The organism is Actinomycetospora corticicola (assembly GCF_013409505.1).
GTDB lineage: Bacteria > Actinomycetota > Actinomycetes > Mycobacteriales > Pseudonocardiaceae > Actinomycetospora > Actinomycetospora corticicola.
Map to the genome: position 1 here is coordinate 5211155 of NZ_JACCBN010000001.1, position 112140 is coordinate 5323294.

The window sequence follows — 112140 nt, forward strand, 5'->3', positions numbered from 1 at the left end:
GCGCGCGGCGCCCAGGATGCGCCGCCGGTTCTCCTCGCGGCGTTCGTCGGTGATGCGGGGCACGCCCGGTCCACCTTCCGTGAATGCTCGTTCGCCTTGACTCCGGCCCGGTCGGGGACCACCATAGTGAAAGCTCGTTCACGGTGGCGCTCGAGGAGGCGGTCATGGAACGGACGACCTGTTGCGTGGTGGGCGGCGGCCCGGCCGGGATGGTGCTCGGTCTGCTGCTCGCGCGGGCCGGCGTGGAGGTCACGGTGCTCGAGAAGCACGGTGACTTCCTGCGCGACTTCCGCGGCGACACCGTGCACACCTCGACGCTGACCCTGCTCGACGAGCTCGGCCTGTGGCCCCGCTTCGACGCGCTGCCCTACCGGGCGCTGACCCGGGTCCGGCTCCGGCTCGACGAGGGCGAGGTGACGATCGGCGACATGTCGCGGCTGGACGCCCCACATCCGATGGTGGCGATGACGCCGCAGTGGCACCTGCTCGACATGCTCGCCACCGCGGCGCGGGAGGAACCCACGTTCACGCTGCGGATGCACACCGAGGTGGCCGGGCTCGTCCGTACCGGAGGCCGGGTCACGGGTGTGCGGCTCGGGGACGGCTCGGTGCTCGAGGCCGACCTGGTCGTCGCCTGCGACGGCCGGGACTCGCGCGTCCGCGCGGAGTCGGGGCTGCCCCTGCACCGCTACGACGTGCCCATCGACGTCGAGTGGTTCCGGGTCCCGAGGCACCCCGATGATCCCGACGGCGGGTTGGGCCGGGTCCGGCGCGGGCGGTTCCTGGTCATGCTCGACCGCGGCGACTACTTCCAGTGCGCGCTCGTGGTCTCCAAGGGCGACGACGCGCGGCTGCGTGCCGGGTCGGTCCAGGTGCTGCGCGACGTCCTGACGGGGATGAACCCGTGGATGACCGGCCGTCTCGACGCCATGACGTGGGACGACGTCAAGCTCCTCGAGGTCTCGCTGGACCGGCTGACGCGCTGGTCGGCGCCGGGCGTGCTGTGCATCGGGGACGCGGCGCACGCGATGTCGCCGATCGGCGGGGTCGGCATCAACCTCGCGGTGCAGGACGCGGTCGCGGCGGCCCGCCTGCTGGCCCACCCGCTGCTGGCGCACGACCCCGAGGCCGTGGATCGGGCGGGGCGCGCCGTGCAGCGCCGCCGCACACCGCCGACGGTGGTCACCCAGACCGCGCAGGACCTCGCCCACCGGCGGGTCGTCGCTCCCGTCCTCGACGCCGGGCCGGGCGACGGCGAGGACGCGGTCCCGCTCCCGTTCCGGCTGGCGCAGCGGTTCCCGGTGCTGCAGTGGGTGCCGGCGCGGGCCGTCGGGATCGGGGTGCTGCCCGAGCACGCGCCGGACTTCGCGCGGCGCCCGCCGTTGCCGCTGGTGGCCCCGGCGTCGTGACGCCCCTTCCCACCTGGCGGCGAAGCGTCGTTGCTGTCGTCCGGTGACAGCAACGACGCTTTCCTGTCGTGGGGGTGGCGGTCAGCCGGCGAGCATGAAGAACTCGAGCGCGTTGCCGTCGGGGTCCTTGACCGACAGCGCGAGCCCGTAGTCGGCCTCGACGATGCCGGAGTGCTCGATGCCGACGCTGTCGAGGTGCTCGCGCCAGGCGGTGACCGCATCGCTGTCGGCACAGCCGAACCCGACGTGGTCGAGCCCGACGCGGGCCGGGTCGAACCGGTCGTCGGAAGAGACCCCGTCGTGCTGGGTGAGGCCGAAGAGCTGGCCGTCGGCGAGGGCGAACACCCGACGGCGGAACGGCCCGTCGGACAGGGTCATGGCGGGCTCGGCGCCGAACAGCTTCGAGTAGAACGGTTCGCTGACCGACAGGTCGCGGACCGACATGGCGACGTGGTGCACGGCGGGGATCGGAGGCATACCCGTGGCCTGCCCGGTTGCGCGCAATCCCATGCGCGCCCGGCCATGCCGGACGGATTCCCGACGGCGGGTCGGGTCCGGTCAGGCCGCCACCGGGAAGCGCCGTGGACCGCGCAGGACCGTCGCGGTCTTCGGCACGGTCCGGCCGACCGTCCGCAGCCCCGGCAGCCGCTCCGCGAGCATCCGCAGCGCGACCTCGCCCTCGAGCCGGGCCAGCGCGGCGCCGAGGCAGTAGTGCGCCCCGCCGGAGAACGCCAGGTGCGGGCTCGTCTGCTCGCGGGCGATGTCGAACCGGTCCGGGTCGGGGTGGGCCTCCGGATCCCGTCCGGCCGCCGCGAGCAGCACGAGGAGCCCGGAGTCGCAGCGCAGCGGGACGCCGTCGAGCTCGAGGTCCTCGTGCGCGATGCGGGCCGTCAGCTGCACCGGCGGGTCGTAGCGCAGCGTCTCCTCGACCGCGCCGGCCGCCAGACCGGGCTCGGCGACCAGCGCCTCCCACTGCCCGGGGGTCGTCTGCATCGCCCGGACCGCGTTCCCGACGAGGTTGGTGGTCGTCTCGAAGCCCGCGACCAGCAGCAGCTGGGCGAGCGACACGAGCTCGTCGATCGTCATCCGGCCCTCGTCGAGCGCCCCGACCAGCTGGGAGACGACGTCCTCGCCGGGGTCGACCCGTCGTCGGGACACCAGCGACTCGAAGAGCGCCCGGGCCTCCGTCGTCGTGCGGGCCAGCTCGTGGGCGTGGGCGACCGACCGGACGCCGTCCAGCGCGCCGCCCAGGGCGCGACCCCACGCCGTGAAGCGCTCCGTGTCGACCTCGGGAATGGCGAGCAGCCGGGCGATCACGGTGATCGGGAGCGGGGCGGCGAGGTCGCGCACGAGGTCGAAGCGCCCCCGGGCGACGGCCCGGTCGAGGAGGTCGGCGGTGATCGTCTCCGCGATCTCGCGGTAGCGCTCCAGACGCCGCGGCGCGAACGTCGGCTGGGCGAGGCGGCGCAGGCGGGTGTGGTCGGGCGCGTCGAGGTTGAGCAGGGACAGGTCGATCGGCTCGAGCAGCGACGGACCCTCCTCGGGCGCGAACGGGGCACGGCCGTCGGCGAGGCGCACCCCGAAGCGACGGTCCCGCAGCACCTGTTCGCACAGCTCGTGGGTGGCGACCGCACTGATCCCGGTGCGGCTGCGGAGCACCCGACGCGGGGTCCGTACCGTCGCGTAGGTGGGATAGGGGTCCCGCCGCCACGGCTTGTGCATCAGTCGGGCGACCGGATCGCCCCGCAGGGCCAGGGCCAGCCCACCCGCGCGCATCGCCGCGATGCGGCTGCCGAGGGCAAGATCGTCACGGAGGGTCACTGCTCTCCTCGCGATGCGTCGCGTGTCACGTGGCCGGGCCGGACGGTCCGGGTGAGAGTGGGAGGAACGGATATCCACTCTGCCAGCGGAACGGCGCGAGTGCGGCGATGATCGACCGACCCCGAGCGGGAGGAGCCACCACGTGACGAGCGAGGTCACGGCCGACCTGCTGCCAGTGCCCGGGACTCCACCCACGGGGTCCGGCGACTCGGCGCAGCTGCTCGCCCGGTGGCGTCCGGGCGAGGGCACGTGGTTCTCCGGGCCGCGGGGTGCCCTGCTCGCCCGGGGGGTCGCCCACCGGCTCGACGATCCCGACGAGGCCCGGCGCCGGCTGCGCCGGATCGACGCGGCGGGTGACGCACCCGCCGTCGTGATCGGGGCCCTGCCGTTCGACCCGGCGGCGCCCGCCGCCCTCGTCGTCCCCGAGGCCGTCACGTGGGCGCCCCCGCTGCCCCGCTCGGTCGGGCGCCGCGGCGAGGGCGCCGACCCGACGCACTGGCAGTCGCGTCCCGTCCCGGAGCCCGCCGGCTACGAGGCGATGGTGGCCGACGCGCTGCGGCGCATGCGGGCGGGCGGCCTGGAGAAGGTCGTGCTGTCGCGGGTGCTCGACCTCGTCCGCGACACCCCGATCGACCAGCCCGCCATGCTCGGCGAGCTCGCCGCCCGGAACCTCGCGGGCTACGTCTTCGCGGTGGACCTGCCGTCGGGGTCGGGTCCGCGTTCGTTGATCGGCGCGAGCCCGGAGCTGCTGGTGTCGCGACGGGACGGCGAGGTCGTGGCGAACCCGCTCGCGGGCTCGGCGCCCCGGCGTTCCGACCCGGCCGACGACGAGGCGACCGGCGCCGCACTGCTCGCCTCGGTGAAGGACCGGCACGAGCACGCGCTCGTGGTCGACGAGGTCGCCGCCGCGCTCGCAGGGTGCTGCGACTCGCTCGAGGTGCCTGCGGAGCCCACGCTCATCCGCACCGACGCGCTCTGGCACCTCTCGACGACGATTCGCGGGCGCTCCGCCGTCGCGTCTCTCGATATCGCGCGGGCGCTGCACCCGACACCCGCCGTCGGGGGCGTGCCGCGCGAGGCGGCCTGCCGTGCGATCGGGGAACTGGAGCCGTTCTCCCGCGGCTTCTACACCGGCATGGTCGGCTGGATGGACGCCGACGGTGACGGCGAGTGGGTCGTCGCCCTGCGCTGCGGCGACGTGCGCGGCGCGACCGCCCGGCTCTACGCCGGCGCCGGGATCGTCCCCGCCTCGGTGCCGGCCTCGGAGCTCGCCGAGACCACCACGAAGCTGGAGACGATGCTCGCCTCGCTGTGAGCGGGGCCCGGTCGGTCAGGGCGAGCGCACGATGACGAGCTTCACGACGAAGCGGTACCGGGTCGGGAGTACCTCCGCGTAGGCGCCGCCGGTGGCCACCGCGATCCGGTCGGTCTGGCCCTCCAGCAGCTCCGGCGTGAGTCCGGCCGGCAGGAACAGGCGGACGCGGTCGGCGTGGGTCCTCGGCGAGGTCCAGAGGATCGCCGGGATTCGCCCGGAGTTGGAGTGGATGCGGGCGGCCCGGAACGCGGTGCGCAGGCGGTGCTGCAGGACGACCGCCCGGACCCGCAGCCACACCAGGTGGCGGACCTGAGGGATGCCGAGCGGGAGGACCGCCAGTGCGGTGATCCCGACGGCGAACGCCGGGGTCAGAGCGGCGATCGTCGGGGCGATGGCTACTGCTCCGACGACGAGCCCGAGCTCGTAGCGCCAGCGGTAGAGCGCGACGACGGGATTGGGCGGCCTGATCGGGCGGATCGCGTGGTCGAGGGCGCCGAGGAGGTCCTCAGGATCGCCCCTCACCGGTCATCCCCGGGTGGGAGGTCCAGGCGCTCGGCCGTGACCTTGAGCGGCTCGCGTCGCTCTTCCTCGTCGTTCCCGACGGCGGGTGCGGCTGCGCTGTCGAGGACGCCCCGGCCGGCGCAGGCGGGGCACGGGTCGATGCCGCGGTGGCCGACGGCGTCGCAGTGGGGGCAGGCGCTGAGCCGGTCCCACCGCGGGTCGCGGTAGCGGCGGCTGGTGCCGTGTCGGATCGGTTCGTTGGTCCAGCCGCGCGCGTGGGCGCGGAGGTCGTCCGAGAGGAAGAGATCGTCTGCTAGTCGTCTGCACATGCGTTGACACGCGCGGTACAAAGGCAGCATTGCTTCTGCTCCTGACCGGGAGGGGAAGTGATCCGGGCCGTGTTCGGCCCGGGCGCGCATGGCCGGACTCGTGATCCGGCGATGTGATCGCAGAGAGGGCGCTGTGCAAGACGTGTTGCCGCACGTCCGTGCAGCGCCTTTTCTCTGTCCCGTGGGCGCGCGGGTAGGTGATCCCGCGTCGCGTCGATCCTCGTCCCAGTCGATCACTCCTCCCCAGCAGGGAATTGATCGGCTGTGGGGAGGTCCGCGTCCGGGGTCTCTTCCGAGACTCCCGGCGCGTCATCGACGTCCCCCCGCCGTGTTTCCCTACTGTGACAAGCGCATACTCGAACTGGCAAGTGACAACTCTGCACCAGTTTCGGGTGCACACGATCGGCGGTGTCGTCGGAGGGGGTTCATCCGGTGGCCGATGAGCCGACCCCGACCACCCAGCGACGGCAACTCGGGGCGCGGCTTCGCGAGCTGCGCCGAGCCGCGGGGAAGACGGCCAAGCAAGTGGCGGACGACCTAGGCTTCTCGCTCAGCAAGGTGTCACGGATCGAGTCCGGGGACCGCGCTGTGCAGTCTGATGACATCTCGTCGTTGATCCACTACTTCGGAGTGGGCGGCTCGGCCGCGGACGACATGCGAGCGCTGGCCCGACTCGCAAGACGGCGTCGGACGCCGACTCCTCAGGCTTTCGCTCCCACCCTCGATGACGTCACCGTCCGTCAGGACGGATTCTTCGATCTCGAACGCGACGCCTCCTGGATTCGCGAATTCAACGGAGGGGTGATTCCGGGGCTGTTGCAGACGCGCGAATACATGAGTGCCGCTATTGTTGACGGAACGCCCGGCATTTCCGCGGACCTGGTCGCGGAGGCGATTGATACGAGGTTTCGCCGGCAAGCCGTACTGGATGGCGATTGTCAGTACGAGATTATCGTGGACGAATCCGTACTCTTGCGGTGTGTGGGAGGTCCGCCGGTGATGCGTGAACAGATTTCTTTCATCACTGATGCGGTCGCGAGCGGGCGGGTCTCCTTCGGCGTCGTGCCTCTCGCGGTCGGGGCTCATCCTGCAGTGAACAGCATGTTCGTCTCCCTCCGTGTGCGGGAGGGCTTGGCTCCGGACGTCGTTTTCGTCGAAGGTCTGGCAGGACCCATGAGATTTGATCGCCCGGAGGACGTCGAGAGGTTCGACAGAGCTTGGTCCCACCTGTCGTCCTTGGCGGAGTGGGCAGAGGACGCCGGCGCGCGGCTCGTGGCAACGGCGCGACGGTACGAGGGGATGGAACCCTGAGCGCCGCGCCTTCGATGAATCACCGCACGTCAGAGCCGCCCTGAGGGGGTCGGAAGTGAGCCCCTTCCGGGTGGTTATAGGCTCGCCAGCACTCCGTGGCTGGCGTCACTGGATCGTTCGGGCTAGAAAGAGTGCCCGCCCGAGGTCCTTGGACGTCCAGCGATCCGGGGCGCGAATTGCCAGGCGGACCCACGGGGGCTGAGGGTGCTCGTTCGTATGCAGGCGCAGCAGCAGGTCGCCTGGATGAAGTCCGCACTCAGTGAGAGTCGCGGTATGTGCGTCGAGGTCGCCTCTCTCCCGGGCGGGGTGGGGCTGCGGCATTCGGTGACTCCCGAGGATGGAGCGCTGCTCTTCACACGCGACGAGTTCGCGGCTTTTCTCGACGGCGCGAAGCGCGGAGAGTTCGACCACCTCATCTGACGGTGCTGCGTGCCGTCACACTGGTGGCGTGAGCACCTGGGCCGACATGCGCGCGGCGCGCACGCTGTACGAGGACGACGGCGCGCTGGTGCTGGACAAGCCCATCGGCTGGTCGGTGATGGGGGAGCGGCACGACACGGACATCGTGCGGATCGCCGCCCACGACGGCGAGAAGCTCTGGCCTGCGCACCGGATCGACAAGGTGACCTCGGGGATCGTGCTGTTCGCCAAGCAGCTCGAGGCGCACGGCGACCTGACCCGCCAGTTCAACCGCCGCACCGTCGAGAAGAGCTACCTCGCGGTCACTGGGACGACCGGGCTGCCGGCCGAGGGGCGGATCGAGCTGCCGCTCTCCGTCGGGCGCAAGAACCGGGTGCGGATCGCGGCTCCACGTGAGGCGATCACAGTGGTCGACGGGGTGTGGAGCGTGCCCGAGGACGCGGTCGACTCCTCGAAGGACGTCTACCCGAGCACGACGACGTTCACGACGCTCGAGTCCGGCGAGGGGACGACCCTGCTCGCCGTCCACCCACTGACCGGCCGGCGGCACCAGATCCGGGTTCACCTGGCATGGATCGGGCACGCGCTGGTCGGGGACCCGCTGTTCGAGAAGAACCCGACGACCCGCACCGGGCTGCACGCGCACCGGCTGACCTTCGACGCCCCGGACGGCCAGCGCCGCACCGTGACGGCGGAGCCGGACGAGGAGTTCCGGGCGCTGCTCGGCACTGCGAGGGTCACGTAGGGCAGGTCCACGGGCCGGACGAGCTGCCCGGTGTGAACCTGGCGGACGGGGCAGCGTCCGGCGCGTTCGCGAGAGTCACGGGGCGCAGGTCGATCGGCTCCGCGAGCTGCCTGGTGTGCACCTCGGGAAGCCCGGGCCGGCCGGCCCGGCGCGAGAGTCACATGGCGCAGGCCTGGCGGCCCTGGGAGGTGCCTGGTGTGCACCTCGCCGCGGCCGACCCGGGCGTGGCGCGCTGCTGACGTCGAGTGTCAGTCGTGTGCCACCGCTGACACCTGGGACCGACTACTACGCCAGCGCCTCCGCCAGCAGGCCCAGCGAGGCGTCCAGGGTGTCGGCGTCGACGACCGGGAAGAACTCGAGCAGCTGCGGGTCGGTCACGGCGGACCAGTCGTAGGTCAGGGTCACGCGCGTGGCGTCGCCGTCGGGCTCGAAGGTGTAGGTCCACGTGTAGCCCGCCGGGCGCTGACCGGGGCCGGCGGGCGCCCACCCGAGCGCGGAGTCGGGCTCGTAGACGACCACGTGGTTCTCCACGGTGTAGTCGCCCATCTGCTCGTTGTGCATGTCCATCGTGAAGACGTCACCGAGCTCGGTCAGGGCGAGGTGGGTCTGCGAGGCGCGCACCATGCCCGAGGCGTCGAGGTCGGGGTGGCGGTCCGGGTCGGCGACGAGGGCGAAGGCGCGCTCCGGCGGCGCGTCGACCAGGCGGGACACCTCGATGCTGCGGTCGGACGTCATACGCATGATCGTGGCACGCCCGGGGGTACTGCCGTGGCGTGGGAGCGCGCATCACCCTCGTGCAGGGCGACATCACGACCCAGGAGGTCGACGCGGTCGTCAACGCCGCCAACTCGGGCCTGCTCGGCGGCGGTGGGGTCGACGGCGCCATCCATCGCCGGGGCGGCCCGGAGATCCTGGCGGAGTGCCGGCAGCTGCGGGCCACGTCCCTGCCCGACGGTCTCCCGACCGGCCAGGCCGTCGCCACCACGGCCGGCAAGCTCCCGGCGCAGCACGTGATCCACACCGTCGGGCCCGTCTACGCGAAGTCGAAGGACCGGTCCGAGCTGCTCGCGAGCGCCTACCGCGAGTCGCTGCGCGTCGCCGATGAGCTCGGCGCCCGCACCGTGGCCTTCCCGGCGATCTCGGCGGGCGTCTACGGGTGGCCGATGGACGACGCCGCCCGCGTCGCCGTGGAGACGGTCGGATTCACCCGGACGGCCGTCGAGGAGGTGCGCTTCGTCCTCTTCGGCGACGACGCGTACGAGGCGTTCACCCGCGCGGCTCAGCCTGCGCACTGATCATCCCGCGACTTTCCCGACGACGGGTGGTCGCGGCTCGGGTTGCCTGCTTGCGACCGATGTCGCGTCATCCATCCGGTTCGTGACCGTCCTGTTGCCGCGTCGTTGTCCCGTTCGTGCGCGCTCGGGGGGAGCCGTGCGTGCATGCCGGCACGGCGCGTGGCCGGCGCGTGGACGATCGAGCGAGGTTCATTGAGCAAGGGCAGGCACCGTCAGCAGCAGCGCCCGGGCACGGGGCGCTTCGTCCTCTCAGCAGCCGCCATCGGGATGGGGCTGGTCCAGGCGTCCGGCATCGCCGCGGCCGCCGCGCCGGCCGGGACCGCACCCGGCGTGGGCGGCACGCCGTGCACGACGAAGGCGATCAAGGCCTGCGTCGACCTCTCCGAGAACAAGGCGTGGCTGCTGGACGGCCAGGGCAAGGTCGTCTACGGCCCGGTCGACAACTCGCACGGCGGCAAGGGGCACGAGACCCCGGTGGGCGACTTCATCGTCCAGCGCAAGGACCAGTACCACGTCAGCCAAGAGTTCGAGGGCGCGAAGATGCCGTACGCGGTCTTCTTCGACGGCAATGGCCGCGCGTTCCACCAGGGCACCCTCGACCGGCAGTCGGCCGGCTGTGTGCGCCTGAACGAGACCGACGCGAAGCGCTTCTTCGAGCACCTGAACCCGAACGACCGGGTGCAGATCGTCCCGTAGCGCCCACCCCGTCCCGAGCGAAGGGCCCCCTCGGTCGACTAGTCGACCGAGGCGGCCCTTCGCTCGATCCGGGGGCGGGGGATCAGGCCCGGCGACGCAGGACCAGGGCGACGGCCCCGATCACGACGACGACCGCCAACAGCACGAACGGCCACGCCGGGACGCCGCCCTCGTCGTCGGCCGGTGCGGCCGCGGCCGCGTTGCTCGGCGTGACGGCCGGGGCGCTGGTGCCCGGGGCACCCGCCGCCGGCGAGGCGGACGGGACCGCGGCAGCCGGGCCCGGCGTCGTCAGGGTGAACGACAGAGCGCCGGACACCGGGTGTCCGTCGTCGGAGACGACCCGCCAGCCGATCTCGTAGCGACCGGCCGCTCCGAGCGGGGCGACGGCGACCGAGATCTTCTCGCCGTCCGAGACCGGCGCGCCGGACTCGTAGTGGGTGGTGCCGTCGGGGCCGACCACGGTGATGGTGGCGGTGTTCGGCGTGGGGGCCTCGCCGAAGGTCAGGGTGACCCTCGACGGGGCGGTGGCGACCGACGAGCCGTCGGCCGGGTCGCTGCCCTCGAGCACGTCGTGCGCGGCGGCCGGGCCGGCGCCGACGAGCGCCAGGAGGCCGATCAGCAGGGCCACCAGGGCAGGGCGGAGGAACGCGCCACGGGGCGCGGAGGAGGAGGTCATGGTCCCTTCAAGCGGGGTCGGGGGTGGTCACGCGGCGGCGGGACGCACCGGCGGACCCCGCAGGGGACGCACGCGCAGCAGGGCGGCGGTGACCGGGACGGCCACCGACGGCGGGAGCGCACGCAACGCGGGCGCCGCGACCACGATCGTCGGACCCCCGCGCAGCACCGCCAGGACCGCGCCGACCCGCCCGGCGACCAGCGCGCCGACGGCCCGGTCGGCGCCTGCGGCGCCGAGCGCCACCAGCACGGTGGCGAGCCCGTGGGCAGCGACCATGCCCGACGACGGAGCGGTCGCCGGCATGGCGTGCATCGCGTGGTCGGTCCCGGCACCCATCGCGAGGTGCCAGCCGACCTGACCGGCCGCGAGGACGACGGCGAGCCGCAGGACCCCGACCCGGCGCCGGACCACCGAAGCGGCCAGACCCGCCGTCAGGACGCCGACGAGCAGGACCGGGAGGGTGAGCTCGGGCAGCCCGCCCCCCGCCTCGACGTGCGCGGCCGCGCCCAGCGCGGGTGCCAGCGCACCCACGCCGAGCACGCGGGCGCCGGTCGAGGTCATGAGGCCACGGTAGGCGAGCCCTCCGGCGTCCTCGACGACCGATCTGCGGGGTCCAGGCACGTGCTCACCCAGGACGCGACCTCCCACGCCGCCTGGTGCGCCGTCGTCGGCAACAGGCGCGGCATCGAGACGTAGCCGTGGCAGGCGCCCTGGTAGTCGGTGTAGCGGACGGTCACCCCGGCCGCGGCGAGCGCGTCGGCGTAGCGGATGCCGTGGTCGCGCAGCGGGTCGTGCTCGGCGGTCTGCACCAGCGCGGGCGGCAGGTCGGAGAGGTCGGCGCGCAGCGGGGAGGCGTACGGGTCGGTCCCGTCGGCGCCCGCGAGGTAGAGCCGGGAGAAGCCGCGGATGTCGCTCGCGTGCAGGATCGGGGCGGTCGGGATCGCGCGCTCGGACGGCAGCACGTCGACCATCTCGGTGCCCGGGTAGATGAGGCACTGCGCCCCGATCGTCGGGGCCGCCTCGCCTCGGCGGCGGGCGTCGCGGGCCATGAGGCAGACGACGGTGGAGAGGTTGCCGCCGGCGCTGTCGCCCATCACCGCGACCCGCTGCGGGTCGATGCCGAAGCGTCCCGGCTCGGCGACGAGGGCCTCGACGGCGGCGTAGCAGTCCTGCGCCGGGACGGGGAAGGGGTGCTCGGGCGCGAGGCGATAGTCCAGCGAGACCACGACGACGCCCGCGACCAGCGCGACCTGGCCGCAGAACCAGTCCGACTGGTCGAGGTCGCCCTGCACGAACCCGCCGCCGTGGATGTTCACGACGACGGGTGCGGGCACGGCCGCGAGGTGCGGCGGCCGGTAGATCCGCACGGGCAACTCGGCCCCGGGAACGGTCAGCGACGCGTCCTCGGTGACGACCCGCCGGTCGTGACGGCCGACCACCACCCGCCCGGCCGGCCCGGCCTGGATGCGCCCCGAGCGCTCCCGCGCGGCCGGGACCTCGGGCGGCGGGAGGTCGGCGACCGAGCCGCCGAGGGCGGTGCGCAGGGCACCGAGGACACGGGTCCGGAGGGGGAGACGCACGGCTGCGAGCTTCGCTCATGGGAGCAGAAAAGGTCGCTATGACGACCCTTACTGCTCACGGGAGCGAAGCTCACACAGTCGCGCTCACGTCCACCTTGATGTTGCCGCGGGTGGCCTTCGAGTACGGGCACAGCTCGTGGGCGCGGGCGACCAGCCGGTCCGCGGTGTCCTGCTCGGCGCCGGGCAGGTGCGCGACGATCGCGACCTCGATCCCGAAGCTCTCGGCGTCCGGCCCCAGCCCGACCTCCGCCTCGACGCTCGACGAGTTCACGTCGACGTCCTCGTTGCCGGCCGCGAGCTTGAGCGCCTGGTGGAAGCACGCGGCGAAGCCGGCCGCGAACAGCTGCTCGGGGTTGGTGGCCCCGCCGGGACCGCCCAGCTCCTTCGGCATCGCCATGTCCTGGTCGATGATCCCGTCGTCGGACTTCACGTGCCCGTTCCGGGCGTCCCCCGACGAGGTGGCCGAGGCGACGTACTTGATGTCCATACCGGGCGGTTACCCGGAGCGGCCCGCGCGACTCACCAGGACGGGCGGCGCTTGGCCACGAACGACGCGACGCCCTCCCGGCCCTCCGCCGACAGACCGCGGTCGCCGATCGACTTGGCCTCGGCCTCGAAGTGGGTGTCGGTGAGGACGCCCCCGGCGGCGCGCACCAGCTTCTTCGTCGCCGCCAGGGCCTGCGGCGGCCCGGCCGCGATCGCCGCGGTGATCCCGGCGACCTCCTCGTGCAGCGCGTCGTCGGGCACCACGCGCGACGCCAGGCCCGCGGTGAGCGCCTCGGCGGCGTCCATCGGCCGGTTGGTGAGGAACATGTCGAGCGCGCGGGCGCGGCCGACGGCGGCGGGCAGGGTCGCGGTCATCCCGCCGTCGGGAGTGAGCCCGATCGCGGTGTAGGCGGGGCGCAGGCGCGCCCCCTCGGCGAGGACGATGACGTCGCCGGTCAGCACGAGCGAGAGCCCGATCCCGGCCGCCCAGCCCTGCACCCCGATGACGACGGGGACGGCGAGGTCGAGCAGGAGCCGCTGGCAGGCGTGGAAGTCGTCGGCGAGGGAGGACAGCGAGGAGTCCGGGTTCGCCGCGAAGCCGCGCACGTCACCGCCCACGCAGAAGTTCGGCCCCTCGGCCACGATCTCGACGACCCGCGCGGCCTGTGCCGGCCCGGCGAGCGCGGCGCGGAACTGGGCACCGAACTCGAAGTCGACCGCGTTGTGCCCGGCCCCGTTGGCAAGGACCAGCCGCACGACCCCGTCGGACTCCTCGACCCGTACCCGCACGTCCGACACGTTTCCTCCTCGATCACGCGATGTCCGCGCGAGCCTGCCACGCTGGGCGGGCCCGTACTGCGAGAGGAGACCGAGACCGTGCCCGACCTGCACATCCCCGCCGCCGGGGGCTCGCACCAGGAGGCCTACCTCGCGACGCCGTCCGGCACCGGGCCGTGGCCCGGCGTCGTGGTCCTGCAGGACGCGTTCGGCGTGGGTCAGAACATCCGCGCCCACGCCGACCGGCTGGCCGCCGCCGGCTACCTCGCCGTGACCCCGAAGCTCTACACGCCACGCGGCGGCGGCATCCGGTGCGTCGCGGCGGTGTTCCGCTCGATGACCAGCGGCCAGGGTCCGGTGTTCGACGACATCGAGGCCGCGCGCGTCTGGCTCGCCGGGCGCGACGACTGCACCGGGCGCATCGGGGTCATCGGGTTCTGCCAGGGCGGCGGGTTCGCCCTGCTCGCGGCGGCGCGGTACGACTTCGCCGCCTCCGCACCGAACTACGGCCACGTCCCCACCGACGCCGAGCGGGAGCTCGAGGGCATCTGCCCCGTCGTCGGGAGCTTCGGGGCGAAGGACGCGAGCCTCAAGGGCCACCCGGAGCGGCTCGAGGCCGCGTTGACCACGCTCGGCGTCGAGAAGGACATCAGGACGTACGAGGGTGCGGGGCACTCGTTCCACGAGCGTTTCTACGCCGAGAGCCTGATCCGGCCGCTCGGGATGGGCTACGACGCCGCGGCCTCGGAGGACTCGTGGCGGCGCGTCCTGGCCTTCTTCGGGGAGCACCTGGCATGAGCGAGCTGCCGGACCTCGAGAGCTACCTGATCGACATGGACGGCGTCCTCGTCCACGAGGAGAACGCGCTCCCGGGCGCGGACGAGTTCATCCGCCGGCTCGGCGAGGCGGGCAAGCACTTCCTCGTCCTCACCAACAACTCGATCTACACCCCGCGGGACCTGCGGGCGCGGCTGCACGCCAGCGGGATCGACATCCCGGTCGAGAACCTGTGGACCTCGGCGCTGGCCACCGCCCAGTTCCTCGACGACCAGCGGCCGAACGGCTCCGCCTACGTCGTCGGCGAGGCCGGCCTGACGACGGCGCTGCACGAGGTCGGCTACGTCCTCACCGAACGCGAGCCGGACTACGTCGTGATCGGCGAGACCCGCACGTACTCGTTCGAGGCGATCACCCGCGCGATCCGGCTGATCGAGAACGGTGCGCGCTACATCTGCACCAACCCCGACGCCACCGGGCCCAGCGCCGAGGGCACGCTTCCCGCCACCGGGTCGGTCGCCGCCCTCATCACGCACGCGACCCGCAAGAAGCCGTACTTCGTCGGGAAGCCGAACCCGCTGATGATCCGGGCCGGGCTGAACACGATCGGGGCGCACTCCGAGACCACGGCGATGATCGGCGACCGCATGGACACCGACATGGTCGCGGGCATGGAGGCGGGCCTGCACACGATCCTCGTGCTCACCGGGGTCACCGACTCCGCCGAGCTGGACCGCTACCCGTACCGGCCGAACCAGATCGTGGAGAGCGTGGCCTCGCTGGAGGTCGGCTCCCGGGGCTGATCGGGTACTCCCCCGCCATGCCCGATGACTTCGAGGACCTGCCGTCCACGCTGCAGCGCTCGGACAAGAAGGCCCGCGACACGTACGCGCAGGCCAAGGAGTCCGCGGAGGAGACCTACGGGAAGGGCGAGCGGGCGGCCCGCACGGCGTACGCCGCGCTCAAGCACACCCACGAGAAGGTCGGCGACCACTGGGAGCCGAAGGAGGAGTACGGCCCCTCCGACTCCCGGGCGGAGAGCGGCGGCGCGAACCCCGACGGCGAGTCCGCGGGCGGCGTCGACGCCAACGCGAGCAAGGCCCACCTCTACGAGCGCGCCCAGGAGCTCGACGTCGAGGGGCGCTCGACGATGGACAAGGACGAGCTCGTGGACGCGCTGCGGAAGGCGAACGACCGCGAGACGCGCAAGGCCCGCGAGTGAGTGAGACGGAGCGCGAGGACGTCCCGACGTCGGGTCCTGCCGGACCCGCGGAGCCCGCCCCACCCGTCGTCGGGAACGGCGCCGTGACCGGACCCGCGACCGGGCCCGGCCCGGCGGGCCTCGGGGGCGCCCCCTTGCCCCCGCCGCCCGACGGGGTCGGGTGGGGTCGGGGTCGCCGGCTCGGGCTGCCCGAACTCCTGGTCGGTGCGGTCGTCTACGTTGCGATCCAGGTCCTCGCGGGCTTCGTGCTGATCAGTGCCACCGGCGCCCTGCCGTCGGCCCCGGTGCTGCTCGCGATCTCGGCGGTGTCGGCGTACGGGGCGGTCGCGGCCGCGCTCGGCCTGCGGGTCCGGTCGTTCGCCGCGATCGGCTTCCGCCGTGTGTCGTGGCGGACGGTCGGCCTCGCGCTGCTGCTCGGGCTCGCGGTGTGGGTCGTTTCCCGGGTCCTCATCTACGCCTACGTCTCGGTCACCGGGGACACCACCGACCCGCAGGCCGCGCTCACCCAGTTCTCGGGCGGCGGCGCCGCGGTGTGGGCCGTGGTCCTGGGCGGGCTCGCGGTGCCGCTGGGGGAGGAGCTCCTCTTCCGCGGGATCGGCTACGGGTCGCTGCGCCGGTACGGGCGGATCGTCGCGACGGTGGTGTCGGCGCTCGTCTTCGCGTTGGCGCACGGCCTGAACGTGGTGTTCCTCGCGGTCGGAGTCCTGGCCGTGCTCAACGCCGTCCTCTACGAGCGCACCCGGTCGATCTGGCCGTGCTTCGTCGCGCACGCCACGTTCAACCTGACGTCCTTCGCGCTGCTGCTCCTCGCGCTGTAGCCGCTCAGCGGGTCTGCTCGATCGGGCGGATCAGGATCTCGTTGACGGCCACCCGACGGGGGCGGGTGACCATGTAGACGACGGCGTCGGCGATGTCGGCCGCCTCCATGACGCCCAGCTCGCCGACCTCGCCGAGCGCCCCGTTGCCCTCGGTCAGCTCGCTGCGCACCAGGCCGGGCTCCACCAGGCCGATCCGCACGTGCCGTGGGGCGAACTCCTGGCGCAGCGCCTCGGAGAAGGCCCCGACGGCGTGCTTGGTCGCCGCGTAGACGTTCACCGCCGGGCCGGACACCTTGCGCCCGGCCACCGACGAGATGGTGACGACGTCGGCCACGCCACGCCCGCCCGTGGCCGCGTCGGTCAAGGGCCCGAGGGCCGCGTGCGTGGTGGCGAGCACGCCGCCCACGTTGACGTCGACCATCGTGCGCCACTCGGCCAGGTCCGCCTCGGCCGCCGGGGTCATGCTGCCGTAGCCGGCGTTGTTCACGAGCACGTCGAGGCGGCCGTGCCGGGCCACGACGTCCGCGACCGCCGCCGCGACGGCCGCTCCGTCGGTCACGTCCACCTCGTGCACCGTGGTGGCCTCGCCCAGCTCCCGCGCGAGATCCTCGAGGCGGTCCCGACGACGGGCCAGCAGCGCCACGGCCGCGCCCTCGGCCGCGAGGGCCCGCGCGGTCGCCTCGCCGATCCCGCTCGACGCGCCGGTGACCGCCGCGACCACACCGTCCAGTGCTCCACTCATGATCACCGGCTACCCGCGACCGGCCGGACTGCACCACGGGTGGGGCACGGGCTCGCTGGGCACCCCGCCGCGACGCACCCTTCCAGCACCGAGGAGACGCATGACGACCGCGACGGCCGAGATCGAGATCCGCGACCCGGCGACCGACGAGGTGGTGGGCCGTGTGCGCCCGGCCGGGCCGGAGCAGGTCGACGACGCCGTGGGCCGGGCGGTCGCGGCCGGCCGCGACTGGGCGCGGACCGCGCCGGGGGACCGGGCAGGCCTGGTCAAGGCCGCCGCGGTCGCCGTGCGCGCCGTCGCGGAGGAGCTCGCCCGGCTCAACGAGACCGAGACCGGCCGCCCGTTCGACGACGGGCTGGGCGGCGTCCTCGCGGCCGCGGGCACGCTCGAGCAGTACGCCGAGCTGGGCCCGCTGCACCGCGGCCGGTCGCTGCAGGGCAACTGGTCGGCGACCGACCTCATGGTCCCCGGCCCGCGGGGCGTGGTGGCCGTGCTCACGCCGTGGAACGACCCGGTGGCGGTCGCCGCCGGGCTGATCGGCGCCGCGCTGGTCACCGGCAACACCGTCGTGCACAAGCCCTCCGAGCGCTGCCCGCACCTGGGCCGCCGGTTCGCCGACCTCCTCGCCTCGTACCTGCCCGACGGCGTGCTGACCGTGGTCGACGGGGCCGGACCGACCGGGGCGCTGCTCGCCGGGCACGCCGGCGTCGACGTCGTCGCGCACGTCGGGTCGATCGCCGCGGGCCGCGCCATCGCCGAGGCGGCCGCGGGGACCGGGGCGAAGGTGCTGCTCGAGAACGGCGGCAACGACCCGCTCATCGTCGACGACGGCGTCGACCCGGTGTGGGCCGCGGGTCAGGTGGCGCTGGGGTCCTACGCCAACGGGGGGCAGGTGTGCGTCTCGGTGGAACGCGTCTACTGCCACGCCGCGGTCGCCGAGGAGTTCCTCGCCGCGCTGGCCGAGGAGGCGACCCGCTGGGTCTACCGGCCGTCCGGGGAGGGCGAGAAGGCCCTCGGGCCGCTGGTCGACCGCCGGCAGCGTGAGCACGTGCACTCCCACGTCACGGAGGCGCTGCGCGACGGTGCGGTCGCGCACGTCGGCGGTGCGGTGCCCGACGGGGCGGGCGCGTTCTACCCGGCCACCGTGCTGTCGGGGTGCACCCCGCAGATGCGGATCCTGCGTGAGGAGACGTTCGGCCCGGTGGCCGCCGTCCGGGTCGTCGAGTCGTTCGAGCAGGCCCTGACCGAGGCGATCGACGACCCGCACGGCCTCGCCGCGACCGTGCTGACCCCCGACATGGCGCACGCGCAGGAGGCGTGGCGGGCCCTGCCGGTCGGCACCGTGAAGGTCAACGCCGCGTTCGGTGGCGCGCCGGGCGGGGCGGCCCAGCCGCGCGGGCTCTCCGGCGCCGGCTTCGGGTACGGCCCGGAGCTGCTGGACGAGATGACGGCGACGAAGGTGGTCCACGTCGAGCCCTGCCCGACACGCGACGCACGGTGACACCTGATCACTGAAGGTGGTGGCCAACGGCGAGAGCGTCACCCCTGAACGGGTGACGTCGTTACGCCGACGTGATGCCCCAGCCGCCCGCCGGACCTCCGCCGGCGCCCGAGTCGGAGACCGCGCTCATCGAGCCGACCCCGCGTCGGCGTCCCGGTGCGGGCGGCGGGCGCGCGCCGGGGGTCCAGCCGGCCCACTCGCTGCTCGCGTTCGTGGTGTCGGCGGTGGCCGCGCTCGGCGTCGTCGTGGCGACCGGGGTGGCCCCGGTGACGAGTCTCGCGGCGATGGCGGGGGTGGCGACGGTGCCGGTCGGGTCGTCGACGGCCGTGGTGCCGGACGCCCCGGTGCTGCCGGTGCTCGGGCCGGCGCCGGAGACCGACGCGACCACCGCCGACGTGCCCGACCCGTCGCCGGTCGTGCGCACGTCGGTGGTGCCGACGACGGTGCCGCCGGTGCGCCCCGTCGTACCCGCGCCCCGACCCGTCGTCGTACCGCCCGTGGCGCCGCCGGTGGCGCAGCCCCCGCAGGACCCGCCGGCGCAGGACCCGCCGGAGCAGGACCCGCCGACGAAGCCCACGAAGTCGTCGCCCCCGACGGAGCCGGAGCCGACCGACCCGCCCTCGCCGGCGCCGGCGCCGACGAGGACCACGGCACCCGGCGGCCGCTGAGCGGCCGACCGGGCGGGCCGGGGTCTAGCGCATGAGCTCCACGAGGTCGCCGGGGAGCTGCTCGAGGGTGCGGTCGACGTCGGACTCCGGCAGCCACTCGCGCAGCAGCCGCAGCACCTGCTCGACCTGACGCTCGACCTCCTCGGCGTCCACGGAGTGCACGGCGCCGCTGACGGCGTCGACGAACTCGGCGCGCCCGATCGAGCGGGCCTGGTCGTCGGAGGGGCGCTGCGCCCGCAGCTCGGCCGAGAGCTCCGGCGGCAGGCTGACGGTGAGGTCCTGCGCGAGCCCCGCGCTGACGGCCTTGCCGAACTCGTTCAGCGTGGCCCGGGTGAGCACCTCGGCCTCGCTCTCGGTGTCGAGGCCCAGCCGACGCTGCACCTGACCCGCGAAGGCGTGCAGCGTCGCGCTCGAGCGCGCCGGGTTCGGGTCGTTCGGGTTCGGGTCGTCCTGCAGGGGCGGGGTCGTCATGGTGAGACTCCAGGTTCGTGTGGGAGCGGTCAATAGCCCTCGTCGGCGGCCCGGTCGATCCCGGCCGACCAGCGGGCGCGGCGCTCGTCCGCCGACTGCTCCCACCACTCGGGACCACGCTCGCCGAGCGCGGTCTTCGCGGCGTGGACGCGGTCGCGGGCAGCCCGCTCGGCGTCGGGATCGTCGGCCTTCAACGCCGCCCCGACGTCCCGCCGGGCGGCCATCAGCCACCGGCGCAACCGGGCGGCGTCGATTTCGGGGATGTCCGGGTCGGTGGCCCGCCAACGGCGTCCGTCGATCACCACGTGGTGGCCGTCGGCCGTCCGCTCCGGGGGCATGGGGCCGGGTGCCCGCGAGGTGGCTGCGCCATGTGAGCACTTTCGGTCGCTATGACGACAGTTTCTGCTCACGGGGCGCAGCCACCCTCATTACCGCGTCCACCACGCGCTCCGGCGCGATGTCGAGGCACTCCTGGTCGAACGGGCAGACGAGCTGACGGCAGGGCGAGCAGGTCACCGGGCAGGTGAGCACCTCGGCGCGCACGGAGCGCGGGGCGTACTGCCCCACCTCCTCGGTGCCGGCGAACAGCTCCACCACCGGCGTGCCGACCGCGTCGGCGAGGTGTGCGCCCCCGGAGTTGTTGACGACGACGGCGTCCGCGCCGGCCACGAGGGCGGCGAGCCCGCCGAGGTCCAGCTCGCCGATCATCGTCACCGCGTCGGGGACCCCGGCGGCCGCGCGGGTCACGAGGTCGGCCTCCTTCGCGGTGCCGGTGACCACCACGGTCCAGCCGCGGTCGGCGAGGCCGCGACCCGTCGTCGCGAACCGCTCGGGGGACCAGCGCCGGGAGGAGCAGCTCGCGCCGGGCGCGACGACGACGTAGCGCCCGGCCGGGGCCTCGTGGGTGGGCGCGGGGACGGTGACGGCGAGATCGGTGCCGCGGGCCGGGACCCCCACCGCGGCGAGGACGTCGAGCGCCCGGTCGACCTGGTGGCCACCGTCGGGCGGGGCCGGGACCCAGTGGGTGAGCGCGTCCCCGCCGAACTCCTTGCTGGTGCCGACGCGCACGCCGATGCCCGCCCGACGGCAGAGTGCCGCGGCCGGCCAGGGCGACTGCGAGAAGGAGGTGAGGACGACCGCGGCGTCGTAGTCCCGGGCGGCCAGGGTCACGACGAGGTCGGCGTCCGGGTCGGGGTCCTCGGCGGCGCTAGCGGCCGGCAACCGCTGCCAGGACACGGAGGCGACCACGACGTCGTCCAGCTCGGCCACCAGCGGCGCGGCCGCGGCGCCCGCGGGCGAGGCCAGCAGCTCGAGGCGGGCCTGCGGCGCCGCCGCCCGCAGCGCGCGCAGGGCGGGCACGGTCATGATCACGTCGCCCACGTTGTCCGGCCGCACCACGAGGATCCGGTCCATCGCCGTCCAGTCCGGGTCGTCGACCCCGGGACGGTGGCCCGCCGGGTGGGCGGGCAGCGGCAGGGACGACGGAGACGACACGGGGTGCAGGTACCCGCCGGTCCCCGCCTCACGCGAGCGGCCACCGCACGGACGGTCCGCTCGGCGGAATCGCCCGATCGAGCGGCAACGGTTCGGTCACGGCCGTAGCGCACTAGTCCGAAAGGACTACATAGTCCCTCTCGCTACGTCACCGACCGGCTGCGGGGAGTCATCGGGTCGGTGACGTGGGGCGTGTCCACGCGGGGACACGCCGCGGCCCCTGCTGTATCCGGAATCGAGAACCCTGGAGCCCGCCATGTCGTCGTCCGCCCGCCTCTCCGCCCTCGCCGCCCTCGTCGGGGTGGCCCTGTTCCTCCTGCCCGGTAGCGCCCTCGCCGGGACCCCGGCCGGTCCCGTGGCCGACCAGATCCGGCTAGGCCAGACCGTCTCGGTGCGGGGTGACGTCACCGACGGCGCCGCCGGTCGGGCGTCGATCGCCGTCTCCGGCTCGCTGCTCGCCGGCACGGGCACCTGCTCGACCAGCGACGGCTCCGTGACGTTGACCTGCCGTTCCGTCCTCTCGGTGGTGCGCACCGGGGTCGGCACGGCCACCGTCGTCGGGACGGCCGCGGTCACCGGGGTCGCCGGGATCGTGCGCGGCGCCGTCGTGCCGGTCGTCGCCGTCGTGCGCGACGGGGCGGTGAGCGGTGGGGCGACCGTCGACTCGCTGTCGGTGTCGCTGTCCGGACGCCAGGTCTCCGTCGGCCTCGTCGGCGGCGGCAACCTGACTGTGGGCTGACGAGGACGGACCGCGTCGTCGCGGGGCCACCGGGTCCCGCGGCGACGCCCTCCACATCCTGCGACACGTTTCCGGACATCGCCCGAACGAGGCGACGGATCGCGTAGCGCACTGCTCCGTCCGGACGACACACCTGATGCCGCTGCGTGATCGGTCGAGCACAGCACGTACTCGATCCCCACGGGGCGTGTCGCCCGTGCGACAGGCCCGGCCCGCTCGTCCCGAGGTCCGACCGAGAACCCCCTGGAGTCCCGCATGTCGTCGACGACCCGCCTCTCCGCCGTCACGGCCACCGCCGCGATGGCCCTGTTCTTCCTGCCCGGCAGCGCCAGCGCCGCGCCGACGCAGGCCCTCCCGAGCCAGTGCGCCCAGTCCGGCTCCGCGGTCACCTGCACCTACCTCGCCTCCGGCGGCCAGCAGACGCTCGCCATCCCTGCGAACGCGACGAACGTGCGGGTCACCGTGCGCGGCGCCGTCGGCGGTGCGGGCGGCGACGGCGGGGGTGGCGCCGCCGGACGGGCGGGCGGCAACGGCGCGGTCGTGACCGGTGCGCTCCCGAGCGCGGCCGGGACCACCCTGACCGTCCGGCCCGGCGTCCGCGGTGCCGACGGCACCGACGGGACGGCCGTGGCCGGGACCGGGGGCGCGGGCGCGGGTACCGGAGGTGGCGGCGGGGCCGGCGGCACCGGCGGCGGTGCCGTCGGCGGCGGCGGTGGGGGTGGCGCCGGTGGTGCGGCCTCCGTCGTCCAGCAGGACGGCTCGGCCGTCGCGATCGCGGCCGGCGGCGGTGGCGGTGGTGGCGGCGCGGGCGGCAACAACACCACCCGGACCGGTGGCCTCGGCGGTGCCGCCGCCGCGGCCGGCGGTGCCGGCGCGGGCCAGAACACCGCGCCCGGCGGGGCCGCCGGGGCGAGCGCCACGACCACCGGGGCCACGGCGGCCGCGGCCGCCGGCGAGCGCGCCGGCGGCGCGGGCGGTGGCGGCGGCGGGCTGCGGGGCGGTGACGCCGGCGCGACGGCCGCGAACACCGGCGGCGGCGGTGGCGGTGGCGGGACGAACCGCGTGCCCACCGGTGGCAGCGCCACGGCGTCCAACGCCGCGGCCGGCTCGGTCGTCGTCACCTACCAGGGCCCGGTCGTCCGCCCGGCCTCCGTGCGCGGCGACGTCCGTTACGGCGAGGACGGCCGCGCGTCGATCGCGGTGTCCGGCTCCGCGGCCTCCGGATCCGGCACCTGCTCCTTCCGCGACGGCGACGTGCGGATCGTGTGCCGCACGATCACCTCGGTGACCAGTGACGGCACCGGCACCGCGACGATCACCGGCACGGCCCTCACCCAGACCGGGGCGGTCGTCGGGTTCACGGCGGTGGTGAAGGACGGGGCGAGCACCGGTGCGCTCGACTCCCTGTCGCTGACCCTCGGGACCTCGCCCGCCCCGGTCACCAGCGGCGTCGTCACCCGCGGGGACCTCGCCGTCAGCTGACGCCGACCCGCTCGACCCCACGAACGGGCCGTTCATCCCCTTCCGAGGTGACGGACGGCCCGTTCGTGCTGTCCGCGACCCTGGTTCCGGGTACCGGACCCCGTGCCCCAGCCCACGGTCGCGATGCTCCACGGCCGCGCCGATCCCGCCCACGACGGCGTCGCCGACTACACCGACCGCCTCGTCGCGGCCCTGCGCGCCGACGGCACGCCGGTGCGCGACGTCCCCGTCGACCCCGGTCCCCGCGGTCTGCTCGCGGCGGCGCGGGCCGCCCGCGGCGCCGACGTCGTCCACCTGCAGTTCGCCCCGTCGGCCTACCGCTTCTCCAGCTGGCCCGGCCTGCTCGGCGACCTCGTCTCCGCCCCGCTGGTCACCACCGTCCACGAGTACGGCTGGTGGTCGCCCCGCCCCTGGCGCCTCCCGGCCCGCCTCGGCCTCGCCGACCCGGAGAGCGGCCGGCTCGTCCCGCGCAGCGCGCGCGTCGTCACCACGAACGGCGCCCACGAGGCGGTGCTGCGCTCCCGCTTCCCGACGACGGGCGTGGTCCGGCTACCCATCCCGCCGAACGTCGTCGTGGCCCCGCCCGTGGACCGGGCGGCCACCCGTCGCGCGCTCGGGATCGCGGCGGACGCGACCGTCGTGGTCTTCTTCGGCTTCGTGCACCCGGTGAAGGGTCTGCGCTACCTGATCGACGCGGTCGCCCGGCTCGCCCCCGAGCACCCGTCGCTGCACCTGCTGATCGTCGGCGGCTTCACCTCGCTGGCCCTGCCCGACGACGAGGCGGCGGCCTTCCGGGCGGAGCTGACGAAGCACGTCGCGGACGCGGGGGCGACCGACCGCGTCACGATCACCGGCCACGTCCCCGCCGACGAGGTCTCCGCCGCCCTGCAGGCCGCCGACGTCGCGGCCTTCCCGTTCACCGCGGGCGCCACGACCAAGAGCGGCGCCCTGCTCGCCGCCTTCGACCACGGGCTGCCGACGATCGTCACGCAGCTCGCCGACGACACCGAGCTGGTCGACTCCGGGACCGTGGTCGTCGCCCCCGCCGTCCGCGACGTCGACGTGCTGGTCACGGCCCTGCGTCGGCTCCTCGACGACCCGGCCCTGCGCGAGCGGATCGCCGCCGGCGGCCGGGAGCTGCTCGCCGGGCGCGACTGGGAGACGCTCGCCGCGCGCCACCGCGCCCTCTACGCGGAGCTGGTGTGAGGACCCTCGTCGTCGACCTCCTCGGGGGCCTCGGCGACCTGATCATGGTGCTGCCGGCGATCCACGCGCTGCGCGACGCCGATCCCGACGGCGAGCTCGTCGTGCTGACCCACGCCCCGGGCGCGGTGCTGCTCGACCGGGACCCCGCGGTGACCGCCGTGCGGACCGCGGAGAAGCACGCGGAGCGACCCGCCGTCGGGACGGGCCTGGCGGAGCTCGCCCCCGACCTCGTCGTGACCACCACCCGCTTCGACGGCATCGGCGACCTGATCGACGCCGACGCCGCCGCGCGGGGGACGCGGGCCGTGACGAACCTGTGGCGCTCGCCGCCGGCCGACGAGCTGGTGGGGGAGCGCTACCAGCGGATCCTCGCCGCGGAGGGCGTCATCAGCGGCCCGCCGCGCCCGCCGCGGATCGTGCTCGGCGACGACGAGCAGGTGGCGGAGCCGGAGCCCGGCACCGTCGTGCTGGTGCCCGATGCCGGGATGGCGGTCAAGCGCTGGCCGTGGTGGCGCGACCTCGTGGCGTCCCTCGGGGACCGACCCGTCGTCGCCGTCACCCCGGTCGCGGGCGTCCCGACCTGGGAGCCGACCGACCTGCGGGGCCTCGCCGCGCGGTTCGCGGCGGTCGGCCGCGCCGGGGGCGTCGTGGTGGGCGGGGACACCGGGCCGGTGCGGATGGCCGCGGCCGTCGGTGCACCCACGGTGGCCCTGTTCGGCCCCACCCTCGCGAGCCGCTACGGACTCGAGGAGGGCCGCAACCTGCAGGGACACCCGGACTGCCCGGTCCGGCGACCGACCGCGATCACCGAGCAGGAGTGCTGGTGGGAGGCCGCCTGCCCGTTCTCGACGACGGGCCCGGCCTGCCTCGAGGCGCTGCCCGCGGCGGACGTCGCGGCGATCGTCGGGTAGTGGTGGAGGCATGCGCTATCTGGAGCTGCCGACCGCCAAGCGCTGGTCGGCCATCGGGCTCGGTACCTGGCAGTTCGGGTCGAGCGAGTGGGGCTACGGCGGCGACTACACGTCGGGCCCCGACTCGGAGGCCGCACGGATCGTCAGGCGGGCCCTGGAGCTGGGCATCACCGTCTTCGACACCGCCGAGGTGTACGGCTTCGGGCGCAGCGAGCGCATCCTGGGCGACGCCCTCGACCGCGCGGACGCCGACCCGGCGACCACCGTCGTCGCGTCCAAGGTCTTCCCGGTCCTGCCGATCGGGCCGGTCGTCGAGCAGCGCGGGGTGGCGAGCTCCGGGCGGGTCCGCCGCCCGCTCGACCTCTACCAGGTCCACCAGCCCAACCCGGTGATCGGCGACCGCCGCACCATGCCCGGCATGCGCACGCTGCAGGCCGCGGGCGTGGTCGACGAGGTCGGGGTGTCGAACTACTCGCTGGACCGCTGGCAGGACGCCGAGGCCGCGCTCGGGTCGCGGGTGATCTCCAACCAGGTCCAGTACAGCCTCGTGTCGCGCGACCCGGAGCGGGAGCTGCTGCCCTACGCCGCCGAGGCCGGGCGGGCGGTCATCGCCTACAGCCCGCTCGCGCAGGGACTGCTCTCCGGCAAGTTCGACGCCGACCACCGTCCGGCCAACCGCGTGCGGCAGATCAACACGCTGTTCCTGCCCGAGTCGCTGCGTCGCGCCCAGCCGCTGATCGACGTGCTCCGCGAGGTCGCCGCCGCCCACGACGCGACGCCCTCGCAGATCGCGCTCGCCTGGACGATCCACCGCCCGGAGGTCGTCGCGATCCCGGGTGCGTCCAGCGTCGAGCAGCTGGAGAGCAACTGCGCGGCGGCCGAGATCGTCCTCGCGGGGGACGAGTGGACCGCACTGAACGAGGCGTCCGACCGCTTCGAGCCGGTCCGCGGGGTGTCGGCCGCGCTCGGCGTGGCGCGGGGGCTCGCCGGGGTCTGACGGGCTACGGCCCGACGGCCACCAGCATCGTCCGGTTCCGGGCCCCGGTCTTGCGCAGCAGCGAGCCCACGTGCTTCTCGACGGTCTTCGCCGAGATGCGCAGGGCCGTCGCGATCTGGCGGTCGGTCATCCCGCGGGCGACGAGGTCGCAGACCTCCCGCTCCCGGGCGGTGATGCCCCGGCTCCGCGGCGCGGCGGCGAGCCGACCGAGCTGGTCGGGGCGGAACGTCGACTCGCCCCGGCCCGCGGCCGTGACCACCTCGACGAGCCGCTCGCCGTCGTCCGGGTCGACGCAGCCGCGGGCGCCCGCGGTCACCGCGGTGCGCAGCGCGTGGTCGGCGCAGGCCTCGGCGAGGAGCACGACGGCGGGGGCCCTCGGCAGGGCGGCGAGCGCGTCGAGCGCGGCGGTGAGGTCGGCGGGCAGCAGGTCGGGCTCGACGACGAGGACGTCCGGGCCGAGCAGGCGGCAGGCCGCGGTGAGGTCGTGGGCGGCCCCGAGGTCGACCTCGGACACCATCCCGAGGTCGGGCGCCCCCAGCTGGAGCTGACGCACCACCCCGGCCCGGACCACCGGTCGGCGCGCCGCGACCAGCACCGACGGCCGCGCCCGCCCGGACGCGACGGGCTCCGGGCCGCAGGGGACGGTCAGGCGGAGCAGTGTGCCCCCGCCCGTCCCGGTGCCGATCTCCAGCTCGCCGTCGAGCCGCCGGGCCCGCGCGCTCATCGCGACCAGCCCGCGCTGGGCACCGGACGCGGCCTCGTGCAGGCCTCCGTGGCCGGTCGCGTCGAAGCCCGAACCGTCGTCCTCGACCAGCACCGTCACCGTGCCCGGACCGTGCAGGACGCCCACCTGCACCCGTCCCGCACCGGCGTGGGCCACGACGTTGACCAGGGCCTCCTGCACGACCCGGAGGATCTCCTCGGCCCGCGCGTCGTCGAGCGTCCCGTTCCCGACCGTGACCAGGTCGGTCCGCAGACCCCCTGCCCGCTCCACCCAGGCCAGCTCCTGGCGGACGGCCTCGAGCAGGGTCCGGCCCCCGAGCGGTCCGTGGTCGACCAGGGCGAGCGCGGCGTAGTCGGCGAACAGCTCGGCGAGCCCGCGGTCGGTGGGGGAGAGCGCCACGTCGGCGTCGCCGGCCACGGCGCACACCCCGATCACCCGGGGACCGCGCCGGACCGGCACCGCGAGCACCGTCGCGTCCGGCACCGTCACGACGACGGGGGCCTGCTCGCGCACCACGGCGGCGACGAGGTCCTCCGGCGGGGCGCCGGCCCCCTCGCCCACGTCGACGGCCCAGGTCCCCGCGGCCTCGTCGACCCGCACCACCCAGGCCGAGCGGGCGCCGGTCAGGGTGCGCAGCTGCGTGACCACCCGGCCGAGCAGCGAGCCCGACCCGCCGTCGGGAACGGGGGCGCCGCCGGGCGATCCCGACGTCGGGCCGGGTGCCTCGAGCCGTCGTGCCGGCGCCGTCACCGTCATGCGTCCTCCTCGACCCCGCCCCCGCGAGAAGATGCATACAAGATGCATCAATGCGGGCGAGAGTAGGGTCACACGGGCTCGCGGGCAAGGTGCCCGGCGGAGCGGGGCGAACGGGAGCCGGAGACGGTGGACGGGACGCGTGTGGTGGTCTCCGCCAAGGAGCGCGCCTATCGGCACACGAAGGCGGCGATCCTCGACGGCCGCCTCCCCGGGGGCGACCTGATCAGCGAGGGTCAGGTGGCCGAGGTGCTCGCGATGAGCCGCACGCCCGTGCGCGAGGCGTTCCTGCGCCTCGAGGCGGAGGGCCTGCTGCGTCTGTTCCCCAAGCGCGGGGCGCTCGTCGTCCCGGTCTCCCCGGCCGAGGTCGAGGCCGTGCTCGAGGCCCGCGAGCTGGTCGAGGGGCACGCGGTGACGAAGCTGTGCGCGACGACCGAGCCCGAGCGAGCGGCCGTCGTGGCGCGGTTGCGCGAGGTGCTCGCCGAGCAGCGGGCGGCGTTCGCGGCGGGGGACGAGCAGGCGTTCGCCGAGGGCGACCGCCGCTTCCACACCGTGCTCGTGGAGAGCGCCGGCAACCCGATCCTCTCCGAGCTCTACACCTCGCTGCGCGACCGTCAGCTGCGGATGAACCTCGGCTCCCTGCTCGGCCACGGACCCGCCCGCGCCGAGGAGATCCTCGGCCAGCACGAGGCGATCCTCGCCGCGCTCGGCCCCGACCGGTCCGTCGAGGCCCACGGCCGCCTCTCCGAGCACCTCGAGGCCACCCGCACGGCCGTGCTCGGTCGCTGACCCGACCCGCCGGCGGGAACCGGTCCGACCGGACCACCGCGGGACCGGCGTCCGGGCTACGGGAGATCCCCCAGGGACCGGGGGTGGGGACTCTCCCCGTGGCTCGGTGACCCTGCGCACTCCTAGCGTCGTGCCGTCGGGCACACCCGCCCACCCCGCCACGTGATCGGCCGAGCCTCCGTGGCGCTCCGTGCACCCCCGTGGAGGTACCCCATGCCGGGCCTGACCCTGGCCGACGCCCGTGCCGCGCTCGACGCCGGTCTCGCCGAGGCCGACGCGATCGGCCAGCCGATGAACGTGGCCGTGGTCGACGACGGCGGGCACCTGCTCGCGTTCGCCCGTCAGGACGGGGCGATCCGCGCCAGCATCGACATCGCGCAGCGCAAGGCGCGCACCTCGATCCTCATGGAGGCGCCCACCGCCGCGCTCATGCCGCTCGTCCAGCCCGGCGCCGAGCTCTACGGGCTCGAGCAGACCGCCGGCGGGATGGTCATCTTCGGCGGCGGGGTCCCGGTGTACCGCGACGGCGTGCTCGTCGGCGCCGTCGGGGTGAGCGCCGGGTCGGTCGACCAGGACGTGCAGGTCGCCGAGGCGGCGGTCAAGGCGGTGCCGGCATGACCCCCGCAGCCTCCCCGGGTCGAGCTCCGCTGCGCTCCGTCTCCCCCCTGCGCCGCGAGCTCGTCGGCGAGTTCGCCGGCACCTTCATCCTGATCATCTTCGGCACCGCGTCGGTGGCGCAGATGGTGGTCTCGTCGGGCGGCGCCGGGGACTGGGCGACGCTGACGTGGGGCTGGGTCGCCGGCCTGATCATGGGCATCTACGTCGCCGGCCGGCTCGGGGCGGGCCACCTGAACCCGGCCGTCTCGGTCGCGATGGCGGTCTACCGGAAGTTCCCCTGGCGCCACGTCCTGCCCTACACCGCCGCGCAGACCCTCGGCGCGTTCCTCGCCGCCCTCGTCACCCGCGGCGTGTACGGCTCGGGCATCGCGAAGGTCGACCCGGGCCACACCTCGGCGTCGCAGACGATCTTCTCGACGCTGCCGAACCACGGCGTGACGACGGCCTTCTTCGACCAGGTCGTCGGCACCGCGCTGCTGGTGTTCGTGCTGTTCGCCCTGCTCGCGACCCTGCAGGGCGCCGCCGGGCAGCTGCTGCCGTTCATGGTCGGCCTGCTGCTGCTCGGGATCGGGTTCGCCTGGGGCACCAACGCGGGCTACGCCATCAACCCGGCCCGCGACTTCGGTCCGCGCCTGGCGTCGTGGGTCACCGGCTACGACACGGCCTGGGTGACGCCGGACGGCACGCCGTACTGGTGGCTCCCGATCGTCGCGCCGGTGATCGGCGCCGTGCTTGGGGGCGGGCTCTACGTCCTGCTCATCGAGCGCCTCGAGGTCCCCGCGACGGCGGACACCCCGGCCCCCGCACCCACCCCGGAGTCGGCCGAGGCCGGCGCCAACGCCGATCCGCGCCACCCCGCCGACGTCGTCGTCCCCGACCGGGACGCCACCCGCAAGGAGGCCACCCGATGACCACCGACACGACCGAACTGACCCCGGCCGACTATCCGCTCTCGATCAACCGGCCCGAGCTGCTGCGCACCCCCACCGGCAAGGCGCTCGCCGACATCACGATGGACGCCGTCGTCTCCGGCGAGGTCACCGCCGAGGACCTGCGGGTCACGCCCGAGACGTTGGTGCTGCAGGGCCGCATCGCCGAGTCGGCGGGGCGCCGTCAGCTGGGCGAGAACTGCCGTCGCGCGGCGGAGATGACCGCCATCCCCGACGCCGAGGTGCTCGCGATGTACAACGCGCTGCGCCCCAACGCCTCCAGCGCCGCGCAGCTGGAGGAGATCGCCGCGCGCCTGGAGGGCACCTACTCCGCGACCACCTGTGCCGCGCTCGTCCGCGAGGCCGCCGAGGTCTACGCGGCCCGCAACCTGCTCGCCGAGGAGTCCTGATGACCGCCGTGGAACCGCGCCCGCAGACCTCCGAGGTCCGCGCCTCCAAGCGCACCGAGATCCTCGAGAACCGTCCCGTGAACCTCGACGGCTTCGTCGAGGAGTGGCCCGAGAAGGGCCTCGTCGCGATGGAGTCGGACTTCGACCCGCAGCCGTCGATCCGGGTCGAGGACGGCCGGATCGTCGAGCTCGACGGGCGGACCCGCGATCAGTTCGACTTCATGGACACCTTCATCGCCGACCACGCGATCGACGTCGACACCTGCGAGCAGGCGATGGCGACCGAGTCGGTCGAGATCGCACGGATGCTCGTCGACCCCCGCACCAGCCGGGCCGACGTCGTCGCCCTGGGCCGGGGGCTCACCCCGGCGAAGATCCTCGACGTCGTCAAGCTGATGAACGTCGTCGAGATCATGATGGGGATGCAGAAGGTCCGGTCGCGGCGCACGCCGGCGAACCAGGCGCACTCGACGAGCGCGAAGGACAACCCGATCCAGGTCGCGGCCGACGCGGCGGAGGCCGCCGTCCGCGGGTTCGCCGAGCTGGAGACCACCCTCGGCGTCCTGCGCTACGCCCCGCTCGTGGCGATCGGCCTGCAGGTCGGGGGCCAGGTCGGGCGCGGCGGCGTGCTCACCCAGTGCGCCCTGGAGGAGGCCACCGAGCTCGACCTCGGCATGCGCGGCATCACCGCCTACGCCGAGACGATCTCGATCTACGGCACCGAGTCGGTGTTCGTCGACGGCGACGACACGCCCTGGTCGAAGGCCTTCCTGGCGTCGGCCTACGCCTCGCGCGGCATCAAGATGCGCTTCACCTCCGGCACCGGCTCGGAGGTGCAGATGGGCAACGCCGAGGGCCGCTCGATGCTGTTCCTCGAGATCCGCTGCATCCTCATGGCCAAGGGCGCGGGCGTGCAGGGCCTGCAGAACGGGTCGATCTCCTGCATCGGCGTCCCGGGGGCCGTCCCCGGCGGCATCCGGGCGGTCGCGGCGGAGAACCTCGTCGCGAGCTGGATGGACCTGGAGTGCGCCTCGGGCAACGACCAGTCGTTCTCGCACTCGGCGATGCGCCGCACGAGCCGGCTCGTCCCGCAGCTGTTCTCCGGCACCGACTTCGTGTGCTCCGGCTACTCCGGGGTGCCGAACAAGGACAACATGTTCGCGGGCTCCAACCTCGACACCGAGGACTACGACGACTGGAACACCATCCAGCGCGACATGCAGGTCGACGGCGGGCTGCGCCACGTCCGGGAGGACGTGATCCTCCAGATGCGCAACAAGGCCGCCCGCGCGCTGCAGGCGGTGTTCGCCGAGCTCGACCTCCCGGCGATCACCGACGAGGAGGTGGAGGCGGCCACCTACGCCGACTCCAGTGACGACTACCCCGACCGCGACGTGCTCGCCGACCTCGAGGGCGCCCGCAGCGTCATGGAGCGGGGCGTCACCGGGCTCGACCTGGTCAAGGTGCTCGAGCGCAGCGGCTTCGGCGACGTCGCCGAGAACTACCTGCAGGTGCTGCGCCAGCGCGTGTCCGGCGACCTGCTGCAGACCGCGGCCATCTTCACCGGCGACTTCGTCCCGCTGGCCGCGATCAACGACGCCAACGACTACGCCGGTCCCGGCACCGGTTACCGCCTGAGCGGCGAACGGTGGGAGGAGCTCAAGAAGCTCCGCCACGTCACCTCCGCCGAGAACCCCGAGGAGGAGGTCGTATGACGACCGCGACCGGCATCCGCACGCTGACCCTGCGCGAGATCGGGCCCGCCGAGCGCGGCACCCGGCCCGAGGAGGTCGTCATCGCGCTGTCCCCCGCGTTCGGGGACCCGTTCACCAAGACGATCGTCGACGTCCCGCACGCCGAGGTGATCCGCCAGCTCCTCGCGGGCATCGAGGAGCAGGGCGGGGTCGCCCGGACGATCAAGGTCTACCGGACCGCCGACCTGGCCGCGATCGCGCACTTCGGGGCGAAGCTCTCCGGCTCCGGGATCGCCGTCGGCATCCTCGCCCGGGGCACCACGGTGGTGCACCAGCGCGACCTCGCCCGGCTGTCGAACCTGGAGCTCTTCCCGCAGGCCCCGCTGCTCGACGCCGAGGTCTTCCGCATGATCGGGGCCAACGCCGCGCAGTACGCCCAGAGCCGCTCGCCGCGTCCGGTGCCGACCCGCAACGACCAGATGGCCCGCCCCCGGTGGCAGGCCAAGGCCGCGCTGCTGCACCTCAAGGAGTTCGAGTGCATCGACCACGCGCGGGCGGCGGTGGAGGTCGAGCCCGTCATCACGCGGGTCGACTAGTGGCCGGACCGGCGCTGGTGGTCGGGGTCGACGTCGGCAACTCCACCACCGAGGCCTGTGCCGCGGAGGTGGGTGACGGTGGCGGGCCCGACCGGCTCGCCTCCTCGCTCACCCCGACGACGGGGGTCAAGGGCACCCCGGCCAACGCGGCCGGGGTCGTGACGGCCGTCCGGCGTGCCCTCGAGGCCGCCGGGCGGTCGGCGACGACCGCGGTGGACACGGTGCTGCTCAACGAGGCCACCCCCGTGATCAGCGGGCTGGCCATGGAGACCATCTCCGAGACGATCATCACCGAGTCCACGATGATCGGGCACAACCCCGAGACCCCCGGCGGCGAGGGGCTCGGGGTCGGGACGACGGTGGCGCTGGCCGAGCTCGGCGACGTCACCGACCGGGACGGACCCGTCGTCGTGGTGGTCGGCGCCGGCGCGGACTTCGACGACGTGGCACATGCGCTGAACCGGGCCGTCGAGCAGGGCGTCGACGTCGTCGCGGCGGTGCTGCACGGCGACGACGCGGTGCTCGTGGCGAACCGGCTGGCCCGTCCGGTGCCGGTCGTCGACGAGGTCGCGGCGGTCGACCGGGTGCCGCTCGGGATGCTCGCCGCGGTCGAGGTCGCACCGCCCGGCCGGACGATCCGCACGCTCTCGGACTCCTACGGCCTGGCGTCGACGTTCTCCCTCGACGCCGAGCAGACCCGCCAGGTCTCCCCGGTGGCGCGGGCGCTCGCGGGCACGCGCTCCGCCGTCGTCGTCCGGACCCCGGAGGGCGACGTGACCGACCGGCGCATCCCCGTCGGCACCCTCACCGTCTCCGGGTCGACCCGCTCGATCGACGTCGGCGTCGACGAGGGCGCCGAGGCGATCATGGCGGCGATCGGCCGGGTGGCCCCGCTGCAGGACGTGGCGGGGGAGCCGGGCACGCACGTCGGCGGGATGCTCGCCGCCGTCCGCGACACGATGGTCGACGTGACCGGGCAGCCCGCCGCCGAGATCCGGATCCGGGACGTGCTCGCGGTGGACACGATGGTCCCGGTGACGGTGCAGGGCGGGCTCGCCGGGGAGGTCTCGCGGGAGAACGCGGTGGCCCTCGCGGCGATGGTGCGCACCTCGCGCAGCCGGATGCAGGCGGTGGCCGACGAGGTGGCCGAGGCGTTGGGCTGCGACGTGCGGATCGGCGGGGTGGAGGGCGAGGTCGCGGTCCGCGGCGCGTTGACCACCCCGGGTTCCGCGGTACCCATCGCGATCGTCGACATGGGGGGCGGGTCCACCGACGCGGCCCTGCTCGACCGGGACGGGCAGACGTGGGCGGTCCACGTCGCCGGCGCGGGGGAGCTGGTGACGAAGCTGATCGACTCCGAGCTGGGCCTCGACGACCGCGAGGCGGCGGAGTCGGTCAAGCGGCACCCGCTGGCGAAGGTGGAGAGCTTCTTCCACGTGCGCCACGAGGACGGCTCGGTGCAGTTCTTCGACGAGGCGCTGCCGCCCTACGTGTTCGGCCGCGTGGTGACGGTGACGCCCGAGGGCCTGGTCCCGGTGCCGGTGCGGCGCCCGGTGGAGGCGGTGCGCACGGTGCGCCGGGAGGCCAAGCGGCGGGTCTTCGTGGTCAACGCGCTGCGGGCGCTCACCCAGGTCGCCCCGCAGGGCTCGCTGCGGCTGCTCGGCTCGGTGGTGCTGCTCGGCGGGTCGGCGCTGGACTTCGAGATCCCGGCGATGGTCGCCGACGCGCTCGCCCCGCACGGGGTGGTGTGCGGCATCGGCAACGTGCACGGCACCGAGGGGCCGCGCAACGCGGTGGCCGCGGGGCTCGTCGACGCCCACGTCGCGGCGCTGGTGGCGCCGTGACCGACGCGGCGGAGGGGCCGCCGACGGTGGTGGTCGCGGCACACCCCGACGCACCGCCCGGGGTGCTGCGCGAGGTCCGCGCCGGCGCGGAGGAGCAGGGCGTGCCCACGGGCCTCTTTCCGGACGACGGGGCGTCCCCCGACGCTGCAGCCCGGCGCGGCGCGGTGGAGTCCCGCCTGCAGGTCGGGGTGGGCATCGCGGCGGACGGGACGGTCGTGGTCCGGCACGCGCTGGTGCCGGCCGCGGTCGTCGTGCTGCCCGCCGACGCGTCGGCCGGGGACCGGCGGCAGGCCGGTGCGGACGCGGCGCGGATCGTCGGGGGAGGTGCGCTGCACGCTGGTGAGCAGAAAGGGTCGCTATGACGACACTTTCTGCTCCCGGGCGCGAAGCGCACCCTCGAGCGCCGGCTCCACCAGCGCCCGGAGCGCGTCGCAGCCGGTCTCCACACCGCGGCGCAGCCGGTCGGGGTCGGTCTCCAGCGGGTTGATCGTGTCGGCGCCCTCGGGCGGGCGGACCTCGAGCAGGTGGGGCGGCTCGCTCCCGGCGTCGAGGCTGGCTGCCGCCAGTCGCTCGTCGTCGGCGCGGCGGGTCTCCAGCCGATTGCCGAGCACGTGCACCAGGCCCGGGACCTTCGTCTGCCCGAGCCGGGTCACGAGCGCCTTCTCCAGGCGCGTCGCGTCGATCGCCTCCTGGTCGGCGCGCCGCGTGCGCAGCATGAGCACGTGCGTGGCGCCCTGGTCCAGTGCGGTGTGGAAGGGCAGCGGCTCCGCGACGGCGGCGTCGACCAGGCGGCGGCCGTGGATCTCGATCGGGAACCCGGCGAGCAGCGGGACGTTCGCGGACGCCCGCAGCGCGAGCTTGAGCGAGGCCGGGTCGGAGATCGTGCCGTGCAGGTCGAGCGCCTCGCCGGTGTCGACGTCGGTCGCCACCGGGTGCAGCGGGACCTCGGCGTCGACGATCGCCTGCCAGTCGACCGGGACGATCTCCTCGCCGACGGTCTCGACGAGGTACTCCACGTCGACCACGGGCCGCCCGCGCAGGCCGCGCACCGGCCTGGTCACCCGCTCCATCAGCCCGGGCTCCCACCAGCCCGCGCAGCACTTCTCGGTCTGGCCGCCGACGAGCCAGCTCCCGGCGAGGGCACCGGCGGAAGCGCCGTACACCGCGTCGAAGCAGCGGGCCAGGCCCAGCCGTTCCAGCCCCAGCACCATGCCCGAGGAGTAGGTCGCCCGGCTCCCACCGCCCTCGATCGCGAGCGCGACGCGGTGACCGTCGGTCCGGTCGCCCGGTCCCGTGCCCTCCGCGAGACGGCTGGCGAGGACCTCGAGGACAGCATGACGCCGGGGCACACGCTCATCCTCACGGCTGCACGTCCGTTCGGCGAGACGGACGTTCGACTCCTACGCACGGCGCAGCGACGATCACCGTGCGTCACACCGTCCGCACCGGCGGGCGACGTCCCCCGACCCGACGGGGCGTGCCGACCGACCCTGCGTCGACGAATCGTGCGACACGTTTACCAACGGGGTGGAACCTGCTCCGGCGAGGTGTTCGCGAACGCATTCCCGAGCACTCCCGCGGTGACCGACCACGACGATTCATCAGGGAGTCGAGCACCGATGACGATCACGCCGGACATGGTGAAGGACCTGCGGGGCACCGAGGTCTACGACCGCGAGGACGAGAAGATCGGGAAGGTCGGCGAGGTCTTCGTCGACAATTCCACGGGCGAGCCGAAGTGGGTCACGGTCAACACGGGCCTGTTCGGCACCAAGGAGACCTTCGTTCCGCTCGACGGCGCGAAGCAGGGCCGTGACGGTCTGCACGTGGCACCGGCGAAGCAGACGATCAAGAACGCGCCGCGCTCGGACGACGGCTCCGGCGAGCTCTCCGAGACCGGCGAGCAGGAGCTCTACTCGCACTACGGCCTCACCGCGCCCACCGCCGGCCGCGCCGGCACCGATCGTCGCGACGCCCGCCGTGGCGACGGCGACCGTGCAGGTCACGACCGGTCCGGCGAGAGCATGACGCTCTCCGAGGAGCGGCTGAACGTCGGCAAGGAGACGGTCGAGACCGGTCAGGTCCGCCTGCGCAAGTACGTCGTCACCGAGAACCAGACCGTCGAGGTCCCGGTCAGCCACGAGGAGGTCCGCCTCGAGCGCGAGCCCGTCCGGGACGGTCGCCCCGGGGGGTCGATCGGTGAGGACGAGCAGTCGGTGACGCTGCACGCCGAGCGTGCGGTCGTGGGCAAGGAGGCCCACGCGGTGGAGAACGTGCGTCTCGCCAAGGAGACCGTGACGGAGAACGAGTCGTTCTCCGACGAGGTCCGCAAGGAGCGCCTCGACGTGCAGGACGAGAACGGCGTCATGGCCGACGAGAAGCGTCGTCACTGAGAATGCGGAGGTCGACGATTCCGGTGACGTGACGGGTCTCCGTCACCGGCAGTTCCGCGGGAATGCGTCGGAGGATTCCCGGGGACGTCACCGTCGCGCACGGCGGGAGGCCCGGGCCGCATCGGTCCGGGCCTCTCCGTGTGTTCAGCGGGCGCGGCGCTCCAGCGTCACCCGGTCGATCTCGACGCCGGTGTCGGTGATCGTGCGCAGCGTCATCGTCGTGACCTGCCCGGGGCCCGGCGGCGGGACCACGTCCACCGTCACGTACGCGTAGTCGAGGTAGCGCGCCTGCGACCAGTCCACGGCGTCCGGGACCTTCGCCGACGCGCCGACCGCCTGATAGCTCACCACGTTCACGTCGCCCTGCGGCGCCGGGTTGCCGCGGTAGCGGTCCACCTCGCCGGGCTGCCAGGAGTAGCGGGGCCGGCCTCCGGACCCGACGCAGACGTAGGTGGTGCCGTCGGTCTCGGGCCGCGCCGTCCCGCCGTCGGGGACCTGCGTGGTGGAGCGACCGGCGCGGATCGGGTTCGACCGCTCGTACTGGTGGTTGTGCCCCTGCAGCGCGAGGTCGACCGAGAACTCGTCGAACAGCGGCGCGACCGCCGCCCGCACCCCGGCGTCGGAGGCGTGCGTGGAGGACGTGGCGTACGCGCAGTGGTGGAAGAACGCGACGACGAAGTCGATCCCCGAGCCCGCCGCGCGCCATTGGAGCAGCGTCTGCCGCAGCCAGGCGACCTGGCTACCCCCGGAGTAGCCCGCGTTCGTCGGGATCTCCATCGACAGGTCGTTGGCGTCGACGCTGATCACCCCGACGTTGCCGTAGCGCATCGAGTAGACGCTCGGGCACGCGCTCGGCCCCGTCCTCGGCAGGTCCAGCCGGGCGGCGTGGCCGCCGTAGCCGTGCAGCGCCCCGCGCGCGGTGTTGTCGTCGTAGAGCGCCTCCATGTCGTGGTTGCCGGTGGCGAACATCCACGGCGTGGAGGCGGCGCTGCGCTCGATCAGTCCGAAGTAGGTGGTCCACACCGTCGGGTCGAACGAGTCGAACCCGCTCGGCGACTTCGACGTCCCGGTGCTCTTCACCGGCTCGCCCTCGCCCGACGGGTCGGCGTAGCAGATGTCGCCCGCGAGCAGGTGGAACGCGGGCCGGGTCGCCGCGATGCGGTCGACCATCGAGGTCGACGGCGTCATCGTGCGCCGCGTGTCGTCGGGCTTGTAGTAGGCGTTGGTGAAGCCCGACAGGCCGCTCGGCGGGACCATGTCGACGCCCTGATCGGCGAAGGCGGTGAAGCTCCACGGCGAGGTCGGTTGCCGGGGCGCGGTGTGGAAGGTGGCCGTGTCGGTGGTGGTGCCGTCGGCCAGCCGGAACCGGTAGTCGTAGCCCTGGCCGGGCTGCAGACCGGTCGCGAGCGCGTGGACGAAGTACTGGTCACTGGCGCGGATCGACCCGTCGGCCTGCGGCACCTGCGACACGAGCCGGCGCACCTCGACCGGCAGGGTCGCGCCGAAGGAACCGTTCTGCCCGAGGTCGACCACCACCCGGCCCTGCGGCGGCGCCGTCAGCTCCCCGGCCATCGCCATCGACCGCAGCGGGTCGTCGCCGAAGGACAGGTGCCGGCCCACCACCGACACCGGGGCGGACGCGGCCGAGGCGCACGCGGCGAGCGTCCACGGCGCGGACGCCAGGCCCATCGCGGCGACCACGCCGGAGCCGCGCCTCAGGGCGCTGCGGCGGGAGACGGGGTGGCGGCGCAGGAAGCCCGCGATCCAGTCGTGCTGCTCGGCGACGGTCATGTGCTCGGCGAGGTGCGCGGGGACGCCGACGTCGGGGGCCTCGCCACGGGGGGTACGCGTCACGACGGGCAGCGTCACCCGGTGGTCGATCGTGCGCATCCGAAACCGGTTGAACACGAGGTGAACACGGCCGGTGAAGGGGACGAAACGGTCGGTGTGCCGGCGTGGACGCGAATGCGCCCGCGCGCGTCATGATGGTGCGATGAGCCCCGTCACCCGACTGCTGCGCCGTGGGATCGGTCTGCCCGCCCCTCGCACCCCGCGGGTGCGGGTCTCCCGGGACGTCGCGGTCCCGATGCCCGACGGGGTCGTCCTGCGCCACGACCACCACCGGCCGGCCGGGGTGTCGCGCGGGCCGGTGGTGCTCGTCCGCAGCCCGTACGGCCGGGCGGGCTGGGTGGGGCTCGTGTTCGGCCGGATCGTCGCCGAGCGCGGCTACCAGGTGGTGGTGCAGTCGGTGCGGGGGACGGCCGGCTCCCAGGGGCAGCTGTCCCCGTTCGACGAGGCCGACGACGGGGCGGCGACGGTGCGCTGGCTGGTCGCCCAGCCGTTCTGCGACGGCCGGATCGCCACCCTCGGCCCGAGCTACCTCGGCATCACGCAGTGGGCACTGGCCCCCGAGGCCGGCGACGCCCTCGCGGCGATGGGCACGCTCGTCACGGCCTCGCAGTTCCGCGACCAGACCTACCCCGCCGGCGCGTTCTCGCTGGACAACGCCCTCTCGTGGGCGGCGATGATGACGCACCCGTCGCTGGGCGGCCGGCTCGTCGAGGCCGTGCGCCACCGGGTGCAGGCGGGCTTCGGCACCGTCCCGCTCTCGCAGGCCGACCTCGTCGCCGCCGGCGTCCCGATCGACTTCTTCCAGGACTGGCTCCGGGAGGACGACCCCGACTCGGCCTACTGGGCCAAGCGCTCGTACGCGTCCGGGGTGCGTGAGGTCGGTGCCCGCGGCGTCGCGATCAGCATGACCGGCGGCTGGCAGGACATCTTCCTGCCCTGGCAGCTCGCCGACCACGCCGCCCTGCGCGCCGCGGGCGCGCGCCCGCTGCTGCGGATCGGCCCGTGGGTGCACACGACGCCCGCCGGGACGGCGGCCGGCATCCGCGACGCGCTGCGGACCTTCGACGAGACCTTCGGGCACGCCCTTCCGGACGACGGGCCGCGGGTGCACCTCGAGCTCTCCGGCGGCGGGGGCGAGCGGGTGCTGCCGGACTGGCCGCCGGAGCACACCGTGGAGCAGGCGTTCTACCTGCACACCGACCACGGGCTCGGGACCGAACCGCCGACCTTCCCCACCCCCGACCGCGCGGGCCGGGCACCGCTCCGTGCCGTGACCGACGACGAGCCGGGTCGAGCTCCGCTGCGCTCCGCGTCCCCGTACTGGGCCGGCACCCGGATCACCTACGACCCGAACGACCCCACCCCCGCCGTCGGGGGCCCGATCCTCTCCGGCGCCTCCGGGCCGCGGGACCAGACGGCGCTGGAGGCCCGCGACGACGTCGTCGTGTTCACCGGCCCCGTGCTCGGCTCCGACCTCGTGGCGCTCGGGCCGGTCCGGGCCACCGTGCACGTGCGGGCGGAGGTCGAGCACCTCGACGTGTTCGTCCGGGTCTGCGACGTCGACCCGACGGGTCGCTCGGTCAACGTGACCGACGGGATCCGGCGGCTCCGGCCCGGGACGCCGGCGCCCGACGACGACGGCACGGTCGCCGTGGAGATCGAGCTGTGGCCGGTCGGGCACCGCTTCGCGGCCGGCCACCGGATCCGGGTGCAGGTCTCCGGCGGGGCCCACCCGCGCTTCGCCCGGCACCCGGGGACCGGGGCCCCGCTCGGCGACGGCCGGGTGCTCGTGGCCCGCGAGCGCGAGGTGCTCCACGACGCCGCGCACCCCTCGCACGTGGTGCTGCCCGTCGAACCCTGAGCACGGCGCGCCCGAGCGGCCGGGGCCGACCCGTCCGCCTACCCTGGACGGTGCCGCCGGGCTCGTCCCGGCGGGGCACGGTGGACACCCTCCCCCCGGGTGCCCACGGTGTCGAGCGGGTCGGCCGTCCCCCCGGTCGGCCCGCTCCCACCACCCGATCGGCGGCCGCCGACCTCCGGCGCGCGTGATCGGGTCCTTGCGTTGCGTGGTGCCGGACTGGAACGCTGTCCGCGCTCGACGTCCTCCGGTTCAGCCCGCAGCCGCGATGACCAGGCTCGGACTCCCGCGCCGGAGCGCGGCGTGCCGTGCCTCGGACGCGGTGGCGGGGGTACGTACATGGCGTCCACGACCACGAACCACTCGCGACCGGAGCAGGACTACCGCGCGCTCGCGCCGTTGCTGGCCGAGCACGCCGGGTACGCGGCGGACGATCCGCGACGGGCCGATCTGCGCGCCCGGTTGGTGGTGGCCTACCTGCCCGTCGCCCACAACATCGCGCGGCGGTTCGCGCGCCGCGGGGAGCCGACCGAGGACCTCGAGCAGGTCGCCACGGTGGGGCTGATGCACGCGGTCGACCGGTTCGATCCCGGCCGCGAGCGGGACTTCCTGTCCTACGCGGTGCCGACGATCATGGGTGAGGTGCGCCGGTACTTCCGCGACTCCGCGTGGTCGGTCCGCACCCCGCGCAGCGTGAAGGACCGCTACCTCGCGGTGGGCGGCGCGACGGCGGCCCTGTCGCAGCGCCTCGGCCGCGCGCCCACGGCGGCCGAGATCGCCGAGCACCTGGGGATCTCCCGCGACGAGGTGAGCGAGGCGATCTCCGCCCACGGCTCCTACCACCCGGCGTCGCTCGACGAGACCCTCGGCGAGGGCGACGACTCCTCGCTGGTCAACGTCCTCGGTACCGTCGACCCCGAGTTCGACCGGGTCGAGGTCCGGTCGCTGGTGCACGGGCTGGTGGCGTCCCTGCCCCGGCGCGAGCGCACGATGCTCGCGCTGCGGTTCGTCCACGAGCAGACGCAGGCCGAGATCGCGTCGGTGCTGTGCATCTCCCAGATGCACGTCTCCCGGCTGCTCGCCCGGACCCTCACGCAGCTGCGCGCGCAGGTGGAGGCCCAGCTCCTCGCCGACGACGACGCCGGGCCCCCGCTCGCGAGCTGACACCCGCCTCCGTGGCAGGAGAGCGTCGTTGCCGTCGCCGAGTGGCAGCAACGACGCTGTCCTGCCACTCGGGTGGGTGTCCCGGACGGCGGACGGACGGGAACTTGCATGACGTTCTGGTGACGGCGTGTCCGAATGTTCCGGCGATGTTCACCGCACGGTCCGGTTGCGCCCGGTCCGACGCCGGATGACCGGCTCGCGCGCACGGCCACGGATGAGCACGATCCCGTCCGCCTGACCGCGCGAGATCCGGGAGCCGCCTTGTCCACCACCGCCGCCGCGCCCGCCACCAGCGGCCCCGGCCTGCGTCGCACCGTGGGGTTCAGCGCCCTGCTGTTCATCTCGCTCGGCTCGATCATCGGCTCGGGCTGGCTGCTCGGTGCCCTCACGGCCGCGAAGTCGGCGGGCGGCGCCTCGATCCTGTCGTGGGTGCTGGCCGGCGTGATCCTGGTGCTGCTGGCGCTGGTGCACGCGGAGCTCGGCTCCACGTACCCGGTCGCCGGCGGCACGGCGCGCTACCCGCGGCTGGCGTTCGGGGCGATCGCCGGCTTCACGGCGGGCTGGGTGGGCTGGCTGCAGGCGGTCGCCATCGCGCCGATCGAGGTCGAGGCCGCGCTGTCCTACCTCGACCACATCTTCCACGGGCTCGTCGACGCCGACGGCAACCTCACCGGCCTCGGCCTGGTGCTCGCCGCCGCGCTCATGGTCGTGTTCACCGGGATCAACCTGCTCGGCGTCGCCCTGCTCGCCGAGACCAACCGCATCACCGTGCTCTGGAAGATCGCGATCCCGGTGCTCACCGTGATCGTGCTGATCTCCGTCGCCTTCCACGGCAGCAACTTCACCGCCGGCGGTGGCTTCGCGCCCTACGGCGCCCACGGCGTGTTCGCGGCGCTCCCGCTCGGCGTGGTCTTCGCGCTGCAGGGGTTCGAACAGGCGGTCCAGATGGGCGGGGAGGCCCGCGACCCGCAGCGGGACCTGCCGCGGGCCCTCATCGGGGCGGTCGCGCTCGGCGTCGTGATCTACCTGGCGCTCGAGGTGGCCTTCGTCGGGGCCCTCGACCCGGCCGCGCTCGCGGCGGGCTGGGAGAACCCGATCGGCAAGGGCGACTTCGGCCCGTACGTGACGATCGCGGGGGCGCTCGGCCTGACCTGGCTGTCGATCCTGCTCTACGTCGACGCCTTCGTCTCGCCCGCAGGCACCGGGCTCGTCTACGTCGCGACCTCGGCGCGCCTGTCCTACGCCATGGGGCAGAGCGGGTTCGCGCCGAAGGGACTGGCGAAGATCTCGAAGCGGGGCATCCCGTGGGTCTCCACCGTCGTCGCCTTCGTCGTCGGGCTGATCTCCTTCGCGCCCTTCCCGAGCTGGCAGTCGCTGGTCTCGATCGTCACCTCGGCGACGGTGATCATGTACGGCTTCGCCCCGCTCACCCTCGCCGCGCTCCGGAAGGTCGACCCCGACCGGCCGCGTCCCTACCGCCTGCCCGCCGCCACCGTGATCGGCCCGCTCTCCTTCATCGCCGCCAACGAGATCATCTACTGGTCGGGCTGGACGACGGACTGGAAGCTCGGCGTCATGATCGCCGTGGGCTTCGTGCTCTTCGCGGCGTACCGCGCGTACCGGGCCTCGCAGGAGGGGCTGCGGTTCTTCGCGCCCGACCTCCAGATCCGCTCGCTCGCCTGGATCCTGCCGTGGCTGGGCGGGATGCTCGTCATCTCCGCGCTCGGGCAGTACGACGGCGCGGAGATCATCCCGGAGTGGATCGACCTGCTCGTCGTCGCGGTCTGGTCGCTGGTGATCTTCTACATCGCCGTCGCGATGGCGATGCCGGCCGACCAGGTGGCGCGCGAGGTGGAGGCCGAGGCGGCCGAGGCGGCGGCCGAACCGGCGGAGTTGCACGGGTAGCCCCGGGCGCAGCGGGTACGTCCGACCGGTGGTGAACGGACTGGTCGGTCGGGCCGTCGAGCGGGTGCGGCAGGCGTGGGTGCGGATCGCGTTGGCCGGGGTGACGGCGGTCGTCGCCTACGTCCTGGCGCAGCTGCTCCTGCGCCAGCCCGCGCCGATCTTCGCCCCGATCGCGGCCGTCGTCTGCCTCACCGACGCCCCGGCCGCCCGCGGGCCGCGGGCGCTGCGGCTGCTGCTCGGCGTCGTCAGCGGGGTGGTCGTCGGGGAGCTCGCGAAGGTGGTGATCGGCAGCGGGTGGCTGCAGGTCGGGGCCGCCGTCGTCGTCGGGATGCTGGTGGTCTCGCTCGGCAGCATCAACCCGCTGACGCTGCTGCAGTCGGGGATCGCGGCGCTGCTCGTCGTCGGGATCGGGTCCTCGCAGGCGGGGTGGACGCGCCTCGCGAGCGCCCTGGTCGGCGGGGCGCTCGCGCTGCTCGTCAGCCAGGTGCTCGTCACCCCGAGCCCCACCCGCCAGCTCGGCGACGCGGCCGGCACCGCCCTGCGACGCCTCGCCGACGGCCTGCACGAGGTCGGGTCCGGGCTGCGGTCGGGTTCCTCGGAGGCGTTGCGGGCGGCCGCGGAGGACCTGCGCGGCGGGCACGGCGACGTCGCCGGGTTCCTCGACGCCCGGACGACGTCGGACCGGCTGGCGCGGACCACGCTGCGCGGCCGCCGCGAGCGGGCCGCCCTCGCCGCGATGCAGCGGCGGTACGACGGGTTGGAGTACGTGCACGCCGGGGCGGTGCTGCTCGCGCGGACCGCGGCCGAGGTCGTCGGGCGGGGCGACGACGTCCCGTCGCGGCTGGTGGACGGGGTCGAGGAGCTCGCCGGGGTCGTCGACGCCCTCGCCGACCACCCGCGCGACACCGACCCGGCCGCCGGGTCCCGCTCCGCCCACGAGGTCGCGGAGGGGCTCGCGGGGACGGACCCGGAGTCGTGGGCCGCCGGCGCGGCGCGGCTCGCCACCCAGCTCCACCTGCTCGCCGAGGACGTCGACGCCCTCACCGATCCGCGACGGGCGCACGTGGCCGTGTGACGGGCGGGCACCGTCGATCCTGACGGGGGCGGGACCGACCGGGCAGGATGCGGACCCGTGAGCGAGGAGGCGGCGGCGCCGGAGTTCGAGGACGCGGCGGACGAGCTGTACGGCCTGCACCCCGACCGCTTCGTCCCGCGCCGCGGCGAGCTGGTCAAGGCGGCGAAGGCGGTCAAGGACAAGGAGACCGCGACGGCGATCGGCGCGTTGCGCAAGCCGTCGCTCGGGGCCTGGCTCGCCAACGTCCTGGCCCGCGAGTCCCCCGACGAGGTCGGCGCGCTCGAGGAGCTGGGCGGACAGCTGCGCCACGCCCAGGAGTCGTTGTCGGGGGACGCGCTGCGCACCCTGACCACCCAGCGCCGGGAGCTCGTGGGGGCGCTGGTCGCCCGGGCGCGCAAGCTCGCGCGGGAGGACGGGGAGAAGGTCGGCGACTCCGTGGCCCGCGACCTCGAGCAGACCATCGCCGCGGCGCTGGCCGACCCGGAGGCGGCGCGCGCGTTCGCCGCCGGCCGCCTCACCACCCCGCTCGAGCCGGGCGTCGGGTTCACGGGCGGCTCGAGCGCGCGCGGCTCCGGCGGCACGACCCGCCGGCCCCCGCCGCGCGGGACCGCGCCGAGCCGACCCGCGCCCCGTCGTCGGGACGAGGAGGCCGCTCCGGAGCCCGACGACGGGCCGGACCCGGCGGAGGAGGAACGCGAGCGCGCCCGCGAGGCCGCGGAGCGGGCGGTCGAGCGGGCCCGCGAGGAGCGCGACGACACCGCCCGTGCCGCGGAGCGGGCCCGGCACCGCACCGAGCAGGCCGCGTCCGACCATGACGAGGCGGCCGCCGCGGCCCGGTCGCTGCGGGAGCGCCTGGAGCGCGCCGAGGCCGAGGAGTCCGCCGCCCGGGAGGCCCTCGACGCCGCCCGCGAGGCGTCCGAGGAGGCCGAGGCCGCCGCCGACGAGGCCCGCCGTGCCCTCGACCAGGCCGAGGCGGAGCGGGCGGACCTGGAGTAGCCCCCCACCCCGTGACAGGAAAGCGTCGTTGCCGTCACGGGGTGACGGCAACGACGCTCCGCTGCCAGGAGGGGGAGGGGCGGCTCAGCCCGCCGTCGCGTACGCCTTCAGCGGCGGCTCGGCGAACACCCGCGGGTAGGTGGCGATCTGGAACCCCGCGCCGGCGACGTAGGCCGCGAACCGGGCGGGCCCGGCCACGGGGTCGACGCCGGGCTGGAAGGCCTGCAGGCACACGGCGCGGTCGATCCGGGCGGCCGAGGCGAGCCCGCCGTGGTCGAGCGCGTCGGTGACGAGGGCGTAGGCGACCGGGTCGATCGAGCCCATCGACAGGTGGTCGGCGACGTGGCCCGGGCAGACGTCGAAGGTCGAGATGTTGGCCCGGCCCCCGGCGCCGGTGTTCAGCCGCGAGCTCTCGGCCGGCGGGAGGTTGGGGAACACGACCTCGTCGGTCGGGGTCCACATCGAGGTGTAGTTGATGCCCGCGAAGGTCTCGCCGCCGGCGTTCAGCGCGCCGAGGAACCGGGAGAACGAGGCCTGCTGCCAGATCGACGGGGCGCAGCCGACGGTGCACACCGGGTAGGAGTCCAGGGTGCCGTGGTTGGACGGGTCGATCGCGACGTACTGCCCGACCTTCGTGCGGGTGTCCGGCCAGTACTTCAGGGCCCAGCGCCCGATCATGCCGCCCTGGGAGAAGCCGACGAGCGCGACCTTCTGCCCGCTGCGCGCCTGCACCGCGCGGATGGCGTTGACGACGTACTCGGCCGAGACCTGGATGTCGCTCATCGCGTGGTTCGGCAGCTCGACCGAGCAGTACGGCCGCCCGGCCGCGCGGAACGCCCGGAAGTAGTTCCAGGAGAAGTTCTCCTCGGGCGTGAGCGTCGTGCCCGGGATGAACAGGGCGACCGGCCGCGACGTGTTCGTCGTGCCCGGCCCGCACGCGACGGCGGCGTCCAGGGTCGCCTGCGGCACCGAGAACGCCGGGCCGGAGGCGGCGGAGCCGGTCCAGGTCGGGGCGGCCACGGCCGGGGTGGCGAGTCCGGCCGCGAGGGCGAGCCCGATCGCGCCGGCGGCGAGCGCTCGGGCCCAACGGCCCGTCGTCGGGAACGGACGCATGTGTGTCTCCTGCCACCCGTGGTGTCGAGTCGCGGGAAGTAGACCTCACAGGCCCGTCACGTCGACGGGCGGGGGGCCTCCGGACGGACGGGTCGCTGCGTCCGACTGGGGGTCGGCGCGCCGAGCGCGCGGGAGATGCCGCGGGCGGCGGCGCGCACCGCCGGGACCAGCGTCCGGGGCTCGATGCCGCCCGGGGTCGACGGGGACGGCACGACCACCGAGATCGCGGCGACCACGGTGTCGGACTCGCCGCGCACCGGGGCGGCGACCGAGAGCGAGGCGAGGTCGATCATCCCGTCGCACACGGCGACGCCGTCGCGGCGGACGCCGGCGAGCGTGCGGCGCAGCACGGCGGGGTCGGTGATCGTGCGCGGGGTGAACGAGGTGAGCGGGGAGGCGAGGACCGACTCCTGGACCACCGGCGGGGCGAAGGCGAGCAGCACCTGGCCGACGCCCGTCCCGTGCAGCGGCCACCGGCCGCCGATCCGGGAGAACAGCCGCACCGCGTCGGGGTGGGCGAGCCGCTCCACGTAGACGCCCTCGTGGCCGTCGCGCACCGCGAGCTGCACGTTCTGGCGGGTGGCCTCGTAGAGGTCCTCGAGGAACGGCATGGCGCGCTCCCGCAGGCCGACGCTGCGCGGCGCGAGCGAGCCGACCTCCCAGAGGCGCAGCCCGATCCGGTAGGCACCGTCGGCGCCGCGCTCGAGCGCGCCCCAGCCCGCCAGCTCACCCACCAGCCGGTGCGCGGTGGACACCGGCAGGGCCGCGGCGCGGGCGATCTCGGTGAGGGTCAGCGCGGGGTGGTCGTGGTCGAACACCTCGAGGATGGAGAACACGCGGCCGGTCACCGTCTCGCCGCCGACGCGTCCGGTGCTGCGCGCGGCCGAGGAGGTCAGGCCGCTCCCGGAGGGCAGCCCGGGGCGGCGCGGGCGACCGACCGGCCGGGCCGGAACGGGCTTCTGGGCGTCCGAGGTCACCGGCGGCTCCTTTGCTTCCGGTGGACGGAAGCCAGCCTCTCGCAGCCCGGGGATCCCCGCCACCCTGAGCGGCGTGAGCCCAGGAGCACCCGAGCGACGACGCACGGAACAGGACGAGGTCACGGACGCGATCCGGGAGGCCGCCACGGTCGCCCCGCAGCGCGGCGGCCACCCGGACCGCGCGTACGCGCCCTACCGCTCGACGTGCCTGCGCGCCCCGTCGCAGCCGCTCGTCGTCGCCACCCCGAGCCTGCTCGAGCGGACGGCGCCGGTGTTCGGGGCGAAGGACGTGCGGCCGACCGACGCCGACCTGACCGTGCACTCCACCGGCGAGCCGCTGGGGGAGCGGATCGTGGTGACCGGGCGGGTGCTCGACCGCGACGGCCGTCCCGTGCGCAACCAGCTCGTGGAGGTCTGGCAGGCGAACGCCTCCGGCCGCTACGCCCACGACGGCGACCGGCACCCCGCCCCGCTCGACCCGCACTTCACCGGCGGCGGGCGCTGCCTGACCGACGACGACGGGCGCTACCGCTTCGTCACGATCAAGCCCGGCGCCTACCCGTGGCGCAACCACCACAACGCGTGGCGCCCGGCGCACATCCACTTCTCGCTGTTCGGCACGGCGTTCACCCAGCGCCTCGTGACGCAGATGTACTTCCCGGGCGACCAGCTCTTCCACCTCGACCCGATCTTCTCCTCGGTCACCGACGAGAAGGCCCAGCAGCGGCTGATCGCCCGCTACGACCACGACACGACCGTCGCCGAGTGGGCGCTGGGCTACCAGTGGGACATCGTCCTCGACGGTCCCGGCGCCACCCCGCCCGACCCGGACGAGGTGTGAGATGACCCTGGACCCCTCTCCCTCCCAGACCGTCGGCCCGTTCTTCGCCTTCGGGCTCCCGTTCGAGGGCGGCGGTGACGTCGTGCCGCCCGGGACCGCCGGCGCGATCTCGCTGCACGGCACCGTCCGCGACGGCGCGGGTGCCCCGGTGCCCGACGCCCTGCTCGAGTTCTGGCAGGCCGGGCCCGACGGCCGGGTCCCGGTGCGCGCCGGGTCGCTCGCCCGCGACGGGCGGTCCTTCACCGGCTTCGCCCGGGTGCCCACCGACCGGGCCGGGGACTACGCCGTGCGGACCCTGCGTCCCGCGTCGATCGCCGGCTCCACGGACGCACCGCACCTCGCCGTCACGGTGTTCGCCCGTGGCCTGCTGCACCACCTGTTCACGCGCGTCTACTTCCCGAACAACACCGACGCCAATGCCGCCGACCCGCTGCTCTCGGGCCTGCCCGAGGAGCGCGCGGCGACGCTCCTGGCGATTCCCGACGGCTGGTTCGGCGGCCCGGGCTACCGGTTCGACGTGCGCCTGCAGGGGCCGGGGGAGACCGTGTTCCTGGACCTCGTCGGGAGTGACTCGTGAGCGCTCCGGACCGGACGACCGTCGCGATCGTCGGCGGTGGTCCCGCGGGTCTGATGCTCGCCCACCTGCTGCGCCGCCACGGCGTGGACTCGGTGGTGCTGGAGTCCCGCCCGCGCGAGCGGGTCGAGGCGCGCCAGCGGGCCGGCATCCTCGAGCACGGCACGATCGACGCGCTGCGCGAGGTCGGGGCGGACGCGCGGATGGACGAGTCGGGGATGCCGCACGACGGGTTCGCCCTCCACGTGCACGGCGAGCGCATCCACGTCGACATGCAGGCCCTCACCGGGCGCAACGTCATGATCTGGGCGCAGACCGAGGTCGTGAAGGACCTCATCGCCCTGCGCCTCGAGCAGGGCGACCCGCTGCTGTTCGACGCGGAGGTCCTGGCGGTCGACAAGATCGACGGGCCGCTCTCGCGCGACGGCGAGGCGCTCGTGCGCTACCGGCACGAGGGCGTCGAGCACGAGCTGCGCGCGGACGTCGTGGTCGGCACCGACGGCTTCCACGGGGTGGCCCGCCAGGCCATCCCGACGGAGGCCGTGCGCACCTTCGAGCGCGTCTACGGCTTCTCCTGGCTGGGGATCCTGGCCGACGCGGAGCCGTCGTCGGACGAGCTGATCTACGCCCGGCACGAGCGCGGCTTCGCGCTGCTGTCGATGCGCTCGCCGACGGTCACCCGGGCCTACGTCCAGGTGCCGAACGGCACCGACCCGGCGTCGTGGTCGGACGAGGCGATCTGGGACGAGCTCGAGGCCCGGACCGCCCTGGGCGACGGCACCTTCGCGCTGAACCGCGGGCCGATCACGGACAAGAGCGTGACCCCGATGCGCTCCTACGTCGCCGAGCCGATGCGGTACGGCCGCCTGTTCCTCGCGGGCGACGCCGCGCACATCGTGCCGCCGACCGGCGCCAAGGGTCTCAACCTCGCCGTCGCGGACGTGCGCGTGCTCTCCGCGGCGATCGCGGCGTGGTGCACCGAGGGGTCGGAGGACCTCGTCGACGCCTACTCCGACACGGCGCTCGCGCGGGTGTGGCGGGGCGAGCACTTCAGCTGGACGATGACGACGACGCTGCACGTGGACCCGGACGCGGACCCGTTCGACGACCGGCTCGCGCTCGCCCACCTCCGGCTGATCGCGCAGTCCGAGGCCTACCGGACCTCGATCGCCGAGAACTACCGGGGTGTGCCGCTGGCAGGTGAGCAGTAGAGGTCGCTGCCACGACCTTTTCTGCTCACGGGACCGGAGGTCACATACTCGTGAACCGGTCGACCAGCCCCGACGTCGCGACCATCGTGGTGAACCGCGCGACGCCGGGGATCTGGGCGAGCGTGCGGCGCAGCAGCACGTCGAGGGCGTGCACGTCGGCCACGTCGATGCGCAGCAGGTAGTCGACGTCGCCGGTCACGTGGTGGCAGCTCACGAGGCCGTCGAGGTCGACGATCCAGCGCTCGAACCGCCCCACCGTGTCGGCGGTGTGGTCGACCAGCACCACCGACAGGTGCACCACCAGCGCCCGCCCGATCGCCTCCGGGTCGAGCACCGCCCGGTAGCCCCGGATCACGCCCTCGGTCTCGAGGCGGCGCAGCCGGCGCTGGGCGGACGACGCGGAGACGCTCACGGCCTCGGCGAGCTCGGCCAGGCTGGAGCGTCCGTGATCGACGAGGTGGGCGAGGATCAACCGGTCGACGCGGTCGAGGTGGGTGCTTCGTCCGGTGGAGGGCGCGGTCATGACGGAATCATGCACGCTCGGGGCTCGGAGCTGAGGAAGTCGCCCGGCATCGCCCACCATGATCGACGCACGATGGATCTCATGACGAGGAACGTGGCCCTGCTGGCGATGGTGGTCGCCGGCGCGGCGTGGGGAGCGGTGTTCGTGGCGCCCGGGTTGGCCCCGCTCGCCCCGGCCCTGCTGCTGGCGACCGGACGGTTCGTGGCGTTCGGGGCGGTCTCGCTGCCTCAGATCCGCCGGGTGCTGCGGGCCGACGTGCCCTGGGGTCGCGTGATCGCCCACGCCCTCACCGGCTCGGTGCTCTACTACGCCCTCGTCGCGGTGTCCGTCCGGCTCGCCGGCCCGACCATCGCCGTCGCCACCATCGGCCTCGTCCCCGTCGTCATGGCCCTGGTGTCCGCCCGCGGGACCGGCCGGGTGGCCGGGCTCGTGCCCGCCCTGGTCCTCGTCGCGCTCGGGCAGGTGCTGCTGCACGTCGGGCCGGGGCAGGACTGGTCGCTCGACGCCCTCGTCGGGCTCGCCCTCGCCGTCCTCGCCCTGATCTCGTGGTCCTGGTACGGCCTCGACTCGCACAAGCTGCTGCACGAGCGCCCCGACGTCGCCCCCGTTCTCGCCGCCGCCCAGGGTCTCGCCGCCGGGGCGCTCGCCCTGCCCGCCGCGGTCGCCCTGCTGCTGATCGACGGCACGCCCGCGCAACCTCTGCGCGCGCTCGCCGTGGTGCTCTTCCTCGGGCTCGTGTCGTCCTGGCTCGCGGTCCGGCTCTGGCACGCCGCCGCCGGCCACCTGTCGCCGATCCTGGTCAGCCAGCTCATGGCCCTCGAGACGGCGTGGGGCTTCGTCTTCGCCGCGGTCGTCGAGGGCGGTGTCCCCGGTCCGCTGCAGCTCGCGGGCGAGATCGCGCTGGTCGGCGGCGTCGTCCTCGCGGTGGTCGTCGACGCCCGGCGGTCACGGCGTGCGGCGTCGATTCCCGACGACGAGGCCGTGCCGGTCCCGGCCGGCCGCGCCTGACCACGTGTCCCGGTGCGATGGATGGCTCATCCGTCGCACCGGACGCGTCGGAGGAGCCACTCGCGCACGGCGGTTGGCGCCGACCCGCCGTCGGGAACGGCCCTCGACGGCACCGGGTGCGCCGGTGGCGCCATCGACGCGACCCGCCCGCACCCGGCGTCGGGACGACTCTTCTGAATCATCAGGTTTCCTGTTAATCTCGTCCCATGAGCACGCCGCCGACCTTCGAGACCGTCGCGATCGAGCTCGGGGAGGGACCCGAGGAGGCCGGCATCGGCTGGCTCTTCTTCGACCGGCCCGACAAGCGCAACGCGATGAACCCGACGCTGAACCGCGAGATGATCGACGCCCTCGACTGGCTGGAGGCGGCCGACGACGTGCGCGTCGTCGTGCTGACCGGCCGGGGCGACGCGTGGTCGGCGGGGATGGACCTGCAGGAGTACTTCCGCGAGGTCGACGCCGGGCCGCCCAGCGTCGAGATCCGGGCGCGCCGGGAGTCGGCGGAGTGGCAGTGGCGACGGCTGATCCACTTCGCGAAGCCGACGATCGCGATGGTCAACGGCTGGTGCTTCGGCGGTGCCTTCACCCCGCTCGTGTGCTGCGACCTGGCGATCGCCGTCGAGGACGCGTCGTTCGGGCTCTCCGAGGTCAACTGGGGCATCCCGCCGGGCGGGCTGGTCTCCCGCGCGCTCGCCGAGACGATCCCGGCGCGCGACGCGCAGTGGTACGTCATGACCGGTGAGCGCTTCGACGGCCGGCAGGCCTCGGCGATGCGGCTGGTCAACGAGGCCGTGCCGGGCGAGCGGCTGCGCGCGCGGACGGTCGAGGTCGCGGGGAAGCTGGCCGGCATGAACACCCACGTGCTGCGGGCGGCGAAGGTCGGGGTGAAGAAGGTCCGGCAGATGTCCTGGGACGTCGCCGAGGACTACCTGTACGCCAAGCTCGACGCCGCGACCGGGCACGACCCGGAGCAGGGCAAGCAGCAGGGACTCACCCAGTTCCTCGACGCCAAGACCTACCGCCCCGGCCTGGGGGCGTACGAGCGGTCATGACCCCGCCGCCCGGCCTCGGCACCTGGACCGCCCGTCGCGCCCGCAACTCCCCGGAGCGCGTGGCACTGGTGCACGGCCCCGACCGCACCACCTACGCCGACCTCGACGACCGCGTCCGCCGGCTCGCGGCGGGCCTGCGCGGGCTCGGCGTCGGGCCGGGCGATCGTGTCGCCTACCTCGGGCCCAACCACCCGTCGTTCGTCGAGACCCTCTTCGCGACGACGGGGCTGGGCGCGGTCTTCGTGCCGCTCAACACCCGGCTCGCCGCGGCGGAGATCGCGTTCGCGCTCCGGGACACGTCGCCGCGCGTGGTGGTCACCCTCGATGGCAGCAACGCGTCGTTGCTTGCATCCGGTGACAGCGACGACGCTTTCCCGTCACTCGAGGTGGGCGGCTCCTACGAGCAGCTGATCGCCGACAGTGCCCCCGCGGACCTCGTCGACGCCGATCCCGACGCGCTCGCCGTCCTGATGTTCACCTCCGGCACCACCGGCCGACCCAAGGCGGCGTGCCTGACCCACGCCAACCTGACGTGGAACGCGCTGAACGTCGTCGTCGACGTCGACCTGCGCTCCGACGAGGTCTGCCTGCTCTCCGCGCCGCTGTTCCATGCCGCGGCGCTCGGGATGACCTGCCTGCCGGTGCTGCTCAAGGGCGGCACGCTGGTGCTCGAGGCGGCCTTCGACGTCGACCGCACGCTCGACCTCGTCGAGCGCGAGGGCGTCACGATCATGTTCGGCGTGCCGACGATGTTCGCGACGATCGCGCGCTCGCCCCGGTTCGCCGACGCCGACCTCTCCAGCGTCCGCTACCTGCTCTGCGGCGGCGCGCCCGTGCCGCCGGCCCTGCTCGACGTCTACGCCAGCCGCGGCCCCGCCTTCCTCCAGGGCTACGGCATGACCGAGGCCGCCCCCGGCGTCCTGCTGCTCGACGCCGCACACGCGCGCTCGAAGGTCGGGACGGCGGGCCGCCCGCACTTCTTCAGCGACGTCGCGCTCGCCGACGGCGGCGAGATCCTCGTGCGCGGCCCGAACGTGGTCGCGGGCTACTGGGAGCGGCCCGAGGAGACCGCGGCCGCCTTCTCCGACGCCGGGTGGTTCCGCTCCGGGGACGTCGCGACCCGCGACGACGACGGGTTCCACCGCATCGTCGACCGGGTCAAGGACCTCTACATCTCCGGCGGCGAGAACGTCTCGCCCGCCGAGGTGGAGGGGGAGCTCACCGGCCATCCCGAGGTCGTCGACGCCGCGGTGGTCGGGGTTCCCGACGACCGGTGGGGCGAGGTCGGGCACGCGTGGGTCGTCCTCGCGGACGGCGCGACGAGCACCCCGGCCGACCTGGTGGGGTGGCTCGACGGCCGGCTCGCGCGGTTCAAGACCCCGCGCACCGTCGAGGTCGTCGACGCCCTGCCGCGCAACCCCACCGGCAAGCTCGACAAGCCCGCCCTGCGTCGCTCACTGGGCCAGTGAGGCCCGCGCGGCGTTGAGGAAGGAGCGGAAGCGTTCCCGCTCGTCGTCGTCGAGACCGCGCACCATCCGCTCCTCGATCGCGGCCACCGGCGCTGCGTAGCGCGCGAGCAGGTCGTGGCCGGCCGGGGTCAGCGCGATCAGCAGCTGACGCCGGTTGTGCGGGTCGCGGTCCCGCACGATGAGCCCCGCCCGCTCCAGGGCGGTCACGAGGTCGGCCATCGCCTGCGGGGTGACGAAGGAGTTCCGGGCGAGCTCGGCCGAGGTCAGGCCGTCGCGCGTGGCCAGCACCGTCAGCGCCGTGTACTGCAGCGCGGTCACCCCGGAGTCGCGCAGCAGCTCGTCGAGCCGGGAGCGGACGATGAGCTCGACCTGCTTGACCGCGTACAGCAGGGACGGCCGCGGCTGCGCACCGGGCGTCGTGGTCACCCGGCGCATCATGGCACGTTCGGCGTCCACGGGAGGTTCCGCGCGCGCCGGGCCCCGAGGGGGTGAGAATGTGCGGCGCTCCCCGAACGACGGTGTTGGAGGTCCCTCGGTGCCCCTGCTGCGCGCGCTGCTCGACGGCGGCCTCGACGATCCCGAGGCGGTGCGGATCGGCGACACCGCGTTCTCCGGCCCGGAGCTGCTCGGAGCGGCCGCGGTCGTCGCCGACGAGATCGCCGAGCGGGACCGGCCGTCCGCCCCCGTGGCGGTGGGGGCCACGGCGAGCGCGGAGACCGTCGTCGCGATCGTCGGCTGTCTGCTCGCGGGGGCGCCGGTGGTCCCCGTACCGCCCGACGCGGGTCCGGCGGAGCGGGCGCACGTGCTCACCGACTCGGGGGCCACGACCTGGTTCGGGGAGAAGCCCCGCGACGTCACGCTGACCGGGCGCCGGGTCGACCTGTCGCGTCGGGCCGGCCACGAAGTGCGCGAGGCGACCGGCGAGGGTCCGGCCCTCATCCTCTACACGTCCGGGACGACGGGATCCCCGAAGGGCGTCCTGCTCTCGGCCGCCGCGATGGCGACCGGGCTCGACGGGCTCGCCGACGCCTGGGCCTGGACCGACGCCGACACCCTCGCCCACGGCCTGCCGCTGTTCCACGTGCACGGGCTGGTGCTCGGCGTGTTCGGGGCGCTGCGCATCGGCTCCCGGCTCGTCCACACCGGCCGTCCGACCCCGGAGAACTACGCCGCCGCGGTCACCGAGCACGGCGGGTCGCTGCTGTTCGGGGTGCCGACCGTGTGGTCGCGGGTCGCGGCCGAGCCGACCGCCGCGGCCGCCCTGTCCGACGCCCGGCTGCTCGTCAGCGGCTCCGCGCCGCTGCCGGTCCCGGTCTTCGAGCGCCTCCGGGACCTCACCGGGCAGGCGCCCGTGGAGCGCTACGGGATGAGCGAGACCATGATCACGCTGGCGGTCCGGGCCGACGGGGAGCGTCGTCCCGGCTGGGTCGGCGTGCCGGTCGAGGGCGTCGAGGCGCGACTGCGCGCCGTCACCGAGGACGAGTCCGGCGAGCCGGTCACCACCGACGAGGACGTGCCCGCCGACGGCGAGTCGATCGGCGAGCTCCAGGTGCGCGGGGCCTGCCTGTTCGACGGCTACCTCAACCGGCCCGACGCGACGGCCGACACCTGGACCGACGACGGGTGGTTCCGCACCGGCGACGCCGCCGTCGTCGACGCGGGCGGCTATCACCGCATCGTCGGCCGCCGGTCGGTCGACCTCATCAAGTCCGGCGGCTACCGCATCGGCGCGGGCGAGGTGGAGACCGCACTGCTGGCCTACGAGGGCATCAGCGAGGCGGCCGTGGTGGGGGAGCCGGACTCCGACCTCGGGCAGCGCATCGTCGCCCACGTCGTCTGCCCGGACGGCGCCGTCGACGCGCAGGCCGTCATCGACTTCGTCGGCGAGCGGCTCTCCAAGCACAAGCGCCCGCGCGAGGTGGTCGTGGTCGACGAGCTGCCCCGCAACGCCATGGGCAAGGTGCAGAAGGCGCGGCTCCGCCGCTCGTAGGTGCGCTCCGCGCAGGTGAGCGCTCAGGGGGCCTATAACCCCACTGAGTGCTCACCAGCGCGCAGCGCACCGGTCGCGGACTACGCTCGGCGGGCGAGGAGGTGGCCCGTGACCGACGAGGAGCTGATCGTCGCGTTCGCCCTCACCCGCCTGGACCACCCCGGCCTGGAGCTCGAGGAGATCGCCGCCCTGCTGGTGCGGCGCCTCGGCCCGGACCGGATGCTCGACATGGCGGGCCAGAACCTCGCCGACCGCGGCGAACTGCGCGGGTCGCTGTTCGCCGCCGCGGTCGAGCGGGTCATGCGGGTGGTGCTGACCCTCCGGGACGCGCCCTAGACGCCCTGCCCGCTCGTCTGCCCGGCCGGCCGTCCGCCGGGCTCGGGGGTCGCGCGCAGCTTCTCCAACCGCTCCGGCTTCGGCCAGCGGACGTTCCAGGCCCAGCCGAGCTTCTCGAAGACGCGGATCGTCCCGGCGGACAGGTCGATCTCGAAGCGGCCGACCCCGTGCCGGGCCGACGTCGGGTCGGCGTGGTGCAGGTTGTGCCAGGACTCGCCCATCGACAGCAGCGCCAGCGGCCACACGTTGGTCGACCGGTCGCGCGCCTTCCACGGACGCTCGCCGACCATGTGGCAGATCGAGTTCGTCGACCAGGCGACGTGGTGGGACAGGCACACCCGCACCAGGCCGGCCCAGAAGAACGCGGTGAACGCCCCCCAGAGCGACCACGTCGCCAGCCCGCCGATCACGGCCGGGACGATGAACGAGGCCGCGGTGATCCAGCCGAACGCCCTGCTGACCCGCGCCACGTCGGGATCGGCGAGCAGGTCCGGGCAGTAGCGCTGCTGGTCGGTGAGCGACCGCTCGAGGATCCAGCCCATGTGCGCGTGCCAGAAGCCCTTGGCCAGCGCGGCCGGCGAGGTGCCGTAGCGCCACGGGGAGTGCGGGTCGCCCTCCTTGTCGGCGAAGGCGTGGTGGCGACGGTGGTCGGCGACCCAGTGCAGCACCGGTCCCTGCACCGACAGCGAGCCCGCGACCGCCAGGGCGATCCGCAGGCCGCGCCCGCAGCGGAACGCGCCGTGGGTGAAGTACCGGTGGAACCCGACCGTCACGCCGAGCATCGAGATCACGTAGAGCACGACGGCGAGGCCGACGTCGAGCCAGGACAGGCCCCAGCCCCAGGCGAGCGGCACCGCCGCGAGCAGGGCGAGGAACGGCACGGTGACGACGAGGTAGGTCATCACGTGCGGGGCGAGCGGGCGTCGATGGACATGCGTCGTCGTCATCGTTTCCTCACGGTACGGGCGACAGCTGACCGTCGCGGGTCGTGGGCGGGGCGGTCCGACGGCCGCGAGGTGTCACCCGCCGTCCCTGTCTGCTCAGGCGACGAACGCGGCGTGACCGGTCCATGACGTTGTACCGCACCGACTCGCGCCCGGGCATCGACCGAGGTCACCATCCGGGCATGAGAGCGCACGTGATGCTCGTCGTCCTGGCCCTGGCTGGTCTGATCGGCCTGCTCCCTGCCGCCGCCTGCGCGGGGCCGGTCGCACCCGCCGTCGGGACCGTGACCTCGGTCGCATCGGCCGTGCCCGGAGCGGACTCCGGGCTGCCGGTCCGGGCGTTGTCGAGCCTCCCGACGCAGGCCGGCGACACCGTGCGGCTGATCCGCCGCGGCGGGCCCTACCCGTCGTCCCGGGACGGGATCGTCTTCGGCAACCGCGAGCGCCTCCTGCCGGCGGAGGCCTCCGGCTACTACCACGAGTACACGGTCCCGACGCCGGGCTCGTCGGACCGGGGCGCGCGACGCATCGTCACGGGCGCGCAGGGCGAGTACTACTACACGGGTGATCACTACGGGAGTTTCGTCGTCGTGGACGTGAGCCAGTGACCGACCTCCACGCGGCCACCACCCGTGCGCGGGACCGGGCGCGCACCGTCGGCGTCGTCGCGGAGGCCGCCGACAAGCTGTCCACGCTCGCGGCGATCGGTCGCGCGCTGCACTTCCCGGGGTACGTCGCGCCCAACCTCGACGCCCTCGAGGAGAGCGTGCGGGACCTGTCGTGGCTGCCGGTGGGGCCGGTGGAACTGGTCTGGGTCGACGGCCCGCTGCGCGACGCGGATCCGCCGACCCACCGCGCGATCCGGGACATCCTCGACGGGGCGAGCAGCACCGAGGGCGAGCGCCCGTTCCGCCTGACCTGTGTAGGGTGACCTCCGTGCAGCGCTGGTACCGGTTTACGTGCTCGGCCCGGGAGGGGTCGGCGGGTAGACCGCTGCGCTAGAGACCGTCCCGCGAGCCGTTCCCGGCTCGCGGTCGACGACGGCGGATCGGGTCCGGCTCCTCCGAGAGCCCAGGAGACCCCGATGACCACCCTGCTTGAGACCGCGCCGCTCGACGGCGCGCGTACGGCCGCGGTGACGCCGCTGCCGTCGCCCGCCCTGCTGCGCCACGAGCTGCCCGCGTCCGAGGCCGTCGCCGCCTCCGTGCGCCGCGGCCGCGCGGGCGCCGAGGCGATCCTGCGCGGCGAGGACGACCGCCTCCTCGTCGTCGTCGGCCCGTGCTCGATCCACGACGTCGACGCCGCGCGCGAGTACGGCGCCCGGCTCGCCGCCGAGGCGGAGCGGCACGCCGACCGGCTCCACGTCGTGATGCGCACCTACTTCGAGAAGCCACGCTCGACCGTGGGCTGGAAGGGCCTGATCAACGACCCGGGGCTGGACGGCTCCTTCGACGTCGCGCGCGGTCTGCGGACCGCCCGGTCGCTGATGCTCGACCTGGCGGAGCTGGGCCTGCCGCTGGGCTGCGAGTTCCTCGACCCGATCACCCCGCAGTACCTCGCGGACCTCGTCTCCTGGGGCTCGATCGGGGCGCGGACCGCGGCGAGCCAGGTCCACCGCCAGCTCGCGAGCGGCCTGTCGATGCCGATCGGGATCAAGAACGGCACCGACGGCGACGTCGGGGTGGCCGTCGACGCGGTCGGCGCGGCGGGCGCACCGCACGCGTTCATGGGCGTCACGCCCGAGGGGCTCGCGGGCCTCATCACCACCACCGGCAACCCGGACGCGCACCTGATCCTGCGCGGCGGCTCCGCCGGCACCAACTACGACGCGGCGTCCGTCGCGGCGGCGTGCACCGCGCTGACGGCGAAGGGCCACGCGGGCCGGGTGGTGGTCGACGCGAGCCACGGCAACTCCGGCAAGGACCACCGGCGTCAGCCCGCCGTCGTCGCGGACCTGGCCGAGCAGCGCGCCGCGGGCGGGCCGGTGGCCGGCGTGATGATCGAGAGCTTCCTCGTCGAGGGGCGCCAGGAAATCGGCCCGGACATGGTGCGCGGGTGCAGCGTGACCGACGGCTGCGTCGGGTGGGGGACGACGGTGGAGCTGTTGGACACGCTCGCCGCGGCCGCAGCGGTGGCCCACCGCTGACGCCGGGCGTGCACCGTGGGCCACCGCTGACGGCGGAGCCCGGGCTCTGCACCGATTCCGTGACGCATGCCCGGGTGGGAAGCGCCATCGACGTGGAACCGGTCCGGGCTGACCGTTCTACGATCCCGCGCATGACTGCACCGGAGGCGCCCGAGGAGCTCGTGCTCGCCGGCGAGTTCGAGACGCCGGCGCGGGACGCGTGGCGGGAACTCGTCGCGGGCGTGCTCGCGAAGTCGGGGCGCGAGGTCGACGCGGCCGACGCCGAGCGGGCGATCGCGACCGCCACCGACGACGGCTTCGAGATCGCCGCGCTCTACACCGCGCAGGACGCGCCCGGTGTCCCGACCGGGGCGCCGGGACTCCCGCCGTTCACGCGGGCGTCGCGGCCCGAGGGGCACGTCGCCGACGGCTGGTACCGACGGCAGCGGCACGCGCTCACCGACCTGGGGTCGGCCCACGACGTGGTGATGGCCGAGCTGGAGAACGGCGTCTCCTCGCTCTGGCTGGTGCTCGGGGAGGCCGGCGGGCCGGACGTCGACGCGCTGCCGCGGCTCCTGGAGGGCGTGTTCCTCGACCTCGCCCCGGTCGCGCTCGAGGCCGGCCGCGACACCCCGGACGCCGCCGCGACCCTGCTGCGGCTGGCGGCCGAGAACGGCGTGACGACGGCGCTCGGCGGCTCGCTCGGCTACGACCCGCTGCTGGCCCGGACCCGTGGCGGGGAACCGCTGACCGACGCGTACCGGGAGAAGCTGGTCGAGCACGCCCGGACCGCCGCGGAGCAGCACCCGCACCTCGCCACCGTCGTCGCCGACGGCCTGCCCCATCACGAGGCGGGCGGTTCCGACGGCCAGGAGCTCGGCGCCACCCTGGCCGCCGGCGTCCACGCGGTGCGCCTGCTGAACGACGCCGGGCTGTCGGTCGACGACGCCTTCGCCCGCGTCGAGTTCCGGCTCGCCGCGACGGCCGACCAGTTCGCCACGCTCGCCAAGCTGCGCGCCGCCCGCCGCTGCTGGGACCGGATCGGCTCGGTCGCGGGGGCCTCGGAGTCGGCCCGCGCGCTGCGCACCCACGCCGTGACCTCCCCGGCGATGCTCACCGGCCGCGACCCGTGGGTGAACATCCTGCGCACCACGGTCGCCGCGGTCGGGGCCGGCCTCGGCGGCGCGGACGCCGTCACCGTCCTGCCGTTCGACTCGGTCCTCGGCCTGCCCGACGACTTCTCCCGCCGCGTCGCCCGCAACACCCAGGCGCTGCTGCTCGAGGAGTCCCACCTCGCGCACGTCATCGACCCGGCGGGCGGCTCCTGGTACGTCGAGTCGCTCACCGACGCCCTCGCCCACGCCGCGTGGGACGTCTTCACCGGCATCGAGCGCGACGGGGGCATCGAGAGCGTTCTCGACGACGGGTCGCTCGCCTCGGCCCTCGAGGAGACCTGGACCGCGCGCGCCGACCGGATCGCGCACCGCACGGACCCGATCACCGGGGTCAGCGAGTTCCCGAACCTGCACGAGACCCTGCCGACCCGGGAGCACCCCCTATCGGCGTACTCGGTTGCTCTGTCGGGAACGGGGGACGCGCAGGGCGGTCTGCCGCGGCGGCGCTACGCGCAGGTCTTCGAGGACCTGCGCGACCGGGCCGACGCCGCCTCCGAGCGCCCGACCGCCTTCCTGGCCACCGTCGGCGCGCTCGCGCAGTACACCGCGCGGCTGTCGTTCGCGACGAACCTGCTGCACGCCGGCGGCATCGACATCACCGAGGGCCCCGGGGGCACCGACCTCGACGAGATCGTGTCCGCGTTCCGCTCGGCCGGGACGTCCGTGGCCGTGATCGCGTCGTCGGACAAGGTCTACGCCGAGCACGCGGCGCCGCTGGCCCGGGCGCTGGCCGACGCCGGCGCGACCCGGATCGTGCTGGCCGGGTCGCCGAAGACGCTGTCGGACGACGCCCTCACCGGGTACCTCTACACCGGGTGTGACGCCGCGGCGCTGCTGACCGACCTGCTCGACGAGCTGGGAGCCTGAACCATGAGCATCGGATCGTTCGCCGACGTCGAGCTCGGCACGCCCTCCGGCGAGGGCGACTGGACCGCCGCCCTGCAGGAGGCGACCGGCAAGGACGCCGACGACCTGCTCTGGGAGACCCCCGAGGGCATCGGCGTCAAGCCGCTCTACACCGCCGCCGACACCGAGGGCCTCGACTTCCTGGAGACCCTCCCCGGGCTCCCGCCGTTCCTGCGCGGGCCCTACCCGACGATGTACCGGACGCAGCCGTGGACGGTGCGCCAGTACGCCGGGTTCTCCACCGCGAAGGAGTCGAACGCCTTCTACCGGCGCAACCTCGCGGCGGGACAGAAGGGGCTGTCGGTCGCCTTCGACCTGCCGACCCACCGCGGGTACGACTCGGACAACCCTCGGGTGTCCGGCGACGTCGGCATGGCGGGCGTGTCGATCGACTCGATCCTCGACATGCGGCAGCTCTTCGACGGCATCCCGCTGGACCGGATGTCGGTGTCGATGACCATGAACGGGGCCGTGCTCCCCGTGATGGCGCTCTACGTGGCCGCGGCCGAGGAGCAGGGCGTCGCGCCCGAGCAGCTCGCCGGGACCATCCAGAACGACATCCTCAAGGAGTTCATGGTCCGCAACACCTACATCTACCCGCCCGAGCCGTCGATGCAGATCATCTCGGACATCTTCGCGTTCACCTCGCAGAAGATGCCGAAGTTCAACTCGATCTCCATCTCCGGCTACCACATCCAGGAGGCCGGGGCCTCGGCCGACCTGGAGCTCGCGTACACCCTCGCCGACGGCGTGGAGTACCTGCGGGCCGGGCGGGACGCCGGGCTCGACGTCGACAGGTTCGCGCCGCGCCTGTCGTTCTTCTGGGGCATCGGCATGAACTACTTCATGGAGATCGCCAAGATGCGGGCCGCGCGCCTGCTCTGGGCCAAGCTCGTGAAGGGCTTCGGCGCGAAGAACGACAAGTCGCTGTCGCTGCGGACCCACTCGCAGACCTCGGGCTGGTCGCTGACGGCGCAGGACGTCTACAACAACGTCGTCCGCACCTGCATCGAGGCGATGGCGGCCACGCAGGGCCACACGCAGTCGCTGCACACCAACGCCCTCGACGAGGCACTGGCGCTGCCCACCGACTTCTCCGCCCGGATCGCCCGCAACACCCAGCTGCTGCTCCAGCAGGAGTCGGGGACGACGCGGACCGTGGACCCGTGGGGCGGCTCGGCCTACGTCGAGCGCCTCACCCGCGAGCTCGCGGGCCGGGCATGGGCGCACATCGAGGAGGTCGAGAACACCGGCGGGATGGCGAAGGCCATCGACGAGGGCCTCCCGAAGATGCGCATCGAGGAGGCGGCCGCCCGCACCCAGGCGCGCATCGACTCCGGCCGCCAGGCGCTGGTCGGGGTGAACAAGTACCCGCTGCTCGGCGGCGAGGACGTCGAGGTGCTCAAGGTCGACAACGCCGACGTGCTGCGCCAGCAGGTCGCGCGACTCGCCGACCTGCGGTCCGAGCGCGACGGTGCGGCTGTGGAGTCGGCGCTGAACGCGCTGACGAACGCGGCCTCCGAGGCCGCCGAGGGCAAGCGCGGCTCCGACCTCGACGGCAACCTGCTCAAGCTCGCGATCGACGCGGCCCGCGTGCACGCCTCGGTGGGCGAGATCTCCGACGCGCTGGAGAAGGTCTACGGCCGGCACCGCTCGGACGTCCGGACGATCTCCGGGGTCTACCGTGACGAGGTGGGCGAGAACTCGGCGGTCGAGCAGGCCCGGTCCGCGGCCACGGCGTTCGAGGAGGCCGAGGGTCGTCGGCCGCGCATCCTGGTCGCCAAGATGGGCCAGGACGGTCACGACCGCGGCCAGAAGGTCATCGCCACCGCGTTCGCCGACCTCGGCTTCGACGTCGACGTGGGCCCGCTGTTCCAGACCCCCGAGGAGGTCGCGCGCCAGGCCGTCGAGGCCGACGTGCATGTCGTCGGGGTGTCGTCGCTCGCCGCCGGGCACCTCACGCTGGTGCCGGCGCTGCGCGACGCGCTGGCCGAGCTGGGCGCGGAGGAGATCCTCATCGTGGCCGGCGGGGTCATCCCGCCGGGCGACTACGACGAGCTCTACGCCGGGGGCGCGGCCGCGATCTTCGGTCCGGGCACCGTGATCGCGGAGGCGGCGCAGGAGCTGCTGGGTCAGTTGTCGACCAAGTTGGGCCACTCCGCGTCCTGACCCCTTCCGCGTGAGGGGAACCCTCGTGCCACAAGAGCGCTCGGATCTTCCCCTCACGGCGGGGCGGGCGCGCCCTTCGTGCCGAGACGTACATCAGGCAGGTCCCGCGGCGTCGGGACCTGCCTGATGTGGCTCTCGCGGGGCGACGCGACCCGGCCTGTGGGGTGCGGGCCGAGAGCAGCTCGCGGGGCGACGCGACCCGGCCGGTCAGGTGCTGGCCGAGAACAACCGGACGAGGGCCGACCCGACGTCCGGGAACGTCTCGACGACGTCCCCGCCGACCTTGTCGCGCAACGCGGGCGACCCGCCGTCGAGGGCCACGACGACCAGGTCCAGATCGGTCTCGCCGAGCACGAGGACGTCGTCGCGCCCCGGTGCTTCGCGCCAGAGCCGGTTCATCTCCACGAGGCCCTGCCAGAACCCGCCCGGGCCCGGTGCGGCTCGGGTCGGAGCGCTGCCGTAGAGCACGAGCCCGTCGTGGTCGAGGCCGTCGCACCGACGCAGGAGCGCCGCGCACGCCTCGGGCAGCTCGGCGCCGAACTCCGCGCGCAGGGCGGCCCGCGCCGTGGCGATCCGGTCGGCGTCGGCACCCGGCTGCACCGTCTCGCCGGCGGACCGTTGCGCGGCGATCACCCGCGCGACGGCCTCGTCGGGGGTCACGACACGAGCGCCCGGATGTCGTCGGCACTGAGCCCGGCGGCGAACGCCGCGCCGTCGTCGAGGACCCCGGCGGTGAGTTCGGCCTTCCGCTGCGCGAGCGCCCGGACCTTCTCCTCGATCGTGTCCCGGCTGATGAGCCGGTAGACCATCACCGTGCGGTCCTGCCCGATGCGGTGCGTGCGGTCGATCGCCTGGGCCTCGGTGGCGGGGTTCCACCACGGGTCGAGCAGGAAGCAGTAGTCGGCCTGGGTCAGGTTCAGGCCGAACCCGCCGGCCTTGAGACTGATCAGGAACACCGGGGCGTCGCCGTCGGTGAACCCGGCGATCGCCGATGCCCGGTCGCGGGTGGTGCCGTCGAGGTAGGCGTACGGGATGCCCGCCGCCTCCAGGGCCTCCCGCACGTGGGTCAGGAACCCGGTGAACTGGCTGAACACCAGCGCACGGTGCCCGCCCCCGATGACGTCGGCGAGCTGCTCGACGAGCAGGTCGATCTTCGCCGAACCGCCGGCACCGTCCTCCCCGACCAGGGCGGGGTGCAGGCTCAGCTGCCGCAGCTTCGTGATCGACGCGAGGATCGCGATGCGGTTGTCGTCAACGTCGTCGAGCAGCTGCAGGATCCGGGCCCGTTCGCGTTGCAGGATCCGCTGGTAGAGCCGCTGGTGGGCCGGGGCGAGCTCCACGGGCAGGACCTGTTCCTGCTTCGGCGGGAGGTCGGGCGCGACCTGTTCCTTCGTGCGCCGCAGCACCAGGGGGCGGATGCGGCGGCGCAACCGCGCGAGCAGCTCCGCGTCACCCTTCTCGATGGGCTTGGCGAACGTCTCCCGGAACTGCTCGGAGTTCGGGAAGAGCCCGGGCGCGGTGATCGAGAGCAGCGACCACAGCTCCATCAGGTCGTTCTCCATCGGCGTGCCCGTGATCGCGATCTTGACGGGCGCCCCGACCTTGCGGGCGCAGAGGTAGACCTTCGAGCGCCGGTTCTTGAGGAACTGCGCCTCGTCGAAGAGCAGAGTCGACCATCCGATCCGCTCGTGCGCCTCCGCGTCGAGCCGGAACAGCGTGTACGAGGTGACGACGACGTCGGCGCCCGCCACGACGGTCTCCAGGTCCTGCCCCCGCCGGCGCAACGTGTCGGTGAGCGCCACGACCCGCAGACCGGGCGTGAACCGGGCGGCCTCGGCGGTCCAGTTCGGCACGACGCTGGTCGGCGCGACGATGAGCACCGGGCCCGTGTGCGGGTCGACCTCCCGGGCGTGCGCGAGCAGGGCGAGCGCCTGCACGGTCTTCCCGAGCCCCATGTCGTCGGCGAGCACGCCGCCCAGGCGGTGCCGCCACAGGAACGCGAGCCACTCGAAGCCGGCGCGCTGGTAGGGGCGCAGGTCGGCCCGTAGGTCGGACGGCACCGGCGCGGGATCGAGGGCGCCCGCGGCGAGGAGCCCGCCGACCTGCTCGCGCCACGCGTCGGCCTCCCGGGCGACGATGCCGAGCGCGGCCAGCTCCTCCCACCAGCCCGCCTGGTAGCGGCTGAGGCGGATCGGCCCGGCGGGACGTTCCTGCATCGCGCGCGCCTCGTCGATCAGCGCGCGCAGGGCGACCAGCTCGGGCTTCTCCAGGGAGAAGTAGGCGCCGTCGGGCAGCAGGAGGTGGGAGCGGCCCTTCGCGAGGGCCGCGAACACGTCGCTGAACGGGACCTCCTGGCCCTCGGCGCTGATGGTGATCCCGAGGTCGAACCAGTCGTTGCCCTCGTCGGACTCCGTGGTCGACACGTCGATGGTCAGCTCGTCGCCGACCTCGCGGTAGCGGGCCGGTTCGCCGGACCGCTCGACCCGCAGCCCCGGGGTGTCCTCGAGGACCGGCAGCACCTCGGTGACGAACGCGGCCGTGAGGAGCTTGATGAGCCGGTGCGGCCCCGGGCCGTCGATGGGGCGGACCCGGAACCGTCGCCAGTCGACGGGCAGGTCGGCCAGGCGGTCCAGCATCGCCCGCTCGGCCGGGACGTCGCGGAACTCCTCGCCCGGAGCGGGCCGGTCGAGCGCGGCCCGGACGTCGGAGCCGCCGACGTCGTACGACCACTCCCAGGTCAGGGACACGGCGTGCTCGGCCGCGAACGTGGCCCGCAGGACGAGCACCGGCGGGCCGATCCGCGGCGGCGTGAACGCGCCGTCGGACGACGTGACGCCCCGGACCTCGGCCAGCCGGGACGCGTAGCGGGACCGGAACCGGGCGACCGCGTCGGCCGGGACGGCGATGTCGGTGCCGTCGAGCGCGGCCTGCCAGACGGCCCGGCTCACCGGCGAGTCGAGGCGGGCGAGTGCGAGGCGGCACGAGGCCGGCGCCAGGTTCTCGGCCGCGGAGACGGTGACGACGCCGTGCGCGACGTCCCCGCCGAGGAACGCGACGGGCCGGGCGTCGTCGTCCGGCTCGCCGTCGAACCGCAGCACGGGCCGGATCGCCAGAGCCCCGTCGTCGGGACCGCCGGTGACGTCGAGCTGCAGCGACGCGGACCCGCGCCGCGTGACCGGGCCGAGCCGGTGGCGGGACGGCAGGATCGCCAGGTCGGCCTCGGCGGCCGCGTCGAGCAGGGGCCACAGGCGCGGACTCGCGATCTCCGCGAGGTCGATGACCTTCTCGTCGGCGCCGTAGCCGTAGTAGCGGTAGGGCGAGAACCCGGAGCCGGCCTGCGCCACGTGGTGGAGGAGGTAGAGCTCGCGCACGACCGCGAGCTGCTCCGGCCGGTGCTCGGCCTCGGCCGCGCCCTGCAGCATCCGGTTCCACTGCAGCCCGCCGTACACCCAGCCCCGGGCCCCCGGACGCATCAGCCGCGCCATGAGCCCGCCCACGCCGTCCGGTGTCACCTCGATCGCCAGCGTGCCCGTGGCCGCGCGTGTCACGGGGCCGGACCCGAGCAGGGCGTCGAGCGCGAGCTCCCAGTCCGGCGTGCTCGGTGCGGCCGGGAGGGCCGGCACCGCGTGGAACGCCATCGCGGCCACGTGCTTGCACATCGCCCCCACCGGGCAGGAACACTCGCCGTCGACGAGCCGCAGGCCGCCGTCGAAGCGCACGATCGTCGAGTAGACCTGCCCCTCGCCGCCCCGGACCACCCCCCGCAGCTGCAGCGTGCCGGCGTGCCACTCCGCGTACAGGACGGCCCCGTCCCGCGCGTACCGCCGTCCTCGCTCCGACACCACCGGGCCGAGCACCTCGGCCAGCTCGTCGGCGTCCAGCCCCTCGACCGTCACACGTTCCACCATGTGAGGCCCCCTCTCGATCTCCTGCGACGACGGTAGAGCGGGGGTCCGACAGTCTCGTCCGCGCACCGTCCCAGGCGGAGAGGGCTACACTTCGCTACAGGCTGCGACACCAGGAGGCCGTCATGACCGAGATCGCATCGCGAGAGCTCCGCAACGACACGGCGGGCGTGCTCCGTCGGGTCGAGGCGGGGGAGTCGCTGACCATCACGTCGAACGGTCGGCCGGTGGCGCAGCTGGTGCCGGTTCCGCGGCGCCGTCGTACGGGCATGTCCCGCGCCGAGCTGATCGACGCGGTGCGCCACGCCCAGGCGGACCCCGGCCTCCGCGACGACCTGCGGGAACTCGCCGGGGAGACGACCGACGACCTGGGTCCCATCCGGTGACCACCGGACGAGCCGTCCTCGACACCAGTGTCCTCATCGCCTCCGAGACGGGGCGGTCGATCGACGAGTCGGGTCTTCCCGACGATCCGGTGTTGTCGGTGGTGACCCTCGCCGAACTGCATGCCGGAGTGCTGGCGGCCCCGGACTCGGAGTCCCGGGCACGGCGTCTGACCACCTTGGACAGGTACGCGCTGACCGAGGTCCTCGACGTGACGGAGTACGTCGCCTCCGAGTGGGCGCGTCTGCGGGTGCACCTGGCCGAACGCCGGCGTCGGGTGAACGTGAACGATCTCTGGATCGCCGCCAGCGCCGTCGCGCACCGCCTGCCGATCGTGACCCAGGACGACGACTTCGACGCCCTCGACGGCGTCCGCGGGCTCGTCGTCGTCAAGGTCTAGGAAGGGACCCCGTGGACCTGGAGAAGTACGTCGAGGGCGTCCGTTCGGGCTCCCGGCTGTGGATCGGACGGGCGATCACGCTCGTCGAGTCGACCCGCGCCGACCACCGCGACGCCGCGCAGGAACTGCTGGTCGAGCTCCTGCCGCAGGCGGGAGGGGCGAGGCGCATCGGGATCTCGGGCGTACCCGGCGTCGGGAAGTCGACGTTCATCGGGGCGCTGGGATCGCAGCTGACCGCGGCCGGCAGCAAGGTCGCCGTCCTCGCCGTCGACCCCAGCTCCACCCGCTCCGGCGGGTCGATCCTCGGGGACAAGACGCGCATGGACGCCCTCGCCACCGACGACGACGCCTTCATCCGGCCCTCGCCGACGGCGGGGACGCTGGGCGGGGTCGCGAAGGCCACCCGCGAGACGATGGTGGTGATGGAGGCAGCGGGCTACGACGTCGTCATCGTCGAGACCGTCGGCGTCGGCCAGTCCGAGACCGCGGTCGCCGAGATGGTCGACTCGTTCCTCTTCCTCACCCTCGCCCGCACCGGGGACTCGCTGCAGGGCATCAAGCGCGGCATCCTCGAGATCGCCGACGTCATCGCGGTGAACAAGGCCGACGGCCCGCACGCCCGCGGCGCGAAGCGCGCCGCCCGCGAGCTGGAGTCGGCCCTGAAGATGCTGCGCGGCGAGCGCGACCCGTGGTCGGTGCCGGTCCTGACCTGTTCCGCGCAGGAGCGGACGGGTCTCGACGACGTCTGGTCGGCGCTGGTCTCCCACCAGGAGTTCCTCGACGAGCGCGGCGAGTTCGCCGCGAAGCGTGCCCGCCAGCAGGTCGACTGGACGTGGCAGATGGTCCGCGAGCGCCTGTTGGGCCGGCTCAAGGACCACCCGCAGGTCAAGGAGTTGCGTTCCGAGCTGGAGCGCGAGGTCCTCGACGGCGAGCTCACCCCGGCCCTCGCGGCCGACCGGATCCTCGAGGCGTTCGGGTCCTGAGTCAGGCCGCCCGACGTGACCGGAGCACGTCGAGCATGGCGGCGGTGGCAGGCGCCGGGTTGGGCAGCGTCAGCGCCTCGATGCGCCGCACCACGCGCGGTCGCAGCCGGCGCAGCACGACCCGACGCCCCATCTGGTGCACGGCGAGGTCGGGGACGAGCGCGACCCCGACACCGGACTCCACGAGCCCGCTGACCATCGGGAAGTCGTCCGAGTCGAAGGCGATGTTCGGGACGTAGCCCGCCGTCGCGCACATGTCGACGAGCTGCTCGCGGCACAGGCTCCCGGCGTCGCGGATCCAGGCGGCGTCCCGCAGCGTCGAGACGTCGATCTCGTCGGACGCGACGAGCGTGTCCTCGAGCGCCGGGTGACCGGCCGGGAGGGCGACGTTCACGGCGTCGTCGAACAGGAACGTGGCGGTGAGCCCGTCGGTGTCCGGCGCCGGTCCCGGCACGTAGCCGAAGGTGATGGCGAGGTCGAGGTCCCCGTCGCGCAGCCGGTCGGGGCACTCGTCCGGCTCGGCCAGCTCCAGCGAGAGCCGCACCGCCGGGTGGCGGCGCCGGAACGCCCCGATGGCCCCCGGCAGGAGCCGGGCCCCGGCGCTCGCGAACGAGGCGAGGCGCAGCCGTCCCGCCCGGAGCGCGGTGAGGTCGCCCACCTCCTCCGCGGCCCGTGCGAGGCGTCCGGCGACCACCTCGGCGTGCTCGACGAGCAACGCCCCGGCCTCGGTGGGGAGCACCCCGCGGGCGTGGCGCACGAGCAGCGGGGTCCCCGTCTCCCGCTCCAGCGCCGCGACCTGCTGCGACACGGCGGACGGCGTGTACCCGAGCTCGGCGGCGGCCGACGTCATCGAGCCCGCCCGCACCACCGCGCGCAGGGTGAGCAGGCGCCGTGGGTCGAGCATGAAGCTCAGCTTAAGCCCGGGCCCCGGTCTCGTCGCTTTTCATCATGACGGCGGGCCCGGAGCATGGTTCGTGTGAAGCGGTGGAGCGGACTCGCCCGGTTCTGGGCGGAGCAGAAGGAGATGTCGGAGCGGCTGAGCCTCCTGGAGCGCCCGTGGGAGGAGCAGTACCTCCACTGGGCGTTCGAGGACGGGGAGATCGTCCTGCACGGCGAGTTCATGCCGTCGCGGAAGCGGCGGATGTCGACCACCCGCGGCGGCTGGTGCCGGCGGGCGGCCGGTCGCCCGTCGCCCCGGCCGCATGGCTGAGGAAGCGGCGTTCCTGCCGCTGGATGACAGTGACGACGCTTCGCTGCCACGGGAGAGCGGGTCAGCCCGCGAACGGATCGTGCTCGGCGAGCAGCTTGTCCAGCCGGGCCTGGTCGACGCGACCGATGATCGTGCCCTCCTCCTGGCGGTCGCGGACGACCTTGGCGAGCGTGAACGCCGAGGTCACGCACCAGAGCAGGCCGACGGCGAGGAAGCCGCGCACCCAGCCGTCGACGGGGAGGTAGACCAGCCCCACGCCGAGGGCGACCAGCGAGGCGCCGAAGGAGAGCGCGGCCTGCGCGGCGAAGGCGGCGGTGACGGGACGAGCCGGAGCGGTAGCCATGGCCACGACCGTGCCGCGCGACCCGACGTCAGGAATCCGTGGTGCTACTCAGACCCGCCAACAGGGCCACGAAGGGCAGCCGGCATTCCGCACGGACGCGCTCCCGGTCCTCCGCGGGGCTCCGGATGAGGAGCTGGCCGGCCGCGCCGAGCATGCCGAACGCGATGCTGGGCAGCGCCTCGCCGACGTGCGGCGGGATGCGGCCGGCGTCGGCGAGTGCGGTGAGCATGTCCGAGAGCAGCGCGTAGGAGTACTTCTCCTCGCAGCGCCGCCACGCGTCCCAGCCGAGGGCGAGCGGGGCCTCGCGGAACACGAGGGCGCCGTACACCGGCTCCGAGCAGGCGAGCAGGAACTGGTCCAGGGCGGCGAGCACGCCGAGCGCCGGGTCGGGCTCCGCGACGAACGCGGCCCGCGCCCGGTCGTTCTCCTTCTCCTCGACCTCGTCGAAGAGCACCTCGAACAGCCCGGTCTTGCTCGCGAAGTGGTGGTAGATCGCGCCCTTGGTCACCCGGGCGTCGGTCGCGACGTCGTCGAGCGACGTCCGCGCGAACCCGCGCTCGGTGAACAGGCGCGCGGCCGCGTCCAGCAGGGCACGGCGCGTCGCCTCGGTGTACTCCCCGCGACGACTCTTGACCTCGGCCACGCCGCCGACCATAGTCGGGGTCGGTCACATACCCCGAGTATGTTCCCGACGACGGGTCGGTGAGAGGTGGTCGGTATGGTCGCGTTCCTGGTCGACGGTGCCCGCTCGGGGGTGCCGTCCACCCCCGCCCTCGCGGTGCGGTGGGGCCTCACCCACGGGCTGCTCCGGCAGGCGCTCGCCGCGCGGGCTCGGGCGGGCAACCCGGACGCCCGGCTGCTGCGCGATCCCGCCCTGCAGGCCGAGCCGTGGGAGCACTACCGCGAGCTGCGGCGGCACCGCCCGTTCGCGCAGGGGCCGATGGGCCGGATCACCGCGCACCACGACATCACGACCGCGGTGCTGCGCAGCGACGACTTCGGGGTCGCCGACCGCGACCAGGTCTTCCCTGCCCCGGTCCGCGCCGGGATGCGGCTCATCGGCCCGCGCCGGTACGCGAGCGTCGACGACGCGCCCTCGATGCTCGCGGTGGACCCGCCCGACCACGCCCGCTGCCGGCGCCTGGTCACCCGGGCCTTCACCGCGAAGGCCGTCGCCGCCCTGCGTGCGCGCACCGAGGAGATCACCGCCGACCTGCTCGAGGGGCTCGAGCGCGACCTGGCGCGCGGCCCGGTCGACCTCGTGTCCCGCTTCTCGGCGCAGGTGCCGCTGACGGTCATCGCGGAGATGCTCGGCGTGCCGCCGGAGATGCGGGCGGAGCTGCTGGAGTGGGGTGACGGCGCGGCCGCGGCCCTGGACTTCGGGCTCCCGTGGGCACGCTTCGCGACGGTCGAGCGCTCGCTCGCCGCGTTCGACGGCTGGCTGCGCGAGCACCTCCGCGGGCTGCGGTCGAACCCGGGGGACGACCTGCTCTCGCGGTTGGTCGGGGTCTCCGACGACGACGGGTCGGGTCTGACCGAGCAGGAGCTGGTCGCCACCTCGATGCTGATCCTCGCCGCGGGCTTCGAGACGACGGTCAACCTCATCTCCAACGGGGCCCGGCTGCTCTTCGAGCACCCGGACCAGCGCGCCCTGCTCGCCGAGCAGCCCGACCTGTGGTCCAACGCGGTCGACGAGGTGCTGCGCCACGACTCCCCGGTCCAGCGCACCGCCCGCATCGCCCGCCGGGACGTCGAGATCGAGGGCGTGCCGATCCGGCAGGGCGAGATCGTCGTGACCGTGCTCGGCGCGGCGAACCGCGACCCCGTGGTCTTCCCCGACCCGGAGCGCTTCGACGTGGGCCGGGCCAACGCGAAGGACCACGTCGCGTTCTCCAGCGGCATCCACTACTGCCTCGGGGCGGCGCTGGCCCGGATGGAGGGGGAGGTGGCCCTGCGCGGGCTGTTCACCCGCTTCCCCGACCTCGCCCCGGCCGGCGGGGCGGTCCGGCGCCCGACGTTCATCCTGCGCGGCTGGCAACGTCTGCCCGTGGCGCTGCCGCACAGCTGACGCACAGGGTTCACCCAGCTCGGGTGAACCGGACGGTGTCAGTCTGGGCACCATGAACGCAGCAGTGCGCGCCGAGCTCCGGCGGCCCGACGGCAGCCCGGTCCGTGCGCTCGTCGTCGACGACGAGCCGACGCTCGCCGACCTGCTCTCCATGGCGCTGCGCTACGAGGGCTGGGACGTGCGCAGCGCCGGGGACGGCCTCGCCGCGGTGACGTCGGGCCGGGAGTTCCGGCCCGACGTCGTGGTCCTCGACGTCATGCTCCCGGACATCGACGGGTTCGAGGTGCTGCGCCGGCTGCGGGCCGACAACCCCGACGTGCCGGTCCTGTTCCTCACCGCCCGGGACGCCGTGGAGGACCGGGTCGCCGGCATCACCGCGGGCGGCGACGACTACGTGACCAAGCCGTTCAGCCTCGAGGAGGTCGTGGCCCGGCTGCGCGGGCTGCTGCGCCGGGCCGCCGTCGCGACGGCCGTCCGCGGTGACGCGGGGCTCGTCGTCGGGGACCTCACCCTCGACGAGGACTCGCACGAGGTGTTCCGCGGCGGCGACCAGATCGACCTGACCGCCACCGAGTTCGAGCTGCTGCGCTTCCTCATGCGCAACCCGCGTCGCGTGCTGTCCAAGGCCCAGATCCTCGACCGGGTGTGGAACTACGACTTCGGCGGCCAGTCGAACATCGTCGAGCTCTACATCTCCTACCTGCGCAAGAAGATCGACGCCGGTCGGACGCCCATGATCCACACCGTGCGTGGGGCCGGGTACGTCCTCAAGCCCGCGGGGTGACAGCGTTGCGGGTCATGCGGTCCCTCCAGGCGCGGATCGTCCTGACGACGATGGTGCTCCTGTTCGTCGTCTGCGCGGTGGTCGGTGTCGGCGCCGCGCTGTCCCTGCGGCACTACCTGACCCAGCAGCTCGACCAGGAGGTCACCCGCACGCTCGGCTTCGTCGCGAATCCGCCCGACGGGGCCGACGGCCGACGCCCGCCGCCCCCGGACGCCGGTGGTGGCTTCGGTGGGGGTGACTCCGCCACCAGCCGTATCGAGGTCCGCAGCGTCGACGGCCGGGTGGTCTCGGCCACCGCCCTCGGAGGCTTCCGGTCCTCCGACCAGTCGATCGCGCTGACGGACGTGGCGCCGGTGCTCGCCGTGGCGCCCACCGGCGACGACCCCGGCGACCCGTCCGACCGGCCGCGGGTGGAGACGATCGACCTGCCGGGCCTGGCCTCGTCCTATCGGCTGTCGGCCCGCGAGGCCGGCGACGGATCGGTGGTCTACTTCGGGATCTCCACGAACCGCATGGACGCGACGGTGGGGAGTCTCGCGGTCTACGAGACGATCATCTTCGGGGGTGGGGTGCTCGTCGCCGGGGTCGTCGCCGCCTTCGCCACGCGTGCCACCCTGCGCCCCCTGCACCGGGTCTCGGCCACCGCGCGTCGCGTCTCCGAGCTGCCGCTGGGACGCGGCGAGGTGGAGCTCGAGGACCGTGTCCCCGCGGCCGACGCCGATCCCCGCACCGAGGTGGGGCAGGTCGGCGCGGCCCTCAACCGGATGTTGGACCACGTCGCCCGCTCGCTCGCGGCGCGTCAGGAGTCCGAGACCCGGGTCCGGCAGTTCGTGGCCGACGCCTCCCACGAACTCCGCACCCCGCTCGCCGCGATCCGGGGCTACTCCGAGCTCGCCCGACGGCGGACCCACGAGCTGCCCGACGAGGTCGGGGCGATGCTGGAGCGCGTCGGCTCGCAGACCGAGCGCATGACGCTGCTCGTCGAGGACCTGCTGCTCCTCGCCCGGCTCGACGCCGGGCGGCCCCTCGCCCGGGAGCCCGTCGACCTGGCCCGGGTCGTCGTCGACGCCGTCAGCGACGCGCACGCCGCCTCCCCGGAGCACCGGTGGGCGCTGGATCTGCCCGACGACGAGGACGCCGGCGACGTCATGGTCGTGGGCGACTCCGAGCGGCTGCACCAGGTGGTGGCGAACCTGCTCGCCAACGCGCGGACGCACACGCCCGGGGGCACGAACGTCGTCGTGGAGCTGGAACGCACCGGCGGCTCGGTCCGGCTCGTGGTGCGCGACGACGGGCCCGGGATCGCATCCGACCTGCTGCCGCACGTGCTCGAGCGCTTCGCCCGCGGTGACCTCGCCCGGGCCCGGACGACCGGCTCGACCGGCCTCGGGCTGTCCATCGTCGCGGCGGTGGTGACCGAGCACGGGGGCACCGTCGAAGTGACCAGCGTGCCCGGCGACACGCGGACGACGGTCGTGCTCCCGGCGGCCCCGGTGCGGGCGGACCTGGCGCTGCGTTAGGCCTGGGGGAGGCGGGCGAGCAGCTGGTCGAGCTTGCCCTCGACGCGGTCCAGGCGCTGCCCCAGCTCGGTCACCGCGCGCCAGGCGTTCGCCTCGGTGTTGAGGACCGCGTCCAGGCCCGACATCCGCACCGGCGAGCCCGGCACCCGGGAGCCGTGCCGTTCGGGATCGAGCACGGCGGCGTACAGCTCGTTCACCCGGTAGTCGAGGAACGACAGGATGTCGCCGACCGACACCGCGCGGCCGTACTGGCTGCGGACGTGGTGGCGGAGGCTGAGGTCTTCGTCCATGTGGTGACCCTAGGTCACGAGTGGAACAGGTCGGATGGGCCGTTCGAGCGACGGGTCGAAGAGCCCGTCGCACCTTCGTGCGGATCGCGTAACGACCGGGGTGCTGCAGCGACTGAACCGGACAGTCGTGACGGGGGAGGACCATGCGGTCGCAGCGCGGGTGGGGTCGGTTCCGGGTGCTCGGGGCACTGGTCGTCGTGGGGGTGGTGGCGGGCCCGGTGAGTGCCGAGGCCGCCGCGGCCCCGGTACCGGCCGCACCCGTCGTCGGGACGGCGGGGGACCCGCCGCCGGTCGCGCCCCTGCCGCCCACGCGGGCGGTGGACCCGAAGGTCGAGCGCGAGGCGCTCGGCGCTCCCGCTCCCTCGCCCGACGCGGTGAACGCCCGGCAGGCCACCAGCCCCGACCCGCTGAAGCTGGTCGCGGTGAGCTGGACGGGCCCGACGCCGGACGTGATCGAGCTGCGCAGCCGCCTCGCGAACGGCGCCTTCGGCGCCTGGACGCGGGTCGATCCGGTCGACACCGAGCGGGACGGCCGCTCCGCGCCGGTCGCGAGCAGCGAGCCGGTGTGGGTCGCCGACAGCCGCGAGGTCCAGGTGCGGGCCGTGGACGACGGGGCCCCGGCGACCCAGCGCATGGCGCTGACGTCGATCGACCCGGCGACGACGGGCAACGACGCCCGCGCGATGGCGGCGTCGACCAGCAGCCCGGGCCGGCCGTCGGTGGTCACCCGCGCCCAGTGGGGCGCGGACGAGAAGCTGATGACCTGGCCGCCGGAGTACACGCCGACGGTGCGGGCGGTGACGATCCACCACACGGCGGGCACGAACGCCTACACCGCCGCCGAGTCCGCCGCCATCGTGCGCGGGATCTACGCCTACCACGCGAAGACGCTGGGCTGGGGCGACATCGGCTACAACGTGCTCGTCGACCGCTTCGGCACGGTGTTCGAGGGCCGGAAGGGCGGCCTGGACCGCGCGGTCATCGCGGCGCACGCCGGCGGCTTCAACCGGGAGACCTTCGGGATCGGGATGATGGGCGACTTCACCTCGGTCGCCCCGGCCGCCGCCCAGCTCGAGGCGACGGCGAAGCTCGCGGCCTACAAGCTCGGCGGGCTCTACCGCGACCCGCGCGCCACGGTGACGCTCACGAGCACCGGGGGCGGCACGTCCAAGTACGCGAAGGGCCGGGCAGTGACCCTGCCGACGGTGTTCGCCCACCGCGACGTCGGGGCGACCGAGTGCCCGGGCAACACCGGCATCCGCTCGATGGGGACGATCCGGGACCGCACGGCCGCGCTCGTCGGGGACCTCGCCACCAACCCGATCCGCACCAAGTGGCTGGCGATGCGCGGCCTGCTCGGCGAGCCGTCGGTGGTGGAGAGCGCGACGGCCGCGAACGCGCGGGTCACCCGCTTCTCCGGGGCGAACGGGGCGGTCTACTGGTCCTCCGGGACGGGAGCGTGGTCGGTGATCGGCGAGATCAACCGGCGCTACGACGCGTTCGGTGCCGCGGCCTCGTCGATCGGACTGCCGCGGACCGACGAGCGGACGACCCCGGACGGGCGCGGCCGCTACAACCAGTTCGTCACCGGGTTCGTCTACTGGACGCCGCAGACCGGGGCCTGGCCGTTGCGCGGGGCGATCCTGTCCGCCTGGGCGTCGGCCGGCTACGAGCGCTCGACCTACGGCTACCCGCGCTCGGACCAGTACGCCGTGAGCGGCGGGGTGCGCCAGGACTTCGAGCGCGGCTCGCTGTTCCTCGCGAACGGGGCCACGGCGGCGCGGCGGGTGTGAGCGCCCGCTCCGCGAGGTGCACCTCAAGCATGTTCGTGCGCCCCGGGACCTGCCCCATGTGGGTCTCGCGGGCCGCGGACCCACGGCCCGTACCGCGAGGTGTACGTCAGGCAGGCCCGGGCGCCCCGGGACCTGCCCCACGTGAGTCTCGCGGGCCGGCCGCCCGACCTGCCGTCGGGAACGAGCGAAGGGCCCCCTCGGTCGACCAGATCGACCGAGGGGGCCCTTCGCTCGGAACGGACGGCGCGCGGTTCAGCGCTGGAAGCGCTCCGCGATCTTCGACGCGGCGTCGGCGACGGTGCGCGCCGCGCGACCGGTGACGTCTTCGGCGGTCGCCCGGGCCTCGCCGGCGAGCTCTCCTGCCTTCTCGGTCGCCTTCTCCGTGGCCTGGTCGAGCCGCTCCCGGACCGACGGCGGCTCGATGGTCGCGTCGGGACCCGGCGTCAGGATGGTCTCGTCGCCGTTGTCGTAGCGCACCCGGTAGGGCGGCCCGTCGGTGCCGAGGACCCCGACGATCGTGCCGGTGCGATCGGGGGCGTCGACGGAATTGGCGTGCAGGGTGATCCGGTCACCGACGTTCGCGCTCATCGCGCACTTCCTTCCCCGAGGTGGTTCGTGGGAGGAATACCCCGCGCGTCGCCGAAGATCACAGAACGCACGACGGGGCCCTCCGATCGATGATCGGAGGGCCCCGTCGTCAGTGATCAGCCTGCGAGCGACGGCTGGTCCACGACGAACGTCAGCTCGCCGTCGGCCACGTCGACCCGCACCCGGTCACCCGCCGAGAGCTCGTCGCCGAGCAGCATCGACGAGAGCCGGTTGCCGACCTCGCGCTGGATCGTGCGACGCAACGGCCGGGCCCCGAACTCGGGCTGGAACCCGTGCTCGGAGAGCAGGTCGACCGCCGCGGTGGAGAACTCGACGGTGATGTCGAGCGCCTCCAGCCGCTCCCGCGTCTCGGTGAGCAGCAGGTCGGTGATGGTCCGCAGCTGGGCCTGGTCGAGCCGCTTGAAGACGATCACCTCGTCGATCCGGTTGAGGAACTCCGGCCGGAACGACTCCCGCAGCCGCGGCATAAGCCGCTCCTGCAGGGACTGGTCCGGGTTCGCGCTCGACGGCGCGAAGCCCAGGGCCTGCGTGTTGGTGGTGATGAGCTCCGAGCCCACGTTGCTGGTCATGATCAGCACCGTGTTGCGGAAGTCGACCGTCCGGCCCTGCGAGTCGGTCAGCCGCCCGTCGTCGAGCACCTGCAGCAGCGTGTTGAAGACGTCGGGGTGGGCCTTCTCCATCTCGTCGAGCAGCACGACCGAGTACGGCCGACGACGGATCTCCTCCGTCAGCTGCCCGGCCTCGCCGTAGCCGACGTACCCGGGGGGCGGGCCCACCAGGCGCGACACGGTGTGCCGCTCGGAGTACTCGCTCATGTCGACGCGGACCATGCGGTCCTCGTCGCCGAACATCGTCGCGGCCAGGGCCTTCGCCAGCTCGGTCTTGCCGACGCCGGTGGGGCCGAGGAACAGGAAGCTGCCGATCGGCCGGTCGGGGTCGCCCAGGCCGGCGCGCGAGCGGCGGACCGCCTCGGCGACGGCGCGGACCGCGTCGTCCTGGCCGACGACCCGCTCGTGGAGCTGGGCCTCCAGCCCGAGCAGCCGCGACCGCTCGGTCTCGGTCAGCTGCGCGACCGGGATGCCGGTCGAGCGGGAGACCACCTCGGCGATGTCCTCGACGCCGACGGTGAGCACGCCACCCTGCCCGGAGGTGCGCTCGTGGCGCGCGTCCTCCAGCGCGGCGCTGGCCGCGGCGACCTCGTCGCGCAACGCGCCGGCGCGCTCGTAGTCCTCGTCCGCGACGGCCTGGTCCTTGTCGCGCTGCAGCGACTCGAGCCGACGCTCCAGCTCACGGGTGTCGGTGTGCGGGCCCTTGGACCGCAGCCGCTTCCGCGCGCCGGCCTGGTCGACGAGGTCGATGGCCTTGTCGGGCAGGAACCGGTCGGTGACGTAGCGCTCGGACAGCTCGGCGGCCGCCGTCAGCGCCTCGTCGGTGAAGCGGACCTGGTGGTGCGCCTCGTAGCGGTCGCGCAGGCCGTGCAGGATCGCGACGGTGTCCGCGACGCTCGGCTCCGGCACCAGCACCGGCTGGAAGCGCCGCTCGAGGGCGGCGTCCTTCTCGATGGAGGTGCGGTACTCGTCGAGCGTGGTGGCGCCGACGATGTGCAGCTCGCCGCGGGCCAGCGCCGGCTTGAGGATGTTGCCGGCGTCCATGCCGCCACCCTCGCCGGAGCCTCCGGCCCCGACCATGGTGTGCAGCTCGTCGATGAAGACGATGAGCGAGTCGGAGTGCTCGCGGATCTCGGCGACCAGCTTGGTCATCCGCTCCTCGAAGTCACCGCGGTAGCGGGTGCCCGCCACCATGCCGGTGAGGTCGAGCTGGACGATCCGCTTGCCCTCGAGCTGCTCGGGGACGTCGCCCGCGACGATGCGCTGGGCGATGCCCTCGACGACGGCCGTCTTGCCGACGCCCGCCTCGCCGATCAGCACCGGGTTGTTCTTGGTGCGTCGGGAGAGGACCTCGAGGGTCTGGTCGACCTCGTCCTCGCGCCCGATGACCGGGTCCAGCTCGCCGGCCCGCGCCTTCGCGGTGAGGTCGACGCCGAACTGGTCGATCGTGGGCGTGTCGGAGTCGCCCTGCCCGGCGTTGCCGCCCGGGGCGGGGCGCCCGCCGGTGGAGGCGCTGCGCTGCAGCGACTGCGGGTCGACCCCGCGGGACTGCATGGCCTTGCCCGCCGGGGAGTCGGGGTTCGCCGCGAGGGCGAGCACGATGTGCTCCGGGCCGATGTAGCTGGACCCGAGCGCCCGCGAGATCTGGTGGGCGTCGAGCAGCGTGCGCTTCGCCGTGGGCGTCAGCGAGGGCGCCTGGTCGGTCGCCTCGCCGCGCGGGAGCTGGGCGTCGGCGAACCGGGCGAGCTCGTCGGTGTCGGCGCCCGTCCCGGCGATGAGGGAGCGCAGCGGCGCGACCTCGAGGCCGGCGATCAGCAGGTGCCACGCGTCGAGGTCGGCGTTGCCCCGCTCGGCGGCACGGGCCGCGGCGGTGCCGACGAGGCTGCGGGCCTGCTCGGTCATCAGGGCGGTGATGTCGATGCGCTGGGCGCCCCGCGGCGAGCCGCCGAGGAATCGCGCCAGGAAGTCGTCGAACTGGCCGGACCCGGGGCCGCCGGGACCGAATGCGCTGGTCATGCGTACCTCTCCAAGAGGGGTCCTGCCGCCTGCGACCGGTGGTCTGCGGCGGCTGTCGTGGTCGTCAGCAACGGCGCCCGCGGATTCATTCCTGAGTCGGTCCGACTCATGTCCGACGCCGTCGGAGGCGACGGGCCTGAGCTGGCTCGGCTCAACCCTCTGCCCGTGTCCGGGTGTTCCCGATCGCCCCGGATGACACACGCCGGGGATGAGGGGTAACCGTCGGGACATGACCACCGCACACGAGGTCCACCTGGCCCGCCGCCCGCAGGGCTTCCCCACGCACGACGACTTCGCGCTGGTCGAGCGCGAGCTCCCCGCGCCCGCCGCGGGCGAGGTCGAGGTCGCCAACCGCTACTTCTCGGTCGACCCCTACATGCGGGGCCGGATGAACGACGTGCCGAGCTACGTGCCCCCGTTCCAGCTCGATCGGGCGATGGACGGCCGCTCGGTCGGTGAGGTCACCGCCGTCGGGCCCGACGTCACCGACCTCGCCGTCGGGGACCTCGTCCTCGGCAACCTCGCCTGGCGCGACCACGGCATCTCGAAGGCGAAGCACCTGCAGAAGGTCCCGGACGTCGAGGGTGTCGACGCGAAGGCCTACCTCGGGGTGCTGGGCGCCCCGGGTCTGACGGCGTGGGTCGGCCTGCTCGACCACGCCGCGTTCCGGTCCGGCGACGCCGTCTTCGTCTCCGGCGCCGCGGGGGCCGTGGGCAGCCTCGTCGGGCAGATCGCGAAGCAGAAGGGCGCATCGCGGGTGATCGGCAGCGCCGGCTCCGCGGAGAAGGTGTCGTGGCTGACGAGCGAGCTCGGGTACGACGTGGCGTTCAACTACAAGGACGCCCCGGTCCGCGAGCAGCTCGCGAAGGCGGCCCCGGACGGCATCGACGTGTACTTCGACAACGTGGGTGCCGACCACCTCGAGGCCGCCGTCGCCGTGGCCAACGACTACGCCCGCGTCGCCGCGTGCGGCGCGATCGCGCACTACAACGACACCGACGGCGACGCGACGCCCGGGCCGGACAACCTCTTCCAGATCGTGAAGAAGCGGCTGCGGATCCAGGGCTTCATCGTGTCGGACTCGCTCGACCGCTTCCCCGCCTTCCTCGAGGAGGTCACCCCCTGGGTCGCCGACGGGCGCGTGCGCTTCGCCGAGACCGTCACCGACGGGATCGACCACGCCGTCGACGCGTTCCTCGGGCTCCTGCGCGGGGAGAACACGGGTAAGGCACTGGTCAAGATCAGCTGATCTGTTCGTCATCCCGACGACGGGCGTTCACCGGCGGTCCACGCGCGTCGCTGACGGTGGTCGGTGTCGCCACTCGGACGAGTGGCGGCGTCCACCACGTTGGGAGCAGCGACCACCATGACCGAAGCCCAGGGACTGTCGAGACGCGGCTTCCTGTCCCGCTCCGCTCTCGTCGGGGCCGGCGTCGTCCTGGCCGGCAGCGTCGACGGGCTGCTGTCGGCCCCGAACGGGCTCGCGCAGCCCGGACCCGCCGGCCCGGGCGGGCCGGGGTACGGCCCCGTCGTCCCGGACCCGGCGAAGCGGCTGTCGCTCCCGCAGGGCTTCCGGTACACGATCGTCTCCGAGGCCGGCGTCACGAGGCTCGACAGCGGCGAGCCGAGCCCGACGAACTCCGACGGCATGGGCGCCTTCCGCGGTCCGGGCAACTCCACGCTGCTGGTGCAGAACCACGAACTGCGCGGGGCACGCGCGGCGGCCGGGCCCCTGGTGGTGCCGACGCCCGTCGGGTTCACCTACGACCCGGCGGCTCCCGGGGGCACCACCACCGTCCGCGCCGACCGGGACGGTCGCCGGCAGGGAGAGGTCGTCTCGCTCGCCGGTACCTCGACGAACTGCGCCGGCGGGATCACGCCGTGGGACACGTGGCTGTCCTGCGAGGAGACCGAGGACCGCGCCGGCGTCAACGGCTTCACCAAGGACCACGGCTACGTCTTCGAGGTCGACCCCGTGGACCAGGACGCGAACCGCGATCCGCAGCCGGTCCGCGCCCTCGGTCGCTTCGCCCACGAGGCGGTGGCGGTCGACCCGCGCGAGGGCCGCATGTACCTCACCGAGGACGCCGCGGCCCCGAACGGACTGCTCTACCGCTGGACCCCGCCCGCGGGGTTCCGCGGCGGGAAGCGGGCGCTGCGCACACTCGGCGCCACCGACGGCGCGTTCGAGGCGATGCTCTGCCGGGACGCCGCCGGCAACCCCGTCGACGACCTCTCGCGCGCGACGCAGGTCGGCACCACGTACTCCGTGTCCTGGACCGCGGTGCCCGACCGCGACGCGCGGGTGGTCCCGACCCGGCTCCAGGTCACGCCGCCGCAGGTCACCCGCGGGCGCAAGCTCGAGGGCTGCTGGTGGGGCGACGGCGGGGCGTACGTCGTCACGAGCTTCGCCCGCGCCGAGAGCCCCGTGCCCCACGACGGCCAGGTGTGGTTCCACGACCCGCGCCGCAACACGCTGACGCTGCGCCTGCGCTTCGGGGTCAACCCGACCCCCGACCAGGACGGCACCAACTTCGACGGACCCGACAACATCACGGTCTCGCCCTGGGGCGGCGTGATCATCGCGGAGGACGGCGAGGGCGTGCAGCACCTCGTCGGCGCCACCGAGCGCGGCGAGACCTTCACGATGGCCCGCAACGACCTCAACACCAACGAGATGGCCGGCCCCGTGTTCTCCGCGGACCGGCGCATCCTGTTCGCCAACCTCTACGAGCCCGGGACGCTGTACGCGATCACGGGGCCCTGGCGACCGACGAGGTGAGCTGCGCTCCTGTGAGCACTCAAGGTCGCGATAGCGACCTTGAGTGCTCACCTGGCGTACGCCACCTGGGCACCGACGTGCCGGTCCCGGGCGGCCCCGGTGCCGGCCACGGCGAGCGGCACGAGGCACACGAGCAGGCCGACGATCGGCCACGTCCAGCCGCCGGTCAGGTCCCGGACGGCGCCGAGGACGAACGGGCCGCCGGCGGCGAGCACGTAGCCCACGCCCTGCGCCATCCCGGAGAGCTCCGAGGTGTGTGCGGCGTCCGGGGACCGCAGCGTGATGAGCGTCAGCGCCAGCGAGATGCCGACGCCCTGCCCGAGACCGATCACCGCCATCCACAGCGGCGCCGAGGCGTCCGGGGCGAGGAGCAGCCCGAGGTAGCCGACGACCCAGAGCCCGATCAGCGCGGCCACGAGGTGGAACTGGGACGGGCGACGGGTGGCGAGCACCGGGGTCAGGGCCGAGGTCACCAGCGACGCCACCCCGGTGAGGCCGAGGAGCAGGCCCGCCTCGGACGGCGTCCGTCCCCGCTCGACGAACAGCGTCGGCGCCCACGCGGTGAACGAGTAGAACTGCAGCGACTGCAGGCCCATGAACAGGGTGACCTGCCACGCCAGGGGAGACCGCCAGAGCCCGCGCACCGGCGCGGCCCGCACGGCGGTCGGGTTCGCGGCCGCCTCCCGCCGCGCCGCCAGCACCCACGGGGACCACAGCAGGATGGCGAGGCCCGCCCCGATCGCCCACAGGGCCAGCGCGGGCCGCCAGCCCAGGCCGGTCGCCTGCTCGATCGGCACCATGACGGCCGCCGACAGCGCGCCGCCGCCGGAGATCATCGTGGAGTAGGCGCCCGTCATCAGTCCGGTGCGGTGCGGGAAGTCCCGCTTCACCACCACCGGCATGAGCGTGTTGCCGATCGCGATGGCGACCCCGGCCAGCAGGCTCCCCGCCAGCAGCGCGGCGAGCGAGGGCGCGAGCCGCAGGAGGATGCCCGTCGTCAGGACGAGCAGTGCCGCGAGCAGCGTCGTCTCCAGCCCGATCCGCCGCGCGAGCCGCCCCGCCACCGGGGCGAGGAGGCCGAAGCAGAGCACCGGCAGCGTCGTGACCAGCCCGGCGACGGCGCTCGAGATCCCGAGGTCCGCGCGGATCTGCGCCACCAGCGGCGACACCGCGACCACGGCGGGGCGCAGGTTCAGGGCGATGAGCAGGACGGCGACGACGAGCAGGGCGGCCCGGAGGCGGGGGATCGGCGTCGACACCCCGACATCCTTCCATCGGGCAACTATCGGTGCTGGTGCTTCCCCGTGCCGGAGTGCTTCGCCCCCGTGTGCTGGACCGAGGGCGGCGCGCCGGCGGTGTCGGCGACGGACCGCAGGTCGAACGACAGGAAGTCGCGGCTGGAGGTCTGCAGGTAGTGCTGCGCGCCGACCTGCTCCCCGGGGAAGAGCTGGAACGCGTCGGGCCGCGGGTTGCCGGTCGGGTGGAAGTAGGCGCCGGACACCCACGCCGGGTTGATGTCCAGCTCCATCCCGCGCACCACGCCCGCGCTGCGGAGGATCTCGCCGAGGGTGCAGACCGACAACGCCGGGCCGCCGACGTAGACCTCGGCGCCCGTGGCGGTGACCCCGAAGGCCGACCGGTTGATGTAGGCCGCCTGCCCGACGGTCGATCCCCACTCGGCGGTGCCGCCGGTGGCGCAGGTCGGGTTCACCACGCCCTGGTCGACCAGCGGGATCAGGTTCTGCCGCACGGCGACGACGTCCGGCGACATCGACACCTCGCTGCCCCACGCCCCGACGTCGGTGGTCCCGTCGCGCCGCACCACCAGGCTGGCCGCGCCCGGCACGAGCGGGCGGGCCTCCCTGCCGTCGAGGTACCAGCCGCCGTGGCTGTCGCCCTGCAGTCGGAACCCGGCGGAGAAGGCGGCGACCACCGTCCGCTGCTCCTGCGGGTCGATCGACGACGGCACCGACCACGTGCCGCCCGGGTCCTCCGACCCCGGGTGCAGGGTGCCGCGGACGATGGTCGGGTCCATCCACAGCACGCCCACGGTGAACGAGGTGTGCTGCGCGTCGGGCCGCACCGAGGCGACCCGGACCGCGTCGCCGTGCGGGGTGGAGACCACCGTCTGCCACTGGCCCTCGCCGGGCAGCGGGGCGAGCCCGGCGGGCGCGGGGAGGGCCGGCGGGGCGGGACTGCCGCCGGGGTGGTCGGCCTCGGCGCCGTTCGCGCGCGGGATGCCGCCGGCCGGGGCGCCCCCGGTGGGCGGCTGGTCGAGCTGGTACTGCGCGGACTCCAGCCACGTGACGACCGGCCCCAGGCCGTGGTCACGCCCCCACTCGGCGAGCCGCGCCGCGACCGTGTCCGACCCGGGACGCGTCAGCGCGTGCACGAGGGACGGTGCGGCGACCGCCGCGGCGAGCACCAGGACGACGACCAGCGCGGCGAGCGTCCGCCGCACCCACCGCCTCGTCCCGACGGCGGGTGGGGTCGGGTCGGGGGCGTCCTCACCCGTGTCCGTCGGGGCCGCGGCGTCGACAGTGGGTAGGTCGTGCGGGCGGTCGATCCGATCGGTGGGTCCGGTCCCGGTGGGGTCGAGAGCGGACGGGGAGTGCGGGGCCACGACCGGTCATCGTGCTCCTGACCTGCAGTGTCACGGTGAAGCAGGGTGTCCTGCGTGACACGTGTCGCGCACGATCGGATCGTCCTGTCCGGCTTCGTCCCGCCGTGTCCGATCCGGCGGGCGACCACCCCCGGACGTGCGTGAGGGGAACCCTCGAGCCACAAGAGCGCTCGAGGGTTCCCCTCACGTGGGACGGGTGGCGGCTACGACGCCGGGCGCACCGTCAGCAGCAGGTGGTCCTTGCCCGACTTCGAGCGCAGCGCGGCGTCCCACCCGTCCGTCGTGGCGGCCGTGTAGAGGAACGCCTTCGACGGGATGCGCAGCGGCGAGCGGAAGACCGCGTCGACCGTGACGGCCTCGTCGGTCCGCCCGGCGAGGGCCGAGAGCACGCGTGCCTTGGACCACATGCCGTGGGCGATGGTCCCCGGCATCCCGAACGCCTTCGCCGCGAGCCCGTTCACGTGGATCGGGTTCACGTCGCCGGACACCGCCGCGTAGCGCCGCCCGATGTCGCCGGGCACGGTCCACACGGCGTGCGGCCGGTCGCCGACCCGCGGGGCCGGCTCCGGCGGGGCCTCGTCGGTCGGCTCCTCGGCCGACGCACCGCGCACGAAGTAGGTCGACCGCGAGTGCCACACCGCCTCGTCGTCGGGAAGGCCGACCGTGGAGACCAGGTCGACCTGCGCACCCTTGGGGTGCGCGGCGAGACGCTCGGCGTGCACCCGCACCACGAGCGGCTCCCCGACGGCGAGCGGACGGTGCTGGGTGATGACGTTGCGCAGGTGCACCATGCCCGGGGCGGGCAGGGGGAACTCGCGGTCGGTCATCAGCCGCATCTGCAGCGGGAACGCCAGCATGTGGGGGTAGGTGATCGGCAGCTCGCCGCCCACCCGGAACCCGCACACGTGGGCGTAGTCCACCACCGCGTCGGGGTCGACCGTGGCGTTCACCAGCTCGAGGGTCCGGTCGGGCAGCGTCGTCCCGCCGGACCGGGCCGTGAGCAGCGCCCGCCCGTAGAGCGCGCCGAGCGTCGGCGGGCTGTCGAGGGTCTCGGTCATCATGGTCGAGCTCCCCTGTCGGCGTGCTCGTCTTGATGCTTCGTCTGCCGCGCCATGCTCAGGCCCCCAGGTAGTTCTGGCCGTCGACGCGCAGCACCTGGCCGTTGATCGCGTACGAGGCGCCCTGGGCGAACCAGGCGATCGTCTCGGCGACGTCGACCGGCAGCCCGCCCTGGGTGAGCGACGACAGCCGGCGCCCGGCCTCGCGGGTGCCGACCGGCATGGCGGCGGTCATCGCGGTCTCGATGAACCCGGGCGCGACGGCGTTGATGGTCGCGTCCTTGTCGCCGAGCAGCGGCGCGGTGGCCTCCACCAGACCGATGACGCCGGCCTTCGAGGCGCCGTACGCGGTCTGGCCGCGGTTGCCGGCGATCCCGGCCATCGACGAGACGGTGACGATGCGCCCACCGCGGTGGAACCCGTCGTCGTCACTCGAGGCCAGCAGCACGTCGTTGATGGCGAGCTGCGAGTTCAGGTTGACGTCGATGACCGAGTTCCAGCGGTCGGTGTCCTGGTTCGCGAGCAGCTTGTCGCGGGTGATGCCCGCGTTGTGCACCACGATGTCGATCCCGCCGTGGCGGCGGCAGTGCTCGAGGATCGCCTCGCCGGCGCCCTCGCCCGTGATGTCGAGCTGCAGCGCCGTCCCGCCCACGTCGTTGGCGGTGTGGGCGAGCGCGTCGCCGGCGGACGGGACGTCGACGGCCACGACGGTGGCGCCGTCGCGGGCCAGGGTCTGCGCGACCGTGCGCCCGATGCCGCGCGCGGCACCGGTGACGACGGCGACCTTGCCGGTGACCGGGTGGTCCCAGTCGGTGCCGGCCGAGGAGCCCGCGTAGCCCGGCACCGTCCCGACGTCGAGGCGCTGCCCGTCGACGAAGGCCGACCGGGAGGAGAGGAAGAACCGCAGCGTCGACTCGAGGTCGTTCTCGGCCCCGTCGGCGACGTGCACGAGGTTCACGGTGGCGCCGTAACGCGCCTCCTTGGCCGCCGAACGGACCAGGCCCTCGAGCGAGCGGCGGGCCGCCCGGACGGCGGGCCGCTCGGCCTGCGCCGGGACGTCGCCGATGACGAGAATCCGACCCGACGGGCCGACCCGGCGCATGACCGGGGTGAGGAACTGCTGGACCGCGGCGAGGTCACGCGGGCTCGACAGCCCGGTCGCGTCGAGGACCGCGGCGGCGACCTTCGAGGTCGACGAGCCACCGCCGATCGGGGCGGCCGGGTCGTCGTGGACCTCGACGTGCGCGTCGGCCAGGACGGCCCGGACGACCTTGGCGACGCGGCCGTCCGCGGTGGCGGTGCCCAGCAGCGCGGCCCCGGAGAGCAGCGGCTGGCCGGGCTGCCAGCGGCGCAGCTTCGGCACCTGGGGCAGCCCGACGTTGCCGGCGACCGCGCGGCCGAAGCCCGAGTTGACGAAGTCGGAGTACCAGTCGTGCGACATGTCCTTACCTCTTCCCTCAGGCCTCGAGGATGGCGACGACGCCCTGGCCGCCGGCGGCGCAGATGGAGATGAGGCCGCGGCCCCCGCCGTTCTGGTGGATGGTCTTCGCGAGCGTCGGCACGATGCGCGCGCCGGTCGCGGCGAACGGGTGCCCGGCGGCCAGCGAGGAGCCGTGGACGTTGAGCTTGTCGCGGTCGATCGAGCCGAGCGGCGCGTCGAGGCCCAGGCGCTCCTTGCAGAACTGCGGGCTCTCCCAGGCGGCGAGCGTGGCGAGCACGGTCGACGCGAACGCCTCGTGGATCTCGTAGAAGTCGAAGTCCTGCAGCGTGAGGCCGTTGCGCTCGAGCAGGCGCGGCACGGCGTAGGCGGGGGCCATGAGCAGCCCCTCGTCCCCGTGCACGTAGTCCACCGCGGCGGTCTCGGCGTCGACGAGGTGCGCGAGCACCGGCAGGCCACGCTCGGCGGCCCACTCGTCGGAGGCGAGCAGCACCGTCGCCGCACCGTCGGTCAGCGGGGTCGAGTTCCCCGCCGTCATGGTGGCCTCGGCCTGGTCGCCACCGGCCGGGAAGAACACCGGCTTGAGCTTGCCGAGCTTCTCCGCCGTGGAGTCGGCGCGCAGGTTGTTGTCCTTGGTGAGGCCGAGGTACGGCGTCAGGAGGTCGTCGAAGAACCCGGCGTCGTAGGCCTTCGCGAGGTTCTGGTGCGACAGCGCGGTGAGCTCGTCCTGCGCCGTCCGCTCGATGCCCCAGTGGGCCGCGGTGATGGCGGCGTGCTCGCCCATCGCCATGCCGGTCCGCGGCTCCCGGTTGGCCGGGATCTCGGGGACGAGCTGCCCGGGCCGCAGCCCGGCCAGGGCCTTGACGACGCCGGCGGTCGACTTCGCACGGTTGGCCTCGAGGAGGACCTCGCGCAGGTCGTCGTTCACCGCGATCGGGGCGTCGGAGGTGGTGTCGACGCCACCCGCGATCCCGACCTCGATCTGCCCGAGGGCGATCTTGTTCGAGATGAGGATCGCGGCCTCGAGCCCGGTGCCGCAGGCCTGCTGCACGTCGTAGGTCGGGGTCGCGGCGGACAGGCGCGATCCGAGGACGGCCTCGCGGGTGAGGTTGAAGTCGCGGCTGTGCTTCAGCACGGCGCCGGCGACCACCTCGCCCATCCGCTCCTCGGTCAGCCCGAAGCGGGCGACGAGACCGTCGAGCGCCGCGGTGAGCATGTCCTGGTTGGAGGCGCGGGCATAGGCGCCGTTGGAGCGGGCGAACGGGATGCGGTTGGCGCCGACGACCGCCGCGCGACGGGGGCTGGCCATGGTTCCTCCAGGGAGGTTCGGTCTTGGTTACTCAAAAGTAGCAGGTACCGTGGGTGCCGTGAGTCGTCGTTCGCATCGTCACGAGGACGAGGGGTCGGGCCGCCGGGCCCGGCGTACCCCCTCGTCGGAAGGCGCTGTGACCGACGGCGCACCGGAGCAGGACACTGCCCCGCCACCCCGGCGCGACAAACGTTCGAGTCGCTGGGACGAGCACCGTCGGGCCCGTCGTCAGGAACTGACCCTGGCGACGATCGTCGCGATCCGGCAGTTCGGTCCCGACGTCGGGATGAGCCAGGTCGCGGCGCAGGCGCGGACCTCGAAGACGGTGGTGTACCGCCACTTCACCGACAAGTTCGACCTGTACCAGGCGGTCTGCGAGCGCGTCGGCGCGGTGATCGTCGGGCAGGTGGCCGAGGCGATGCGCACCGCCGGCCCGCCGCAGCAGATCCTGCGCCAGGGCATCGACGCCTACCTGACACTCATCGAGCGCGACCCCGACATCTACCGCTACGTGATGCGCCCGCCGGGCTCCGACCGATCCTCCTCGGCGGCCGAGGGCGACTTCGTGGGCGACCTGACGTCGTTCATCGGCGACCACGTCGGCGAGATCATCACCACCGAGCTGCACCGCCAGGGCCGCGATCCCGCGCCCGCGGTGACGTGGGGGCACGCGGTGGTCGGGATGGTGCGGTCGGTGGGCGACCACTGGCTGACCGCCCGGCCGGAGGTCTCCCGCGAGGTCATCACCGGCGAGGTCGCCGATCTCGCCTGGGGCGGGCTCGACCTCACCGTGAACTCCTCCGCCGCGTCCGCCTGAGCGGGTGACGCGCCCCACCCGGGGAAGCGGGTACTCCCGGTACGCGGTACAACCGTGGTTACCGACCAGTAACAAGCTCTGAGGAGGCCTTCCCGATGGCCGCTCCGCTCTCCGTCCCGCCGTCGACGTCCGACGTGTCCGCCTCCGTGGTCGACGCCGTCCGGCACTCGCTCGACGGTCGCTGGTCCTGGCTGCGCGACGAGATCCGCGGCCGGGAGGACTTCGGCGACCTGCGCGTCGAGCCCGGCATCGACACCGAGACCCACCGGCAGCGCGTCTGGGAGATGCTCGGGCAGCTGGCCGCCGACGGCCACGCCGTGCACGGCTTCCCGACGGCGGTGGGTGGCCGCGGCGACATCGGCGGCTCGGTCGTCTCCTTCGAGATGCTGGCCTTCGCCGACCTGTCCCTGCAGGTCAAGAGCGGGGTGCAGTGGGGCCTGTTCGGTGGCGCCATCCAGGCCCTCGGCAGCCCCGAGCAGCAGGCGCGCTACCTGCCGTCGGTGATGGACCTGTCGTTGCCCGGCTGCTTCGGGATGACCGAGACCGGCCACGGGTCCGACGTGCAGTCGGTGCACACCACTGCCACGTACGACCCCGCCACGGGCGAGTTCGTGATCGACACCCCCACCGAGTCGGCCAAGAAGGACTACATCGGCAACGCCGCGCGCGACGGCCGCATGGCCGTGGTCTTCGTGCAGCTGTGGTCCGCGCCCGCCGGCGAGGTCCCGGCCCGCCACGGCGTGCACGCGGTGCTCGTGCCGCTGCGCGACGAGGCCGGCACCGTGCTGCCCGGCGTCGAGATCACCGACGACGGGCACAAGGAGGGGCTGAACGGCGTCGACAACGGCCGGCTCGCCTTCCACGGCGTCCGCGTGCCCCGCGAGAACCTGCTCGACCGCTACGGCAGCGTCGCGGCCGACGGCACGTACTCCAGCTCGATCGACAGCGAGAACCGGCGCTTCTTCACGATGCTCGGGGCCCTCGTGCGGGGCCGCATCAGCGTGTCCGGTTCGGCCGTCGGTGCGGCGCAGCTCGCCCTGACGATCGCCCTGCGCTACGCCGAGGCCCGCCGCCAGTTCGCGGCCCCGGGCGGCGACGGCGAGATCGTGGTCCTCGACTACCTCGCCCACCAGCGCAAGCTGCTCCCGCTCCTGGCCCGCACCTACGCCCTGCGGTTCGCCCAGAACGAGCTCGTCGAGATGCTCCACGACATCCAGACCGAGCGGGAGGCGGGCGGCTCGGTCGACGAGAACCGCCAGCGCGAGCTCGAGTCCCGGGCCGCGGGCATCAAGGCGCTCTCCACCTGGAACGCCACCGAGGTCATCCAGGTCTGCCGCGAGGCCTGCGGTGGGCAGGGCTACCTCTCGGAGAACCGACTCGGCACGCTGCGCACCGACACCGACGTGTTCACCACGTTCGAGGGCGACAACACGGTCCTGCTCCAGCTCGTGGCCAAGGGCCTGATCTCGGGCTACGCCGACGACTTCGGCAACCTCGACACCCTGGGCACCATCCGCTTCGTCGCCGACCAGGTGCTCGACACGGTCGCCGAGCGCACGTCCCTGCACCAGCTCGCCGAGCGGCTGCGCGGGGCGGCGGCCGGTGACGACGAGGAGCTCCTCGACGCGTCGTGGCAGATCAAGCTGCTCGACGACCGGGAGCAGCACACCCTCGACGGTCTGGTGCGTCGGCTGCGGCCCGCCCGCGGCAAGGGGGTGTCGCCGGACAAGGCGTTCGCCATCTTCAACCGCGCCCAGGACCACCTGCTGCACTCCGCCCGCGCCCACCTCGACGGGCTGGTGCTCGACGCGTTCAACCGTGCGTGCGAGGCCCAGACCGACCCGACGGCCCGGCAGCTCATGCGGTCGGTGTGCGACCTCTTCGCGCTGAGCGTGGTCGAGCAGGACAAGGGCTGGTTCCTCGAGCACGGCCGCATCTCCGCGGCGCGCTCGAAGGCGGTCACCTCGGAGATCAACAAGCTCTGCCACACCCTGCGGCCGCACGCCCGGACGCTGATCGACGCGTTCGGCATCCCGGAGAGCTGGATCGGGGCGCCGATCGCGACGGGCGCGGAGACCCGTCGTCAGGACGAGGCGATCGCGCACACCGCGTCGCAGCGGGGCTGATCGCGGGGGTGACTCGGCGCCCATCCGGAACGAACGACCCGCTCGTGCAGCCAGACGCCACGAACGGGTCGTTCGTTCCGTCGGCGGCGCCCGCTCAGCGGTGTGAAACCGGACGCGGCGGGTAGAAGGTGAGCACCCGACCCGCTCCGAGAGGACATCCGACGTGACCGAGCCCTTCCCTCAGGGCCAGTGGGACGCCGGCACCGCCGCCCCGCCCCCGAAGCCGAAGAACGGCATGGGCGTCGCCGCCCTGGTCTTCGGCATCCTCGGCCTCCTGACCTGCTGGTGGCTGCCGGTCATCGGCTTCATCTTCGGTCTGCTCGCCGTGATCTTCGGGGTCATCGGCCGCGGCCGGGTCCGCAAGCAGCAGGCCACCAACGGGGGCGCCGCGCTGACGGGTCTGATCCTCGGACTCCTGTCCGTGATCGTGAACATCATCCTGATGATCGTCGTCGGCGTGGGCCTCTTCGCCTTCTTCCAGTCCGGCGGCGGCAACTCCCTCGACCAGTTGCAGCAGTGCCTGGCGCAGGCGCAGAACTCCGGCAACCCGGCGGCCGTACAGCAGGCGCTCGCGCAGTGCCAGGAGCAGTTCCAGTCCCAGCTGCCGAACCTCGGCGGCGGCGGGCAGTAGACCTACGAACGACGACGGGCCCGGCACCTGGTGGTGCCGGGCCCGTCGTCGTGGAGAGGGTGTCCGAGCCGGGCGATGAGCCGCCTCGCGGCGCGTGGCACACCAGGGCTTCAGCCGAACGATCGTCCCTGGCGGCTCTTATTATTGAGACCCGGGGGCACATGGCGCCCGGCCCGGACACCCGATCCAACCACGTCCGAGGCGGCGATGTTCCCGCCCCGGACCGAAATTCTCAGCCCGCCGGGACGACGGCGAGACCGTCGGCCACCGCCCGCAGCGGCTTCGAGGACGGGACGTTCGCGACGGCGAGCGCCCCGCCGGCCGGTCGGCGCACCATCTGCGTCGAGCCGCCCCCGTCGAGGGCGACGGCCTGCGGGATGCCGAGGTCGGTGATCAGCCGGCCGAGCTCGGCGAGGGTCGCGCCGACGCTCGCCTCCTGGCGGCCGTCGACGGCGATCAACCACAGGGTCCGGCCGTCCGTGGAGAGGCCCACGGCCGTGCGCGGGGCCCGCTCGGTGGTCTGCAGCCCGGGCCAGGGGGCGCCGTCGCGGACCAGGGCGAGCGCGCCGAGGGCGGTCCGCAGCGGCGGGGTGTCGGGGGCGAGAGCGGTCCAGCGGGCGTCGACGGGATCCCCGGGGCGCAGGGCCCGCAGCGGTGCGGCGGCCCCGTCCCGGGCGACGAGGGCGACCTCGCCGGCGGGCACCGCGGTCGTGCCGACCGGACCGACGGCGACCGCCTTCCCGGCCTTCACCCGCACCTCGACCGCGGCGCCCGCGCAGGGCGCCTTCGCGTCGGTGTCGCTGCCGCACACGGTGCGGGCCCGGGTCCGGCCGCCCCACGCCGGGGTGAAGGCGGCGATCCCGCCGACCGGCACCGCGTAGAGGTTGAGCCCCGCCAGGGGGACCTCACGGCCGGCGAAGCGGACCGAGCCGGAGAACAGCACCCGCCCGATCCGGCCGATGCCCTGCGTGTCGATGCCGATCACCGTGTCGGGGCTCGACCCCGGTGGCCCCGGGGGCGCGGGCCGCCGCCCGAGGGGGACGGCGGACTTGATCAGGGCCTTGTTCTCGAACTCGACGCCCACCGAGGCCCCGGTACCGCCCTCGTCGAAGAAGTTCCCGTTGACCGCGCCGATCGCGTTCGCCCTCGCGGCGAGGTCCGGGACCGTGCCGACCGCGGTCACGACGGCGGGTCGCAGCAGCCGCACCGCCACCGTGCGGTTCGCGAGGTCCACGCGGATCAGGTGGCCGCGCACGCGGCCGGCCGCCGCCGTCGTCGTGAACTCGCGGTACTCCGTGCCGGGGACGTCGCCGCCGCGCGGGCTGAGGAGCGTGTCGAGGACCCGCCCGTCCGACGGGGGCGGGGACGGTGGGGGAGGGGGAGCGGCGAGGGCGGTCGGCGCGAGCACGACCCCTGCCACCAGCGCCGCCAGACCGACCCGACCTGCCGTCATGACCCTCCCACCACCAACCCGGAGCAGCAGCGTCGCCCGTGTGGGTCAGGCGGACGTGCGTCGACGCGTCGCCACGGGAAGAGTTCGCCGGTACGGGTGGCGTGACCGGTGTTACCGGGTAAAGGGAACTCAAAGGGTTCCCCATGTCGTTGGATGGTGGAATGCGTCGGCAGGATGCTCGAGGAGGCAGGACGTGACGGTCCCACTGTGGGTCTGGGGGGCGACGGTCGCCGGGATTCTCGTCCTGGTGGGCATCGACATCTGGCATGCCCGATCGCCCCACGAGGTCAGCTTCCGCGAAGCCACGCTGTGGTCGGTCATCTACATCGCCGTCGCGCTGATCTTCGGCGCCGGCGTCTGGTACTTCATGGGCGCCCAGTCCGGCGTCGAGTACATCTCGGGCTGGCTGGTCGAGAAGAGCCTGTCGGTCGACAACCTCTTCATCTTCGCGGTGATCCTCGCGCAGTTCGCGGTACCCAAGCGGCACCAGCAGAAGGTGCTGCTCTGGGGCGTCATCGGCGCGCTGGTGATGCGCGCGATCTTCATCCTCATCGGCGCCGCGGTGATCAACGCGTTCAGCTTCGCGTTCGTCATCTTCGGGGCGTTCCTGCTCTACACCGCGTACGGGCTGATCCGCTCGCACGGTGACGAGCCGAAGGACATGAGCGACAACGTCGCCGTGCGTCTGACGCGCAAGCTCGTGACCGTCCACGAGGAGGACACGAAGCCGGGCGACAAGCACGACGGCCAGCTCTGGCGGAAGGTCGGCGGCAAGCTCGGGGTCACGCCGCTGTTCATCACCGTCGCGGTGATCCTGTCGGTCGACCTCGTGTTCGCGCTCGACTCGATCCCCGCGATCTTCGGCATCACGCAGAACGCGTACATCGTGTTCACGGCCAACGCGTTCGCCCTGCTCGGACTGCGCGCCCTGTACTTCCTGCTGGTGGGGCTGCTGGAGCGCCTGGTCCACCTGTCCTACGGCCTCGCGTTCATCCTGGCCTTCATCGGCGTGAAGCTGGTTCTCCACTGGCTCCACGTCGACATCAACCCGGCCATCCCCGAGGTGCCGACCTGGCTGTCGCTGGCGGTGATCCTCGTGACCCTGACGGTCGTGACCATCACCAGCCTCTACGCGACCCGCGGGCTGCCGCCGAAGAAGGACGCCGAGACCTCGTCGTCGGGGCCGGACGACCACGACTCCACCGGAGCCTCGTCGGACGGGACCGCGTCGAGCAAGGAGGCGTCCGCGGAGGAGCCGGCCGACGCGTCGCGTCGGAGCTGACCGCCCCGCACCCCACCGACGGGCCGTTCGTCACGATCGACCGTGACGGACGGCCCGTTCGTCCGTGCGGGCCCGTGTCACGACGGCGCGACTGCGGCGGAGTGCGCCACCGGTGACGCACTCCGCCGCACTCGCGGCCCGCGACGTGCGGCCGTGTCACCGTGGAGGGGTGACCTCCCCCGACGCACGAGACCGTGACGACACGGGCCGGGCACGCAACGCCCGCCCCCGCGACGCCGCCGGCCGACCGCTGCCACCCGGCGCGGCCGGCGTCGAGCGGATCGACGAGGACGTCGTGCTCCCGCCCGACGAGGCGTTGCGCGAGGCCCAGCGCCTGCTCGACGGCGGGTTCCCCTTCCACGCCCACGAGGTGCTGGAGGGGGCGTGGAAGTCGGGGGCCGTCGACGAGCGGCCGTTCTGGCAGGGCCTCGCCCAGCTCGCGGTGGGCCTCACGCACGCGCAGCGCGGGAACCGGCGCGGCGCGGTCTCCCTGCTCCGCCGCGGCGCGGAGAACCTCGGGGCCGGGGCGTCCGTGGCCGGTCGGCACGGGGTGGACGCCGAGGGTGTCGTGGCCTGGGCACAGACCCGCGCGGACGCGGTCGAGGCCGGCGGCGACCTCGAGGCCGGGAGCCCGCCTCGGCTCGCCCGCTGAGTCGTTTCACGTGCGGTCGGTCGTGGGCAACCCGTCGTCGGGAAGTACTCGATCTTCGATGAGGGAGCCCGAATGGCGAACGAACTCTCCGGCAAGCGTGTCGCGATCCTCGCGGCCAGCGGCGTGGAGCAGGTCGAGCTGGAGCAGCCGCGCAAGGCCGCGGACGACGCGGGCGCGAGCACCACGCTGATCTCGGTCGACACCGGCGAGATCCAGGCGATGAACGGCGACATCAACCCCGGCGACACCTTCTCGGTGGACCGGGCGATCGCCGACGTGTCGGCCGACGACTTCGACGCGCTCATCCTGCCCGGCGGCACCTGCAACCCCGACACGCTGCGGCAGAACGGCGACGTCATCGCCTTCGTGCAGGCCATCGCGGGCGCGGGCAAGCCGATCGCCGCGATCTGCCACGCACCGTGGACCCTCGTCGAGGCCGACCTGGTGCGCGGGAAGCGCCTCACCTCGTTCCCCAGCCTGCGGACCGACATCCGCAACGCGGGCGGCGACGTCGTCGACGAGCAGGTCGTCGTCGACCAGGGCCTGATCACCAGCCGCAACCCCGACGACCTCGACGCGTTCTGCGCGACGATCGTCAAGGAGTTCGCCTGAGCGGAAGGACCGTCGCGGGCCGGGGCCACGCGCGCGGCATGATGCGCGCGTGACCGCTCCCGGCCTGTTCGACGAGATCCTCGCGCGCGGGGCCGCCCGGGAGGCGGTGTCCGACGCGGCGTGGCTCGCCGCCCTGCTCGAGACCGAGGCGGCGCTCGCGCTGGCCGCCGCCGACGCGGGTGTCCTCGCGCCCGCCGTCGCCGAGGCCGTCGGCCGGGCCTGCGCGCCGGACCGGGTCGACCCCGGAGCGATCGCGACGGAGGCGGCGGCCTCCGGGAACCCGGTGGTGCCGCTCGTCGCGGCGCTGCGGGGCGTCCTGCGCGCCGACGGCGCGGACGAGGCGGCCGCCGCGGTCCATCGTGGCGCGACCAGCCAGGACGTGATGGACACGGCCTCGATGCTCGTCGCCACCCGGGCGGTGGCCGCGGTGACGGCGGACCTGAGCGCCGCGGCCGACGCCGCGGCGGCCCTGGCCGCGCGGTACCGCGACACGCCCGCGGCCGGCCGCACGCTGCTGCAGCAGGCCGCGCCGGTCACCGTCGGGCTGCGCGCCGCGGGCTGGGCCGCCGGACTCGACGCGGCCGTCGCGGCCCTGCGCACGTGGCGTCCCGCGGTCCAGCTGGGCGGGGCGGTCGGGACGCTCGCGGCGTTCGCGGGCGACGGCCGGGCGGTGCGGGCGGCGTTCGCCCGCCGTCTGGGGCTCGAGGAACCGACGTTGGCCTGGCACACCGAGCGCGGCCGGGTCGCGGAGCTCGCCACGGTCCTCGGCCGCGTGGGGGTCGCGGTCGGCTCCGTGGCGACCGACCTGGTGCTGCTCGCCCAGACCGAGGTGGGGGAGGTCCGCGAGGACGTGCCCGGTCGGGGTGGCTCCTCCACGCTGCCGCACAAGCGCAACCCGGTCGGCGCCGTGTCGGCCCGCGCGGCCGCCGTGGCGACGCCGGGGCTGGTGGCCGCGGTGCTCACGGCCGCGTCCGGGCACGAGTACGAGCGGGCCGCCGGCCCCTGGCACGCCGAGTGGGTGCCGCTCCGCGAACTCGTCCGGACGACGGGCTCGGGGGCGGCCTGGCTCGCCGACTCGCTCTCCCACCTCGTCGTGGACCAGGACGCGGTGCGGACCGCGCTCGACGTCACCGGCGGCCTGCTGCTCGCCGAGAACGTGACGACGGTGCTGCGGGGTCGGGTGGACGACCCGAAGGCGCTGGTCACTGAGGCCGCCTCGACCGCGCTCGACTCGGGCCGCCCCTTCGCCGACGTGCTCGCGGATGCCCTGTCCGGCACCGACGTCAGCCGCGCGGAGATCGACGCCGCACTCGACCCGGCGGCGCACACGGGGGAGTCGGCGGCCCTCGTCGACGCCTTCCTCGCCGCCCGCCACGCCGCCCGCCACCAGGAGGAACCCACGTGAGCAGCCTCGACCCCGCCGACCTCGACCAGGCCGGTCTCGCCACCCGCCGCGAGGTGCTCGGCGACGAGCACGTCGACCGCGCCATCGCGAACGCCGACGGGACCACCGCGGACTTCCAGGCGTTCATCACGCAGTACGCCTGGGACGGCGTCTGGAACCGCCCCGGGCTCGACCGGCGCCAGCGCAGCATCGTGACCCTTTCCGTGCTCGCCGCCCTGCACCACGACGGCGAGCTCGCGATGCACGTCCGCGCGGCCGTGCGCAACGGCCTCACGCGGGAGGAGATCCGCGAGGTGCTGCTCCAGGTGGGCATCTATGCGGGCGTCCCGGCCGCCAATCGGGCGTTCGGGGTGGCCCAGAAGGTGCTCGCGGAGATCCCGGAGTCCTGATCGGGGACGGTCGACCGGTGCGGCCGACGCGGGATGTCGGTGCGCCCCGATACCGTGGGGCCCCGAGGGCGGTGCGGTCGAGGGGACGAGAGTGCGGGGACGATGTGGTCGGGCGGCGGCAGCCGTCGCCCTGGTGGCGCTCGCGGCGGCCTGCTCGTCCGGTCCACAGCTCGCGACACCGCCGATCCCCACCTTCCCGGGGCCCGGTGCCGCCGCACCGGCCAGCGCCCCGCCGTCGCGCTCGACGCTGGTGCCCACCGACTGCAACCAGATCCTGTCCAAGGACGAGCTGCCGAACCTGCTCGGACTGCCGCTGGGCACGGTGGACGTGCGGTCGCTGCGGGACGTGCCCGCCCCGTCGGTCGGGCGGCTCGAGCGGGTCACCTGCACCTACAGCTCCACCGGCGGTCCGGGCGCCGCGCCGGCGGGCGCGCAGGTGCTCAAGCTGCTGACCAGCGGGTACAACTCGCCCGAGGCCGCGCTGGCACAGGTCGCGGTGAACAACCAGGTGCTGCAGGGCGAGGGCGTCACGGGCGTCGCCACGCCGATCGGCGCGGCGCAGGGCACCTTCTTCTCCGACCCCGACGGGCCGATCCTCGTGGTCGCCTACCGGCAGGTCACGGTCAGCCTCACGCTCACCCGCGGGGGGAACCTGTCGGCCGACCAGCAGCGGTCGCTGCTCGTCGACCTCGCGCAGCGGGTGCTCCCCGTCCTGGTGCCCACCGGCTCCTGAGCCCGACCACGCATCACCCCGACCCGACGCGGGTACAGTCTATTTGCATAGGCTAACGACAAGGGGGTTCGGCGTGTCGACCGATCGCTACAAGTGGGTGGCGCTGTCCAACACCACCCTCGGCGTGCTGATCGTGACGATCAACATGTCGGTCCTGCTGATCGCCCTGCCCGACATCTTCCGCGGGATCGACATCGACCCGCTCGCGCCGGCCAACGTCAGCTACCTGCTGTGGCTGATCATGGGCTACCTCGTGGTCACGGCGGTGCTCGTCGTGAGCTTCGGGCGCATCGGCGACATGTACGGCCGCACGAAGATGTACAACCTCGGGTTCGCCGTGTTCACCGTCTTCTCGGTGCTGCTCGCCGTCACGTGGATGCACGGCGACGCCGGGGCGATCTGGCTGATCGTGATGCGCGTGCTGCAGGGGATCGGCGGCGCGCTGCTGCTCGCCAACTCCACGGCGATCCTCACCGACGCGTTCCCCACCCACCAGCGCGGCCTGGCCCTCGGGATCAACTCCGTCGCGGCGATCGCGGGGTCGTTCCTCGGCCTGATCGTCGGTGGCGTCCTCGCCCCCGTCTCCTGGCACCTGGTGTTCGTGGTCAGCGTGCCCATCGGCGTCTTCGGCACGGTGTGGGCGTACTACAAGCTGCGGGAGACCGGCGAGCGCCACGAGGCCCGCATCGACTGGTGGGGCAACATCACCTTCGCCGTCGGCCTGATCGCCGTGCTCGTCGGGATCACCTACGGCATCCAGCCCTACGGCGGGCACGTGATGGGCTGGAGCTCGCCCACGGTCCTGGTCTGCCTGATCGGCGGGGTCGTCGTCCTGGCGGTCTTCGCGGTCATCGAGACCCGGGTCGCCGAGCCGATGTTCCACCTGTCGCTGTTCCGCATCCGGGCGTTCTCCGCCGGGAACATCGCGAGCCTGCTCGCCGCCCTCGGTCGCGGCGGACTGCAGTTCATCCTCATCATCTGGCTGCAGGGCATCTGGCTGCCCCAGCACGGCTACGACTACGAGTCGACGCCGCTGTGGGCCGGTATCTACATGGTGCCGCTGACCATCGGGTTCCTCGTGGCCGGTCCGCTGTCCGGCATCCTCTCCGACCGGCACGGGGCCCGCGCCTACGCGACCGTCGGCATGCTCGGCGCCGCCGTGAGCTTCCTGCTGCTGAAGTTCCTGCCGGTCGACTTCTCCTACGTCGGCTTCGCGTTCATCCTCGCGCTCAACGGGTTGTCGATGGGCCTGTTCTCGTCGCCGAACCGCGCCGCGATCATGAACAGCGTGCCGCCCCGGCAGCGGGGTGCCGCCGCGGGCATGACCTCGACGTTCCAGAACGGCGCGACGGTGCTGTCGATCGGCATCTTCTTCTCGATGCTGATCCTCGGTCTCTCCCGCAGCCTGCCGAGCGCGCTGCGCGACGGGCTGCTCGCGCACGGCGTGCCCGCCGACGCCGCCCAGCGGATCTCGGAGCTCCCGCCGGTCTCGACGCTGTTCGCGGCGCTGCTCGGCTACAACCCGATGGAGACGCTGCTCGGCCCGCAGGTCCTCGCCCAGGTCGGTCCGCAGCAGGCCGGGTTCCTCACGGGCCGGTCGTTCTTCCCGCAGCTCATCTCCGGCCCGTTCGCCGACGGTCTGACCTTCGCCCTGGTCTTCGCCGCGCTGTGCTGCGTGGTGGCCGCCCTCGCCTCGCTGCTGCGCGGTGGGAAGTACGCCTACGTCGAGCCGGGGGAGCGGGTCTCCGACGGGGCGGACGAGATCGACGGCGCGGCGGTCACCGAGGCCCCCGGGGTCGGCTACGACGACACCGACGGCGCCCTGGTGGGCGTCCCGACGGGTGGCCGCGTGCTGCGCGGGCGGGTGACCGGCCCGGATGCGGCGCCCGCACCCGCCGTCGTGACCCTCGTCGACCGCGCCGGGCGACAGGCCGGGCGCGCGGTCGCCGACGAGCAGGGCCGGTTCCGCATCGAGCCGCCCACGACGGGGGACTTCCTCGTGATCGCGACGCCGCAGGACGCGGAGCACGTCGCGGCGCCGCAGGCCACCCAGGTCTCGGTGCACGGCGGGGCGGTCGACGTGGACCTGGTGCTCGACCGCCGCTGATGCGGTGAGGCTCGCGTCACCGACGCGGGTAACCCGTTGGTAAAGAGCGTCCGCGATCGTCGGGAGGCGTGACCGGATTCGACCATCCAGAGCGCATGCCTCGTCTGCTCGGCGCCGTGACGGTGGTGCTGACGGCCGCCGCGGGCGCCATCGACGTGGTGACCTTCTTCGCCTTCAACCAGGTCTTCGCCTCGACGATGACCGGCAACCTCGTCCTGCTCGGCCTGGGGCTCGGGCAGGGTGAGTGGCTGCAGGTCGTCGACAACCTCTGTGCGATGGGCGGGTACTGCGGCGGGCTCGTCGTCGGGACCCTCGTGTGCGGGGTGGCGATGCGTCGGCTCCCGTGGCGCAACGCCGTCGGGATCGCGCTCACCGTGGAGCTCGCGCTGCTGGTGGCGGTCGGGGCCGTGTGGTGGGGAGCCGACGACGACTCGGCGATCGCCCAGGGCCGGGTGATCGTGCTCGTCGTGGGCTCCGGGCTCGCGATGGGGATCCAGGCGGCGGCGATGCGCTACATCGGCCCGGCCGGGACCCCGACGAGCTTCCTGTCGGGCACGGTCACCAACTGGGTGTCGAGCCTGGTCGAACTGCACAAGCCGTTCCGCTGGGGCTGGAACTCGCCGCTGCGGATCCTCGCGATCGTGGTCGCCGCCGGCGGGAACGCCGTCGTCCAGGGGTGGCAGCCCGATCTCGCGTTCGCCGTCCCCGTGCTGCTGGTGCTCGTCGGGATCGTCGGCATGGCGGTGGTGACCCGGGCGAATCACGGCGGGCTGGTGGCGGGCGAGCCGGAGTTCGCCCCGGACCCCCGGACGGAGGTCCCGGACGCCGAGCCCGAGGGTCCGGCCGAGGCCGAGGGGCCCGTCGACGAGCCGCTCCGGGAGATCGGGCGGGTCAGCGGCCGGGTCCTCGACCCCGGGGGAGGTGCGAGCCCCGCCGCGGTGACGCTCGTCGACATGGAGGGCCGTCAGGTGCTGCGCGTCCACACCGAGCCCGACGGCCGCTTCGACGTCCAGCCCCCGGAGGCCGGCGAGTTCGTGCTGATCTGCACCCCGCACCGCATGGGTGGGAACGCCGCCCGACCGCGCGCGGTGGTCGTCGCGGTGGACGGCCGTCCGGTCACCCACGACGTCGTGGTGGGCGCCTAGCGCATCCGGTCGTGCACAACATGATGATGCTCCTCACGGCCTCGCGCGATCTGGAAGCGGCCGCCCCGGGGCATTGAGACGGTATGACCGGTTTCGACCATCCGGAGCGACGGCCTGGGCTGCTCAGCGCGGTCACGATCGTGCTGACGGCCGCGGCGGGTGCCATCGACGTCGTCACGTTCTTCGCGTTCAACGAGGTCTTCGCCTCGACGATGACCGGCAACCTCGTGCTGCTGGGGCTCGGGATCGGGCAGGGGGACTGGTACCAGGCCCTCGACAACGTCGTCGCGATCACGGGCTACTGCAGCGGGCTCGTCGTCGGGACCCTGGTGTGCGGGATCGCGATGCGGCGGCTGCCGTGGCGCAACGCCGTCGGGGTGGCGCTGACGGTGGAGCTCGCGCTGCTGATCGCGGTCGGCGTGTTCTTCTACTCGGTGGACGACGAGGCGCTCGCCCAGCCCCGCGTGGTGGTGCTCGTCCTCGGGGCCGGGCTGGCGATGGGCATCCAGGCCGCGGCCATGCGCTACGTCGGCCCGGCCGGGACCCCGACGAGCTTCCTGTCCGGCACCGTCACGAACTGGGTGTCGAGCCTGGTCGAGCTGCACCAGCCGTTCCGCTGGAACTGGAACTCGCCGCTGCGCATCGCGATCATCGTGGTCGCCGCAGGCGGCAACGCCGTGGTGGCCCGCGTGGAGCCGGACTTCGCCTTCGTCGTCCCCGTGCTGCTCGTGGCGCTGGCGATCGGGCTCATGGCGATCGTCACCCGCGCGAACCACGGCGGGCTGGTCGCCGGTGAGCCGGAGTTCGCGCCGGACCCGCAGACCGAGGTGCCGGACGCCGAGGCCACGGTCGAGGAGCACCACGTCGTCGACGAGGCCCCGGCGGACGGCATCGGGCGGTTGACCGGGCGCGTCGTCGACGGCGCGGGAGGACCGAGCCCGGCCGCCGTCACCCTCGTCGACATGGCGGGGGAGCAGGTCGCCCGCGTCCACACCGAGCCGGACGGCCGCTACGACCTGCGGCCGCCCGAGGCCGGCGAGTTCGTGCTCATCTGCACCCCGCACCGCATGGGCGGGGACGCCGCGCGGCCCCGGGCCGTCGTGGTGACGGTGGGCGGGGAGTCCGTGGAACACGACGTGGTGCTGGGCGCCCCGGCGTAGGGCCCGCCGCGAGATGCACGTGGGGCAGGTTCCCGGGCGGCCGGGGCTGCCTGGTGTGGACCTCGGGGAGCGGAGCCGGGTCGGCGGGGTCACCCGTCGACCCGGACCGCCTCGATGTCGATCTCGATCCGCAGGGTGCGCCCGATCGCGAAGATGCCGGCGATCACCGACTGGTTCCACGAGATGTCGAAGTCGTCGCGGGAGAGCTGGGTGGTGGCCGAGAACCCGGCGCGCTCGCCGCCCCAGAGGTCGGGGCCCGCCCCGTGGTAGACGACGTCCAGGGCCACGCGGTTCCGCACGCCCTTGAGCTCGAGGTCGCCGAGCATCGTCCAGTGGTCGGCCGTGTGCCCGACGATCCGCGTCGAGGAGAAGCGGATCTCGCCGAAGCGCAGGACGTCGAGGAAGTCGGGCGCCCGGAGGTGCGCGTCGCGCTGCTCGTCGTCGGTGTCGACGCTGCCGGACTCGATGGCGGCCGTGACGGTCGACGTCTCGAGCGACGGGCCCATGTCGATCGCCCCGGTGAACCGGCGCAGCCGCCCGTGCACCTTGGTGATGCCCAGGTGGAACGCGGAGGCCGCGATCCGGGAGTGCACCGGGTCGATCTCCCAGCGCCCGGGGGCGGGGAGCTCCAGGGCGCCGGTGCGGGTGAGCACGACGCGACCGAGGTCCCCCGACGCCGGGCCGGCCACCGGCCGCGCGGAGGGCGTGTGGCCGACGGCGGAGGTGATCACGGTGCACGGGCCGGCGGGCAGGCCGTCGAGCACGAAGCGCCCGTCGTCGTCGACCGCGGCGCCACCGATCTGCTGGCCGGCGGCGTCGATCACCGTGACGACGGCGAACGGCACCGGCCAGCCGTCACTGGTGACGGCGATCCCGGCGATGCGCTGGGTCCCCGACCGCGTGGCGGTCACCGCCGCCCGCCGTCGGCGTCGAAGCCGCGGTCGGAGTAGAGGTCACCGGTGGCGTGGCGCCCGTTGTGGCCGTTCGAGTACGCCCCCGCGGGCACGGCGTCGGCGCCGAAGTCCTCGCCGGAGAACGACCGGGTGACCTCGGAGGGCGCGTCGTCGGCGGGCCCGAGGGCCGGCGGGGTGAGGGTGAGCGTGACCTCGGAGGGCTGTCCGGCGCCGACCTCGATCTCGCTGGCCACCGGGGCGTACCCGCTGGCGGTGATCGTGTAGGTGCCGGGCGCGACCTCGGGGAAGTCGAAGCCGCCGTCCTCGCCGGTGACCGCCGCGCCCACGACGTTGCCGTCCGCGCCGACCAGCGTGGCCAGCGCCTCGGCGACGGGGCGGCCGCCGGAGGCCGAGCGCACCACGCCGGACAGACGCAGCTGGCTGACCAGCGCGATGTCGCGGGTGACGCGGCCCTCGCCCGGGATCTGCACGGTCTCGGCGACCGGCGTGGTGTCCGGGGCGGCGGCGGTGAGCGTGTAGGTGCCCTCGTCGAGGTCGGCGAAGCGGTACCCGCCGTCGGCGTTCGAGCGGGCGACGGCGATGACGGTGCCGCGCACGTCGGTGAGCGTGAGGACCACGCCCGCGGTGCCGGCGAGCGCGCCGTCGCGGGAGGCGCCGACCGTGCCCTCGAGGGAGGCCCCGCCGCCGGAGAGCGACACGTCGTGGCGCAGCGCGCGGTCGGACACCGCGACCAGCGACGCCTTCGGCTGGTGCGTGGAGGACGAGCAGATGACGAGGTAGGTGCCGCCGGTCGACGGCGTGAGGCGGTAGTCGCCGGACTCGTCGGCGACCGTCCGGTCGAGCTGGTCGCCCGCGAGATCGCACAGGGTCAGCGCCGCCCCCGGGAGCGGTCCGCCGTCACCACGCGTGATCCGCCCGAAGATCATGATCGGCTGCTGTCCGTCCACCGTCGTACTCCTCAACCGCTCGAGACTCGGCGCCCTGGGTCACACGGGAGGGCGAGCCGAACCACTGTCTCGGAGCCGATACCCGCCCGGCCACCCGAATCCCCGCGGACCACCTGAGATTTCACTTTCATCGTACAAGCATCTAGCGGTGGATGCTCGGGAGATCACCGATGGTGTGCACCACCGATCCGTTGGCGCGCGACCGATCGCGGGAGCACGCTGAGCGCATGGCTGCGCCCACCGACGACCGCACCTCCATCGCGCCCGCCACCGCCGGCGAGGACGGCGGTCACGGCGACCCCTTCGCCGACCTGCCCCGCCCGCACCTCGAGCTCGACCCCGACGCCCCGCACGTCGCCGACTTCTACGCGTACGGCGAGCTGCTCACCGACGACGAGCGGGACATCCTGCGCCGGCTGCGCGGCTACCTCGCCTCCGACGTCGCGCCCGTGGTGAACGAGGCGTGGGAGGCCGCGGAGTTCCCGGAGCAGTTCCGCCGCGGCTTCGCCGCGCTCGACCTCGCCGGGCTGCCCTACGGCCTGTCGAAGCTCTCCGAGAAGCCCGCCCGACGGGTGCTCATGGGCTTCGTGCACGCCGAGATCGCCCGCATCGACGCCTCGACGAACAGCTTCTTCGGCGTCCAGAGCGGTCTCGCGATGGGGTCGATCGACGCCTGCGGCACCCCGGAGCAGAAGGAGCGGTGGCTGCCCCCGATGGCGCGCATGGACCTGATCGGCGCGTTCGGCCTCACCGAGCCGCACGGCGGGTCCGACGTCGCGGGCGGGATGGAGACCACCGCGCGCCGCGAGGGCGACGAGTGGGTCATCGACGGCCACAAGCGCTGGATCGGCAACGGCACGTTCGCCGACGTGCTCGTGATCTGGGCCCGCGACGGCGAGGCCGTCCGCGGCTTCGTCGTCGACCGGGAGACCCCCGGCGTGCACACGGCGAAGATCGAGGGCAAGACGGCCCTGCGGATCACCCAGAACGCCGACATCACCCTCGAGGGCGTCCGGGTGGGCGAGGACCGGCGGCTCTCCGGCGGGAACGGCACGTTCGCCGACACCGGCGGGGTGCTGCGGCGCACCCGCGGCAACGCGTCGTGGGCGTGCGTCGGGGTGCAGATGGCGGCCTACGAACTGGCCCTGAGCTACGCGCAGCAGCGCGTGCAGTTCGGCCGCCCGATCGCCGGGTTCCAGATGATCCAGGACGCCCTGGTGCAGATGCTCGGCAACACGACCGCGTCGCTCGGGATGGCCTCGCGCAACGCCCAGCTGATCGACGGCGGGGGCGGCTCGGACGCGCACTCGGCGCTGGCCAAGCAGTTCTGCGCCGACCGGATGCGCGAGACCGTCGCGCTCGGCCGCCAGATCGTCGGGGGCAACGGGACGATCCTGGAGAACGGGATCGCGCGGTACTTCAACGACGCCGAGGCGCTCTACTCCTACGAGGGCACGCGCGAGATGAACACCCTCATCGTCGGGAAGAAGATCACCGGGCACAGCGCCTTCGTCCGTTAGCCTCCGGTCCTCGAGAGCAGGAGAGTCGCGTGCGGTCTCGGATCGTGATCGTCGGAGGCGGCTTCGCCGGGGCGGGGGTCGCCCGTCGGTTGGAACGGCTCGTGCCGGACGCCGACGTGCGGCTGGTGTGTCCCGACGACCACTCGCTCTACCTCCCGCTGCTCCCGCAGGTGGCCGCCGGGGTCCTCCCGGCCCGCGCGGCGACGGTGTCGCTGTCGCGTCGCCTCCGCCGCACCCGGCTCGTGCCCGGCCGGGCCGTGGGCGTGGACCCGGCGGCGCGGCGCGTGGTGGTCGAGACCATCGACGGTCGTCGGGAGGTCCTCGGCTACGACCGGCTGGTGCTGGCGCCGGGCAGCGTCACCAAGGTCGTGGACATCCCGGGCCTGCGCGAGTTCGGTCGGGGGATGAAGACGCTCGCCGAGGCTGCCCTCCTGGGCGACCACGTGCTCGGCCAGCTCGAACTGGCGGCGGCGACCACCGATCCGGCCGAGCGCGAACGGCGCTGCCGCTTCGTGGTGGTCGGCGGCGGCTACGCGGGGGTGGAGACCGCGGCGAACCTCCAGCTGATGACCGCGTCGGTGGCCGGGCGCATCCGTGGGCTCGACCCGGCGCTGGTCCGCTGGCACGTCGTCCAGCACGCGGCCGAGCTCATGCCCGGGCTCGGGACGCGCCTGAGCGAGGACACCCACCGGGTGCTCGTCGGACGCGGGATCCGGGTCGATCTCGGCACCGGGCTCACCGTCGTCGACGACACCTCGGTCACGCTCTCCGACGGGCGCCGGCTGGAGACGGCCACGGTCGTCTGGACCGCCGGGGTCGCGCCGAGCCCGCTGATGAGCCACCTGGGTCTCCCGACGAGCCACGGCGCGCTCGTGGTGGGTGCCGACCTCGCCGTGCCCGGCCGGCCCGAGATCACCGCGCTCGGTGACGCGGCGTCGGTGCCGGACCTCGTGACCGGCGGCGACGCGACGTGCCCGCCCACCGCGCAGCACGCGACCCGCCAGGCGCCGGTCGCCGCCGCCAACGTGGCGGCCTCGCTGGCCGGCCGCCCGACGACGCCCTACCGCCACCACGACCTCGGGCTCGTCGTCGACCTCGGCGGCGCCGACGCGGTGGCGAAGCCCCTGGGGATCGGCCTCGCGGGTCTCCCCGCACAGGTGGTGACCCGCGGCTACCACCTGTGGGCGCTGCGGGCACCCGGCGCGATGGCGCGGGTGGCGACGAACTGGGCGTTGCACGGCGTCGGCGGCTCCAGCTCGGTGCGACTCGGCCTGACCACCGGCTCCGGCGGGCTCGTCGAGCTCGAGCACCTCGACGACTACCTCTCCGCGGAGCAGGCCGGTGCGGCCGCCGGGGCCGTGCCCTGAGTGCTACCGGATCACGGCCACGCCGGACCCTGGTCCGCCCCGGGCGCCGCGACCCGGAGTCCCAGCCCGACGGCCTCCTGAGCGAGACGACGGTCGTAGGTGACGAACTCCTCGAGCGCCGCCCCGGCGACGACCGTCGCCGTCGCCAGGTGGATCGCGTCGAGGTTGCGGAGGTGGTCGCCGGCGAGGGACGCGGCCGTGGCCCGCACGACCTCGTCCAGCTCGCAGCGGTGCAACCGCGCCAGGAGGGCGGGAACCGCGCCGAGCGCCATCGGAGCGACGCGCCGCAGTACCCGGGGCAGTTCGACCTCGGCGATCACCGAGGTGAGCCAGGGCGTCCCCGTCCGGTCGTTCAACCAGGGGAGCAGGGTGGAGGTCTCCGGCTCCGGGCGGACCAGCTTCACCAGCGCCGCGGTGTCGAGATAGAGCATCAGGAACGTTCGTGGTCGCGGAGGTGCCGCATCAGCGCTCCCGCCTCGGAGTCGGTCTCCACCGGACCGGGCGGAACGGGGAGCGGCCCGTGCAGGCTCGGTGGCCGGACCCGCCCCGTGGTGACCAGACCGGCGAGAGCGACGGGGACGGCGGGCGTCAGGTGGGCGACGACCCGGCCGCGCTCGGTGACCGCCAGGTGCTCGCCGGCCTTGACGCGCGCCAGGACCCCGGCGGTGTCCTGGTTGAGGGCTCGAACGGGAACCTCGGCCATGTGCCGAAGGTACTACGTCAGTACTACTCGAGGCTCGGCTTCCTTCCCGACGGCGGGGTAGGGGGCTCGAGCAGCCCCGCCGTCGTCGTGGAGCGCGGCTCGACCAGTCGCGCCACCAGCACCCCGAGCACGGCCGCGAGCGTGACCGGCACGAGCAGGCCGGTGCCCACACGGGTCAGCTCGAGGACCAGCACCACGGCGGCGAGCGGGGCCTGCAGGGCAGCGGCGACGAACGCCGCGGCACCGATGAGCGCGAAGGCGCCGACCGGGCTGCCCGGCCACAGCAGCACCCACCCGTGGCCCAGCAGGGCGCCGAGCAGGGCCCCGGTGGCCAGCGTCGGGGTGAACAGCCCGCCGCTCGCGCCGGCGCGCAACGACGCGACGGTGGCGAGCGGCTTGAGCAGCACGAGGGCCGCGAGGACCAGCACCGGCCCGTCGCCGTCGAGCACGATCTGGGTGGGGCCCTTGCCGTTGCCCAGCAGCTCCGGGAGCCCGGTCGCGAGGGCACCGATCGCCGCGAACACCACGGTCGTCGCGACCGGCAGCCGCCACCCGGTCGGTCGCGGGCCCCGCGACCACGTCACGAGGCGGACGAACCCCACGGCGGCCAGCCCGCACACGGGGGCGGCGAGGACCGCGAAGACGACCGCGGCACCCGTCGTCGGGAAGGGCGGGACGGCGTAGACCGCGGCGTCGCCGACGATGGACCAGGCGACGACCGCGCCGAGCGTGGCCGTGACCGCGGCCGGGATCGCGACCGGCAGCGCGAGCGAGCCGAGGAGCACCTCGAGGGTGAACAGGGCGCCGCCGAACGGGACGTCGTAGACCGCGGCGAGTCCGGCGCCGGCGCCGCAGGCGACGAGCAGGCGCCGCTGGTCGTCGGTGAGCCCGGTCAGCTCGCCGAGGCGGGAGCCGAGCGCCGCCGCGATCTCCCGCGGTGCGCCCTCGCGGCCGAGGGACGCGCCCATCGCCACGACGACGATCTGCAGCAGGCCGTCGAGCACGGTCCGGCGCAGGCCCATCCGTGCGTCCGGCGTCCACACCGCCCCGGACACGCCCCGCATCGGGCCGAGGCGTCGCGACACCGGTCCGCGCAGCCACCACCAGCCGAGGCCCGCGACGAGGCCGGCGAGGGTGGGGACGAGCAGGCGCCGCCACCACGGGGCGGCGTCGACCCCCGCCTGGAACGACGTGTCGTGGTAGCCGAAGGCGAGGTCCTGCACGAGGTGCAGGAGCAGCGTCAGCAGCCCGCCCGCGAGCCCCGCGCCCACCCCCACGAGCAGCACGACGACCCAGAACCGCCACGCGAGCGTGAACGGGACCGCGTTGGGCTGCACGCTCACACCAGCAGGACCACGGCCGACACGACCGCCAGCAGCACCACCGCCCCGCCCAGGACCGGCACCGCGTGCCGGGCGGCGAGCGGGGTGGGCAGCGGGGCGTGGCGCAGCACCCGGGTGCGGTGGCGGCCGTACAGCGCGGTCGCCGCGGCGACGACGAGCGCGAGGCCGGCCGGGAACAGGGCCAGCGAGAACTCGAGGTGCGTGAGCTCCCGGGCCGCGAGCAGCGCCGCGTTCGCGGCGGCGGCCAGCGAGGTGCGACTCCAGGCGAGTCCGGTCCGCTCGGCCTGCAGGCCGGCGTCGCTCGGGCTGG

111 protein-coding genes (2 of these 111 only partly in view) are annotated in these 112140 nt (G+C 74.0%); 69 read left to right on the forward strand and 42 right to left on the reverse strand.

The features are described 5' to 3' along the window. Positions 1-63, reverse strand: partial view of a TetR family transcriptional regulator gene (locus BJ983_RS25345; RefSeq protein ID WP_179796346.1) — the beginning only. It extends 597 nt beyond the left edge of the window; 63 of the gene's 660 nt are visible here — the first part of the coding sequence; its start codon is at positions 61-63; its stop codon lies off the left edge, out of view. Positions 64-164: 101 nt separating this feature from the next. On the opposite strand from BJ983_RS25345, the gene BJ983_RS25350 reads away from it, so the two are divergent. Then, positions 165-1409 (forward strand): FAD-dependent oxidoreductase, encoded by a 1245-nt coding sequence (locus BJ983_RS25350; RefSeq protein ID WP_179796347.1) that lies wholly within the window; start codon positions 165-167, stop codon positions 1407-1409. An 81-nt stretch (positions 1410-1490) separates the two neighbouring features. Here the strand turns inward: BJ983_RS25350 and BJ983_RS25355 are convergent, their stop codons facing one another. Both BJ983_RS25355 and BJ983_RS25360 read right to left on the reverse strand, forming a co-directional pair. Beyond that, a complete protein-coding gene (locus BJ983_RS25355) occupies positions 1491-1886 on the reverse strand; it encodes a VOC family protein (protein WP_179796348.1) in 396 nt (131 codons plus the stop codon). Between the two features lie 81 nt (positions 1887-1967). Next, positions 1968-3230 carry a cytochrome P450 gene (locus BJ983_RS25360; protein ID WP_179796349.1) on the reverse strand — a complete coding sequence of 421 codons (1263 nt, stop codon included), beginning with the start codon at positions 3228-3230 and terminating at the stop codon, positions 1968-1970. Between the two features lie 142 nt (positions 3231-3372). Between BJ983_RS25360 and BJ983_RS25365 the strand changes: the two genes are divergently transcribed. Continuing rightward, on the forward strand, positions 3373-4545 hold the full coding sequence (locus tag BJ983_RS25365) for an isochorismate synthase (RefSeq protein ID WP_179796350.1): 1173 nt from the start codon (positions 3373-3375) through the stop codon (positions 4543-4545). 15 nt (positions 4546-4560) lie between these two features. Here BJ983_RS25365 and BJ983_RS25370 read toward each other — a convergent pair whose 3' ends face one another. Next, the gene (locus BJ983_RS25370) at positions 4561-5067 is read right to left on the reverse strand and encodes a hypothetical protein (protein WP_179796351.1); all 507 of its coding nucleotides are present in this window, start codon (positions 5065-5067) and stop codon (positions 4561-4563) included. A gap of 740 nt (positions 5068-5807) precedes the next feature. Between BJ983_RS25370 and BJ983_RS25375 the strand changes: the two genes are divergently transcribed. From BJ983_RS25375 to BJ983_RS25385, 3 genes are all read left to right on the forward strand, one after another. Continuing rightward, entirely contained in the window at positions 5808-6686 is an 879-nt protein-coding gene (locus BJ983_RS25375) for a Scr1 family TA system antitoxin-like transcriptional regulator (protein ID WP_179796352.1), read from the forward strand. A 216-nt stretch (positions 6687-6902) separates the two neighbouring features. After that, positions 6903-7106: a DUF397 domain-containing protein gene (locus tag BJ983_RS25380; RefSeq protein ID WP_179796353.1), complete on the forward strand. Its 204-nt coding sequence runs from the start codon at positions 6903-6905 to the stop codon at positions 7104-7106. Between the two features lie 28 nt (positions 7107-7134). Further along, positions 7135-7851, forward strand: a complete 717-nt coding sequence (locus BJ983_RS25385) for a pseudouridine synthase (RefSeq protein WP_179796354.1) — start codon at positions 7135-7137, stop codon at positions 7849-7851. A gap of 285 nt (positions 7852-8136) precedes the next feature. Here the strand turns inward: BJ983_RS25385 and BJ983_RS25390 are convergent, their stop codons facing one another. Beyond that, the gene (locus BJ983_RS25390; protein WP_179796355.1) at positions 8137-8586 is read right to left on the reverse strand and encodes an SRPBCC family protein; all 450 of its coding nucleotides are present in this window, start codon (positions 8584-8586) and stop codon (positions 8137-8139) included. Positions 8587-8624: 38 nt separating this feature from the next. Between BJ983_RS25390 and BJ983_RS25395 the strand changes: the two genes are divergently transcribed. Both BJ983_RS25395 and BJ983_RS25400 read left to right on the forward strand, forming a co-directional pair. Continuing rightward, positions 8625-9146: an O-acetyl-ADP-ribose deacetylase gene (locus BJ983_RS25395; RefSeq protein WP_179796356.1), complete on the forward strand. Its 522-nt coding sequence runs from the start codon at positions 8625-8627 to the stop codon at positions 9144-9146. Between the two features lie 144 nt (positions 9147-9290). Then, complete coding sequence (locus BJ983_RS25400) at positions 9291-9842, forward strand: L,D-transpeptidase (protein WP_246325647.1); 552 nt, start codon at positions 9291-9293, stop codon at positions 9840-9842. A gap of 82 nt (positions 9843-9924) precedes the next feature. Here BJ983_RS25400 and BJ983_RS25405 read toward each other — a convergent pair whose 3' ends face one another. From BJ983_RS25405 to BJ983_RS25425, 5 genes are all read right to left on the reverse strand, one after another. After that, positions 9925-10518, reverse strand: a complete 594-nt coding sequence (locus tag BJ983_RS25405; protein WP_179796357.1) for a copper resistance CopC family protein — start codon at positions 10516-10518, stop codon at positions 9925-9927. Between the two features lie 27 nt (positions 10519-10545). Further along, positions 10546-11079 carry a hypothetical protein gene (locus BJ983_RS25410; protein WP_179796358.1) on the reverse strand — a complete coding sequence of 178 codons (534 nt, stop codon included), beginning with the start codon at positions 11077-11079 and terminating at the stop codon, positions 10546-10548. After that, a complete protein-coding gene (locus BJ983_RS25415; RefSeq protein WP_179796359.1) occupies positions 11076-12098 on the reverse strand; it encodes an alpha/beta hydrolase fold domain-containing protein in 1023 nt (340 codons plus the stop codon). The genes BJ983_RS25410 and BJ983_RS25415 overlap by 4 nt, the downstream gene beginning before the upstream one ends. 70 nt (positions 12099-12168) lie before the next feature. Then, a complete protein-coding gene (locus BJ983_RS25420) occupies positions 12169-12585 on the reverse strand; it encodes an organic hydroperoxide resistance protein (RefSeq protein WP_179796360.1) in 417 nt (138 codons plus the stop codon). A 32-nt stretch (positions 12586-12617) separates the two neighbouring features. Then, entirely contained in the window at positions 12618-13382 is a 765-nt protein-coding gene (locus BJ983_RS25425) for an enoyl-CoA hydratase-related protein (protein WP_179796361.1), read from the reverse strand. Positions 13383-13460: 78 nt separating this feature from the next. Here BJ983_RS25425 and BJ983_RS25430 point away from each other — a divergent pair, with 78 nt between their 5' ends. The 4 genes from BJ983_RS25430 to BJ983_RS25445 are packed head-to-tail and all read left to right on the forward strand — an operon-like array spanning position 13461 to position 16178. Next, positions 13461-14159 carry a dienelactone hydrolase family protein gene (locus BJ983_RS25430; protein ID WP_179796362.1) on the forward strand — a complete coding sequence of 233 codons (699 nt, stop codon included), beginning with the start codon at positions 13461-13463 and terminating at the stop codon, positions 14157-14159. After that, positions 14156-14941, forward strand: a complete 786-nt coding sequence (locus BJ983_RS25435; protein ID WP_179796363.1) for an HAD-IIA family hydrolase — start codon at positions 14156-14158, stop codon at positions 14939-14941. The genes BJ983_RS25430 and BJ983_RS25435 overlap by 4 nt, the downstream gene beginning before the upstream one ends. A 17-nt stretch (positions 14942-14958) precedes the next feature. After that, the gene (locus BJ983_RS25440; RefSeq protein ID WP_179796364.1) at positions 14959-15360 is read left to right on the forward strand and encodes a ChaB family protein; all 402 of its coding nucleotides are present in this window, start codon (positions 14959-14961) and stop codon (positions 15358-15360) included. After that, positions 15357-16178 (forward strand): CPBP family glutamic-type intramembrane protease, encoded by an 822-nt coding sequence (locus tag BJ983_RS25445; protein WP_179796365.1) that lies wholly within the window; start codon positions 15357-15359, stop codon positions 16176-16178. The genes BJ983_RS25440 and BJ983_RS25445 overlap by 4 nt, the downstream gene beginning before the upstream one ends. A 4-nt stretch (positions 16179-16182) precedes the next feature. Here BJ983_RS25445 and BJ983_RS25450 read toward each other — a convergent pair whose 3' ends face one another. Next, complete coding sequence (locus BJ983_RS25450) at positions 16183-16920, reverse strand: SDR family oxidoreductase (RefSeq protein WP_179796366.1); 738 nt, start codon at positions 16918-16920, stop codon at positions 16183-16185. Between the two features lie 100 nt (positions 16921-17020). Here BJ983_RS25450 and BJ983_RS25455 point away from each other — a divergent pair, with 100 nt between their 5' ends. Next, entirely contained in the window at positions 17021-18421 is a 1401-nt protein-coding gene (locus BJ983_RS25455; RefSeq protein ID WP_179796367.1) for an aldehyde dehydrogenase family protein, read from the forward strand. Between the two features lie 74 nt (positions 18422-18495). Beyond that, positions 18496-19089: a hypothetical protein gene (locus tag BJ983_RS25460; protein WP_179796368.1), complete on the forward strand. Its 594-nt coding sequence runs from the start codon at positions 18496-18498 to the stop codon at positions 19087-19089. A gap of 24 nt (positions 19090-19113) precedes the next feature. Here the strand turns inward: BJ983_RS25460 and BJ983_RS25465 are convergent, their stop codons facing one another. Genes BJ983_RS25465 through BJ983_RS25475 form a run of 3 tightly spaced genes read right to left on the reverse strand, consistent with a single transcriptional unit; the run spans position 19114 to position 21054 of the window. Continuing rightward, positions 19114-19560 carry a DUF2267 domain-containing protein gene (locus BJ983_RS25465; RefSeq protein WP_179796369.1) on the reverse strand — a complete coding sequence of 149 codons (447 nt, stop codon included), beginning with the start codon at positions 19558-19560 and terminating at the stop codon, positions 19114-19116. A gap of 29 nt (positions 19561-19589) precedes the next feature. Beyond that, entirely contained in the window at positions 19590-19898 is a 309-nt protein-coding gene (locus BJ983_RS25470) for a hypothetical protein (protein WP_179796370.1), read from the reverse strand. Positions 19899-19947: 49 nt separating this feature from the next. Next, positions 19948-21054: a glycosyltransferase family 9 protein gene (locus BJ983_RS25475; RefSeq protein ID WP_218890472.1), complete on the reverse strand. Its 1107-nt coding sequence runs from the start codon at positions 21052-21054 to the stop codon at positions 19948-19950. 256 nt (positions 21055-21310) lie between these two features. Between BJ983_RS25475 and BJ983_RS25480 the strand changes: the two genes are divergently transcribed. The 5 genes from BJ983_RS25480 to BJ983_RS25500 all read left to right on the forward strand — a co-directional run bounded on the left by BJ983_RS25480 (position 21311) and on the right by BJ983_RS25500 (position 26389). Beyond that, positions 21311-21793: a hypothetical protein gene (locus BJ983_RS25480; RefSeq protein ID WP_179796371.1), complete on the forward strand. Its 483-nt coding sequence runs from the start codon at positions 21311-21313 to the stop codon at positions 21791-21793. Positions 21794-22048: 255 nt separating this feature from the next. Then, on the forward strand, positions 22049-23275 hold the full coding sequence (locus tag BJ983_RS25485; RefSeq protein WP_179796372.1) for a hypothetical protein: 1227 nt from the start codon (positions 22049-22051) through the stop codon (positions 23273-23275). Positions 23276-23377: 102 nt separating this feature from the next. Then, on the forward strand, positions 23378-24481 hold the full coding sequence (locus BJ983_RS25490; protein ID WP_179796373.1) for a glycosyltransferase: 1104 nt from the start codon (positions 23378-23380) through the stop codon (positions 24479-24481). Next, positions 24478-25392 (forward strand): glycosyltransferase family 9 protein, encoded by a 915-nt coding sequence (locus BJ983_RS32560; RefSeq protein ID WP_179796374.1) that lies wholly within the window; start codon positions 24478-24480, stop codon positions 25390-25392. Before BJ983_RS25490 ends, BJ983_RS32560 begins: the two co-directional genes overlap by 4 nt. Positions 25393-25402: 10 nt before the next feature. Next, a complete protein-coding gene (locus BJ983_RS25500; protein ID WP_179796375.1) occupies positions 25403-26389 on the forward strand; it encodes an aldo/keto reductase in 987 nt (328 codons plus the stop codon). Positions 26390-26393: 4 nt separating this feature from the next. Here the strand turns inward: BJ983_RS25500 and BJ983_RS25505 are convergent, their stop codons facing one another. After that, positions 26394-27869, reverse strand: a complete 1476-nt coding sequence (locus tag BJ983_RS25505; protein ID WP_179796376.1) for a LuxR C-terminal-related transcriptional regulator — start codon at positions 27867-27869, stop codon at positions 26394-26396. Between the two features lie 126 nt (positions 27870-27995). On the opposite strand from BJ983_RS25505, the gene BJ983_RS25510 reads away from it, so the two are divergent. The 8 genes from BJ983_RS25510 (at position 27996) to BJ983_RS25545 (ending at position 35108) form a co-directional block, all read left to right on the forward strand. Further along, positions 27996-28655 carry an FCD domain-containing protein gene (locus BJ983_RS25510; protein WP_179796377.1) on the forward strand — a complete coding sequence of 220 codons (660 nt, stop codon included), beginning with the start codon at positions 27996-27998 and terminating at the stop codon, positions 28653-28655. 213 nt (positions 28656-28868) lie between these two features. After that, a complete protein-coding gene (locus BJ983_RS25515) occupies positions 28869-29273 on the forward strand; it encodes a GlcG/HbpS family heme-binding protein (RefSeq protein ID WP_179796378.1) in 405 nt (134 codons plus the stop codon). Further along, positions 29270-30184, forward strand: a complete 915-nt coding sequence (locus tag BJ983_RS25520) for an MIP/aquaporin family protein (RefSeq protein WP_179796379.1) — start codon at positions 29270-29272, stop codon at positions 30182-30184. Before BJ983_RS25515 ends, BJ983_RS25520 begins: the two co-directional genes overlap by 4 nt. Then, positions 30181-30612 carry a diol dehydratase small subunit gene (locus BJ983_RS25525; protein ID WP_179796380.1) on the forward strand — a complete coding sequence of 144 codons (432 nt, stop codon included), beginning with the start codon at positions 30181-30183 and terminating at the stop codon, positions 30610-30612. The genes BJ983_RS25520 and BJ983_RS25525 overlap by 4 nt, the downstream gene beginning before the upstream one ends. After that, positions 30612-32327 (forward strand): propanediol/glycerol family dehydratase large subunit, encoded by a 1716-nt coding sequence (locus BJ983_RS25530; RefSeq protein WP_179796381.1) that lies wholly within the window; start codon positions 30612-30614, stop codon positions 32325-32327. The genes BJ983_RS25525 and BJ983_RS25530 overlap by 1 nt, the downstream gene beginning before the upstream one ends. Next, on the forward strand, positions 32324-32902 hold the full coding sequence (locus tag BJ983_RS25535) for a propanediol/glycerol family dehydratase medium subunit (protein WP_179796382.1): 579 nt from the start codon (positions 32324-32326) through the stop codon (positions 32900-32902). The genes BJ983_RS25530 and BJ983_RS25535 overlap by 4 nt, the downstream gene beginning before the upstream one ends. Further along, on the forward strand, positions 32902-34746 hold the full coding sequence (locus BJ983_RS25540) for a diol dehydratase reactivase subunit alpha (RefSeq protein WP_179796383.1): 1845 nt from the start codon (positions 32902-32904) through the stop codon (positions 34744-34746). The genes BJ983_RS25535 and BJ983_RS25540 overlap by 1 nt, the downstream gene beginning before the upstream one ends. Next, positions 34743-35108 (forward strand): glycerol dehydratase reactivase beta/small subunit family protein, encoded by a 366-nt coding sequence (locus BJ983_RS25545; RefSeq protein WP_179796384.1) that lies wholly within the window; start codon positions 34743-34745, stop codon positions 35106-35108. The genes BJ983_RS25540 and BJ983_RS25545 overlap by 4 nt, the downstream gene beginning before the upstream one ends. Here BJ983_RS25545 and BJ983_RS25550 read toward each other — a convergent pair. Continuing rightward, positions 35103-36095 (reverse strand): patatin-like phospholipase family protein, encoded by a 993-nt coding sequence (locus BJ983_RS25550; RefSeq protein WP_179796385.1) that lies wholly within the window; start codon positions 36093-36095, stop codon positions 35103-35105. The genes BJ983_RS25545 and BJ983_RS25550 overlap by 6 nt on opposite strands. A gap of 270 nt (positions 36096-36365) precedes the next feature. Here BJ983_RS25550 and BJ983_RS25555 point away from each other — a divergent pair, with 270 nt between their 5' ends. Next, a complete protein-coding gene (locus tag BJ983_RS25555) occupies positions 36366-37139 on the forward strand; it encodes a DUF2382 domain-containing protein (RefSeq protein ID WP_179796386.1) in 774 nt (257 codons plus the stop codon). Between the two features lie 144 nt (positions 37140-37283). On the opposite strand, the gene BJ983_RS32565 is transcribed toward BJ983_RS25555, so the two are convergent. After that, positions 37284-38993, reverse strand: coding sequence for a metallophosphoesterase (locus tag BJ983_RS32565; RefSeq protein ID WP_218890474.1), 1710 nt, complete (start codon positions 38991-38993; stop codon positions 37284-37286). A 139-nt stretch (positions 38994-39132) separates the two neighbouring features. Between BJ983_RS32565 and BJ983_RS25565 the strand changes: the two genes are divergently transcribed. The 5 genes from BJ983_RS25565 to BJ983_RS25585 all read left to right on the forward strand — a co-directional run bounded on the left by BJ983_RS25565 (position 39133) and on the right by BJ983_RS25585 (position 45988). Next, complete coding sequence (locus BJ983_RS25565) at positions 39133-40851, forward strand: CocE/NonD family hydrolase (protein ID WP_179796388.1); 1719 nt, start codon at positions 39133-39135, stop codon at positions 40849-40851. 336 nt (positions 40852-41187) lie between these two features. Further along, positions 41188-42012, forward strand: a complete 825-nt coding sequence (locus tag BJ983_RS25570) for a SigB/SigF/SigG family RNA polymerase sigma factor (protein ID WP_179796389.1) — start codon at positions 41188-41190, stop codon at positions 42010-42012. A gap of 261 nt (positions 42013-42273) precedes the next feature. Then, positions 42274-43917 carry an APC family permease gene (locus BJ983_RS25575; protein ID WP_246325648.1) on the forward strand — a complete coding sequence of 548 codons (1644 nt, stop codon included), beginning with the start codon at positions 42274-42276 and terminating at the stop codon, positions 43915-43917. 28 nt (positions 43918-43945) lie between these two features. Continuing rightward, the gene (locus tag BJ983_RS25580; RefSeq protein ID WP_179796390.1) at positions 43946-44992 is read left to right on the forward strand and encodes an FUSC family protein; all 1047 of its coding nucleotides are present in this window, start codon (positions 43946-43948) and stop codon (positions 44990-44992) included. A 57-nt stretch (positions 44993-45049) separates the two neighbouring features. Beyond that, positions 45050-45988: a hypothetical protein gene (locus tag BJ983_RS25585; RefSeq protein ID WP_179796391.1), complete on the forward strand. Its 939-nt coding sequence runs from the start codon at positions 45050-45052 to the stop codon at positions 45986-45988. Positions 45989-46072: 84 nt separating this feature from the next. Here the strand turns inward: BJ983_RS25585 and BJ983_RS25590 are convergent, their stop codons facing one another. Both BJ983_RS25590 and BJ983_RS25595 read right to left on the reverse strand, forming a co-directional pair. After that, positions 46073-47101 (reverse strand): esterase/lipase family protein, encoded by a 1029-nt coding sequence (locus tag BJ983_RS25590; protein WP_179796392.1) that lies wholly within the window; start codon positions 47099-47101, stop codon positions 46073-46075. A gap of 56 nt (positions 47102-47157) precedes the next feature. Beyond that, a complete protein-coding gene (locus tag BJ983_RS25595; RefSeq protein WP_179796393.1) occupies positions 47158-48078 on the reverse strand; it encodes an IclR family transcriptional regulator domain-containing protein in 921 nt (306 codons plus the stop codon). Between the two features lie 130 nt (positions 48079-48208). On the opposite strand from BJ983_RS25595, the gene pcaH reads away from it, so the two are divergent. From pcaH to BJ983_RS25610, 3 genes are read left to right on the forward strand one after another with little or no spacing between them, the layout of a single operon-like run. Continuing rightward, positions 48209-48919 (forward strand): protocatechuate 3,4-dioxygenase subunit beta, encoded by a 711-nt coding sequence (gene pcaH / locus BJ983_RS25600; protein WP_343054455.1) that lies wholly within the window; start codon positions 48209-48211, stop codon positions 48917-48919. A 1-nt stretch (position 48920) separates the two neighbouring features. After that, on the forward strand, positions 48921-49496 hold the full coding sequence (gene pcaG, locus BJ983_RS25605) for a protocatechuate 3,4-dioxygenase subunit alpha (protein ID WP_179796395.1): 576 nt from the start codon (positions 48921-48923) through the stop codon (positions 49494-49496). Further along, entirely contained in the window at positions 49493-50704 is a 1212-nt protein-coding gene (locus BJ983_RS25610) for a 4-hydroxybenzoate 3-monooxygenase (RefSeq protein ID WP_343054354.1), read from the forward strand. Before pcaG ends, BJ983_RS25610 begins: the two co-directional genes overlap by 4 nt. 40 nt (positions 50705-50744) lie before the next feature. On the opposite strand, the gene BJ983_RS25615 is transcribed toward BJ983_RS25610, so the two are convergent. Beyond that, positions 50745-51227, reverse strand: a complete 483-nt coding sequence (locus BJ983_RS25615; RefSeq protein ID WP_179796396.1) for an Lrp/AsnC family transcriptional regulator — start codon at positions 51225-51227, stop codon at positions 50745-50747. An 81-nt stretch (positions 51228-51308) separates the two neighbouring features. Between BJ983_RS25615 and BJ983_RS25620 the strand changes: the two genes are divergently transcribed. The 3 genes from BJ983_RS25620 to BJ983_RS25630 all read left to right on the forward strand — a co-directional run bounded on the left by BJ983_RS25620 (position 51309) and on the right by BJ983_RS25630 (position 54756). Then, positions 51309-52235 (forward strand): DMT family transporter, encoded by a 927-nt coding sequence (locus BJ983_RS25620; protein WP_179796397.1) that lies wholly within the window; start codon positions 51309-51311, stop codon positions 52233-52235. Between the two features lie 206 nt (positions 52236-52441). After that, positions 52442-53287 (forward strand): p-hydroxycinnamoyl CoA hydratase/lyase, encoded by an 846-nt coding sequence (locus BJ983_RS25625; RefSeq protein ID WP_179796398.1) that lies wholly within the window; start codon positions 52442-52444, stop codon positions 53285-53287. After that, entirely contained in the window at positions 53284-54756 is a 1473-nt protein-coding gene (locus BJ983_RS25630) for an acyl-CoA synthetase (RefSeq protein ID WP_179796399.1), read from the forward strand. The genes BJ983_RS25625 and BJ983_RS25630 overlap by 4 nt, the downstream gene beginning before the upstream one ends. On the opposite strand, the gene BJ983_RS25635 is transcribed toward BJ983_RS25630, so the two are convergent. Continuing rightward, positions 54742-55191 carry a MarR family winged helix-turn-helix transcriptional regulator gene (locus BJ983_RS25635; RefSeq protein ID WP_179798251.1) on the reverse strand — a complete coding sequence of 150 codons (450 nt, stop codon included), beginning with the start codon at positions 55189-55191 and terminating at the stop codon, positions 54742-54744. The genes BJ983_RS25630 and BJ983_RS25635 overlap by 15 nt on opposite strands. 100 nt (positions 55192-55291) lie before the next feature. Between BJ983_RS25635 and BJ983_RS25640 the strand changes: the two genes are divergently transcribed. Both BJ983_RS25640 and BJ983_RS25645 read left to right on the forward strand, forming a co-directional pair. Continuing rightward, complete coding sequence (locus BJ983_RS25640) at positions 55292-56746, forward strand: AMP-binding protein (RefSeq protein WP_179796400.1); 1455 nt, start codon at positions 55292-55294, stop codon at positions 56744-56746. 108 nt (positions 56747-56854) lie between these two features. After that, the gene (locus tag BJ983_RS25645) at positions 56855-57082 is read left to right on the forward strand and encodes a hypothetical protein (RefSeq protein WP_179796401.1); all 228 of its coding nucleotides are present in this window, start codon (positions 56855-56857) and stop codon (positions 57080-57082) included. Here BJ983_RS25645 and BJ983_RS25650 read toward each other — a convergent pair. Beyond that, a complete protein-coding gene (locus tag BJ983_RS25650) occupies positions 57079-58029 on the reverse strand; it encodes an acyl-CoA desaturase (protein WP_179796402.1) in 951 nt (316 codons plus the stop codon). The genes BJ983_RS25645 and BJ983_RS25650 overlap by 4 nt on opposite strands. A gap of 179 nt (positions 58030-58208) precedes the next feature. On the opposite strand from BJ983_RS25650, the gene BJ983_RS25655 reads away from it, so the two are divergent. From BJ983_RS25655 to scpA, 5 genes are all read left to right on the forward strand, one after another. Further along, entirely contained in the window at positions 58209-58634 is a 426-nt protein-coding gene (locus BJ983_RS25655) for a guanyl-specific ribonuclease (RefSeq protein WP_246325649.1), read from the forward strand. Continuing rightward, the gene (locus tag BJ983_RS25660; RefSeq protein ID WP_179796403.1) at positions 58631-58957 is read left to right on the forward strand and encodes a barstar family protein; all 327 of its coding nucleotides are present in this window, start codon (positions 58631-58633) and stop codon (positions 58955-58957) included. The genes BJ983_RS25655 and BJ983_RS25660 overlap by 4 nt, the downstream gene beginning before the upstream one ends. A gap of 153 nt (positions 58958-59110) precedes the next feature. Continuing rightward, on the forward strand, positions 59111-60172 hold the full coding sequence (locus tag BJ983_RS25665; protein ID WP_179796404.1) for a 3-deoxy-7-phosphoheptulonate synthase: 1062 nt from the start codon (positions 59111-59113) through the stop codon (positions 60170-60172). A gap of 131 nt (positions 60173-60303) precedes the next feature. After that, the gene (locus BJ983_RS25670; protein ID WP_179796405.1) at positions 60304-62193 is read left to right on the forward strand and encodes a methylmalonyl-CoA mutase family protein; all 1890 of its coding nucleotides are present in this window, start codon (positions 60304-60306) and stop codon (positions 62191-62193) included. 3 nt (positions 62194-62196) lie between these two features. Then, the gene (scpA, locus tag BJ983_RS25675; protein WP_179796406.1) at positions 62197-64401 is read left to right on the forward strand and encodes a methylmalonyl-CoA mutase; all 2205 of its coding nucleotides are present in this window, start codon (positions 62197-62199) and stop codon (positions 64399-64401) included. 207 nt (positions 64402-64608) lie between these two features. Here the strand turns inward: scpA and BJ983_RS25680 are convergent, their stop codons facing one another. Then, positions 64609-65061: a YrhA family protein gene (locus BJ983_RS25680; protein ID WP_179796407.1), complete on the reverse strand. Its 453-nt coding sequence runs from the start codon at positions 65059-65061 to the stop codon at positions 64609-64611. Next, complete coding sequence (locus BJ983_RS25685; RefSeq protein WP_179796408.1) at positions 65058-68297, reverse strand: SNF2-related protein; 3240 nt, start codon at positions 68295-68297, stop codon at positions 65058-65060. The genes BJ983_RS25680 and BJ983_RS25685 overlap by 4 nt, the downstream gene beginning before the upstream one ends. 134 nt (positions 68298-68431) lie before the next feature. Here BJ983_RS25685 and BJ983_RS25690 point away from each other — a divergent pair, with 134 nt between their 5' ends. Genes BJ983_RS25690 through meaB form a run of 3 tightly spaced genes read left to right on the forward strand, consistent with a single transcriptional unit; the run spans position 68432 to position 70073 of the window. Further along, positions 68432-68692, forward strand: coding sequence for a type II toxin-antitoxin system Phd/YefM family antitoxin (locus BJ983_RS25690; protein ID WP_179796409.1), 261 nt, complete (start codon positions 68432-68434; stop codon positions 68690-68692). Continuing rightward, positions 68689-69090: a PIN domain-containing protein gene (locus tag BJ983_RS25695; RefSeq protein ID WP_179796410.1), complete on the forward strand. Its 402-nt coding sequence runs from the start codon at positions 68689-68691 to the stop codon at positions 69088-69090. Before BJ983_RS25690 ends, BJ983_RS25695 begins: the two co-directional genes overlap by 4 nt. Before the next feature lie 11 nt (positions 69091-69101). Further along, entirely contained in the window at positions 69102-70073 is a 972-nt protein-coding gene (gene meaB / locus BJ983_RS25700) for a methylmalonyl Co-A mutase-associated GTPase MeaB (RefSeq protein ID WP_179796411.1), read from the forward strand. A gap of 1 nt (position 70074) precedes the next feature. Here the strand turns inward: meaB and BJ983_RS25705 are convergent, their stop codons facing one another. After that, positions 70075-70977, reverse strand: coding sequence for a LysR family transcriptional regulator (locus BJ983_RS25705; RefSeq protein WP_179796412.1), 903 nt, complete (start codon positions 70975-70977; stop codon positions 70075-70077). A gap of 72 nt (positions 70978-71049) precedes the next feature. On the opposite strand from BJ983_RS25705, the gene BJ983_RS25710 reads away from it, so the two are divergent. Next, positions 71050-71283: a hypothetical protein gene (locus BJ983_RS25710; protein ID WP_179796413.1), complete on the forward strand. Its 234-nt coding sequence runs from the start codon at positions 71050-71052 to the stop codon at positions 71281-71283. Positions 71284-71344: 61 nt separating this feature from the next. On the opposite strand, the gene BJ983_RS25715 is transcribed toward BJ983_RS25710, so the two are convergent. Together BJ983_RS25715 and BJ983_RS25720 are read right to left on the reverse strand one after the other, a co-directional pair. Next, positions 71345-71626: a YiaA/YiaB family inner membrane protein gene (locus tag BJ983_RS25715; RefSeq protein ID WP_179796414.1), complete on the reverse strand. Its 282-nt coding sequence runs from the start codon at positions 71624-71626 to the stop codon at positions 71345-71347. Between the two features lie 28 nt (positions 71627-71654). Beyond that, entirely contained in the window at positions 71655-72269 is a 615-nt protein-coding gene (locus BJ983_RS25720; RefSeq protein WP_179796415.1) for a TetR family transcriptional regulator, read from the reverse strand. 75 nt (positions 72270-72344) lie between these two features. Between BJ983_RS25720 and BJ983_RS25725 the strand changes: the two genes are divergently transcribed. From BJ983_RS25725 to BJ983_RS25735, 3 genes are read left to right on the forward strand one after another with little or no spacing between them, the layout of a single operon-like run. Beyond that, entirely contained in the window at positions 72345-73694 is a 1350-nt protein-coding gene (locus BJ983_RS25725; protein ID WP_179796416.1) for a cytochrome P450, read from the forward strand. A gap of 52 nt (positions 73695-73746) precedes the next feature. Beyond that, on the forward strand, positions 73747-74478 hold the full coding sequence (locus BJ983_RS25730) for a response regulator transcription factor (RefSeq protein WP_179796417.1): 732 nt from the start codon (positions 73747-73749) through the stop codon (positions 74476-74478). Positions 74479-74492: 14 nt separating this feature from the next. Beyond that, entirely contained in the window at positions 74493-75998 is a 1506-nt protein-coding gene (locus tag BJ983_RS25735; RefSeq protein ID WP_218890477.1) for a sensor histidine kinase, read from the forward strand. Here BJ983_RS25735 and BJ983_RS25740 read toward each other — a convergent pair. Further along, positions 75995-76288, reverse strand: a complete 294-nt coding sequence (locus BJ983_RS25740) for a hypothetical protein (protein WP_179796418.1) — start codon at positions 76286-76288, stop codon at positions 75995-75997. The two genes, BJ983_RS25735 and BJ983_RS25740, sit on opposite strands and share 4 nt — an antisense overlap. A 143-nt stretch (positions 76289-76431) precedes the next feature. Here BJ983_RS25740 and BJ983_RS25745 point away from each other — a divergent pair, with 143 nt between their 5' ends. Further along, a complete protein-coding gene (locus tag BJ983_RS25745; protein ID WP_179796419.1) occupies positions 76432-78081 on the forward strand; it encodes an N-acetylmuramoyl-L-alanine amidase in 1650 nt (549 codons plus the stop codon). A gap of 252 nt (positions 78082-78333) precedes the next feature. Here the strand turns inward: BJ983_RS25745 and BJ983_RS25750 are convergent, their stop codons facing one another. Then, positions 78334-78669, reverse strand: coding sequence for a DUF1918 domain-containing protein (locus BJ983_RS25750; protein WP_179796420.1), 336 nt, complete (start codon positions 78667-78669; stop codon positions 78334-78336). Between the two features lie 116 nt (positions 78670-78785). Then, positions 78786-81314 (reverse strand): ATP-dependent Clp protease ATP-binding subunit, encoded by a 2529-nt coding sequence (locus tag BJ983_RS25755; protein WP_179796421.1) that lies wholly within the window; start codon positions 81312-81314, stop codon positions 78786-78788. Positions 81315-81543: 229 nt separating this feature from the next. On the opposite strand from BJ983_RS25755, the gene BJ983_RS25760 reads away from it, so the two are divergent. Beyond that, positions 81544-82563 carry an NADP-dependent oxidoreductase gene (locus tag BJ983_RS25760; RefSeq protein WP_179796422.1) on the forward strand — a complete coding sequence of 340 codons (1020 nt, stop codon included), beginning with the start codon at positions 81544-81546 and terminating at the stop codon, positions 82561-82563. Positions 82564-82680: 117 nt separating this feature from the next. Beyond that, the gene (locus tag BJ983_RS25765; protein ID WP_179796423.1) at positions 82681-84096 is read left to right on the forward strand and encodes an alkaline phosphatase PhoX; all 1416 of its coding nucleotides are present in this window, start codon (positions 82681-82683) and stop codon (positions 84094-84096) included. Positions 84097-84143: 47 nt separating this feature from the next. On the opposite strand, the gene BJ983_RS25770 is transcribed toward BJ983_RS25765, so the two are convergent. The 5 genes from BJ983_RS25770 to BJ983_RS25790 form a co-directional block, all read right to left on the reverse strand. Then, entirely contained in the window at positions 84144-85355 is a 1212-nt protein-coding gene (locus tag BJ983_RS25770; RefSeq protein WP_179796424.1) for an MFS transporter, read from the reverse strand. A gap of 23 nt (positions 85356-85378) precedes the next feature. Next, positions 85379-86719: a hypothetical protein gene (locus BJ983_RS25775; protein ID WP_179796425.1), complete on the reverse strand. Its 1341-nt coding sequence runs from the start codon at positions 86717-86719 to the stop codon at positions 85379-85381. Positions 86720-86922: 203 nt separating this feature from the next. Next, positions 86923-87780 (reverse strand): MaoC/PaaZ C-terminal domain-containing protein, encoded by an 858-nt coding sequence (locus tag BJ983_RS25780; RefSeq protein ID WP_246325651.1) that lies wholly within the window; start codon positions 87778-87780, stop codon positions 86923-86925. 55 nt (positions 87781-87835) lie between these two features. Then, complete coding sequence (locus BJ983_RS25785) at positions 87836-89218, reverse strand: 3-oxoacyl-ACP reductase (RefSeq protein WP_179796426.1); 1383 nt, start codon at positions 89216-89218, stop codon at positions 87836-87838. A 16-nt stretch (positions 89219-89234) separates the two neighbouring features. Then, complete coding sequence (locus BJ983_RS25790) at positions 89235-90524, reverse strand: acetyl-CoA C-acetyltransferase (protein ID WP_179796427.1); 1290 nt, start codon at positions 90522-90524, stop codon at positions 89235-89237. Between the two features lie 136 nt (positions 90525-90660). Between BJ983_RS25790 and BJ983_RS31900 the strand changes: the two genes are divergently transcribed. From BJ983_RS31900 to BJ983_RS25805, 3 genes are all read left to right on the forward strand, one after another. Continuing rightward, positions 90661-91341 carry a TetR family transcriptional regulator gene (locus BJ983_RS31900; protein ID WP_343054356.1) on the forward strand — a complete coding sequence of 227 codons (681 nt, stop codon included), beginning with the start codon at positions 90661-90663 and terminating at the stop codon, positions 91339-91341. Between the two features lie 95 nt (positions 91342-91436). Then, a complete protein-coding gene (locus BJ983_RS25800) occupies positions 91437-93467 on the forward strand; it encodes an acyl-CoA dehydrogenase family protein (RefSeq protein ID WP_179796429.1) in 2031 nt (676 codons plus the stop codon). Positions 93468-93630: 163 nt separating this feature from the next. After that, positions 93631-94098: a DUF4190 domain-containing protein gene (locus BJ983_RS25805; RefSeq protein WP_179796430.1), complete on the forward strand. Its 468-nt coding sequence runs from the start codon at positions 93631-93633 to the stop codon at positions 94096-94098. Between the two features lie 232 nt (positions 94099-94330). On the opposite strand, the gene BJ983_RS25810 is transcribed toward BJ983_RS25805, so the two are convergent. Beyond that, positions 94331-95551 (reverse strand): phosphodiester glycosidase family protein, encoded by a 1221-nt coding sequence (locus tag BJ983_RS25810; RefSeq protein WP_179796431.1) that lies wholly within the window; start codon positions 95549-95551, stop codon positions 94331-94333. A gap of 193 nt (positions 95552-95744) precedes the next feature. On the opposite strand from BJ983_RS25810, the gene BJ983_RS25815 reads away from it, so the two are divergent. The 9 genes from BJ983_RS25815 to BJ983_RS25855 all read left to right on the forward strand — a co-directional run bounded on the left by BJ983_RS25815 (position 95745) and on the right by BJ983_RS25855 (position 105036). Continuing rightward, on the forward strand, positions 95745-96833 hold the full coding sequence (locus tag BJ983_RS25815; protein WP_179796432.1) for a TerC/Alx family metal homeostasis membrane protein: 1089 nt from the start codon (positions 95745-95747) through the stop codon (positions 96831-96833). 169 nt (positions 96834-97002) lie between these two features. Then, on the forward strand, positions 97003-97485 hold the full coding sequence (locus BJ983_RS25820; RefSeq protein WP_343054357.1) for a DUF309 domain-containing protein: 483 nt from the start codon (positions 97003-97005) through the stop codon (positions 97483-97485). A 72-nt stretch (positions 97486-97557) separates the two neighbouring features. Then, on the forward strand, positions 97558-98097 hold the full coding sequence (locus BJ983_RS25825; RefSeq protein ID WP_179796433.1) for a type 1 glutamine amidotransferase domain-containing protein: 540 nt from the start codon (positions 97558-97560) through the stop codon (positions 98095-98097). Between the two features lie 49 nt (positions 98098-98146). Continuing rightward, positions 98147-99502 (forward strand): lyase family protein, encoded by a 1356-nt coding sequence (locus tag BJ983_RS25830; RefSeq protein WP_179796434.1) that lies wholly within the window; start codon positions 98147-98149, stop codon positions 99500-99502. Further along, on the forward strand, positions 99499-99891 hold the full coding sequence (gene pcaC, locus BJ983_RS25835; protein WP_179796435.1) for a 4-carboxymuconolactone decarboxylase: 393 nt from the start codon (positions 99499-99501) through the stop codon (positions 99889-99891). Before BJ983_RS25830 ends, pcaC begins: the two co-directional genes overlap by 4 nt. A 91-nt stretch (positions 99892-99982) precedes the next feature. Then, a complete protein-coding gene (locus tag BJ983_RS25840; RefSeq protein ID WP_179796436.1) occupies positions 99983-100624 on the forward strand; it encodes a hypothetical protein in 642 nt (213 codons plus the stop codon). A gap of 73 nt (positions 100625-100697) precedes the next feature. After that, entirely contained in the window at positions 100698-102731 is a 2034-nt protein-coding gene (locus BJ983_RS25845) for an MFS transporter (protein WP_179796437.1), read from the forward strand. A 95-nt stretch (positions 102732-102826) separates the two neighbouring features. Next, positions 102827-103876 carry a DUF1275 family protein gene (locus BJ983_RS25850; protein ID WP_179796438.1) on the forward strand — a complete coding sequence of 350 codons (1050 nt, stop codon included), beginning with the start codon at positions 102827-102829 and terminating at the stop codon, positions 103874-103876. Between the two features lie 83 nt (positions 103877-103959). Continuing rightward, on the forward strand, positions 103960-105036 hold the full coding sequence (locus BJ983_RS25855; RefSeq protein ID WP_179796439.1) for a DUF1275 family protein: 1077 nt from the start codon (positions 103960-103962) through the stop codon (positions 105034-105036). Between the two features lie 89 nt (positions 105037-105125). Here BJ983_RS25855 and BJ983_RS31240 read toward each other — a convergent pair whose 3' ends face one another. Together BJ983_RS31240 and BJ983_RS25865 are read right to left on the reverse strand one after the other, a co-directional pair. Next, entirely contained in the window at positions 105126-105947 is an 822-nt protein-coding gene (locus BJ983_RS31240) for a YceI family protein (protein WP_179796440.1), read from the reverse strand. Continuing rightward, on the reverse strand, positions 105944-106897 hold the full coding sequence (locus BJ983_RS25865) for a carboxypeptidase regulatory-like domain-containing protein (protein WP_179796441.1): 954 nt from the start codon (positions 106895-106897) through the stop codon (positions 105944-105946). The genes BJ983_RS31240 and BJ983_RS25865 overlap by 4 nt, the downstream gene beginning before the upstream one ends. Positions 106898-107124: 227 nt before the next feature. On the opposite strand from BJ983_RS25865, the gene BJ983_RS25870 reads away from it, so the two are divergent. Both BJ983_RS25870 and BJ983_RS25875 read left to right on the forward strand, forming a co-directional pair. Next, the gene (locus BJ983_RS25870; protein ID WP_246325652.1) at positions 107125-108417 is read left to right on the forward strand and encodes an acyl-CoA dehydrogenase family protein; all 1293 of its coding nucleotides are present in this window, start codon (positions 107125-107127) and stop codon (positions 108415-108417) included. Positions 108418-108446: 29 nt separating this feature from the next. Next, the gene (locus BJ983_RS25875) at positions 108447-109784 is read left to right on the forward strand and encodes an NAD(P)/FAD-dependent oxidoreductase (RefSeq protein WP_343054358.1); all 1338 of its coding nucleotides are present in this window, start codon (positions 108447-108449) and stop codon (positions 109782-109784) included. Positions 109785-109795: 11 nt separating this feature from the next. Here BJ983_RS25875 and BJ983_RS25880 read toward each other — a convergent pair whose 3' ends face one another. The 4 genes in view from BJ983_RS25880 to BJ983_RS25895 are tightly spaced (at most 23 nt apart) and all read right to left on the reverse strand, a layout consistent with a single transcriptional unit that may run on beyond the window. Further along, positions 109796-110215: a type II toxin-antitoxin system VapC family toxin gene (locus tag BJ983_RS25880; protein WP_179796443.1), complete on the reverse strand. Its 420-nt coding sequence runs from the start codon at positions 110213-110215 to the stop codon at positions 109796-109798. Further along, positions 110215-110487, reverse strand: coding sequence for a type II toxin-antitoxin system Phd/YefM family antitoxin (locus tag BJ983_RS25885; RefSeq protein ID WP_179796444.1), 273 nt, complete (start codon positions 110485-110487; stop codon positions 110215-110217). The genes BJ983_RS25880 and BJ983_RS25885 overlap by 1 nt, the downstream gene beginning before the upstream one ends. Before the next feature lie 23 nt (positions 110488-110510). Further along, a complete protein-coding gene (locus tag BJ983_RS25890; RefSeq protein WP_179796445.1) occupies positions 110511-111830 on the reverse strand; it encodes a chloride channel protein in 1320 nt (439 codons plus the stop codon). Continuing rightward, on the reverse strand, positions 111827-112140 hold the 3' portion of the coding sequence (locus tag BJ983_RS25895) for a DUF202 domain-containing protein (RefSeq protein ID WP_179796446.1). The gene runs 4 nt beyond the window's last position; 314 of the gene's 318 nt are visible here — the last part of the coding sequence; its start codon lies off the right edge, out of view; the stop codon is at positions 111827-111829. Before BJ983_RS25895 ends, BJ983_RS25890 begins: the two co-directional genes overlap by 4 nt.

Coding starts and splice junctions, on each gene's coding strand:
- BJ983_RS25350 (WP_179796347.1), top strand. CDS start 165: ATGGAACGGACGACCTGTTGCGTGGTGGGCGGCGGCCCGGCCGGGATG.
- BJ983_RS25355 (WP_179796348.1), bottom strand. CDS start 1,886: ATGCCTCCGATCCCCGCCGTGCACCACGTCGCCATGTCGGTCCGCGAC.
- BJ983_RS25380 (WP_179796353.1), top strand. CDS start 6,903: ATGCAGGCGCAGCAGCAGGTCGCCTGGATGAAGTCCGCACTCAGTGAG.
- BJ983_RS25390 (WP_179796355.1), bottom strand. CDS start 8,586: ATGACGTCCGACCGCAGCATCGAGGTGTCCCGCCTGGTCGACGCGCCG.
- BJ983_RS25400 (WP_246325647.1), top strand. CDS start 9,291: ATGCCGGCACGGCGCGTGGCCGGCGCGTGGACGATCGAGCGAGGTTCA.
- BJ983_RS25405 (WP_179796357.1), bottom strand. CDS start 10,518: ATGACCTCCTCCTCCGCGCCCCGTGGCGCGTTCCTCCGCCCTGCCCTG.
- BJ983_RS25410 (WP_179796358.1), bottom strand. CDS start 11,079: ATGACCTCGACCGGCGCCCGCGTGCTCGGCGTGGGTGCGCTGGCACCC.
- BJ983_RS25420 (WP_179796360.1), bottom strand. CDS start 12,585: ATGGACATCAAGTACGTCGCCTCGGCCACCTCGTCGGGGGACGCCCGG.
- BJ983_RS25435 (WP_179796363.1), top strand. CDS start 14,156: ATGAGCGAGCTGCCGGACCTCGAGAGCTACCTGATCGACATGGACGGC.
- BJ983_RS25440 (WP_179796364.1), top strand. CDS start 14,959: ATGCCCGATGACTTCGAGGACCTGCCGTCCACGCTGCAGCGCTCGGAC.
- BJ983_RS25450 (WP_179796366.1), bottom strand. CDS start 16,920: ATGAGTGGAGCACTGGACGGTGTGGTCGCGGCGGTCACCGGCGCGTCG.
- BJ983_RS25455 (WP_179796367.1), top strand. CDS start 17,021: ATGACGACCGCGACGGCCGAGATCGAGATCCGCGACCCGGCGACCGAC.
- BJ983_RS25460 (WP_179796368.1), top strand. CDS start 18,496: ATGCCCCAGCCGCCCGCCGGACCTCCGCCGGCGCCCGAGTCGGAGACC.
- BJ983_RS25465 (WP_179796369.1), bottom strand. CDS start 19,560: ATGACGACCCCGCCCCTGCAGGACGACCCGAACCCGAACGACCCGAAC.
- BJ983_RS25470 (WP_179796370.1), bottom strand. CDS start 19,898: ATGCCCCCGGAGCGGACGGCCGACGGCCACCACGTGGTGATCGACGGA.
- BJ983_RS25480 (WP_179796371.1), top strand. CDS start 21,311: ATGTCGTCGTCCGCCCGCCTCTCCGCCCTCGCCGCCCTCGTCGGGGTG.
- BJ983_RS25485 (WP_179796372.1), top strand. CDS start 22,049: ATGTCGTCGACGACCCGCCTCTCCGCCGTCACGGCCACCGCCGCGATG.
- BJ983_RS25500 (WP_179796375.1), top strand. CDS start 25,403: ATGCGCTATCTGGAGCTGCCGACCGCCAAGCGCTGGTCGGCCATCGGG.
- BJ983_RS25505 (WP_179796376.1), bottom strand. CDS start 27,869: ATGACGGTGACGGCGCCGGCACGACGGCTCGAGGCACCCGGCCCGACG.
- BJ983_RS25515 (WP_179796378.1), top strand. CDS start 28,869: ATGCCGGGCCTGACCCTGGCCGACGCCCGTGCCGCGCTCGACGCCGGT.
- BJ983_RS25520 (WP_179796379.1), top strand. CDS start 29,270: ATGACCCCCGCAGCCTCCCCGGGTCGAGCTCCGCTGCGCTCCGTCTCC.
- BJ983_RS25525 (WP_179796380.1), top strand. CDS start 30,181: ATGACCACCGACACGACCGAACTGACCCCGGCCGACTATCCGCTCTCG.
- BJ983_RS25530 (WP_179796381.1), top strand. CDS start 30,612: ATGACCGCCGTGGAACCGCGCCCGCAGACCTCCGAGGTCCGCGCCTCC.
- BJ983_RS25535 (WP_179796382.1), top strand. CDS start 32,324: ATGACGACCGCGACCGGCATCCGCACGCTGACCCTGCGCGAGATCGGG.
- BJ983_RS25555 (WP_179796386.1), top strand. CDS start 36,366: ATGACGATCACGCCGGACATGGTGAAGGACCTGCGGGGCACCGAGGTC.
- BJ983_RS25565 (WP_179796388.1), top strand. CDS start 39,133: ATGAGCCCCGTCACCCGACTGCTGCGCCGTGGGATCGGTCTGCCCGCC.
- BJ983_RS25570 (WP_179796389.1), top strand. CDS start 41,188: ATGGCGTCCACGACCACGAACCACTCGCGACCGGAGCAGGACTACCGC.
- BJ983_RS25590 (WP_179796392.1), bottom strand. CDS start 47,101: ATGCGTCCGTTCCCGACGACGGGCCGTTGGGCCCGAGCGCTCGCCGCC.
- pcaG (WP_179796395.1), top strand. CDS start 48,921: ATGACCCTGGACCCCTCTCCCTCCCAGACCGTCGGCCCGTTCTTCGCC.
- BJ983_RS25615 (WP_179796396.1), bottom strand. CDS start 51,227: ATGACCGCGCCCTCCACCGGACGAAGCACCCACCTCGACCGCGTCGAC.
- BJ983_RS25620 (WP_179796397.1), top strand. CDS start 51,309: ATGACGAGGAACGTGGCCCTGCTGGCGATGGTGGTCGCCGGCGCGGCG.
- BJ983_RS25625 (WP_179796398.1), top strand. CDS start 52,442: ATGAGCACGCCGCCGACCTTCGAGACCGTCGCGATCGAGCTCGGGGAG.
- BJ983_RS25630 (WP_179796399.1), top strand. CDS start 53,284: ATGACCCCGCCGCCCGGCCTCGGCACCTGGACCGCCCGTCGCGCCCGC.
- BJ983_RS25635 (WP_179798251.1), bottom strand. CDS start 55,191: ATGCGCCGGGTGACCACGACGCCCGGTGCGCAGCCGCGGCCGTCCCTG.
- BJ983_RS25650 (WP_179796402.1), bottom strand. CDS start 58,029: ATGACGACGACGCATGTCCATCGACGCCCGCTCGCCCCGCACGTGATG.
- BJ983_RS25655 (WP_246325649.1), top strand. CDS start 58,209: ATGAGAGCGCACGTGATGCTCGTCGTCCTGGCCCTGGCTGGTCTGATC.
- BJ983_RS25665 (WP_179796404.1), top strand. CDS start 59,111: ATGACCACCCTGCTTGAGACCGCGCCGCTCGACGGCGCGCGTACGGCC.
- BJ983_RS25670 (WP_179796405.1), top strand. CDS start 60,304: ATGACTGCACCGGAGGCGCCCGAGGAGCTCGTGCTCGCCGGCGAGTTC.
- scpA (WP_179796406.1), top strand. CDS start 62,197: ATGAGCATCGGATCGTTCGCCGACGTCGAGCTCGGCACGCCCTCCGGC.
- BJ983_RS25690 (WP_179796409.1), top strand. CDS start 68,432: ATGACCGAGATCGCATCGCGAGAGCTCCGCAACGACACGGCGGGCGTG.
- BJ983_RS25705 (WP_179796412.1), bottom strand. CDS start 70,977: ATGCTCGACCCACGGCGCCTGCTCACCCTGCGCGCGGTGGTGCGGGCG.
- BJ983_RS25715 (WP_179796414.1), bottom strand. CDS start 71,626: ATGGCTACCGCTCCGGCTCGTCCCGTCACCGCCGCCTTCGCCGCGCAG.
- BJ983_RS25725 (WP_179796416.1), top strand. CDS start 72,345: ATGGTCGCGTTCCTGGTCGACGGTGCCCGCTCGGGGGTGCCGTCCACC.
- BJ983_RS25730 (WP_179796417.1), top strand. CDS start 73,747: ATGAACGCAGCAGTGCGCGCCGAGCTCCGGCGGCCCGACGGCAGCCCG.
- BJ983_RS25735 (WP_218890477.1), top strand. CDS start 74,493: ATGCGGTCCCTCCAGGCGCGGATCGTCCTGACGACGATGGTGCTCCTG.
- BJ983_RS25740 (WP_179796418.1), bottom strand. CDS start 76,288: ATGGACGAAGACCTCAGCCTCCGCCACCACGTCCGCAGCCAGTACGGC.
- BJ983_RS25745 (WP_179796419.1), top strand. CDS start 76,432: ATGCGGTCGCAGCGCGGGTGGGGTCGGTTCCGGGTGCTCGGGGCACTG.
- BJ983_RS25750 (WP_179796420.1), bottom strand. CDS start 78,669: ATGAGCGCGAACGTCGGTGACCGGATCACCCTGCACGCCAATTCCGTC.
- BJ983_RS25755 (WP_179796421.1), bottom strand. CDS start 81,314: ATGACCAGCGCATTCGGTCCCGGCGGCCCCGGGTCCGGCCAGTTCGAC.
- BJ983_RS25760 (WP_179796422.1), top strand. CDS start 81,544: ATGACCACCGCACACGAGGTCCACCTGGCCCGCCGCCCGCAGGGCTTC.
- BJ983_RS25765 (WP_179796423.1), top strand. CDS start 82,681: ATGACCGAAGCCCAGGGACTGTCGAGACGCGGCTTCCTGTCCCGCTCC.
- BJ983_RS25780 (WP_246325651.1), bottom strand. CDS start 87,780: ATGATGACCGAGACCCTCGACAGCCCGCCGACGCTCGGCGCGCTCTAC.
- BJ983_RS25785 (WP_179796426.1), bottom strand. CDS start 89,218: ATGTCGCACGACTGGTACTCCGACTTCGTCAACTCGGGCTTCGGCCGC.
- BJ983_RS25790 (WP_179796427.1), bottom strand. CDS start 90,524: ATGGCCAGCCCCCGTCGCGCGGCGGTCGTCGGCGCCAACCGCATCCCG.
- BJ983_RS25800 (WP_179796429.1), top strand. CDS start 91,437: ATGGCCGCTCCGCTCTCCGTCCCGCCGTCGACGTCCGACGTGTCCGCC.
- BJ983_RS25810 (WP_179796431.1), bottom strand. CDS start 95,551: ATGACGGCAGGTCGGGTCGGTCTGGCGGCGCTGGTGGCAGGGGTCGTG.
- BJ983_RS25825 (WP_179796433.1), top strand. CDS start 97,558: ATGGCGAACGAACTCTCCGGCAAGCGTGTCGCGATCCTCGCGGCCAGC.
- BJ983_RS25850 (WP_179796438.1), top strand. CDS start 102,827: ATGCCTCGTCTGCTCGGCGCCGTGACGGTGGTGCTGACGGCCGCCGCG.
- BJ983_RS25855 (WP_179796439.1), top strand. CDS start 103,960: ATGACCGGTTTCGACCATCCGGAGCGACGGCCTGGGCTGCTCAGCGCG.
- BJ983_RS25870 (WP_246325652.1), top strand. CDS start 107,125: ATGGCTGCGCCCACCGACGACCGCACCTCCATCGCGCCCGCCACCGCC.
- BJ983_RS25880 (WP_179796443.1), bottom strand. CDS start 110,215: ATGCTCTATCTCGACACCGCGGCGCTGGTGAAGCTGGTCCGCCCGGAG.
- BJ983_RS25885 (WP_179796444.1), bottom strand. CDS start 110,487: ATGGCCGAGGTTCCCGTTCGAGCCCTCAACCAGGACACCGCCGGGGTC.